Below are 115,343 nucleotides of genomic sequence, written 5' to 3'. Positions count from 1 at the left end.
GTCCGGCATGGTTCCACCACAGACTCTGACGACGCCGAGGCTGCGGCTGCGCGCACCCGCCGATCGTGACATCGAACCGATCTTCCGCGCCTGCCAGGACCCGGACATCCAGCGCTTCACACTGGTCCCGGTCCCGTATACGCGTGCGCACGCCGAACATTTCGTCCGCGACATCGCCCCGGCCGCCGGGTCGTCGGTGTGGACGATCGAGATCCCCGTCGGTGAACTCGTCGGCACCATCGGACTGCGAACCGTCGAGAAAGGCGTTGCGTCACTGGGCTATTGGTGCGCGCCGTCGCATCGGGGCCATCGCTACCTCACCGAGGCGCTCGCCGCGGTCCTCGACCACGCCTTCGCCGACCCCGCCGACGGCGGAGCCGGGTTCGATCGCGTGATCTGGCGGGCGCTGGTCGACAACGTGGCCTCGGCGCGGCTGGCGGCGTCGGCCGGCTTCCGCTACACCGGCCGACGCCCCGAGGACGAGATCGATCAGCTCCCGTCGGGTCGCCACGTCGGCGATGTGCACACCGCCGTGCTGCGGGTGGGCGAGGACCGCACCCCGCAGTCCTGGAACCTCGAGCAATCGGACTCAGTTCGACGCGGCGCGCAGTTTCTCCAGTAGCTCGGGAGCGGCGTCGCGCAGGAACGCATCCTGGGTGTCGCCCCCGATCTGCACCAGCGCGATGTCGGTGAACCCCGCCTCCCAGAAGGGTTTCACCGCCTCGACGATCTGGTCGAGGTCCGGGCCGCAGGGGATGTTGCCCGCGACGTCGTCCGGCGTGACGAACTGCGTCGCTGCGGCGAAGCCCGCGGTGGTGCGCAGGTCGGCGTTGACATCCCACCCGCCGGCGAACCACCGGAACTGATCGTGGGCGCGCTCGATCGCCTTGTCGCGGTCGGGATCCCAGCTGATGGGGATCTGCCCGATCGCGCGGGACCGCTGCCCGTCGACGGTCGGGGTCGACGAATGTTCGTTCCACGCCTTGATGAAGTCGGCGTCGGGTTCGACGGCGATCAGGTGGTCGGCCAGTGGCCCGAAGGTCTCGATACCCGCGTTGCCCGCCACTGCGACGCCGATCGGGACGGGCTGGTCGGGCAGATCCCAGATCCGGGCGGCGTCGACCTGGAAGAACTCGCCGCGGAAGTCGACGAGCTCACCGGTGTGCAGTGTGCGGATGATCTCGATCGCCTCGGCGAGCATGTCCTGGCGGTCGGCGACCGAGGGCCAGCCCTCTCCGACGACGTGCTCGTTGAGGTTCTCGCCCGAGCCGAGGCCGAGAGTGAAGCGACCGTCGGCGAGGATCTGCAGCGTCGCAGCCTTCTGCGCGATGATCGCCGGGTGGTAGCGGATCGTCGGGCACGTCACGTAGGTCATCAGGTCGACCCGCTCGGTCGCGTGGGCCACGGCTCCGAGGACCGTCCACGCGTACGGTGCGTGTCCCTGGGCCGAGAGCCACGGGAAGTAGTGGTCGCTCGACACCTCGAAGTCGAAGCCGGCGTCTTCGGCGCCGACGGCGTACCGCACCAGCTCTTTCGGGCCTGCCTGCTCGGTCATCAGGGTGTAGCCGAAACGTGTTGCCATGGAGGTCTCCTCTGCGAGATGGGTCGCTTCGGTGTAGCCGTGAGTCATGGGTCCGAAACCCGGGACGCTCGAGACAGTGGTGCCCGGACGACGGACGTTCGACGACGGGGCGCGGTTCTCGACCCCGGAAACGAGGCGCAGATGCCAGACCAGAACGCGGATGGGTCGATCGACACCGTGCTGCTCGATGTCGACGGTACGCTCGTCGACTCCACCTACCTCCACGCATTGGCGTGGATGCGGGCCTTCGCTGCTCACGACCTGATTTCGCAGTGGTGGCAGGTGCACCGGGCGATCGGCATGGGCGGCGACCGGCTCGTCGGCGAGCTGCTCGGCGACGACGTGGAGGAATCGCTCGGCGACACCTTGCGCGACGAGTGGGAGGAGGCCTATCGCGACCTGCTGCCCGACGTGCGGCCCCTGCCCGGCGCGGCCGATCTGGTGAAGGGACTGCTGGACGCCGGCTACCGGGTGGCGCTCGCGTCGTCGGGCAAGTCGGAGTTCACCGACGCCGCGCTCGAGTCGATGGGATTGTCGCGGAACGACTTCGCCGCCGTGACCACCTCGGACGACGCCGATTCGTCCAAACCGGCGCCCGACATCCTGTCGGTCGCCCTGGACGAGGCCGGCGGCGGTAAGGCCGTCGTCGTCGGCGACACCGTGTGGGATGTGGCCTCGGCGCATCGCCTGCCGGCGGAGTGCGTGGCGGTACGGTCCGGTGGATTCGCGGAGGGTGAGTTGCGCGACGCGGGCGCGGTGCTGGTCGTCGAGCACGTCGGTGAACTCGTCGACCGCGGCTGGCGCCCCTGATCGACGGCGGCTGGATCGCCGGACCGACCGCATCGGTGGGCGCGGGGCCGACGCCGGGGCGCTAGGCTGGATCATTGTGTCGCGAACGTCGCTGTCTGTGGTGTCGGACTCCGTCACCGCGCGGGCTCCGTCGAAAGTCAATCTGCACCTCGGGGTCGGTCCGCGCCGCGAGGACGGCTACCACGACCTCGTGACCGTCTTCCAGGCGCTGTCCCTGCACGACGACATCAGGGTCGCCCGGGCCAACGAGATGAGCATCACGGTTCGTGGCGAAGGCGCCGGGTCGGTCCCGACGGACGAGTCCAACCTGGCGGTCCGGGCGGCGCTGGCACTTGCCGAGTGGGCGGACCGTCCCGGCAAGGTCGCGATCGACATCGACAAGACGATCCCGGTGGCCGGGGGCATGGCCGGTGGCAGCGCGGATGCCGCCGGGGCGCTGGTCGCACTCGCCGCCCTGTGGAAGCTCGACATCGGCCGCGACGACCTCGCCGCGATCGCGGCGGACCTGGGCAGCGACGTCCCGTTCGCGTTGCACGGCAACACCGCCCTGGGTACCGGACGCGGCGAGCGGCTGATGCAGGTCCTCTCCCGCGGTGACTTCCACTGGGTGCTCGCGCTCGCACGCGACGGACTGTCCACGCCCGCGGTGTACCGCGAACTGGATCGGCTGCGCGACAGCCGTTCCGGAGAATGCGCCACCGACGACGAGCGGGACCTCCTCCGCCGCCCGGACGAACTCATGCAGGCTCTGGCGTCCGGCGACCCGCATGCGGTGGCGCCCCTGCTGCACAACGACCTACAACCGGCGGCGCTGTCGCTGCAACCCACCCTCCGCCGGACCCTGCGTGCCGGAATCGACGCCGGAGCACTGGGCGGCATCGTGTCCGGCTCCGGTCCGACATGCGCCTTCCTGTGCGCCGACGAGACCGGCGCGGTGAACGTCGCCGCCGAACTGTCCGGCGCCGGCGTCGCCCGGTCGGTCCGCACCGCCAGCGGTCCCGCCGCCGGTACGCGCGTCCTCGGAGCCGACGTCCGCCACTGATCGCCTACGGTTGCCTGATGTCCCGCAGACCCTCCGCAGTCGTCGCCCCACTGCTCGCGGTCAGCGCAGTCGTCGCTCTACTGCTCGCGCTCTGCATCGTCACGGCCGGCCCGTCGACGGCCGCCGCACCCGCCGACGGTTTCGTCTTCACCACCTCCGAGGTTCCCGACGACGAACTCCCGTCGGCGGCCGGCTCGGGCACCCGCCTGACCTATGCGACGCGCGATCAGAACGGCCGCCCGGCGATGTCGAGCGGCGTGTACTGGGTGCCGAAGGGTACGCCGCCCGCCGGTGGCTGGCCCGTGGTGTCCTGGGCACACGGGACGGTCGGCCTGGCCGACGAGTGCGCGCCGACCCTGCACCGGCTGGGCGACGGTGTCGAGGCCCCGGTGCGCGCGGCGCTCGACGCCGGGTTCGCGGTCACGGCAACCGATTACGCGGGGCTCGGGTCGGCGGGGGAGACCGAATACCTCGGCGGTCGCGCGGCGGCTCACTCGGTGATCGACATGATCCGCGCGGCGCGGTCGGTCGACGCCTCGCTCGGATCACGCTGGGTGTCGACCGGGCACTCCCAGGGCGGCCACGCTGCGCTGCACGCGGGCCGTCTCGCCGCGGAATTCGCACCGGAACTGCCGGTCGCCGGCATCATCGCGATCGCCCCGGTCTCGTCGCTCGAGAACCTGTTCGGTCTGTTCGGTCCCCGCGTGCCCGGCCTCGGCGCGCTCAATGTGCTGAGTGCGCCGTTCCTGTTCACCCTCGCCGGCCTCGACCACGCGAATCCAGAACTCCGCGTCGCCGATTCCCTGACGTCGGACGGCAAGCGCTTCCTCGACCGCGCGCGTGCCCGGTGCAACGGGGATGTCGTGGACGCGTTGCGGTCGGTGCCGCCGGGCTCACTCGTGGCGTCGTCGTTCACCGCGAAGCAGGACTTCCGGGACGCCCTGCGGGAGTACGCCGAGGTGCCCGTCTCCGGCTACCCGGTGAAAGTCACGCTCGCACATGGTCTTCTCGATCCCGTCCTGCCGTACCCGCTGAGTCGTTCACTGCGGTCCGCGATGCGCGACGCCGGCACGGATGTGGACCTCAAGACCTACGCGCGGGCCGATCACAGCGGCGTCGTCGACGAGTCGCTGCCGGACGTGCTGGCCGCGATCCGGGAGTCGTTCGGCCGTTGAGGTCGGGCCGACCGGTTCTCGCGGAGTCGATCACTCGACGCTCTCGCCGAGTTCCATCCAGCGTTCCTCGAGTTCCTCGAGTTCGGTTTCCATGCTGCGGATGCTCTCCGTCTCCGCGGCAAGGCCTTGGTAGTCGGACTGATCATGGTCGGCCAGCGCGGTCCGGGCAGCATCGATCTTGCTGTGCAGCTTGTCGATCCGACGCTCGAGCGAGGCGAGCTCCTTGTTGGCCGCGCGCAGCTCGGCGCCGCTGAGGGTCGAGCCCGACACGCCGCCGTTCCCCGAAGCTGTGGCGCTCGTACCGGATCCGCCCGATGTCGATCCGGAACCCGACGTCTTCGCCTGTGCCAAGCGGAGTCTCAAGAACTCGTCGACGCCGCCGGGGAGGTGGCGGAGCCCGCCGTCGAGGACGGCGAACTGCTGATCGGTGACCCGCTCCAGGAAGTACCGGTCGTGCGAGACGACGATCAGCGTGCCGGGCCACGAGTCCAGCAGGTCCTCGAGCGCGGCGAGCATGTCGGTGTCGAGGTCGTTGGTCGGCTCGTCGAGGATCAGCACGTTCGGCGCGTCGAGCAGGATGAGCAGCAACTGCAGCCGCCGCTTCTGCCCGCCCGAGAGGTCGCGGACCGGGGTCGAGAGCTGCGCGCCGTCGAAGCCGAGCCGCTCGAGCAACTGCGACGGCGACAGTTCCTGTGCCTTCGACCCGGAACCGAAGGTGTACGTGGTCTGCAACTGCGCGATGACCACCCGCACCGGGTCGTCGAGGTACCGGTCGAGGTCGTCGAGGCGTTGGGTCAGGGTGGCGACCTTGACCGTCTTGCCGCGTTTGACCCGGCCGCCGGTCGGTTCCACGGTTCCGGCGATGAGGCCGAGCAGCGTCGACTTGCCCGCGCCGTTGACCCCGAGTATGCCGGTGCGCTCACCGGGCGCCAGCCGCCACTCGACGCCGTCGAGGACGGTGCGGTCACCGTAGGAGACCGACACGTGGAGCAGGTCGACGACGTCCTTGCCCAGACGAGCGGTGGCCAGTGACTGCAGGGCGACCGTGTCGCGGACCGGTGGGACGTCGGCGATGAGGGCATTGGCCGCGTCGATGCGGAACTTCGGCTTCGACGTCCGGGCCGGCGCGCCGCGGCGGAGCCAGGCCAGTTCCTTGCGGGCGAGATTCTGTCGTCGTGCCTCGATCGCGGCGGCCTGCCGGTCCCGTTCCACCCGCTGCAGGATGTACGCCGCGTAGCCACCCTCGAAGGGTTCGACGATGCGGTCGTGGACCTCCCAGGTGACCGTGCACACCTCGTCGAGGAACCACCGGTCGTGGGTGACCACCAGCAGTCCGCCGGCGTTGGCCGGCCAGCGTCGCTTCAGGTGGTCGGCGAGCCAGGTGATGGCCTCGACGTCGAGGTGGTTGGTCGGCTCGTCGAGCGCGAGGACGTCATGCTCGCCCGCGAGGAGTCGTGCCAGCGACACGCGGCGGCGCTGACCACCCGACAACGAACTGGTGGGCGCTGTCCATTCGACGTCGCCGAGCAACCCGCCGATGACGTCGCGGACCTTCGCGTCGCCCGCCCATTCGTGTTCGGGACGGTCGCCGACGACGGCGTGCCCGACGGTCTCGTCGTCGTCGAAGACGTCGACCTGGTCCAGCACGCCGATGCGGACGCCGCCGCGGACGGTGACGCGACCGGAATCGGGTTGCATCCGTCCGGCGAGCATCGCCAGCAGGCTCGACTTACCGTCGCCGTTTCGGCCCACGATGCCGATCCGGTCGCCCTCGTTGACCCCGAGGGACACCGACTCGAAGACCTTGGTGGTCGGGTATTCGAGGCCTAGGGTTTCCGCGCCGAGTAGATGAGCCACCCGACAAACGCTAGTGGGTGACCGGTCTCGGCCTAACGGCGGATGGCCCCGTTGATCATGGCCGCGAACGCGACGGCGCCGGCCTGGTTGACGTGGAAGGGCAGCGCGATCCGATTCGACAGCGCGCTCTCGTACCAGGGGTTGATGAGGTTGCAGGCATCGTGTCCCGCCGATCCTCGGTTGGCGTCGATGAAGGTGCCGCCGACCTCGGTCGACGCCCGCCAGAGCGCGCCGTTGGCACGGTTGAAGACCTCGCGCATCCACCGGGCGTCGGGGTCACTCAGCGGGACCAGCGGCCAGCACCCGGTGAACCCGATGAAGCCGCCCAGACCGACGACGATGATCTGGGCGTGCGGCGCCTTGTTCCGGATCGCGCGCAGAGCGGGGGTGACGCGGTTCTCCATGAGTTCGATCCGCCACCGGACCTCGTTCTCGAGGGCACGGTTGTGGCGGCAGCGCCGGTCGGTGAACGCCGGGGTCCGGCACTGGCCGAAGATCGCGCCCCACCGCATGTCGTTGCCGCCGATGCTCACGGTGATCAGCTGAGCGTCGCGCGGAACCAGGTGCAGCTGAATGGGTTTCGTGCCACCGCTGGTGTGCTGCGGGGCCCGGTACAGATGTGCCGACTGCGCGCCCGCACACGAGGCGTCGATGAAGCGTCGCGGCAGGGTCGCGGCGGCGACGAGGGTGGGGTAGTTGAACGCCGACCGCTTGCATCCGCCGAAGTAGGCGGGCGTCGGGGTGTAGAAGCTGCCGGACGCACGCGAATCACCGAGAGCGACGTAGGTACCGCCGGTGTAGCGCGTCGGGGCCGCCTGCGCGGGCGCGGCCACCGCCGCCATCATCGACACCACGAACGCGGTGACCAGCACCGTCGCCAAGATCTGGACCCCGCCCCGAAACCTGCCTACCACCGAACACCGCTTCCACTGCCCACCGAGTTTGCTCAGGGAATCTTAAGGCACGACCTCGTGTCCGACGACAGAGTGCGGGATCCGTATTGGAAACCGGCACGAATCCCGCACTGTGCGGGAAGTGGAACCGGCGCGACGGGGGATGCGTCTACAACTGCATGGCCACTGCACCCGAATTGCGGACCTTTGTCCTCACGCGCGACGGCGTGATCACTGCGGCGTAGGCCCGCGAGCACGGTCTCAGTCGTGCCTCGGTGGCCCGGCGGGTGAAGTCCGGTGAGTGGGTTCGTGCGAGTTCCGGCGTCTATCGCCTGGCCGATCATCCGGTGACCGCCCGGACCCGGACCCGACTGGCGACCCTGCAGGTCTCCGCGGACGCCGTTCTCAGCGGACTCGCGGCCGCGTGGTGGCACGGCCTCGTGACCAAGCGGCCGACGACGATCACCGTCACCGCTCCCCGAAGCTGGCACGGTTCGCCGGAGAAGGGGACGGTGGTCATCCGGAGATCCCTCGACGCGGCCGACGTCGTGGTCGAGAAGGGACTCACGGTGACCGCGGTGCCGTTGTCCGTCCTCGAAGGCGCCGTTGAAGGAAAGATGGACGTACTCGACCGGGCACTTCAGAACAAGAAGGTCACGGTTGACGCTCTCCTCGAGACCTACCAGCGGCGACGCCGCTGCCGTGGTGCAACCGAGATGGCGAAGATGCTCGTGCTCGTCGGTTCTGGTGCCCGTTCGGCTGCCGAACGGCTGACCGTGAAACTGTTCGCCGAGCACGACATAGCGGGTTGGGTCGCCAACCACCCGGTGTCCGGTTACGAAATCGACTTCGCCTTCGTCGGGAGGAAGGTGGCGGTCGAGATCGACGGCATGGCTCATCACCGGGACGCCGAGGCGTTCCAGCACGACCGCACCCGCCGCAACACCCTCATCGCCCTGGGCTGGACGGTGTTGAACTTCACCTGGGCGGATCTCGTGGAACGCCCGGGATACGTCGCGTCGCAGGTGCGACGAGCGACCGTCTGATCGCCCTCCGCAGAGTGCGGGATTCGTACTGGAAACCGTTACGAATCGCGCACTTTGGAAGAGCTCTGGACCACCTACAGGCCGAGATCCTTGGCGATGATCGTCTTCATGACCTCGCTGGTACCGCCGTAGATCCGCGTGACGCGGGTGTCGGCGTAGAGCCGGGCGATGGGGTACTCCAGGACATAGCCGTACCCACCGTGCAACTGCAGGCACTTGTCGATGACCTTGCCCGCGGTCTCGGTGGCGAACAGCTTCGCACGGGCCGCATCCGGGACGGTGAGCTCACCCTCGTTGTGGAGTTCGAGTGCGCGGTCGACGAACTGCCGGATGGCCTCGACCTCGGCGGAGCACTCGGCGAGGACGAACTTGGTGTTCTGGAACGCCGCAACGGGTTTGCCGAAGACGTCGCGCTCCTTGGTGTAGGCGATCGCGTGCTGGACGGCCGCGGCGGCGGTGGCCGACGCCCCGATGGCGATGGTGAGTCGTTCCTGCGCGAGATTGTGCGCCAGGTACGAGAAGCCGGCACCCTCCTCGCCGAGCCGGTCCTCGACCGGCACCTTGACCGAGCTGAACGAGAGCTCGGCGGTGTCGGAGGCCTTGAGGCCGATCTTCTCGATCTTGCGTCCGACGGCGAAACCCTCCGACGAGGTGTCGACCACCAGGATCGACAGGCCCGCACGACGATTCGACTCGTCGAACGGTGCGGTCCGGGCGACGACCAGGATGCGGTCGGCCAGGGCGCCGCCGGTGATGAACGTCTTCGCGCCGTCGAGTACGTAGTGCGACCCGTCTTCGGACAGCTTGGCGGTGGTCGAGATGTTGGCGAGGTCCGACCCGGTGCCGGGTTCGGTCATGGCGATCGCGAACATGAGTTCGCCGGAACAGAATCCGGGCAACCACCGCTGCTTCTGTTCGTCGGTGGCGTACTCGACGAGGTAGGGGAGGATCAGGTTCGAGTGCACCGAGTAACTGCCGAAGGTGACACCGGCCGCCGATGTCTCCTCCGCGATCACCATCGAATAGGTGAAGTCCGAGACGCCACCGCCCCCGAACTCTTCGGGTGCCTCGATGCCCAGGACGCCGAGTTCGCCCAGCCTGTTGTAGAACTCGCGCGGCGGATGGCCCTGCTTCTCCCAATCGTGGTACACCGGCGCGACCTCTTTGGCGATGAAGTCACGGATGGTCTTGCGGAAGGACTCATGGTCCTCGGTGAAGATGCGACGCTGCATTGGTCCCTCGAAACTGTTGTGGGCGGACGGGTCTGACGACATTCACCTCAAGTGGTCATCGCTCCTGATATTCGCGTAGGAGCCCCTTGGAGATGATCTGTTTCTGGATCTCGCTGGTGCCCTCGCCGATCAGCAGGAAGGGCGCGTCGCGCATGAGGCGCTCGATCTCGAATTCCTTCGAGTAGCCGTAACCGCCGTGGATGCGGAAGCTGGCCTGGGTGACCTCGGCGCAGTACTCACTGCACAGGTATTTGGCCATCCCGGCGGCGACGTCGTTGCGCTCGCCGGAGTCTTTCAGTCGTGCCGCATTGACCATCATCAGGTGTGCCGCCTCGACCTTCGTCGCCATCTCGGCCAGCGAGAACGCAACGGCCTGGTGTTCGGCGATGGGTTTGCCGAAGGTGGACCGCTGCTGCGCGTACTTCACCGCGAGTTCGAAGGCGCGCTGGGCGATTCCGCAGGCGCGGGCCGACACGTTGACGCGCCCGACCTCGACGCCGTCCATCATGTGCGCGAAGCCGCGGCCGGGTTCGCCCCCGAGGATGTCGGTGGCGGGCGCGCGGTAACCGTCGAAGATCAGCTCGGTGGTGTCGATGCCCTTGTAGCCCATTTTGTCCAGCTTGCGCGGGATGGTCAGGCCTGGGAGTACCTCGCCGAAGCCGGCCGGCTTCTCCACCAGGAACGTCGTGAGGTTCTTGTGCGGCTTCTCGTTGCCCTCCTCGGTACGGACAAGAGCGGCAACGAGAGTCGACGACCCGCCGTTGGTCAGCCACATCTTCTGACCGTTGATGACGTATCCGTCGTCTCCGTCCCGCTTCGCGCTGGTCTTGATCGCCGCGACGTCGGACCCCAGTTCCGGTTCGGACATCGAGAACGCGCCGCGCACCTCGCCCGTCGCCATGCGGGGGAGGAAGCGCTGTTTCTGCTCGTCGGTCCCGTGCTGGCGGATCATGTACGCCACGATGAAATGGGTGTTGATCACGCCCGACACGCTCATCCATCCACGTGCCAGTTCTTCGACGCACAACGCGTAGGTCAGCAGGGACTCGCCGAGTCCGCCGTACTCCTCGGGGATCATCAGGCCGAACAGGCCCATCTCGGCCATGCCGTCGACGATGGCCTGCGGATACTCGTCGGCGTGCTCGAGTTCCTGTGCGGTGGGGATGATCTGCTTGTCGACGAACGAACGGACGTTGGCCAGGATCTCCGTCTGGATCTCGGTGAGGCCCAGGGTCTGCGCGAGGCGGGTCATGGTGGCTGGTCTCCGAAGTCGGTCGGGGTGCGCTCGCACCGTCGGGCGGACGTGGTGCGCGACCGGCACGCGTCCGTCTCACAGCATGCCCGGCGGCGGCCCGGCGAAGTAGTCGCGGTGAACTAAGGGAGCGATAGCGCGAGCCAATGGCTCTCGGCTGCGCCACCGGCGCCTATCGGTCCGATAGCCATCGCCGATGACCCCGCTCGCATCGCCGTGTCCTCGACACATAGGCAGCGACAGTCAGGTCGTTCGCCGAGCGAACGTTGTCACATGGGTTCGACCCTGGTTTGAATCGGAATGGATGTGAGCCATAACACTGACGGAGCGCATCGCAACCCAGATCACTCGGCTGGAAGAGGTAATGCCATGACGGTCTCCACCGCCTCCGGATCAGGAGCCGGCGACAAGCCCGGGTCAGCGGCGCGCACGGGACCCGATGGTCCCGCCCACATCGTCGACTTCGAAGCGGCCCAGACGCCGCGAGGTCTCGGCCCACGCGGCGAATCACGCGCCGGCGCCTGGGGTCTCACGGCTCTGCTGGTCAGCCTCTACGTCATCAACTACGCCGACAAGGCAGTGCTGGGCATCATCGCGCAACCGCTCCGCGAGGAGTTGGGCCTGAGCTCCTCGCAGATCGGTCTCGTCGGCAGCCTGTTCTTCCTGACGTTCACGATCGGCGGATTCTTCGCGGGACTGCTCAACCGCTGGATGACCCTGCGCTGGTCGCTGGTCCTGCTGGCCCTGTGCTGGGCCGCGGCCATGCTCCCCATGGTGGTGGTGGCGTCGTTCGCGGTCCTCGTCCTCAGCCGGCTGTTCCTCGGTCTCGCCGAAGGTCCGAGTTCGGCGCTCCTGCACACGGCGGCCTACTCCTGGCATCCGCCGGCCCGGCGCGCCTTGCCCGGTGCCCTCCTCGCCGGTGCCGCGTCGATCTCGAAGATCGCGATCGCTCCGCTGCTCGCCGTGATCACAGTGAGCTTCGGGTGGCGCTGGGCACTGATCTCCCTTGCCGCCGGTGGCCTCGTCTGGTGTGTCGTCTGGCTGTCGACCTGGCGCAACGGCCCGTACATCGCGAGTGGGAAGACGTCGAAGGACGCGCCGACCGCGAGTGCCGGCGCCGAACCCGCGACGCCGTGGATCTCGATCTTCCGCTCACGCACGTTCGTCACCGGCGCGCTCGTCGTGATGAGCGTTTATGCGCTGGTCAGTGTCGTGCTCACGTGGTTGCCGTCGTACTTCGAAGAGGGGCTGGGGTACAGCCGCCTGCAGTCCGGGTCGATGTTCGCGTTCCCCTCGATCGTCGGCCTTCTCCTGATGGTGCTGAGTTCGATCACGAGTGATCGGATGATCTCGAACGGGGCGACCTCGCGGATGCTGCGCATCGTCGTGCCGTCGGTCGGGGTTCTCGTCTCCGGCGTCCTGCTGTTCCTGCTTCCCTCGGTCGGCACGCCGATCGTCGCGGTCGCGATCCTGTCGATCGGTTATGGCTTCGCGGCCACGGTGTTCCCGCTGTTCAATGCGGCCGTCGCCGAGATCTGCCCGCCCCGGCAGACCGCCGGAACGCTGGGTGTCTTCCTGGCGATCATGGCGATCGGCGGTCTCGTCGCGCCGTACGCGACGGGTGTCATCGTCGACGCGGCCGCCACGCCGGCCGAGGGTTACGCCACCGCGTTCCAGGTGCTCGGAATCGTCGCCGCGGTGTGCGCGGTGCTCGCGCTGGTCTTCGCCGATCCCGAGCGCGATCGTGCTCGGTTGCGTCCGCACGCGCCGGCCGTCGAAGGCGCCGCCCCGTGACGCGCGCGTCCCATAGGTAGGGCCTCATCGACTGTGAGTGTGAATCGACTTGTCTGCCAAGCGCCCCGGTGGTCGGCTCGTCACAACGGGCGATCGGCGTCCGCCGGCGTGGTGCACGTCGGACACAACTTCATCCCTTGCCCTGACATCGAGGAGTCCCCATGCGTGATGCAGTGATCGTCGACGCGGTCCGCGCGCCCATCGGCCGCCGCCGCGGCGCCCTGTCCGGTATCCATCCCGCCGACCTGTCCGCCCACGTACTGGAGGCGCTCGTCGAGCGGACCGGCATCGATCCGGCCGTCGTCGACGACGTCGTCTGGGGATGTGTCAGCCAAGCCGCCGAGCAGGCGGGCAATGTCGCGCGGACGGCCGTGCTCGCCGCCGGCTGGCCCGAGAGCGTCCCCGGAACCACCGTGACGCGCGCCTGCGGGTCCAGCCAGCAGGCGGTCAGCATGGCGGCCGCGGCGGTGGTGTCCGGCCAGCAGGATGTCGTGATAGCCGGCGGGGTCGAGTCGATGAGTCGTGTCCCGATGGGCAGCGCCGCACCGAATGGCGAGCATCAGCCGCCCACGGTCCTCGACCGTTACGGCGTCGACAAGTTCAGCCAGGGGATCGGCGCCGAGATGGTCGCCGCGAAATGGGGATTGGACCGCACCCGCCTCGACGAGTACTCGCTGCGCTCGCACGAACTCGCTGCGCAGGCGGCCGACCGTGGTGCGTTCGACGCCCAGTTGGCGCCGATCCCGGGGGTGCTCGAGGGTGACGAGGGCATCCGCCGCGGTGGGACGCTCGAATCGCTCGCCAAGCTCAAGCCGGCCTTCAGCGAGGACGGCGTGATCCACGCCGGCAACTCCTCGCAGATCTCCGACGGGTCGGGTGCCCTGCTGATCATGTCCGGCGAGACCGCGAAGTCGCACGGTCTCACGCCGATCGCCCGCATCCACACCGCGGTCGTCGCAGCCGATGACCCGGTGATCATGCTGACCGGGCCGATCCCGGCCACGGCCAAGGCGCTCAAGCGATCCGGGCTGTCGATCGACGACATCGGGGCTTTCGAGATCAACGAGGCGTTCGCCCCGGTCCCGCTGGCCTGGCAGGCCGAGACCGGTGCCGACATCGAGCGTCTCAACCCGCTCGGCGGTGCGATCGCCGTCGGTCACCCGCTCGGCGGCTCGGGCGCCATCCTCATGACGCGGCTTGTCCATCACATGCGTGACAACGGAATCCGGTACGGACTGCAGTCGATGTGCGAAGCCGGTGGCATGGCCAACACCACCATCCTCGAACTGCTCTGACCGCGGGCTTCCGCTCCTCTGCTCCCTGAGGTGCGAGGAGCGCAAGCGACGAGCCACGAAGGGCCTGGTGAGGCAAGTTTCGAAGCCCTTCGTGGCTCGCTTCGCTCGCACCTCAGGGAGCAACGGGGGCTCGCTTCGCTCGCACCTCAGGGAGCCGGGCCGGGCTCGCGAGCTCGCTCATCTGGGAGCACGAAAATCTCATCGAAAGGTGCTGGATAACAATGAAACTCAATGGACTGTCGGTCGCGATCACTGGTGGCGCGTCCGGTCTCGGGCTCGCGACGGCCCGGCGCGTCATCGACGCCGGCGGCCTGGTCACCCTGATCGACCTGCCGACCTCGGACGGTCAGGCCGTGGCCGACGGACTCGGCGCCGCCGCGTCGTTCGCGGCCGCCGACATCACCGACCGCGAACAGTTCGCCGCCGCACTCGATGTCGCCGACGACCGAGGTGGCCTGCGCGGACTCGTGCACTGTGCCGGGGCGGGCCGGCGCATGCGCATCCTGGACAAGGAGGGCAGGGCGGGTTCGGTGGAGGACTTCGAGTTCGTCATCAAGCTCAACCTCGTGGGGTCGTTCCATGCGCTCTCGCTCGGCGCGGAACGTATTGCGCGACAGGAGCCCGTCGACGGGGAGCGGGGCGCCATCATCATGACCGCGTCGGTCGCGGCGTACGAGGGACAGATCGGCCAGATCAACTACTCGGCGTCGAAGGCGGGCATCGTCGGGATGACGCTGGTCGCCGCGCGGGACCTGGCCAGCAAGCTCATCCGCGTCAACACCATCGCGCCGGGCACGATGGACACGCCGTTGCTCGCCCGGTTGCGCGACGACGTGCGCGATGCGCTCGCCGCGAGCATTCCCAATCCGGCGCGGCTCGGTCGGCCGGAGGAGTTCGGTCAACTCGCCGCGTCGATCCTGGAGAACACCTATCTCAACGGCGAGACCATTCGACTCGACGGGGCGATCCGGATGGCACCGCGGTAACCCGAACCCCGGCACGTCCGTTCTGCGGCTTCCACAACGCCTTTCGAGAGGATTCATCGCGATGTCTGCCACGGCGCCCACCACTCTCAGCTATCCCGACGCCACGATGGCGGTGCTGCCCGCGAGTATGGCCGCCCTCTACGGCGAGCGCGCGGCCGTCGTCGACGGCGCGACGACGCTCACGTTCACCGAGCTCGACGTGCGCTCGGCCGCCGCGGCGTCGGCGTTGCGTGCGGCCGGAGTGAGCGATCGCGATGTGGTCCTGCTGTACCTGACCAACAGCGTCGAGTTCGTCGTCGCCTACTACGGATCACTGCGGGCCGGTGCGGCGGTGACCCTGGTCAATCCGTTGCAGCCCGTACCGGGTCTGCGACGTCAGATCGCGGAAACCGGTGCGGTCGTGGGTTTCACGCAGGTCGAGCAGTCCGCGCGTCTCCTGTCCGCCGCCGTCAGCACGGCGTTGACGACGGTGGTGACGGTGGACGGGACCGCGGATGCGCCGGAGAGCATCGACACCGTCCCCCTCGCGGAGTTCGTCGTCGGGCACGAGACGGCCCGGCCGGTCTCGACCACGAGCGACGATGTCGCGCACCTCGCCTTCACCGGCGGCACCACGGGTGTCTCGAAGGGCGTCCGGGTCCTGCACCGCAACGTGCTCGGCAACGTCACGCAGATGATCGCCTGGCGGGCAGGTCATTCCGTGGAGGTGGGAACCGACGGTCTTCTGACCCTCACTCCCCGGTCGTCGGAGAACCCGGGGGTGGTCCCCGGGCATGCGGCGACGGTCGTCGTGTCCCCGCTGTTCCACGCGCACGCCCTCATCAACATGTCGTTTCTCCTGCTGTGCGGTGCCACGCACGTCTTCGCCGGTCGTTTCGAGCCCGGGCGGATGCTGGCCCTCATCGAGGGGCATCGGGCGTCGTATGTGACCGGGAGTCCCGCGATGTGGCATGCGCTCGCCGTGCACCCCGACGTCTCCACACGGGACCTGACCTCGGTGCGGGTGGTCTCCTCCGGCGCGGCGCCGATCGATCACGTGACCCTGGAGCAGCTCGAGAAGGCGTTCCCGGCAGCGGCGATCGTGGAGGGATACGGCCTCACCGAGACGACGTGCCTGGTGTCCTCGGCGCCCCTGACGTCCGGGGGTCGATACCGGCTCGGGAGTGTGGGTCTGCCGACGTTCGACACCCAGATCGAGATCCGCGCCGTCGACGATCCGGCCGTCGTCCTCGCGCCGGGGGAGAAGGGACAGTTGTGGGTGCGCGGCCCGCAGGTCACCGACGGCTATCTCGATCACCCTGAGAAGACGGCCGAGCAGTTCGTCGACGGGTGGCTCGACACCGGTGACATCGCCTACCGCGACGCCGACGGGTACCTCTACATCTGCGACCGTGCGAAGGACATGCTGATCTACAAGGGCTACAACGTGTATCCGCGCGAGCTCGAGGAGATCCTGGTGACGCATCCGGACGTCGGTGCGGCAGCGGTCGTCGCCCGGGAGGCGGGTGCGGTGGGGCAGGAGCCGGTGGCCTTTCTCGTTGCCCGGGACGGTCACGTCATCGACGCCGATGCGGTGTCGGACTTCGTCGCCGCGCAGGTGTTGCCCTACAAGAAGATCCGGGACGTGTACGTGGTCGACGAGCTGCCCACCTCGGCGGCCGGCAAGGTCCAGAAGGTGGCGTTGCGGGAGCGCCTGGCGAACGCCTGACAGGGTCAGCGCCGGCGCCCGAGGCGCCGGCGCACGCGCGTGTGGTCAGCGCTGCGCGCGCTTGACCAGGTTGCGCCCGATGATGAGTCGCTGGATCTCGCTGGTGCCCTCGTACAGGCGCAGCAACCGCACCTCGCGGTAGATGCGTTCCACCGCGACATCGCGCATGTAACCGCTGCCGCCGTGGATCTGCACGGCGAGATCGGCGACCTTGCCGACCATCTCGGTGCAGAACAGCTTGGCAGCCGACGGGGCGATGCGGCGGTCGGTGTCGTCGACCCACGCCCGGGCGGCCTCGCGGACGAGCGCGCGTCCGGCCATCACCCCGGCCTGCTGGTCGGCGAGCATGGCCTGGACCAGTTGGAACTCGCCGATCGCGGTACCGCCCTGGGTGGCGGTCGCCGCCCAGGTGACCGACTCGTCGAGCGCACGCTGCGCGGTGCCCACCGAGAGAGCCGCGATGTGCACCCGGCCCCGGGCCAGGCTCATCATCGCGGCCTTGTAGCCCACGTCCTCGCTGCCGCCGACCAGTGCCGACGCCGGCACCCGCACGGCGTCGAAGTGCACGTCCGCGGTCCAGGCGCCCTCCTGGCCCATCTTGCGATCCTTGGCGCCGACGCTGAGGCCGGCGGCGTCGGCGGGGACGAGGAACACCGCGATGCCGGTGCCCGCCTCGTCGGCCGGGCGGGTACGTGCGAACACGACGAACAGATCGGCCAGCGGGGCGTTGGTGATGAACCGCTTCTCGCCCGTGATCACCCAGTCGTCACCGTCGCGGACGGCCTTCGTGCGCAGTCCGGCCGGATCGGACCCGGCCCCCGGTTCGGTCAGCGCGAACGAGGCGACCACCTCGCCGGACGCGATCTTCTCCAGCCACGCCGACTTCTGCTCATCGGTTCCGAAGTGGACGAGGACCTGGCCGGCGATGCCGTTGTTGGTGCCGAACATCGAGCGCAGCGCCAGGGAGGTGTACCCGAGCTCCATCGCGAGTTCGACGTCCTGGGTCAGATCGAGGCCGAGACCGCCCCACTCCTGCGGGATGGCGTAGCCGAAAAGGCCCATGCTCTTCGCCGTCTGGCGGATGTCGTCGGGGATGGCGTCGGTGTCGAGGATCTCCTGCTCCCGCGGGACCACCACCTCGCGGACGAACTCGCGCGTCGCGGCGAGGATGTCGGCGAAGTCCTCGTCGCCCACCTCGGAGGAGGTCGTCCGCGCTGAATGCATCACTCCGGTCATGCTGTCACTCTCGCGGCCGGCGGGCGAGGGGTCCAATACGAAACCGGGATCGCTGCGATAGCCGTTGCGTATGAGCGCGGAGGGGTCGATCGGGGCGGAACCTCGATAGATTTGTCCCCGCGGCACTCACCGCGGGCCCGGCGCTTCGCGACCGGTTGCCCGACGACCGTCACCCCGCCGCCCTCGAAAGGACTCCGATACATGTCATCGCACCCGCCCGCCGCCGCGTTGCTGGAGGGTCGTACCGCCGTCGTGACCGGCGGAGCCCAGGGCATCGGTTTCGAGATCGCCCGCTCGTTCGTCGACGCCGGCGCGCGAGTCGTGCTCGGTGACCTCAGCCTCGACGCCGCGCAGGCGGCCGCGGACGAACTCGGCGGCCGCGACGTGGCCCGCGCGGTGAGGTGCGACGTCGTCGACGCGGGCGAGGTCGACGCGCTGCTGGCGGCCGCGGTCGACGGGTTCGGGTCACTCGATGTGCTGGTGAACAACGCCGGGATCACCCGGGACGCGACGATGCGCACCATGACCGAAGACGATTTCGATCAGGTGATCTCGGTGCATCTCAAAGGCACCTGGAACGGCACACGCAAGGCGGCGGCGATCATGCGCGAGGCCAAGCGTGGTGCGATCGTGAACATCTCGTCGCTGTCGGGCAAGGTCGGCATGGTCGGGCAGACCAACTACTCGGCCGCCAAGGCGGGCATCGTCGGCCTCACCAAGGCCGCGGCCAAGGAGATGGCCCATCACGGCGTGCGGGTCAACGCGATCCAGCCCGGCCTCATCCGGTCGGCGATGACCGAGGCGATGCCGCAGAAGGCGTGGGACCAGAAGATGGCGGAGATCCCGATGCGGCGCGCCGGCGAGGTCGGTGAGGTCGCGAGCGTCGCGCTGTTCCTGGCGTGTGACATGTCGTCGTACATGACGGGCACCGTCCTCGAGGTGACCGGCGGCCGTTTCATGTGACCGCGCCGGTCCGCTTCACGCTTCCTCTGACACCGAAAGGTCACCTATGCGCGACGTCGTCATCTGCGAACCGGTCCGTACCCCGATCGGCCGTTACGGCGGAATGTTCAAGAATCTCACCGCCGTTGATCTCGGGGTCGCCGCGCTGACGGGGATGCTCGACCGGACCGGACTCGACCCGGAGAAGGTTGAGGACGTCATCCTCGGTCACTGCAACGGCAACAGCGAGGCGCCCGCCCTGGGACGAGTCATCGGACTCGATGCCGGGTTGCCGATCACAGTGGGCGGCATGCACATCGATCGTCGGTGCGGGTCGGGACTACAGGCCGTCATCCAGGCCGCCTACCAGGTGTCCTCGGGGGACAACGACGTCGTGGTCGCCGGCGGTGCCGAGTCGATGAGCAACGCGTCGTTCTACTCGGTGGACATGCGGTGGGGCGGGGCCCGCACCGGAATTGCCATGCACGACAGCCTCGTCCGGGCGCGCTCGACCGCCGGCGGCAAGAACTATCCGGTGCCCGGCGGCATGATCGAGACGGCCGAGAACCTGCGCAAGGAATACGAGATCTCCCGGGAGGAGCAGGACGCGCTGGCTGTGGCATCGCACGAACGAGCGGTCCGCGCCCAGAAGGATGGCGTACTGGCCGAGGAGATCATCCCGGTCACCGTGGCTTCGCGATCTGGTGATCAGGTCATCGACACCGACGAGCATCCACGCCCGGATGTCTCGGTCGAGTCGCTGTCGAAGTTGAAGCCGATCATGGGCAAGACGGATCCGGACGCGACGGTGACGGCGGGCAACGCCAGCGGTCAGAACGACGCCGCGTCGATGGCGCTCGTGACCACCCCCGAGGTCGCAGAGAAGCTGGGTCTACGCCCGCTGGTGAAGCTGGTGTCGTGGGGTCTGGCCGGTGTGCCGCCGCGCACCATGGGGATCGGGCCGGTCCCCGCGACCGAGAAGGCGCTTGCCAAGGCCGGTCTGACGCTCGCCGACATCGACGTGATCGAGCTCAACGAGGCGTTCGCCGCGCAGGCACTCGCCGTCACCCGCGAGTGGGGTTTCGGCCGGTTCGGTGCCGGCGGCGATTTCGACCGCACCAACGTCAACGGCTCGGGCATCTCGCTGGGCCACCCGGTCGGCGCCACCGGCGGACGCATGCTGGCCTCCCTGGCGCGTGAACTGCACCGGCGCGAGGCCCGCTACGGGCTGGAGACCATGTGCATCGGCGGTGGCCAGGGCCTCGCCGCGGTCTTCGAACGCGTCAGCTGACCCGAGACTCACCGGGCCCCACCTGATCCGCACCGGTGGGGCCCGGTGTTCCACCCGTCATCCCGCAGTTTCGCGCACGAGGTCGACGAAGGCCTGACCGACGGCCGACAGCGACGGCGGGTGGAATGCGATGGCAAAGGGTCGCACCACATTCGGTTCGATCTCACGGATCACGACCGGCTCGTCGGCCGACTCCGCCACCGATCGTTCGAGTAGAGTGCCGCCGATTCCGGACTCCACCATCGGGAGCCGTTCCTCGCGGATCTCCGACAGCACAGCCAGCGGCGGACGGACGCCCCCGACGCGGATCGCCTCCTCGAACTCGTCGGCCACCGAGTAGCCGCGTGGCACGAACACCATCGGGATCGCCGGCAGATTGTTCAGCGGGATCGGGCCCTCGGGTACGTCGGTGCCCGGCGGGTAGACGAGCACGTGTTCGTGTTCGCCTATCACGATCACCTCGAGGTCGTCGCCGGCGATGGGTAGGTGGGCGACGGCGAACTCGCAATGACCGTCCTCGATGGCCGACGCGGCCCTGGTCTCATCGCGTAACTCGCCGAGTCGCACCGAAACCCGCGGATAGGCGGCCCGGAACCGGGCGACCAGATCGACGACGGGCCCGACCGCGGTCGCGGCGAAGGCCAGGATCTCGAGGTGGCCGGTGAGTTCGTCCGCCGAGGCGGAGAGCAGATCGTCGACGGCGTCCATGTCGCGCACGATCTGTCGCGCGGGACCGACCATCGTGCGCCCGGCCGCCGACAGGACCATCCCGCGACCGATGCGGTGGAACAGCTGGACTCCGAGTTCGCGTTCGAGCGCCCGGAGTGCTTGGGACACTGTGGGTTGCGCGACACCGAGAGCCGACGCGGCCCCGCCGATGCCCTTGTTCTCGACCACCGCCAGGAAGTACTCGACCTGTCGCAATTCCATGGTGTGTCACCAATCCCGTGGTTCGGCGTGGTCCGGCGCGATCCCGCAGTGGACCTTCGCCGCGGAGATGAAGGCGAGGGCGGCCGGTGAGGGGAGCCCGGATCGCAGCACGAGACCCCACGGTCGGGTGAGTGGTGGGTCGAGCGCGAGTCGACGGAGTCCCGCAAGCTGCCGGTCGGCCACGGTGCGTGGGAGAATCGTTGCGCCCGTGCCTTTCTTGACCAGACTCCACACCGCGGACGGTAATTGGCAGTCGACCACCACGTTCTTGGCGTCGTCGTCGAGGAGTCCGCCGAGGAGTTCCGCGGTGATCGGGTCGCTGTGATCGACGACGAGTGGCAGCGAGCGCACCGCCGACTGCGGTATCGGTTCGGGCAGACCGTCGGCGAGCGTCGTCGGCGCCGCGACGATGAGTTCCTGCTCGGCCATCGGGATGGCGGTGAAGATCGCGTGCTCGGCGGCCGAGTCCATGATCCCGATCTCGGCGTCCCCGGATCGCAACGCCGACAACACCCCGGTGGGGCTGTCGGCGGAGACGACTCGAACCGACAAGCGCGGAAACCGTTCCCGGAACAAGCGGACGATGTTGACCACCGGGTCCACACTGAACGCCGCGTACGTCACGATGTCGACGCGACCGGCGCGCAACTCCCGAACCGCGTCGACCTTGGCCTTGGCGCGGTCGACGTCGGCCAGGATGCGCCGGGCGGCGACGTCGAGTTTGCGTCCGGCCTCGGTGAGTTCGAGGCGTCGACCGGTGCGGTCGAACAGGGTGACGCCGAGACGTCTCTCGAGCGTGCGGATCGCCTGGGACAGCGATGGCTGTGAGATGTAGAGCGACTGGGCGGCCTTCGTGATGCCGCCGTGGTCGACCACGGCGACGAAGTAGGTCACGAGGTGCAGGTCCACCCCGGTCACTCTAGTGACCCGAGTGTCAGGTCACTTGCCGGTCCAGCGCGGCGCGCGTTTCTCGGCGAAGGCGACCGCGCCTTCCTTGGCGTCGTCGGAGACGAACACCGGACCGAGGAAGTCCCACTGCTTCTTGATCAGTTCGGGATCGGTGTAGCGGATCGCCATGGAGGTGACCTGTTTGGTGGCGCGGACGGCAAGGGGGCCGTTGGCGGCGATGACGGCGGCCAGTTCGCGGGCCCCGGCGAGTGCCTCGCCGGGTTCGGTGATCCGGTTGACCAGGCCGAACTGGTGGGCGCGTGCCGCGGTGAGCGGGTCGCCGGTGAGCGCGAGTTCCATGGCGAGCTGGTAGGGGAGGATCTTCGGGAGGCGTAGGAGGCCACCGGCGGCGGCGGCGAGTCCGCGCTTGACCTCGGGGATGCCGAACTTGGAGTCGTTTGCTGCGACGACGAGGTCCGCCGACAACGCGAGTTCGCATCCGCCGGCCAGCGCCCAGCCCTCGACGGCGGCGATGAGGGGCTTGGTCGGTGGGGCCTCGGTGAGGCCCCCGAACCCGCGTCCGTCCAGCGCGACCTTCTCGCCGCGGGCGAAGGCCTTGAGGTCCATCCCGGCGCAGAACGTGCCACCGGCACCGGTGATGATGCCGATGGTGAGGTCGTCGCGCGACTCGAGCTCGTCGATCGCGGCGGCGATACCCTCCGACACCTCGAGATTCACGGCGTTCTTCGCCTCGGGGCGGTTGATCGTGATGACGGCGACGCCGTCGGCGAACTCGGTGAGCACGGCACTCATGGGGACTCCTGGAGTTGGTGGACGGGACGGGCGGTCAGGTGTTCTCGGATGTGGAGATCTGTTGCGGCTCAGCCGGTGTGGGCTCGCCGGCGGCAAACCAGCGGATCGGATCCGGGGTCGTCGGATCGGTCGCCGTCTCATCGGGAACGTGGGCGTCGAGGACGCCGCGCTCCTGCAGGACGACGAGATGAGCGTGGGTCTCCCGCAACGCGAGTCGGCTGAGGGTGAGGGACAGCTCCTCGAACGGACGCGACCACGTCACCGACCGAGTGATCTCCCAGGCCGTGCTCTCCGGATACCGGGTCACGGTCGAGGCGATCTCGTCGAGCCGCTCCTCGTGATGCGTGAGGAGACCGGTGACGCGGTCGCCGAGGCCTCGGAACCGGTACTCGTGGGACGGCAGCGCCTCGTGGTCGCGCATCTTCTCGGTATTGGCCAGCGAGATCAGGTAGTCGGCGAGAGGACTGTCGGTCTGCATGGGATTGGTCGAGATGTTCGGACTGATCCGCGGCAGCAGGTGGTCGCCGGTGAAGACGATGCCGGCGGTGTCGTCGGCGAAGCAGAGGTGCCCCGCGGTGTGGCCCGGGGTCCAGACGGCGCGGAGATCCCAGCCGGGGATGTCGAGCGGGGCGTCCCCGGTCAGCTCGCGGTCGACGGTCCGCCCGTCGGGCAGGCGGATGAAACCGACCAGCCCCTCGTCGGCGACCTCGGTCGGTGCGCCGAGAGCGCGGAGTTCGGATCGCGCCTGGCCGAGTTGGTTCTCCACCTCGGCATCGGAGTAGTGGCGCAGGTACCGGGAATCGTTGCGATGCATCCACAGCTCGGCGTCCACGTGCTCGAGTAGACGCGGCACGAGCCCGAAATGGTCGGGGTGCAGATGGGTCACGCCGACAGACCTGATGTCGGCGAGGTCGTGGCCGGTGGAGCGGATGCCTGCGACGAGGATGTCCCACGACTCGTCGGACGGCCAGCCGGCGTCGATCAGTGCGAGACCGCCGTCGGGCAATCCGAGGGCGTAGACCAGGACGTATCGCAACGGATTGGATCCCATGGGGACCGGGATCGACCACAGCTGCGGCCGGACCTCCTCGACCGGGGGCAACACCTTGTCGGCCCAGGCCTGCTTCTGCAGCGTGCCGGTGACCTCGATCGTGCCCATCCAGCCTCCCGCCGGGTCCGTCGCGTGGTGACACCGCTGATGATCGTTGCAGTGATCAACAGTCATCCGATCACGAGAGGCGATCGCGCTCAAGCTGTGGGCGGCTCAGACATCCTGAGGTAGGACCTATGGATCCAGGTCGGCGAGTCCGGCCGCGGCCCCGTCGCAGCTCGCCGCGACGTCGAGCACCAGTCGCCCGGCGAGTTCCGGCTGGATGAGCGGGAACAGATGGCTTGCCCCGGGGACGACGGTCAGCGACGCGTGCTGTGCTGCCTCGACGAAACGTTGTTCGTGGACCCGGAACTGGTCTTGGCTACCGTTGACGAACATCGTTCGGCCGGGGTAGCGCCGGACCTCGCCGAGCGCGTCGAACCGCTTGATCTCGGCGACGACGTCGGCGATCGACCCCAGTGCCAGTCCGCCGATCTCCATGTCGGCGGACACCCGACGTCCCACGGCGAGGCGGGTGGCCACCTGACTGATGATCGCCGCCTGACGCGGCAGGAACGCGGTGACCGCACCGAACGTCTCGAACGGCGCGGCCAGCAGCGGACTGGGCTGCGCGGTCGCGCACATCGGGACCAGGGCCGCGACGGCTTCCGGATGGCGTCCGGCGACCGCCATCGCCACATAACCGCCCATCGACATCCCGGCCACGACCGCCGGCCGGCCGAACCTGCTGATCTCGGCGAGCACGGCGTCCACCGCGCCGGACATCGTGAACGTCTCGTCGCGGCGCTGCCCGTGGCCAGGGAGGTCGGGGGTGGCGACCGCGCGCCTCGAGTCGGGACCGGCCACAGCCGCCGCGACCCGGTGCAGGGTCGCGCCGCTCACGCGCAAACCGTGGACGAGGACGACGGGCGTGGGTTCGACCACCGCCGCGTCGACGGGAACGGGTACGGGCTCGGCCATCGCACGCAGTATGCCGCCGAACGGTTCTCGACGCCGCCGGCGTCACCGACTGTTCGTCAGCGATCTGCTTCGACGTCGGTTTGTTCGGCACCGATCTGCCCCGGCGTTCCCGACGGTTCGCCCGGTGGGGGCACCGGTGACACGCGCCGACCGATGCCGATGCGGTCGAGGAACCCGGCGTCGTGGGAGACGACCAGCAGCGCACCGGTCCAGGCCTCGAGTGCGTCCACGAGTTGCGTGACGGTGTCGAGATCCAGGTTGTTCGTCGGCTCGTCGAGGATCAGCAGCTTCGGTGTCGGGTCACCGAGCAGTGCATCGGCCAGTGCGACGCGCAGCCGTTCGCCGCCAGACAGTTCGACGAGTGCGCGATCGGCGCGCGCACCCCGGAACAGGAACCGCGCGAGATGCGCCCGCACCTCCTGCGTCGAGATGTCCGGGTGGGTCCGCGCGAGGTGCTCCGCGATCGAGACGGTCGGGTCGGGGAAGGTGATCTGCTGAGGTACGAAGGCGAACGGTACGACGACGGATTCGGAGGCGATCAACTCCGCGATCAGCGTCGATTTCCCGGAACCGTTGGGCCCCACCAGAGCCACCCGCTCGGGTCCGTCCATGCGCAGGCGGTCATCGACGACGATCTGGGCGCGCTGGGCCACTTCCGGCGTCGGCACGACGATCCGTGCGGTGCGGTCGGTGCGGATGTCCTCGCGGGCCTCGTCGAGACGCGTTGCCGCAGAGGCTACGTCGTCACGATGGGCGTTACGCAGTTTGCCCGCCGACACCTGCGCCTCGCTCCGGCGGTTGTGTGCCACGATCTTCGGCACCCGCTTCTCCCGCTCGGCTGTCGCGCCCGTCCGGGCCCGCCGATCGAGTTTGATCAGCGCCTCGGTCATCTCGCGGCGCTGTTTGCGCAGATCGCCGGCGGCGGTGGCCACCGCTGCCTCGGCGGCGTCTTGTTCGGCGTCGATGATCTCGCGGTACCGGGAGTAGGGCCCGCCGAACAGCCGCACTCGACCTCGGTACAGCTCGACCGTCGTATCGACACGTTCGAGGAGCTCGAGGTCGTGACTGACCACGACCACCGTGCCCGGAAACGACTCGATGGCGTCGAAGAGCCGGGCGCGGGAGTCGGTGTCCAGGTTGTTGGTCGGTTCGTCGAGGAGCAGGATCGCCGGGTCAGCGATGAGTGCGGCGACGATCGCCAGCAGGGTCGCCTCCCCGCCGGACATGGCGCCGACCGTGCGGTCGAGGTCGGGCGGCAGTCCCATCTGCTCGAGGAGTCCGATGGCGCGCTCCTCGACGCCCCAGTCGTCCCCGACTGCGTCGAAGTCCTGCGGATCTACCGAACCGCTCTCGATTCGTCTTATCGCACAACGAATCTCGTCGATGCCGAGGGCGTGCGCCACGGTCGACGACGGATCGGACTGCGGGTCCTGCACGACCACAGCGACATCGGTCGTCGACGAATCACCTGCGATCGTGATGCTGCCCGACGCCGGGCGTGATCGACCGGCGATCAGGCCGAGGAGGGTGGACTTGCCCGCACCGTTCGCGCCGATGAGGGAGTAGGTCTCGGCGCCCAGGGCGAGGTCCAGGTGATCGAAGACGACTGTCCCGTCGGGCCAGGCGAACGAGACATCGGACAGCACGATGGAAGATGGCATGAGCGCTCCTGAAGTGGGTCGGGTACACCGACAGGGCGTCGGTGGGGTCCGTCGGCGGTGCCGACGGCCGGGGCCACTTCAGTTCTTCATCGCGTGGATCACTCCTGGAGGGTCTGGGGGCAAGTGGTGACCACCGTAGCGGACGCGCTCGGAGTTGCAAACGGATTATCCGCCGACGAGTCGGATCCGGGCTCACCGCTACGGTTGGGGTATGTCATTTCTCCGCACCTCGGTGTCCAACGGCGTCGGCGAGATCGTCCTGGACCGGCCCAAGGCTCTCAATGCGTTGGACCAGAGCATGATCGACGACATGTACGTCACGCTCGGCGAATGGGGTGACGACGACGCGATCGACACCGTCCTGGTCACCTCGGCGAGCGACCGGGCGTTCTGCGCCGGAGGCGACATCCGTGCGATCCGCGAGCACGCCATCGACGGCGACCACGCCTCGATCAGCCGCTACTTCGCCGGCGAGTACCGGCTCGATCAGCTCGTCGCCGACTACCCGAAGCCCTACATCAGCCTGATCGACGGGGCGGCCATGGGCGGGGGTCTCGGGATCAGCGTGCACGGCGAGATCAGGGTCGTCACCGAGAAGGCGATGATCGCCATGCCCGAGACCGCGATCGGGTTCTTCCCCGACATCGGTTCGACCTACTTCCTGCCGCGGCTCCCGGAGGGCGTGGGCATGTGGCTCGGACTCACCGGCGCCCGGATCCGCGGTGTGGACGCGGTCGCCGTCGGACTGGCAACGCATTTCGTGTCCTCCGCCGACCTGCCGGCGGTCGCCGACAGCATCCGTTCCGGTGCCCCGCTGGCCGACGCGCTGGCCACGTCGGGGACCGAGGACACCAGCGACGTGCCGTTGCGCAAGATCGGCGAGTACTTCGCCGACGACAACGTCAACGCCATCCTCGGCGGCCTGCGCGGCGCGGTCGGCGACGACTGGGCCCAGGAGATGGTCGGTCTGCTCGAGGGTGCCTCACCCACCAGTCTGTGGGTCACCGCGGCGATGATCAGCGCCGGGGCGAGGTCGGGGATAGACGAGTGCTTCGACCGGGAACTGCATGCCGCAGAGGAGATCACGAAGACCCACGACTTCCGCGAGGGGGTGCGGGCCGTGCTCGTCGACAAGGATCGCAATCCCGAATTCGATCCGGCGCGCATCGACGACGTCGATCCCGCCGTCGTGGCCCGGATCGTCGGTGCCACCGCTGGTTGAGGTGCCGCCCCGCTGGTTGAGTCGCCTCCCCGCTGGTTGAGCCGCCTCCCCGCTGGTTGAGCTTGTCGAAGCCACTGGTCGGGTTTGCGAGGTCGGTTGCCGAGGTGGCCTCGACGGACGCGGCGTCCTCGCTACGCTCGGTCGACGCTGCTCGACCAGCGGGGGGTGGCGTCCTTACCACGCTCGGTCGACGCTGCTCGACCGGCAGATCTCAGGGCGTGAGCTGAAACCACCCCGACAACGACACGCTGGCGGTCGAGTTGCCCTCGGACTCCGGCTGTTTCGTCGCCGACGACTCGTCGAGGTCGTAGCGGACGTCGTCGTCGGGCGCGAGCGGGTTGGCCTCGACCCGTGTCGCCGTCGGGCAGGTGAACGAGCCGGCCGCGAGTGAGCTCGACATGCCGCTCACGCTGAGCTGGCACGCGGACGAGTGGTGGTAGTCGCCGTTGATCGAGACCCCGATCTGGGCGTTGATCGGTCGTGTCAACGGCCCGACGGTCGGACGCGTCGCGCCCACCGGTGGCAACAGGCCGCCGGTCAGTTCGCTGATCAGGAACTCGATCTGCGCGCCGCCGGTGCCGGCGTCCTTGAACACGAAGAGCAGCGAGTCCGGCGGCACGTCGGGCCGCGCCGGGCCCCACCGGTCGAACTCATAGCAGTTGGGCTCGTCGGCGGGGGTGGCGCCCACCGCGGGTCCGCGCCGGGAGTCCGCCGGCGTGTCCGCGACCGCGATTCTGATGTTGCCGTGACGGAACTCGAAGTTCTGGCCACTGCGGTCGACGTTGCCCTGCGGTGGTTTCTCGGTGCAGAGCGTCGAGTCGACCGGGCGTGCGGTCGGCACCGGCGTCGAGGTGGTGGGCGTGGACTGGTGCGGGGCGTCGGAGCCACAGGCGGTGACGAGCGACGCCACCGCCGCGCACATCAGCACGGCGGCGCGCACCGGCCGGCGCCGTGTGCTCGTCGACCGGTCAGTCCGCTGCCGCGACAAGGGGTTCGAGAGTGAGGTCGGGGTGTTCCTTCTCGATGTACTGCAGGCGCCACTTGTCGCTGAAGAGCGCGAGAACGGCGCCGTCGGTGCGGGTGAAGACCTCGACGCCGCGTTGCCGATTCAGTTCGGGCGCGCTGTCGGCATCCGTGCGACGGGCGAGGGTGTAACCGAGCGGCTCGATGATGGTGTCGACGTTGTACTCGGCCTTCATCCGCGCGGTCACGACCTCGAACTGCATCGGGCCGACGGCGGCGAGCACCGGCGACGCATCACCGCGGGTGTCGTTGCGCAGGACCTGGACCACGCCTTCGCTCTCGAGCTGGTCCATGCCCTTGCGGAACTGCTTGTACTTGTCTGCGGTGGTGGCACGCAGGGTCGAGAAGTGTTCGGGCGCAAAGGACGGGATCGGCGGGAACTGCACCTTGGGGCCGTCGTAGAGAGTGTCGCCGGGAGCGAGCGCGGTCGCGTTCACCAGCCCGACCACGTCACCGGGGTAGGCGGTGTCGACCGTCGAGCGGTCGCGGCCGAAGACGGCCTGGGCATACTTGGTGGCGAACGGCTTTCCGGTCTGCGCATGGGTCACGACCATGCCGCGTTCGAACTCGCCGGACACGATCCGCATGTACGCCAGGCGATCCCGGTGGCTGGAGTCCATCCCGGCCTGCACCTTGAAGACCACCGCGCTGAACGGGTCGGTCACCGGCCGTGGATTGCCCTCGACGTCGGCCCGCGGCCCGGGCGGGGGAGCGAGCTCCACGAGGACCTCGAGGAGTTGCCGCACACCGAAGTTCAGCATCGCGGACGCGAAGATCATCGGCGAGGTCTGCCCGGCGAGGAACAATTCCTGATCGTGGTCCTGGCCCATCTCGGTGAGCAGTTCGCTCTCCTCGAGTGCCGAGGTCCACTCGTCGCCCTCGCGAGCCAGCGCGTCGTCGGCGGACATGATCTCCTCGGGCGCGATCTTCGCGCCGCCCGCGGTACGGGTGAAGTGCACGTACTCGCCGGTGCGCCGGTCGAGGAGACCACGGAAGTCGCCGGCGATGCCGACCGGGAAGAACAGCGGGGTCGGGGTGAGGCCGATGCGCTCGGTGATCTCGTCGATCAGTTCGAGGGGGCTCTGACCCGGCCGGTCCCACTTGTTGATCACCGTGATGACCGGGATGCCCCGGTGGCGGCACACCTGAAAGAGTTTGAGGGTCTGCGGCTCGAGTCCCTTGGCGGCGTCGATGAGCATCACCGCGGCGTCGACCGCGGTCAGCACGCGGTAGGTGTCCTCGGAGAAGTCGGCGTGACCCGGGGTGTCGACGAGGTTGATGACGCTCGGGATCTCGGGGTCGGCCTGGGCTGCGGCCGAGTAGTTGAACTGCAGCGCCGTCGAACTGACGGAGATGCCGCGCGCCTTCTCCATCTCCATCCAGTCGGAGACGGTCGACTTACGTCCGGCCTTGCCGTGGACGGCGCCGGCCTCGCTGATCATCCGCGCGTGCAGCGCCAACGCCTCGGTCATCGTCGACTTGCCGGCATCGGGGTGGGAGATGATGGCGAAGGTACGACGACGCGTCACTTCGCGACTGATCACCTCGGAACTCACGAGGTTCCAGGCTACCGGGCGTGCAGGGGGCGGCCAAACTCGCTCGCGGCGGAGTGCCGGGGCAGGTTGTGCCGGTATGCGGCACCTTGTGCCCCCCGCCCAAAAACTGGGAACCCGTCACCGTTGCTGTGCGTCTGATGGTCGTGCAGCTTCCACCGGGCCTTCGGCGCCGCGTTCTCGCCCGTGACGGGGTACTGACCATGGCGGATGCGCTCGAATTCGGCCTCACGCGGTCCGCGGTCCGGCGTCGAGTCGATTGCGGAGACTGGATGCCGCACACGCGCGGGGTGTATTCGCTCGCCGATCATCCGACGACGCCGGCCACCCGTGCGCGACTGGCAGTCGCGAGCGTGGGCCGAGGTGCGGCGCTGTCCGGATCGGGAGCGGCGTGGTGGCACGGGCTCCTCGACGAGCCGCCGAAGAAGTTCACGGTCACCGCACCGCGATCGCGGCATGGCACTCCGGTCGAGGGCGTTCGGGTCCGGCGCCGCTGCCTCGCGGACGCGGAGGTGGTGACCCGCAAGGACTTGCTCGTGACAGCCTTGCCGCTGTCCGTGCTGGAAGCCGCACTCGAGCGCGACAGTGGAGTCCTCGACAACGCGCTGCTCGTTCGCAAGGTCTCGCTGCGCCAGCTGCGCGTCGCCGCTGATCGTCGACGTGGCAAGGAGGATGGACCCGCGATCGCGGCCCTCGTCGACGGCGTCGAATCCGGCGCGCGCTCGGTGGCGGAGCGGCTGGCTGTCGACGTGTTGAGCGCCGGAGGTGTGAGCGGTTGGTCGTGCGGTCACCCGGCCGGCGGGTACTTCATCGACCTCGCGTTCCCGGATCGGCTGTTGGCGGTGGAGATCGACGGGATGGCGTTCCACCGCGACGCGGAGACGTTCCAGCGAGACCGCCGACGCCGAAACGACCTCATCGCTTTGGGTTGGACCGTCCTCAACTTCACGTGGAGTGATCTGCGGGAGCGGCCCGACGACGTCGTGGCACGTGTCCGCCAGGCGCTCGGCTTGCAGCACGACCGGCCGGCATGACAAATCCGGGGGCATCATGAGCCGCTGAGCGGATCAGATTGCCCCCGGACTCGATACGGCGCCCTACTCGAACGGAACCGGCGGCATGGTGACGACCTGCGCGGCGTAGGAGAGTCCGGCGCCGAAGCCGAGGAGTAGTGCGGTCTGGCCAGGCTGTGCCTTGCCGGTGGACAGCAGGTCTTCCATGGCGAGCGGGATCGAGGCGGCGCTGGTGTTGCCGGTGTACTCGATGTCCTTGGCGACGACCGCGTCGTCGCGGAGTTTGAGGTTTTTGGCGAGGAGTTCGTTGATACGGGCGTTCGCCTGGTGCGGCACGAAGACGTCGAGGTCCTCGGAACCGAGCTTCGCGGCCTCGAGGGCGCGGTGGGCGACCTTGCCCATCTCGAAGGCGGCCCAGCGGAACACCGCGGTGCCCTCCATGCGCAGGTAGGGGCGCTGGGTGCGGTCGCTGTCGAGGAAGGTGACCCAGTCGAAGTCCTGGCGGATCGCGTTGAACTGGGAGCCGTCCGAGCCCCAGATCACCGGGCCGAGCTGTTGCTGTTCGGTGGGTCCGACGACGACTGCGCCGGCCCCGTCGCCGAAGATGAAACAGTTGGTGCGGTCGGTCATGTCCATGGTCACCGAGAGCTGCTCGGCGCCGATGACCAGCACGTGGGTGGCGCTGCCGCCGCGGATCATGTCGGACGCGAGTGCCATGCCGTAGCCGAAGCCGGCGCAGCCGACGGTGACGTCGAAGGCGGGCACGCCGTTGCAGCCGAGTTCGGTCGCGACCTTGGTGGCGCCGGCCGGGGTCAGCAGCAGGTGGGTGTTGGTGGCGAGGATGACGGCGTCGATGTCCGAGCCCTGGAGCAGCGCATTGGCGATCGCCTTGCGGCCGGCGTTGACCGACATCTCCATGACGCTCTCGTCGCGACGCGCGAACCGGCGCGTCTTGATTCCCGTACGGGTGTAGATCCACTCGTCGGAGGAGTCGATGTGCTGGCAGATCTCCTCGTTGGTGACGACGCGTTCGGGGCGGTACGCGCCGATGCCGAGCATGCCGATGTTGTTGATGCCAGTGGTGTCTGCGATGACCGCCATGGTGAACCCTTCCCAAAACGTGCCCGGCGAATATGTGACCCGACATACGACGGTACTCACACCGCCTCTTACTGGGAAGTAGCGGGACCCCGCCCGCAATCGTTACGGAGTCGCGGAACGCGGACCGAAGTCGTCCTCGATGAGGGGAATGCTGGTCCGCAGGTCGATCGAACACCGCCGGGGCGTCGGAAAGCGGCCCGCGGTCACGACGATCAGCACACGATGACGTGCGCGCAGCGCCGAACGCACGAGTCAGTACACCATTCGACGACATCGAGAAGGGGAGTCCGCATGATCCACGCACGCGGGTTGGTCCAGGTGTTCAGCACCGGGAAGGGAAAGAAGAAGCGCGAGGTGAGGGCCGTCGACGGCGTCGACCTCGACATCGCCGAGGGGGAGGTGGTCGGGTTCCTCGGGCCCAACGGCGCGGGCAAGACCACCACGCTGCGCATGCTGACGACCCTCCTGCGGCCGACGGCGGGAACCGCGACCGTCAACGGTTACGACGTCGTGGCCGACCCGGTCTCGGTCCGCCGCAGCATCGGTTACGTCTCGCAGGCCGGCGGCACCTTCAGCCAGGCGCAGGCGGGCGACGAGATCGTCGATCACGGCATGCTCTACGGGCTGTCCCGGGCCGAGGCGACCCGCCGCGGCCACGCCCTGTTCTCCCAGCTCCAACTCGACGGCCTGTGGGAACGCCAGCCCAAGAACATGTCCGGCGGGCAGAAACGCCGACTCGACATCGTGATGGGATTGGTCCACGAACCGTCCCTGGTCTTTCTCGACGAGCCGACCACCGGCCTCGACCCGCAGGCGAGGGCCAATCTCTGGGACCACATCCGGCGGTTGCGCACCGAACGCGGCGCGACGGTCTTCTTGACGACGCACTACCTCGACGAGGCCGACGAACTGTCCGATCGGATCATCATCATCGACAACGGCCGGATCGTCGCCGCGGACACCGCCGACAACCTCAAGGCGCAGGTGTCCGGCGACCTGGTGGCACTCGAGGTCGCCGACTCCGCGGCCGTGTCCACCGCCGCGGAGAAACTGGCCTCGGTCACCGGTGGCCGCGCGGACGGCCGGATCGAGATCGACGGCCGGCACGTCCGGAGCCGGGTGCCGCGGGCGGGCCGGGCCGTCCCCGGACTGCTGCGTGACCTCGACGCCGCGGGCATCACCCTCGACTCCATCGAGGTCATCCGCCCGACCCTCGACGACGTCTTCCTCACCCTCACCGGTCGGTCGCTGCGTGACGCCGAGACCGAGCGGGGCAACGAGATCCATTCGGAAACAACCGATTCGACGAACGCCGACGCCCAGTCGGCCGAACTCCGTCAGCAGGGAGCCAACCGATGACCACGTTCCTCCGCGAGAGCACCATCGTGTTCCGCCGACAGATCCGCATGAACCTGCGCAACCCGGCCTGGGTCCTCATCGGGGTGATGCAACCGGTCCTCTACCTCGTCCTCTTCGGGCCGCTGCTGAAGCCCCTCGTCGCGCAGTTCCCGGGCGGCGCCGACAATCCGTACACGTTCCTGGTCCCCGGTCTGCTCGTGCAGCTCGGTCTGTTCGGCGCGTTGTTCGCCGGATTCAGCCTGATCGGGGAATGGCGCGAGGGTGTGATCGAGGCCGAACGGGTGACCCCGGCCAGCCGCACCGCCCTGCTCACCGGTCGACTCATGCGCGACATGCTGCAACTTCTCGTGCAGGCGCTGATCCTGGTGGTGCTGGGCTATCTGATGGGCATGCGGGGTTCGGTGATCGGCGTGATCCTCGGCATCATCATCACGATGCTGATCGGTGGCGCGTGCGCCGCGGCGTCGAACGCCCTGGCGCTGACCACGAAGAGTGAAGATGTGATGGCGCCGCTCATCAACATGGTCATGATGCCGGTCCTGTTGCTGTCGGGCATCCTGCTCCCGATGACCCTCGGGCCGTCGTGGCTGCAGAGTCTCAGCGACTTCATGCCGTTCCGGTGGATCGTCGACGCGGTGCGCGACACCTTCTCCGGCGACCTCGCCAGTGCTCAGGTCCTCTGGGGCGTCCTCGCGTCGCTCATCCTGGCCGGACTCGGAACCCTGTGGGGCACTTCGGTGTTCCGCAAGGAGAATGCCTGAGGCGTGAGCCGCGAGCTCGCTCCTCAGTATCTGCGCCCGTGTTCTGCGCGAGCCCAATGACTGCTCCCTGAGGAGGCCGGAGCTTGCGAGCCCGACCCCTGCTCCCTGAGGAGCGAGCTTGCGAGCGTCACGAAGGGTCCTGGCGAGATGCGTCGCCAGACCCTTCGTGACGCGCCCTCCGCAAGCTCCGGGCGCTCCTCAGGGAGCGGGGGTTGGCCGCGGCCTCCGCAAGCTCCGGGCGCTCCTCAGGGATCGGGGGTCGCAGCTCGCTTCTCAGGGAGCGGGGGTCAGTCGAAACTGGTGATCGCGGGGCCGGGGGAAGGGTGACGACCGCACCCGCGTAGCTCAGGCCGGCGCCGAAGCCGAGGAGCAGCGCGGTCTGTCCGCCCCTCGCCTTGCCGGTGGCGAGCATCTCCTCCATGGCGAGCGGGATGGAGGCCGCCGAGGTGTTCCCGGTGTTCTCGATGTCGTTCGCCATCGGCAGGTCGTCGGGGAAGCCGAGGTTCTTCTTCATCAGGTCGTTGATGCGGGCGTTGGCCTGGTGGGGCACGAAGACTTCGATGTCCTCCACGCCGACGCCCGAGGTCTCCAGCACGGTGGCGAGGGCCCGGGGCAGGGTGACGGCCGCCCAGCGAAACACCTTGGGTCCCGCCATCGTCACCACCATGCGACCGACCGGGTCGGTCTCGGGGTCTTTGTCCTGGTAGGCCTGCGCGCGGTCCATGTACTCGGGGATGTCCCAGTTCTGGCCGATCGCCTCGGCGTTCTCGCCGTCGCTGCCCCAGACGGTCGGGGAGATGCCGTTCTCCTCGCTCGGACCGACGACGACCGCACCGGCGCCGTCGCCGAAGATGAATGCGGTGTTGCGGTCGGTGGGGTCCATGACCACCGACATGGTCTCGACACCGACGAGCAGGACATACTCAGCGCTGCCGGCACGGACGGTGTCGGCAGCGACCCCGAGGCCGTACCCGAAGCCGCCGCACCCCGCAGCGACGTCGTAGGCGGGGATGCCGTTCAGCCCGATGTCGGAGGCGACGATCGGCCCGCCGTGGGGGATCTTGGTCTTCCAGCTGTTGGTGGCGAGGATCAGCGCACCGATCTTCTCCTTCGCCACCCCGGAGTTCGCGATCGCCCGCTCGGCGGCTGCGGCGGCCATCGATCGGGCCGACTCGTCGCCGCTGATCCAGCGGCGGTTGCGGATGCCGCTCCGCTCGAAGATCCACTCGTCGGAGGAATCGAGGACCTGGCAGACCTCGTCGTTGCTGACCAGGCGTCGCGGACGGTAGGCGCCGATGCCGAGCATCGAGACGTTCTGGTGTCCGGTCTTCACCGAGAGGTTGACCACTGTTGCCGATCCCTTCATTGCCCGCCGCAGCGATTCTACGGCCGCGCGGCCGCCGAATTCGGTGTCCTCACCAGGCGTGCACGGTGTTCTGCGCGGACTCCAGATCCTGTCCGAGCAATAGTTCGACGGCGTCGCAACCGTTGGCGATGAGGAGTTCGACCTCGCTGCGAGCGGAGGACGGAAACGGTTTCAACACGAAATCGGCTGGGTCCTGCCGGCCGGGTGGCCGGCCGATGCCGATGCGCACGCGCAAATAGTCGCGCGTACCGAGTGCCTGACTGAGCGACCGCAGCCCGTTGTGGCCGCCCTCGCCGCCGCCCCGTTTGAGACGGACGGCGCCGAAGTCGATGTCGAGTTCGTCGTGGACGACGATCAGGTCGTCAGTCGTGACCGAGTAGAACTTGGCGAGCGGGCCGATCTGACGGCCGGACTCGTTCATGTAGGTGCGGGGTTTGGCCACGAGTACCGACTGGCCGCCGAGGCGTACCTCGGCGACCTCGGCACCGGACTTCTTGTGCACCTTCCAGCGCTCGCCGGCCGAGGCGACGAGGCCGTCGGCGACCATCGCGCCGACGTTGTGCCTCGTCTTCTCGTACTTGGACCCGGGGTTGCCGAGTCCGACAATGAGTTTCACCACTTACGCAGTTTCACCACCCGAACCGGGCAGTCGGTGGTCGGATTACTCCGACTCCGCAGCGGCTTCCTCGGTCGCCTCGCCCTCGGCGTCGCCCTCGGCTGCGGCGTCTGCCGAGCCGTCGGCGTCGGACTCGGTGGCGGCGAGCTGCGCCTCGGTGACCGACACGATGAGGGTCTCGGGATCGGCGGTGAGGGTCACACCCTCGGGCAGGTCCAGATCAGAGGCGTGCACGGACAGGCCGATCTCGGCGCCCTCCACGCTGACGACGATCTGCTCGGGGATCGACAGGGCGTCGGCCTCGACCTCGACGACGCTGGCGTCCTGGACGACGAGGGTGCCCGGGGCGGCGTCGCCCTCGACGATGATCGCGATCTCGACGGTGACCTTCTCGCCACGACGGACGATCAGCAGATCGGCGTGCTCGATGTAGTTGCGGATCGGGTGGACGTCGACCTGCTTGGTGAGCGCGAGCTGGCTGGAGCCCTCGATGTCGAGGTCGATGACGGCGTTGAGGCCGCTGTTACGCAGGATGGCGGCGAACTCGCGGGCCGGGAGGTGCAGGTGCTGGGGGTCGGCGCCGTGGCCGTACAGCACGGCGGGGACCTTGCCCTCGCGACGCGCGCGGCGGGCTGCGCCCTTGCCCTTCTCGGTACGGGTGCTGACGGACAGCTTGCTGGTCTGGGTGGCCATGACGGTCTCCTCGCGATCGGTGGGTACGTTCTGTCGGCGTCGCGACGAGCAACACCGGGCACGAGTTCCGACCGCGGGCGTTCCATTCGCCCGGAGGGCGTGAGGAAGACCTGCGATGGCCGCGCCGATCACGGTGACTGGGTCACCCTCGCCGAGACAACGGCGATCAGAGTAGTCGATGACCTGCCGGGATGTCACATCGCCCGCTCGGTTCGCCGCGCTGGGGGATACTGGTCTGCCATGACCTCACAGACGCCGATCGAGATCGTGACGACCCTGCTGGACGAGTTCGCGCGGGGCGACGTGCCCGCCGCGCTGGAGACAATCGACGACGACATCGCCTACACGAACGTCTCGCTGCCGACGATCCGCGGCAAGCGGAAGGTGGCCGGTGTCCTGGGCGGGGTCACGCGCAAGGAGTCGGTGGGCTTCAACTACCAGATGATCAACGTGTCCGCCGACGACACCGGCGTGGTGCTGACCGAGCGCGTCGACGAACTCCGGTTCGGGCGGCTGCATCTCCAGTTCTGGGTCTGCGGCCGGTTCGAGGTACGGGAGGGTCGGATCACGGTGTGGCGCGACTACTTCGACTACTTCGACATGACCAAGGCGCTCGCGCGGGGCGTCGTGGCACTGGCCGTGCCGTCGGTGCAGCGGCCGCTGCCCGCGCCGGCCGTGCCGGCCTGACCTGAGCGCTGCCGCGCCCCTGAGTCAGAGGATCTCGTCGAGTTTCTCGATCGGCCGGGGGATGCGAGTGCCCTTGTCGGTCACCACGATCGGACGTTCGACGAGGATCGGGTGCTCGACCATGGCATCGAGGATCTGCTCGTCGGTGGCCGATGCGAGATCGAGCTCCTTGTAGAGGGCCTCGCGTTTGCGGACCGCCTGTGTGGGTGTGATCCCGGCGTCGGCGAACAGCTCGACGAGGTGTTCGCGGCTGTACGGCTCGTCGAGATACTTCACGACTGCCGGCTCGATCCCGGCGTCGCGCAGGGCCTGCAACGCCTTCCGCGAGGTCGAGCACTTCGGGTTGTGATAGATCGTCGCGTCCACGGGTGACACGGTACTCGGTGGGGCGCAATCTGCTCCCTGAGGAGGGCGAATCCCTGTGTTCCTTTGAGGAGCGTCAATCCCTCTGCTCCCTGAGGTGCGAGGAGCGCAAGCGACGAGCCTCGAAGGGCTGGCAACATCATCTCGCCAGGACCCTTCGTGACGGCCTCCGCAAGCTCCGGCCTCCTCAGGGAGCAGTGGTTGGGCTCGCACCTCAGGGAGCGGGGGGTCAGGCGATGCCGTCGAAAAGACTTGTGACAGAACCGTTCTCGAAGACCTCGCGGATCGTCTGGGCGAGCAGCGGTGCGATGGAGAGGACGGTGAGGTTCTCGAAGCGCTTCTCGGCCGGGATCGGCAGGGTGTCGGTGGCGATGACCTCCTTGGCGCCGCAGGACGCGAGACGCTCGGCCGCGGGGTCGGAGAACACGCCGTGGGTGGTGGCGATGATGACGTCACCCGCGCCGGCGTCCTTGAGGACCCGCACGGCGCCGGCGATGGTGCCGCCGGTGTCGATCATGTCGTCGATGAGGATGCAGGTGCGTCCCTCGACCTCGCCCACCACGCGATTGGACTTGACCTGGTTGGGCACGAGCGGGTCACGCGTCTTGTGGATGAACGCCAGCGGCGCGCCACCGAGGGTGTCGGCCCACTTCTCGGCTACACGTACGCGACCGGAGTCGGGGGAGACCACGGCGATGTTGTCGGTGCCGTACTTGCCCCGGATGTACTCGGCGAGCTGTCCCTGAGCGTGCATGTGATCGACAGGGCCGTCGAAGAAGCCCTGGATCTGGTCGGTGTGCAGGTCGACGGTGATGATCCGGTCGGCGCCCGCGGTCTTGAGCAGATCGGCGATGAGGCGGGCCGAGATCGGCTCACGTCCGCGGTGCTTCTTGTCCTGGCGGGCGTAGGGGTAGAACGGCAGGATCACGCTGATGCGCTTCGCCGAGCCGCGCTTGAGGGCGTCGATCATGATGAGCGCCTCCATGACCCACTGGTTCAGCGGGTACGGGCAGCTCTGCAGGACGAAGGCGTCCGATCCGCGGACCGAGTCCTCGAAACGAACGAACAGTTCGCCGTTGGCGAAGTCGCGGGCGGTCTGCGGGGTGACCTTGATGCCCAGTTCATCGGCGACTGCTTCGGCGAGTTCGGGATGGGCACGACCAGAGAACAGCATCAGGTTCTTCTGGTTGTCAGTGGTCCAGGTCATGAAAACTCTTCTGTTCGTGTAGTTTCGGATCTGCAGGGTCGAGCGCGGGTCGGGGTGTCAAGCCGTCCCGGGGTTCTTGTCGCGTGCCTCGAGGGCCGCGCGCGCCGCCGCGGTGTCGGGCCGCTTGCGCACGACCCAGTCCTCGATGACGCGTTGTTCGCCCGCCGAGACCGCGAGGGCTCCCGGCGGTACATCTTGCCGCACCACGGTTCCGGCGCCGGTGTATGCCCCGTCGCCGACGCTGACCGGCGCGACGAACATGTTGTCCGAGCCGGTGCGGCAGTGGTCGCCGATCACGGTGCGGTGCTTGGCAACCCCGTCGTAGTTGACGAAGACGCTCGACGCGCCGATGTTGGAGTGCTCGCCGATGGTGGCGTCGCCGACGTAGGTGAGGTGCGGGATCTTGGACCCGGCACCGATGGTCGCGTTCTTGGTCTCGACGAAGGTGCCGATCTTGCCCGCGTCCCCGAGGGCCGTGCCCGGTCGCAGGTAGGCGAAGGGCCCGACGGTGGCCTCGGCGCCGATGACCGCGTCACTGCCGTGCGTGCGGATCACCTGCGCGCCGCGTCCGACGGTGACGTCGGTGAGAGTGGTGTCGGGTCCGATCACGGCGTCGGCGGCGATGTGCGTGCGCCCGTGCAGCTGTGTGCCGGGCGCGATGTGCGCGTCGGGCTCGATGGTGACGTCGGTGTCGATCCAGGTGGTGGCGGGGTCGACGACGGTCACCCCGTCGAGCTGATGACGACGGATGATGCGGCGGTTCAGTTCGGCGCCCAGGGCGGCGAGCTGGGCACGGTCGTTGCAGCCGGCCACGAGCACCGGATCGGCGACGGTGTGTCCGCGGACGGCCCGCCCCTCGCCGCGGGCGATCTCGACGATGTCGGTGAGGTAGTACTCGCCCTGCACGTTGTCCGTCGACAGCTTCGACAACCCGTCGCGCAGCGCAGCGGCGTCGAAGGCGTACACGCCCGCGTTGACCTCGGTGATCGCGCGCTGCTCCGGGGAGGCGTCCTTGTGTTCGACGATCGCGGTGACGGCGTCCCCGTCGCGGATGATGCGTCCGTATCCGGTCGGGTCGTCGGCGACGAAGCTCGTCAGCGTGACCGCGGCCCCGCCGTCGGCGAGATGGGTGTCGATGAGCGCGCGCAGGGTGTCGGCGTCGAGGAGGGGGACGTCGGCAGCGGTGACGACGACGGTGCCGTCGAAGTCGTCGGGGAGCCCGCCGAGGCCCACCCGGGCGGCATCACCGGTCCCGCGGGGCGCGTCTTGTTCGGCGATCCCGATCTCGACGCCGAGGCCTGCCCCGATCTCGCCGATGGCAGCCGAGACCCGTTCGCGTTCGTGGCTGACGACGGCGATGAGATGCTCGGGGTCGATGCCCGCGGTCCCGTGGAGCGCGTGGCCGACGAGCGAGCGGCCGCCGATGGTGTGCAGGATCTTCGGGGTCTTGGACTTCATGCGGGTACCGGCACCCGCGGCCAGGACGATCACGGCCACGGACGGCGACGTTCCCGTCATCGAATGCCCACCCTCTTCCTGATCGGTGACTGCCACGATCATGTCTGTCCGACGGCGCCGGCGGGGGTCGCTGACCGGGTTCGCGGTCGCACGTCGGGTGCGATCCTACGCATCGGTACCCGATGGCAGAAATGCAGCGCGCTGTTTGTGGCGAAACCTCGCGACCGGGCCTGATAGAACACATAGGGACCGCAACGCCGAGCGATCAATCGGTAGATCATTGCCGTTGTCGCTGACGGAACAGGGTGGGTGCGGGGGAACCAACCATGCGCGCCGGAGTTGTCCGGCTCGCGAAACGACCACACGGAGGTAGTGAATGAGCACGCAGAAGACGGCGATCGTCACCGGGGCCGCACGGGGGATCGGTGCGGCGGTGGCCAAGCGCCTGGCCGACGACGGGCTCGCGGTGGCCGTCCTGGACCTCGACGCCGACGCCTGCGCCGACACCGTCAAGGCCCTCACCGACGCCGGTGGCAAGGCGATCGCGGTGGGTGCCGACGTCGCCGACGAGGCCTCGGTGAACGCGGCGGTGGACAAGGTCGTCGCCGAACTCGGAAAGCCGACGGTCGTCGTGAACAACGCCGGCATCACCCGCGACAACCTGCTGTTCAAGATGACCGTTGATGACTGGGATGCCGTCATGGCCGTGCACCTGCGGGGCGCGTTCAACGTCACCAAGGCCGCCCAGAAGTACATGGTCGAGGCGGAGTGGGGACGCATCGTCAACCTGTCGAGCACCTCGGCACTCGGCAACCGGGGACAGGTCAACTACTCGGCGGCCAAGGCCGGCATGCAGGGCTTCACCAAGACCCTCGCCATCGAACTGGGCCGGTTCGGCGTGACCGCCAACGCCATCGCGCCCGGATTCATCGAGACCGAGATGACCGCCGCCACCGCCGAGCGCATCGGCGTGCCCTTCGAGGACTTCAAGCGCGCCGCCGCCGGCCAGATCCCGGTCAACCGCGTCGGCGTGCCCGAGGACATCGCCCACACCGCGTCGTTCTTCATCAGCGAAGGTGCCGGCTTCGTGTCGGGGCAGGTCGTCTACGTGGCCGGCGGCCCCAAGGACTGATCACTCCCAGACGTCGACTCGACTCCCAGACCTCGATCGAAGTCTGTGAGTCGAGTTGACGTCGAGTGGTCACCTGGCGTGAGTGCCCGCGGGCTGTGGCACAATCGTCAGCGCAGTGATCCGCCATGGTGTAATCGGCAACACTCCTGATTTTGGTTCAGGCATTCTAGGTTCGAGTCCTGGTGGCGGAGCTCATGAGTCGCGGCGCAGCCGCGGCCTCCGGAGAGGCTCACGACGAGCAGCGGGTCCCCGGCGAGGCTCAACCCCCCGGGCGCGCCAGTCCCAGATTGTTCCGCAGCGTCGATCCCTCGTAGTCGGTGCGATACACGCCCAGCTCCTGCAGCACCGGCACCACCTCGTCGACGAACCGGTCGAGCCCGCCGGGCACGATGTGGGGCACCAGGATGAAACCGTCGGCGACGTCGGCCTGCACGAAATCGTTGATCGTGTGCGCGATCGTCTGCGGCGAGCCGACGAACGACTGGCGGCCGGTGACCTCGATGATGAGTTCACGCGTCGTCAGGTTCTTCGCCTCGGCCAGGTCGCGCCATTCGCGTGCCACGGCGACCGGGTCACGGTGCATGCGCACGCTCGCGCGTCCCTTCGCGACCGTGTTCTCGCCCGGGATCGGATCCACCTGCGGCAGCGGGCCGTCGGGGTCGTGATCGGACAGATCCCGATTCCACAGCTGTTCCAAGAACTTGATCGCCGTCTGCCCGCTGACCTGTTGCAGGCGCACCTCGTGGGCGAGTTCGGCTGCCTGCGCGTCGGTGTCGCCGACGACGAAGGTGGCAGCGGGCAGCACGAGGAGTTGGTCGGGGCGTCGGCCGTACGTGGCGAGTCGTCGTTTGACGTCGGTGTAGAACGCCCGGCCGGCGTCGTAAGTGGCGTGCCGGGAGAAGATGGCGTCGGCGGTCGCGGCCGCGAACTCCCGACCCTCGTCGGAGTCCCCGGCCTGGAAGATGACCGGCCGCCCCTGTGGCGGACGAGGGGTCGGGAAGTGCCCGCGGATGTCGAACTGTGAACTGGTGAACTCGAATTCACCCGCCTCGAGGCGTGCCAGGAACCGGCCGCTCTCGGCATCGGCGACGACGTCATCGTCGCGCCACGAGTCCCAGAGAGTCGCGGCGGCGGTGAGGAATTCCTTGGCGCGCGCGTACCGTTGGTCCTCGGGCAGGTAGCCGCCACGGCGGAAGTTCTCGCCGGTGAACTCGTCCCACGAGGTCACCACATTCCAGGCCGCGCGTCCGGCGGACAGATGATCGAGGGTGGCGAATTGCCGTGCGACGTCGACGGGTTCGTTGAAGGTCGAGTTGATGGTGCCGGTCAGGCCGAGGTGGGTGGTGACCGCGGCCAACGCCGACAGCACGGTGAAGGTGTCCGGTCGACCGACCACGTCGAGGTCGTAGATCAGCCCGTTCTGCTCGCGGAGCCGCAGTCCCTCGGCGAGGAAGAAGAAGTCGAACTTCCCGCGCTCGGCGGTCTGTGCGAGGTGGACGAACGAGTCGAACTCGATCTGGCTGCCCGACGCCGGGTCGCTCCACACCGTGGTGTTGTTGACCCCGGGGAAGTGGGCGGCGAGATGGACCTGTTTGGTCATACGACACCGGCCTTTCCAGTGGCGAAACGATTGGACGGGCGCGCCAGGCCGAGGTGCCCGCGCAGCGTCGAATGGCTGTACTCATCGCGGAACAGGTTGCGGCGCCGGAGTTCCGGTACGAGCTCTCGGGTGATTGCGCGCAGGTCCTCGGGCAAGGCGGCCGGGTGCAGTCGTATTCCGCTGATCCTTGCCACCGCGGCCCAGCGCTCGATCTCGTCCGCGAGCCCGACCGGTGTGCCGGTGAAGACCGCGCTGTCGGGCGTGAACGGTCCATCGGCTAAGTCGTCGAACCGCGCCCGACGGTCGTCGGCCTCCGCCTCCGATGCGGCGAGCACGACGAACAGGTCGACGAACAGGAGTGCTGGATCGGTGATCTCGCGACCGGCGTCGGAGTGTGCGGTGCCCACGGCGTCCGCCGCGCGTACGGCGTCGTCGACGTCGCGCGGGCTGATGAACCCGAGGTCGGCGCCCCGACCGATCAGCCGCAGATCGGTGGGGTGGGCGCCGGTCGCGGCGATGACCGGCCGGCCCTGCGGCGGGCGCGGCGTGATGGCGGGGCCGCGCACCGAGAAATGATCCCCGGCGAAGTCGATGTAGTGCAGCTTGTCCCGGTCGACGAAGCGACCGGTTGCGACGTCGCGGATCTCGGCGTCGTCCTCCCACGAATCCCAGAGCAGACCGAGCACGGTCGCGAAGTCGAGGGCCTCGGACGCGAGATCGGCGAGCACCGCCGGATCGTCGGGAAATCGTCGTCGGCCGAACAGCGCGGCCTCGTCCGGGTCCGCGGTCGTACGCAGCAGGACCCCGGCGCGACCCTGACTCACATAGTCGAGGGTCGCGATCGCCTTGGAGACGTGGAACGGCTCGGTGTGGGTGGCGGTCGCCGTCGGGATCAGCCCGATCGAACGGGTCGTGGGAGCGAGACGGGAGGCGAGTAGTACCGAGTCGAGTCCTCCCGTCGCCCGGTCGGTGCGGGGATGCCCGCGATGCAGGGCGAAGGTATCCGCGAGGGTGACGAAGTCCAGGACCCCGGCTTCGGCCTCGCCGACCAGTTGCTGCCAGTGCGCCGCTGTCGTGAGCGCGTTTGCCCGGGCCCCGGGCGCACGCCACGCACCCGGATGCGACCCGCAACCGTCCAGCGCCACGGCGACGCGTACGTGTTCGGTCATCGAGTCTCCCCTCGAGTCGTGTCGTCGATGTGTGTCTCCGTCTCGAACAGTGGCGGCATGACACGGGATTCCAGGGCCCGGTCATCGGATCGGCGTGGGCCTAACCCTTCCGATGTCCCGCCGATGCCGCTTCGGTGATCAGGATGAGGTGTGTTCGGCACAGGACTCGAGACGGTCGGGGAGCGGTATGACGGGACATGAACCCATACCGCTGTCGGTGCTCGACCTCGCGCCGGTCACCGAGGGAAGTGACGCGGCGACGGCGGTGCGTCGCAGCGTTGCCTTGGCCCGGCACGCCGAACGTCTGGGATATCACCGCTTCTGGCTCGCCGAGCATCACTTCGTGGCAGTGGCCAGCTCGTCGACGACCACGCTCATCGGACTCATCGCCGGCGCGACCGAGTCCATCCGCGTGGGATCTGCGGCGGTCCAGAGCGGCCTGCACACCCCGGTGTCGATCGTGGAGGCCTTCGGGACCATCGACGCGCTCCACCCTGGCCGACTGGACCTGGGTCTCGGTCGTTCCGCGCAGCGTCGCACCGAGTTGGCGACCGCCGACCGGAAATCCGCACCCCGCGAGCCCGCACCCCGACAGCCCGACGAGGTCGTCGACGGCCTGCTCATACCGTCGCCGTTCCCCGTCGAGTCGATCCTCAACGCACCGCGGGTCGTCGCCGCGTTCGAGGCCTCGCAGTTCGACGGTGGGTCGCCGCCGGACTTCGACGACGCCGTCGGTGATGTCCTGGCGCTCCTGACGGGCGGGTTCAGTCACCGCGACGTCGAACTGACCGCGGTGCCGGGGCAGGGCGCCGACGTGGCGGTCTGGATCTTCGGGAGCAGCAAGGGGCAGAGCGCCCAGACCGCAGGTGCGCGCGGGTTGCCGTTCGTCGCCAATTATCACGTCAGCCCGAGCACGGTCCTGGAGGCCGTCGAGGCATACCGAAGTGCGTTCCGGCCGTCGCCGGTCCTGGCCGAGCCGTATGTGGTCGTCTCCGCGGATGTCGTTGTCGCCGCTGATGAATCGACCGCACGGCACCGTGCATCCACCTACGGACACTGGGTGTACGGCATCCGCAGCGGAGCCGGCGCGCAACCTTACCCGGACCCTGACACGGCACGGCCGCTCGACGATGACGCGCTCCCGCTGGTCGACGATCGCGTGCGCACCCAGTTCGTCGGCGACCCCGACACCGTCGTGGACGGGCTACGCACACTCGTGCGGGTGACCGGCGCCGACGAACTGCTCGTCACCAGCGTCACCCACGACTTCGACCATCGGCTGGCGTCGCATGAATTGCTGGCGGCCGCATGGGGATTGCGACGGAAGTGAGATGACCGGCTATGCGGCAGAGGGTTTCGGACGACGCGCCGGTGGGCGGTCGTCGTTGAGGGCGCTGCTCACCGGCATCCGGCGTCGTGTCGACGTGGACCTTCTCGCCGTGTGTGCGGCGCTGCATCCGGAGGCACCGCCCCTGGGTCTCCCGTTGGAGTCAGCAAGAACGGTCGGCCGCGGAAAGGTCTCATAACCGGGTCCCGGTGGCACCATGAGGTTCTCCGGTGACGACGGTCGTCGCCGACGAGCAGCCACGAGGACGCCCACCATGTACGAGACCCCGGATGAACTACACGAACTGCAGACCCTTCTCGACGCGTCCCTGTCCCGATCGACTGATCATCTGCGGTCCATCATCAGCAGCGAGAACACGGTCGGCGCACCGCAATTGGTCGACATCCTGACGGGCATGCGTGTTCTCGCGCTCTCGACCGTGACCGCGGCGGGCGAGCCGAGGATCAGCGCCGTCGACGGGCATTTCCTCCACGGGAAGTGGATCTTCGGCACGGCGCGCACAGCTGCGAAGGCTCGGCACCTCGCCGCCCGTCCGGCCGCCAGCGCGGCTCACATCCAGGGCGAGGAGCTCGGGGTGTTCACGCACGGGACGGTCGAGATCCTCAATCCGCTCGACGGCGACCGCGCCGATGACTGGCCCGAGTTGGTGGCCCACTTCAAGACGATCTACGGCGACGATGCGTTCGACTGGGACGTCGAGGTCATCTACTTTCGCCTGCACCCGCATTGGATGACGGTCTACGCACCGAACCAGTCTCATTGACTGTGAGTCGACGGTCAGTCGACCGGGACGATGAAGCCTTCTTTCACGAGCCAGTCGTAGGCGACGTCGGAGGGGTCGGCGCCGTCGATGTCGATGAGTCCGTTGAGTTCCTGCATGAGCTCGTCGGTGAGTTTCGCCGACACGGGAGCCATGAGTTCGGCGATTTCCGGGTTCGCGTCGTTGACGCCGGTGCTCACCACGAGGCAGCCGCTGTAGGGCAGGAAGAACTTCTTGTCGTCTTCCAGGACGACGAGGTCGAGGTTCTTGATCCTGCCGTCGGTGGAGTAGACCATGCCGAAGTTGCAGGGTTCGCTCCGTGCGGTCGAGGTGTAGACGACGCCGGAGTCCATGGTCGTCACGTTGCTCTTGGGCACGCCGCCGGGGGCGTCGAGCGGGATGTCGTATGCCTCCAGCATGGGGATGAAACCGTCCGCGCGCGAGAGGAACTCATCGTTGATGCAGAACGTCCGCTCGGATTCTGGCAGCTTCGCGATGTCGGACATCTTGGTGACGTTCAACCGCTCGGCCGTCGGCGCCGAGGCGGCGAATGCGTAGGTGTTGTTGAACGACGAAGGCGGGAGCCACTCGACACCGTTGGCGCGTTCGGCGTCACGGACGCGCTCGTACAGCTGCTGCGGATCCGCGATGGTCTCCGTCTCACCGAGATAGGTCTGCCAGGCGGTGCCTGTGTACTCCCACACGATGTCGGCGTCACCGTTGAGAACCGCTTGCCGCGAGGACATCGAACCCGGCGCGTTGGTGAGGTCGTCGACGTCGGCCCCGGCCGCCGCCAGATACGTCGCGGTGATCTTGCCGAGCAGGACCTGTTCGGTGAAGTTCTTCGACGTCACGGCGACCGACGTACCCTCCAGCGGGCGTTCACCGCCGGGAAGGGAAGCGGGACGGAAGGTTCCGGACGAACTCACCAGACCACACGCCGACAGCGTCATCACGAGGGCCGCCGACGCGGCCAGGATTGCGAGTGCCCGGGAGCGCAGCGTGCGGGCCGAATGTGACCGGCGCCGGGAGCGCAGCGAGCGGGCCGAATGTGACCGGCGCCGGGAGCGCAGCGAGCGGGCCGACTGCGACCGTGTCATCATGCGATCCCCCGTGGTGTCGCGACGAGTTCGACGAGGCGCCCGAGCCAGTCGATCGTCATGGCGAGCAGGGCGACCAGGATCGCGCCCGAGACCAGCAGCTTGGGCAGGAACAGCGTGATGCCGGTGGTGATGAGTGTGCCTAGGCTGTTCGCGCCGATGAACGTGCTGAGGGTGGCGGTGCCGACCAGGATCACCAGTGCGGTCCGCACCCCGTTGAGGATGACGGGTACGGCGAGCGGGAGTTCGACCTGGACGAGGGTGCGGACGGCGGACAGGCCGATGCCCCGGGATGCCTCGACGGTCCGTTGATCGACCTGACGTAATCCGACGATGGTGTTCTGCAGGATCGGGAGCACGGCGTAGACGACCAGGCCGACGACGGCGGTGTTGAACCCGGTCCCGAGCCAGAAGGTGAACAGCACCAGCAGACCGATCGCCGGCGCCGCCTGCCCGATGTTGGCGATGTTCACCGCGATCGGGTTCAGCCACCGGAGCGACGGTCGGGTGAGCGCGATACCCAGTGGGATCGCGATCACGACGACGATGACGGTGGCGACGAGAGTCAGTTGGATGTGATCGAGGATGGTGGCGCGCAGCGCGGCCCACGACATCGACGCGCTCTCGGTGGTGGTGAACGTGGTGTTCGCGTACCAGATGGCGAAACCCACGCCGACGACCACGATCACGAGCGGTTCGAACCACACGTCGATGGGGATACGGGAGAGCCGTCGTCGAAAGCCGCTCGGGACCGTCTCCGGGGCAGGCGGTTTCGCGGTCTCGGTGATCCTCGCCTCTTCGGCGATGAAACCCGTCACCGCTCGGCGCTCGTCTCGGGTGTGCCCACCGGCGCTGTCGCGGAACCGGCGCCTGCGGCCGGTTCCGGGCCGGGCTCGTCGTCGGCCGCGACGACCGGGGTCTCGACGGGAGCCGAACCCTCGGCGTGGTCGAGATAGCCGCCGTGGTCGTCGTCCTCCCGCACCGTCGCGAGTTGGCCGCGGATCGCTTCCATCACCGAGGCGATGTTCAGCGCACCGACGACCGCGCCGCGTCCGTCGGTGACGAGCACGCCGCCCTGGCTCGTCGCGAGCATCGAGTCGAGGGCGTCGTTCAGCGTCGAGGACTTGGCGACGACCGGGAGGCGATGGTCGAGGTAGTCGGAGACCTCCGGCTTGGCGCGGATCTCCTCGACCGACGGCCATGCGCGTGGGCGGCCGTGTTGGTCGACGACGGCGACCCAGTCCTCGCCGGCCGCCTTCGCGCGGGTCACCACGGCACCGGACGGTTCTCCGACCCGGGCGGTGATCACCTCTTTGAAGTCGACATCGCGGACGCGGGTGAGGGTCAGGTGGGCGAGAGTCGCGCCCGATCCCACGAACTCCTCGACGAACGGGCTCGCCGGATTGGCCAGGATCTCCTCCGGCGGCGCGAACTGTTCGATCTGCCCGCCCTCGGAGAGGATCAACACCTTGTCGCCGAGTTTGGTCGCCTCCTCGAAGTCGTGGGTGACGATGACGATGGTCTTGGCCAGCTCGTGCTGGATCGCGATCAGCTTGTCCTGCAGGCGTGCTCGGGTGATCGGATCGACGGCGCCGAACGGCTCGTCCATCAGCAGCACCGGGGGATCGGCGGCGAGGGCGCGTGCGACGCCGACCCGCTGCTGCTGGCCGCCGGACATGTCCTTGGGGAGCCGGTCGGCGAAGGTCGCGGCGTCGAGTCCGACGAGGTCGAGCAGGTACTCGGTGCGCTCGGCGATACGTTTCTTGTCCCAGTTCAGGATTCGCGGGATGGCGCCGATGTTCTTGCTCACCGACCAGTGCGGGAAGAGGCCGCCGGACTGGATGACGTAACCGATGGACTGCCTCAGCTTGTCCGGGTTCTCGGCGGTGACATCGCGTCCGCCGATGTAGATGCGACCCTCGGTGGGTTCGATGAGGCGGTTGATCATCTTCAGCGTCGTCGTCTTGCCACATCCGGACGGGCCGACGAAGGCGACGATGTCGCCGGCGTCGATCTCCAGGTCGAGACGGGCGACGGCCGGCGTGGTGGCTCCTCGGTAACGTTTGGCCACGCCGTCGAGCCGGATGGACTCGCCGGTGACGTTGCGGTTGTTGCCGTTCGGCGCGGACGAGGTGGCGGAGTCGGTCATGAGAGTCCCTTGGAGATGGTGAGTCGGCCGAGCAGAACCAGGAGAGCGTCGAAGACGAGGGCGATGATGACGATCAGGATCGTTCCGGCGAGCGCCATTTCGAGTGCATTGGCACCACCGAGGCGGGAAAGCCCGTTGAAGATCAGCGATCCCAGGCCGGGGCCGAGGACGTAGGCGACGATCGCGGCGACACCGACGATCATCTGGGTCGACACGCGGATGCCGGTCAGGATCACCGGCCAGGCGATCGGCAACTCGACGGTGAGCAGGATGCGCCATCTCGAAAGCCCGATGCCGCGGGCGGATTCGACCACGGCCGGCGGCACGGACCGTAGACCGACGACCGCGTTGCCGATCACCGGCAGCGTGGCGAAGAAGGCCAGCATCAGAAACGACGGCGTCACACCGAGTCCGAACGGCACGATCAACAGGGCCAGGAGGGCAAGCGACGGAATGGTCAGCGCCACACGGCTCGACGTCAGCGTCAGCGCGCTGGCGAGCGGGAGGCGATAGACCACGGCGGCGATGAGGATCGCCACGGCCGTACCCACGAGCACTGTCTGAAATGACAGAGACGCGTGTTGATAGGTCAGAAAAGTGAGTGATCGGGCGTTCTCGCTGAGGTAATCCCACAATTGCACTGTCGGTGTCCCATCCCCGGTGTCCCATCCCCGATGTCCCACCCCCGGTGTCTGCGTCGACATTACGCAGAGTTGAACGAGACTGCCGACATTTGGACCGATCCAGTGTGACTTTCACGCGGCGTGGGTCGATCTCCGCTCGACTCGGTGCCATCCTGGATGGGTGAGTGAGACTGCGCTGACCAGCTCGGAGGTCGGACCCGACGACGATCGGGCCCACCTGGCCGAGGCCGTGCGTTCCTGGACGCGCATCGTCGCCTGGGTGCTGAGTGTCGGCGGGGCCATCGGCTTCGTCGCGGCGTTCGTGCTGACCGTGGAACGATTCGAACTAGCGGCCGACCCCGACTACGTGCCGTCCTGCAACTTCAATCCGGTGCTGAGCTGTGGTTCGGTGATGGCGCAGCCGCAGGCGGCGCTCTTCGGGTTCCCCAATCCGCTGCTCGGGATCGCCGGTTTCGCGGTCGCGATCACCACCGGGATGGCCTTGCTGGCCGGGGCGCGCCTCGCCGGCTGGTACTGGGCGGGGCTACAGGTCGGGGTCACCGCGGCGATGGTCTTCATCGGGTGGCTGATCTATTCGAGCCTCTACTCGATCGGGGCGCTGTGTCCCTACTGCATGGTCGTCTGGGCGGTCACACTGCCGATCTTCGTCCTGGTCAGCGTGCGCAACGCGCACGCGAGCGGTCTCACCTCGCGGTCCCGTGTCGCGCTCGCCCTGGCCCGCAATCACGCCCCCATCCTCGTCGCGGCGGTCGGCCTCGTGATCGTGCTGATCGCGGTGCGATTCTGGTCGTACTGGTCCAGCCTGTACTGAACCCGACCTCGCGCGACCGCTCGGAATCTCCCGAGATGCACCACTACGCTGGGCCCATGGCTATCGGGCGTCCATCGGAGGGTTCGGCGGAGGTGCAGCGCGCGCCGCGGGCGCGGATGACCGGCGCGCAACGGCGATTGCAGCTCATCGAGGTGGCGCGCGGACTGTTCGCCGAACGGGGTTTCGAGGGCACGTCGATCGAAGAGATCGCGCAGCGCGCCGGAGTCTCGAAACCTATCGTCTACGAGCACTTCGGCGGCAAAGAAGGTCTGTACGCGGTGGTCGTCGACCGTGAGATGGAAACCCTGCTGGAGATGGTGACCTCGTCGCTGTCGAAGAACCGCTCGCTCTATCGCATCCAGCAGGTCGCACTCGCGCTGCTGACGTACATGGAGGAGCGAACCGACGGCTTCCGCATCCTGGTCCGCGGCGACAGCACCGCGAGCACGGACGAGACGGCGACCTACTCGAGTCTCCTGAACGACGCGATCAGTCAGGTCGAGCACATCCTGGCCGGGGACTTCGAACGACGCGGCTTCGATCCCGCCCTCGCACCGCTCTACGCCCAGGCGCTCGTCGGGATGGTGTCGGTGACGGCGCAGTGGTGGCTCGACGTCCGCGAACCGTCGAAGGAGGTCGTGGCGGCACACCTGGTCAACCTGTGCTGGAACGGGCTCACCCGACTCGAACCCGATCCCGAACTCGTCGGGCCCGACTACGTCGAATCGCGCAAGCGGACCACCGTCGACGACGCCTGACCGGGGGCCGCTCGCGTCCCGGCCCAAACCCGACCCGAGGTGCACGGCGGTGTGCCCCAACCGCGTCTATTGTTGATTCACTCTGCGTCCCCCGGCCGGAAGGATCAACCGATGTCGACCCCGCACGGCGCCGGCCGGCCGGCCATCGCATCCCGCTGAGGCGCCGCGCGTGGAGACCGTCGGCATCTACCTGGTCGTCATCTTCGCGTGCGGGTTCCTCGCACGTGTGGCCCGCCTGCCGACCCTCGTCGGCTACCTCGCCGCCGGGTTCATCCTGCACGCACCGGGAATCGACGAACTGCCGATCATCGACACGATGGCCGAACTGGGCGTCACGATCCTGCTGTTCACGATCGGGCTCAAGCTCGACGTGCGGATGCTGCTCCGGCGCGAGGTCGTCATCACCACGGCGGCGAACCTGCTCGTCATCCTCGGTCTCACAATGGGTTTCCTCGGCGTCCTGGGTGCCATCGGGGTGCGGCTGCTCGCCGGCGAGGGCTGGGAGACCGTGGCGCTGTTGGGATTTGCGCTGTCCTTCTCGAGCACGGTGTTCGTCGTCCAGGTACTCGACGAGCGGTCGGAGTCGCATTCCCTCTACGGCCGGATCGCCATCGGCGTCCTCGTGCTGCAGGACATCGTCGCCGTCGTCTATCTGACCGCCATGCAGGGCGAGCCGCCGAGCCCCTGGGCGCTGGCCCTGGTGTTGCTGATCCCCGGCGCGTGGATCGTCCGGCGGTTGTGGAACACCCTCGGCCACGGCGAGTTGCAGACGTTGTTCGGGATCGTCATGGCGCTCGTGCCCGGCTATTGGTTCTTCGAATCCGTGGGTGTCAAGGGCGACTTCGGCGCGATGATCATCGGCGTCCTCCTCGCTTCGCACCCGCGTGCGGGGGAGTTGTCGCGGACGTTGTTCGGTTTGCGTGAGCTGCTGTTGGTCGGTTTCTTCGTGTCGATCGGCCTGCACGTCACACCGACGACCGAGACCGTGCTGCTCGGCCTGCTCCTGCTCATCCTGCTGCCGCTCGAGGGAGCGGTGTACACGCTGGTCCTGTCGCTGTTCGGCCTGCGTCGCCGGACGTCGATCCTCACCGGACTCGCCTTGGCCAACTTCTCGGAATTCGGGCTCATCGTGATCGCGACCGGTGTGGGGGCAGGCATCATCGGCGAGGACTGGCTGGTGGTGACGTCGGTCGCGGTGGCGGGGAGCTTCGTGTTCTCCACCCTCGTCAATCGACGCGGCACGGGCCTGGTGACCCGGCTGTCGGCGTTCGTCCCGACCACGGCCGCCGCCCGTGCGCACCCCGACGACGCGCCGATCGTGCTGGCGCCGGCGCGCGTACTCGTCCTCGGGATGGGTCGCGTCGGCCACTCGGTCTACGACCGGCTGGTCGACGAATACGGCCTGCCCGTGATCGGCGTGGAGAACGACCCGCTCAAGGCGAGCGAACTGGCCCAGCAGGGTGTCCGGGTACTCGACGCCGACGCCACCGAGACCGACTTCTGGGACCGGGCCGTCGGCGTCGGCGAGCTCGAACTGCTCGTCCTGGCCATGCCCTTCCACGGCTCGAATCTCGTGGCTCTCGAACGCATCGAGGAGCTCGGCGTCACCGGGACCATCGCCGTCGTCGCGCAGTACGACGACGAACGCGACGAGTTACTCCAGCGAGGGGCCGACGTGGCTTTCCACATCTACGAGGGCACCGGCGTCGGACTGGCCGACGCGGCCGCCGAGGCCGCAGGTCTGGAACGCTGAGCGACGGTTCACCCCGACCTGGTGGCCAGGCCGGTCAGCTGCCCGCGCCGGAAGCGTCGTCGCCGCTCCAGAGGTCCTTCTGCATGTAGACGCAGTCGATCCACTGCTCGGCCTTGTGACCGATGGCGCGCAGGCGACCCACCTCGTCGAATCCGAACCGCCGGTGCAGTGCGATCGAGCCCTCACCCCCGGTCGCGGCGATGACCGCGACGATCTGGCGGACGTTGTCCGGGTCGGCGCGGGCGAGCAGCGCGGACATCAACGCGGTGCCGATCCCGCGCCCCCCGTGACCGGGCCGCACGTAGATCGAGTCCTCGGTCGACAGGTCGTACGCGGGCATCGTCCGGAACGTCCCCAGGTAGGCGTATCCGACGACGCGCTCGACCCCGTCGTCGACCGCGCGGGCCACCACGAACGGCCGTCCCGCAGCGGTGATCGCGGCGTGCTTGGCATGCCACTGCGAGACCGACGGAACCAGGTAGTCGAAGGTCGCGACGGTGTGCTGCACGTAGTGCGCGTAGATGTCCGCGACGGCCTCGCAATCGTCGATCGTCGCGTCGGACACGCGGATCAGGGGCGAGGTCGCGCCGGAGGTGCGGTCGCTCATGCCGATGAGAGTAGGGCAGGGGCGCCGACGGCGAGAACTTCGTCGGGACGAGTCCGCCGACCGGGCAGGGCGGGCGGATCGGCGACCCATACAATCGACGGAGTGTCGACGCTGTCTGCCCTGTCCGGTCTGGCCACACTCGCGTGTGCGGACAAGTCCTTCCGCGAGGTGCACAAGCACCGCGACGAGCGCCGACTGGACATCACCGCGCCGGATGCCGCGCGCCCCTTCCTCGTCTCGTGCCTGGTCACCGATGCGCAGGCGCCGCTGTTGGTCGTGTCGGCCAACGGCCGCGAGGCCGACGATCTGACGGCCGAGCTGGGCGAACTCCTCGACGACGCCGGGGCCGTCGCACAGTTCCCGTCCTGGGAGACGCTGCCGCACGAGCGGCTCTCCCCGAGTGCGGACACCGTCGGACAGCGACTGGCCGTGCTGCACCGCCTGGCGAACCCCGGCGACACCCCGCTGCGGGTCGTCGTGACCACTGTTCGCTCGCTCGTCCAGCCGATGGCACCGGGTCTCGCCGACGTCGCCACGGTGACCCTGCGTGAGGGCATCGAGGTCGACTTCGACGCACTGCTGTCCCAGTTGGTCGAGATGGCCTATGAGCGCGTCGACATGGTCGGCCGACGCGGCGAGTTCGCGGTACGCGGCGGCATCCTCGACGTCTTTCCGACGACCGCCGATCATCCGGTGCGCGTGGAGTTCTGGGGCGACGAGATCACCGAGATGCGTGCATTCTCGGTGGCCGACCAGCGCAGCCAGCCCGAGGTCGAGACCAGCGAGGTGCGGATTCACCCGTGCCGTGAACTGCTCCTGACCGAGAAGGTCCGTGCGCGGGCCGCCGATCTCGCGGCCGCCGATCCGGGCGACACGACCATGACCGAGATGTTGGGAAAACTCGCCGAGGGCATGCCGGTGGAGGGGATGGAGGCGCTGATCCCCGCGCTCGTCGACGGCGACATGCAGTTGCTGACCGAGGTGATCCCGGACGGCACACGGGTCCTCATCCTCGACCCCGAGAAGGTGCGGACCCGGGCCTCGGATCTGTCGAAGACGGGTGCGGAGTTCCTCGAGGCGTCGTGGACGGCGGCGGCCATGGGCGCCTCGGCGCCGATCGACGGCCGGTCGTCGGAGAGCCTCGGCATCGATCTGCAGGCCAGCGCGTACCGGTCTCTCGACGAGGTGCGGAAGGCGACGCTCGCCGCGGGCCGGCCCTGGTGGACCCTGAGTCCGCTCGCGACCGGTAGCGGTGACGAACTCGAACTGGACCTGGCTCCCGGCCCGGCGCCGCGGGGCGACGACCGCGAGATCGCGGCGACGTTCGCGCAGTTGCGCGCCCACGTCTCCGACGGCAAGACGGCGGCGATCGTGGTGGCGGGCAAGGGCACCGCGCAGCGTGTCGGCGAACGACTGTCCGACGCCGAGGTGCCCTACGTGCTCGCCGAACCCGGGCATCGGCCGCAGCCCGGCGAGGTGACCGTCTTCTGCGCGCCGCTGCGTGCCGGGATCGTCTGTCCCGACGCGGGTCTCGTGGTGGTCGCCGAGGCCGACCTCACCGGTACACGGGTCGCGAACGTCCGGGACGGCCGCCGGCTGCCGGCGAAGCGGCGCAACCAGGTCGACCCGCTCGCCCTGGCCGCCGGCGACCTGGTGGTGCACGACCAGCACGGCATCGGCCGGTTCGTCGAGATGATCGAGCGGACCGTCTCGGGTGCCCGGCGCGAGTACCTCGTCCTGGAGTACGCCTCGAGCAAACGCGGCCAGCCGGCCGATCGGTTGTATGTCCCGATGGACGCACTCGACCAGCTCTCGCGGTACGTCGGCGGCGAACAACCGTCGCTGTCGAAACTCGGCGGGTCGGACTGGCAGAACACGAAACGCAAGGCGCGCAAGGCTGTTCGCGAGATCGCCGGCGAGCTCGTACAACTCTATGCCGCCCGCCACGCAGCGCCCGGACATGCGTTCGGTCCCGACACCCCGTGGCAGCAGGAGATGGAAGACGCCTTCGACTTCACCGAGACCGTGGATCAGCTCACGGTCATCGCCGAGGTCAAGGCCGACATGGAACGTGCGGTGCCGATGGACCGCGTCGTCGTCGGCGACGTCGGTTACGGCAAGACCGAGATCGCCGTCCGTGCCGCCTTCAAGGCCGTCCAGGACGGCAAGCAGGTCGCGGTCCTGGTCCCGACGACGATTCTCGCGCAACAACATCTGCAGACCTTCACCGAACGGATGAGCGGCTTCCCGGTGCGCGTGCGCGGCCTGTCGCGTTTCACCGATGCCAAGGAGTCACGCGAGATCGCCGAGGCGATGTCGAAGGGCGAGGTCGACGTCGTCATCGGTACCCACCGACTGTTGCAGACCGGGATCGTATGGAAAGACCTCGGACTCGTGATCGTCGACGAGGAGCAGCGGTTCGGTGTGGAACACAAGGAACACATCAAGTCGCTGCGCACCCATGTCGACGTGCTGACGATGTCGGCCACCCCGATCCCGCGCACGCTGGAGATGTCGATGGCCGGGATCCGCGAGATGTCGACGATCCTGACCCCGCCCGAGGAACGGCACCCGGTGCTCACCTACGTCGGTGCCTACGCGCCCAAGCAGGTCGCCGCCGCCATCCGCCGCGAGCTGTTGCGTGACGGCCAGGTCTTCTACGTGCACAACCGGGTGTCGACCATCGACAAGATGGCCAAGGACATCGCGGCGATGGTCCCGGAGGCGAGAGTTGTTGTCGCACATGGGCAGATGGGCGAGGATCAGCTCGAGCGCACAGTGTCGGGATTCTGGAATCGTGAGTACGACGTGCTGGTCTGTACGACGATCATCGAGACCGGTCTGGACATCTCGAACGCCAACACCCTGATCGTCGACCGCGCCGAGAACCTCGGCCTCTCGCAGCTACATCAGCTGCGCGGTCGCGTCGGTCGCAGCCGCGAGCGTGGATACGCCTACCTGCTCTACAGTCCCGACCGGCCGCTGACCGAGACCGCCTACGACCGGCTGGCGACGATCGCGCAGAACAACGAGCTCGGCGCGGGAATGGCGGTGGCGCTGAAGGATCTCGAGTTGCGCGGCGCCGGAAACGTGTTGGGCGCCGAGCAGTCCGGGCACGTCGCGGGCGTCGGCTTCGATCTCTATGTCCGGCTGGTCGGCGAGGCGGTGGAGGCCTACCGCGCGGCCGCGGACGGTAAGCCCGTCGAATCCCGGGAGACGGGCGAGGTGCGCATCGACCTTCCCGTCGATGCGCACATCCCGGTCGAGTACGTCGATTCCGACCGCCTGCGTCTCGAGGCGTACCGCAAGCTCGCGTCGGCGACCGACGACGCCGCGGTCGACTCGGTCCTCGTCGAACTCAACGACCGCTACGGCCCACCACCGGTGGAGACCACGCGGCTGGCGTCCATCGCCCGGCTGCGCCTGCGATGCCGGGAGCGGGGGATCACCGAGATCGGTCTCGCCGGACAGGGAATGAAGATCTCGCCGCTGTCGCTGCTCGACAGCGAGCAGGTGCGTCTTCGTCGCCTGTACTCGTCGGCCACCTACCGGGCGACGACGTCGGTGGTCACGCTGCCCATCCCGCGCACCGGAGGCGTGGGGTCGGCGCGCCTGCGCGACGACGAGCTGATCGAGTATCTGACGACCTTCCTCACCCAACTCCGGCCGGACCCTTCGTGACGCGCCCTCCGCAGGCTCCGGGCGCTCCTCAGGGAGCGGGGGTAGCGCGCCCTCCGCAGGCTACGGGCGCTCCTCAGGGAGCGGGGGTAGCGCGCCCTCCGCAGGCTCCGGGCGCTCCTCAGGGAAGGGCGTACGACGAATGACGGTGGTGCTGCTGGACCCGGCGCGGCCGGATCTGATCCCCATTCGCGCACGCTCATGTCTCGCCGGGCCGGTGCAGGTCACCGAGGACGTGCCCGCGGCGATGCTGTGGGAGTTCGACCACGTCGAACCCGTCTTCGACGACGCACCCGTTGATCCGGCATCGGTGCTCGTCAGTACCGATCCCGAACATCCGCTGGTGCAGGCGCGAATTGCGCGCGGGGACGAGGTCATCGCGGCCCAGACGGTCTCCGGCATGGCGCTTCTCGAGTCCGTGGCGTTGATGGACACATTGCGTCGGAACGGTCCGTGGGAGAGCACGCAGACGCACCACTCGTTGCGGCGTTACCTGCTCGAAGAGGTCTATGAGTTGCTCGACGCCATCGAGGCCGGTGACCCCGTGGAGCTCCGTGAAGAACTCGGCGACCTCCTGCTGCAAGTGCTGTTCCACGCGCGCATCGCCGCCGACGACCCGGAGTCGCCGTTCGACATCGACGACGTCGCACGGAGTTTCACGTCGAAGGTGACCGGCCGGACCCCGGGCGTGCTGTCCGGCGCCCACTCGGATCTGGAGACCCAGATCCGGGAATGGGAGGAACGCAAGGCGGCCGAGAAGCGCCGCGGCTCGGTGTTCGATGGCGTCGCCACGACCCAGCCCGCTCTCGCCCTGTTGCAGAAGGTCCTCGAACGGCTCACCGCGGCCGGTTACCCCGTCGACACCATCCCCGCGGAGACCCTGACCGTGACGGTCGTCGCCGGCGGCGACAGCGTCGAGGCGCAGGCCCGGGACCGAGCGCTCGCGTTGATGGCCGACGTGCGCGCGGCAGAAGCGCGTGCGGCCGAGCGAGGCGTCACCCTCGACTCGCCCGAGGCCTGGTCGGCCGTACTGGGGGAGAACCCGGCCTGATCCGATCATCACGCGACGACTGTCGCGGGGTTTGGGGAGATGAACCGGATCGAGGCTCAGACGGACAGTGCGGTCAGCTGTTTCGTGAACTCCGCCTCGTCGATTCGCGTGTGGCGTCCGTCCTCGACGACGATCTCGCCGCCGACCATCACCGTGTCGACGATGGACCGTGATCCGGTGGTGAGCAGCGACGCGCCGGGATCCCGGACGGGGAGGGTGGCGTAGTCGCGGTCGAACCGCACCAGGGTGAGGTCCGCGGGCGACCCGACCGTCACGCCGCCGGTCACCGGCGACAGACCGAGCGCGGAGTTGGCGCCGCCGCAGGCGATGTCGAGCATCTGGGGGAACCCGAGCAGGTCCGCACGCCGGTGGACGGCACGTTGCAGGTAAGCGGCGATGCGCAGCGTCGCCAGCATGTCCTGGGTGTCGTTGCTGGCGGCGCCGTCCACGCCCAGCCCGACCGCCAGGCCGCGCTCCAGCATCGCCGGGATCGGGGCCACCCCGCTGCCGAGACGCATGTTCGACAATGGATTGTGCGACACCGCCACCTTCCGGGCGGCGAGGGTGCGCTGGCCGGCGTCGTCGAGCTCGACGCAGTGGACGGCGAGCACGCGGTCCCACAGGAAGCCGTTGCGGTCGAGGTGGTCGACGGCCCCGAAGCCGGTGTGCTGCCGACACATCTGCTCGTCGGTGCCGGTCTCGAGCAGGTGGATGGAGACCGGCAGTCCACGTTCCTGCGCGAAGTCGCGGATCTTTCGCATCCCGGCGTCGGTGACCGAGCGCGGATTGGGTACCGCCAGGGCCATCGAGATCGCTGACCCGGCAACCTCGTTGCGGAGATGGTCGACGTGGTCGAGGACCTCGCCGAGGGGTTGCATCAGCCGCGGTTCGAACCCCCACTTGCGACTCGGGTCGGCCCGGTCGGCGACCCCGCGGCCGAGGATCGCCCGGATTCCGGTGTCGCGCAGTGCCCGCACGACGGCGTCATGGATCTCGTGCGACGGGTGCGGCCACATGTGTTCGACCACGGTCGTCGTGCCCGATCGCAACAGTTCGAGGCAGGCCGAGACAGCGGCGAGGTAGGCCCGCTCGGGTGTGATCGCCACCGATTCCTCGCCCACGGCCAGCAACCATTCGAGCAACGGTGTGCATTCGGCGATTCCCCGCATGAGCGACTGCTGGAGGTGCGTGTGGGTGTTGACGAACCCGGGGATGACGTAACCGTTACCGGTTCCACCGCCCGGACGGGCGGTGGGCGCGATCGCGGTGACGATCCCGTCGACGACATGGACGTCGTGATGGGCTTTCCACTGCCCGGCCGTGTAGACGGTGACGTCGCGAAAGGCCGGGGCCGCCGCGGTGACGGCGGCCCCGGGCGATGATGTGTCGGTCACTTCGCGAAGTTCGCGGCGATGCGCTGGGCGAGGTAGTCGGCGGCGGTGATCGACGGGTAGGTGCCGCCCGCGCTCTCGATCAGCACGTCGGAGTTCGCCTGGGCGAAAAACGCGAGCGTGTAGCGCGGACCGGTGTACTCGCCCCGTCGGGGAGCCCGGACCCGATGGAAGTTCGACGGCAGTCGGTCGTCGGACCAGCGCATCAGCATGTCGCCGATGTTGCAGGTGATGGCGTCGTCGGACGGCTCGACCGACGTCCAGGCCTCGCCGTCGGCCTCGGCTCCCGGTAGCACCTGCAGGCCTCCCTGACCGGACCGCTGGAACAGCAGGGTCAGTGCGTCGAAGTCGGTGTGTGCGCCGGCGCGCCAACTGTTCTCGGAGTCGATCAGTTCGTCGGGGAACGCGTAGTAGTGCAGCAGCCGCAGGGTGCTCTGGTAGGTGTCCGCCGTCGGGTCGTGCGCCCGGGTGAAGAAGTCGCGGTCGAGACCCAGACGCTCGGCGAAACAGCTGAGCAGGGTCATGGCCACCGACCAGCACCGGTGCTCGAAATCCTCGATGGTGGAGCGGAATCCGGCGAGCTCGGGCTCACTCGGCCACAGTCCGTCCATGCGGGGCCGGGTGAACTGGTAGGACTCCTTCTGGTCCGGTGTGCCGATCGACGGGCGTACCTGGGTGCGGTACTCCCAGCCCGCGTTCTGGCCCTTCTTGAGCGGATACTGCTCCTTGATCGAACGGGGGAGCGCGAAGAACCGGGCGGACATCTCGAACGCGTGGTCCACCGCGGCCAGGTCGATGCCGTGGTCGATCACCTGGAAGAAGCCGATGTCGGTTGCGGCCGACCAGAGTTGGTCGGCGATCTCGTCGCGGCGGTTGTCCAGATCGGCCAGACTGATCCGGCGGATCTCGCGGTCGGTGGTCTCGGTCCCCAGCCCGCCCATCCGGCGTTCCCGGTCGAGCTCGGTCAGGCCGGCCGAGGCGGCCGGCGACGGGGGTGTGGTGGTCTCTGTCATCGTGTGTCTCTCTGTGGTCGGGGAAGACGTGGGCGTCGGGTCAGCGGATCTGCTCATCGATGAACTGGGTCGTGAACAGCTGGTCGGCGGGCAATGCGGCCGGCAGGTCGGCGCCTCCGCCGTTCAGGATCGGCACGAGGTCGTTGATCACGTTCTGCGCCTTCACCATGTCGTAGCTGCCGTAGACACCGTCCGCGCCCGGGGCGATGACCGCGCGATCCTTCAGCAAGCCCGCCGAGTACGCCGCCTCGCCGGCTGAATACGGGGTGAAGGAGACGTCCTGGGACACCCAGTCGACGATGGTGGCGTTGACCGCGTCGGGCGAGGCCACGTAGTCCTTACCGGTCTGCTGGATCATCGGGACCAGCTTCTCCAGACACGGCGACATCTCATCGACGTCACCGGCGCGGACCGAGACGTTCGACGCGTAGACGTCGTACCCGGCGTCCTTGACCATCGCGTAGGCGACCGGCTTGTTCCACGACGGGGTCTCGTTCTCGTAGGTGTAGGGCTCGGAGTTGGCGAACCCCTGCTGGGTGATCGACGGGTCGCCGACGAAACGTGCCGGGGCGCCGTCGTAACTGGTGTCGAGCTGATCCTGCTGCAGCAGCCCCTTCGCGACCAGCCACTGCGGGAAGATCTGATCCTTCGACACCACCACGCTGGCGTCGGATCGGCCGATGTCGGCGATCGTCTTCACGTCCGGGTGGGTTGCGGGGTCCCACATGATGATCGAGGGGTTGTACTGCAGCAGGGGCGTCACACCGACCACGCGTTGGTCCTTGGCGGCGGAGATCATCTGGTCGCCGTGGACGAGACCGAGGTGGATGGAGTCGTCGGAGTACATGGCCGAGGGCACCGACTGGAATCCGATGGCCGGGCCGCCGGCGCGCAGCGTGATGTCGACGCCGGTGTCCATGCCGTCGAAGACGAGCGGCCCGGAGACCGACTTGTTGTCGGTGTCGACGGTGTACCCGGGTCCGAGAAGTCCGATGACCCCGGCCATGTCCGACTGCGGTTGCCACTGCAGTTGAACCACCACGTTGTCGGGGCAGGTTCCGGCGAGGGTGGATTCGGCCGGCGCCGAGGGGAGGCTCGACGACGCGGTGTCGTCGGACCCGGAACTCGAGCAGCCGGCGAGAACCGCTGCGCAGATCGTCGCCGCCGTGGCGGCCACGGCCAGACGCGACGTGCGGAGGCGGGACGGTGGGTGAGGGGTCATGGGATCTCCTGGACTGATGCCGTTCATTCGCGACACATTCGCGATCTACATGTGAAAGCTAGGTGGACGTTCAGGATTGCGCCAGCCGAGAACGGTGGTGTCTCGAACGTGTCGAATTCGGCCGTAGATGTGCATTGAACTGGACTTACGGGTCGAAATGCGCGATGTGAGGGGCCCGGTCCGCCGCGGCTGGTGACGCAGTGTTTACACGCGGTCATCAACCTGAAATACATGTAACCAATCATCTAGTTGCAGTAAGAGTGCAACAGTTACATGTAGACAGCACAGGGGAAGGCCGGATGGAACTCTACGACACGGTGAGGGATGTGGATGCGCGTCATCTCACCAAAGATGTGGTCGCGTCCGTCTCCGGGGTGACGAAGCGATTCGAGTCCGGGACCCAGGCGCTGGACCGGGTGGACCTCGACGTGCGCGCCGGCGACTTCATGGCCGTCGTCGGACCGTCGGGTTGTGGTAAGTCGACCCTGCTCCGGATGGCCGCCGGTCTCGAGAAGCCCACGGAGGGAAGCGTGGCACTGTCCACGGAGTCGGTCGGGTTCATCTTCCAGGAACCGACCCTCCTCGCCTGGCGCAGTGTGCGGGGCAATGTCGAACTCTGCGCCGAGATCGCCCGGCTGCCGCGGGGTGAACGACGACGCCGGGCGCAGGCCGCCATCGACGCGGTCGGTCTCACCGGGTTCGAGTCGCAATTGCCGCGCATGCTGTCCGGTGGCATGAAGATGCGTGCCTCGCTGGCCCGCGCGTTGACCTCCGAGCCCGAATTGTTGCTCCTCGACGAGCCTTTCGGCGCTCTCGACGAGATGACCCGGCTCGACATGCAATCCGAGCTGCAACGGCTCTACGCCGAACGCCGGTTCACCGCGATGTTCATCACGCATTCGGTGTCCGAAGCGGTCTTCCTCGCCAACCGGGTGATCGTGATGTCCGCACGCCCCGGGCGGATCGTCGCCGACATCGGCATCGACTTCGCTCACCCACGCCACCCGGATCTGCGCTACGACAGCCGTTTCACCGACCACGTCGCCGAGATCTCCGAGACCCTCCGAGGTGCACGATGACCACCGCCGCCCGATCTCGTCCCGCCGCCGGCGAGCACCACGGACCGGTCTCCGCGCCGCAGCCCGAACCCTCACGCGGCGAACGGTCGTCGCGGAAGAGTGGCGCCCGCCGTGTCACGGCAGCCGTGCTGAGGTACGGAGCACCCCCGGTCCTCTCCCTCGCCGTGGGAATCGCCGCCTGGTACGCGGTCAGCTATCTCATCCTCACTCCGGAACGGCGTTTCCTGCTCCCGCCGCCACACAGCGTGCTGACCGAGTCGCTGCTGGACCCGGACAGCGTCGGCCCCATGCTCGACGCCCTGTGGGTCACCGCGAAGGTCTGTCTCGTGGGTTTCGCCTTCGCCGCGCTGATCGGGGTCGCCATCGGCGTCCTGATGAGCCGGGGGTCCTTCCTCGAACGTGCGATCTACCCCTGGGCCGTTGTGCTGCAGGTGATCCCGGTGCTCGCGATCGTTCCGCTGATCGGACTCTGGTTCGGCTACGGGATGGTCGCCCGCACGATCGTGTGCGTGATCATCGCGATCTTCCCCATCATCGCCAACACGCATTTCGGGCTCGTCTCGGTCGACAAGTCCTCACAGGAGCTGTTCACCCTGTCGAAGGCCTCACCGGTGCAACGCCTGCTGATGCTCGAGTTCCCGTCGGCGCTCCCGTCGATGATGACCGGCTTCCGGACGGCCTCGGGGCTGGTCGTGGTGGGCGCCATCATCGGTGACATGTTCTTCGCCAAGGGCGAACCCGGTATCGGGACCCTGCTCGACATCTACCGGGCTCGCCTGCAGTCCGACGACCTCATCGCGGCGATCGTCCTGGCCTCGGTGTTCGGCATCCTCGTCTTCGGCGCCTTCAGCATTCTCAACGCAGCCGTGAACCGTCGTCGCTGAGGCCATCTCCGCGCTCGCAACCACCTCGACCCGAACCCATCCGGAGGATTCATGTTCACCGTTCCCACCATCGACATCTCGCCCTACCTCGACCCGGAGAGCTCGGCCGCGGCCCGCGACGGCGTGGCGCGCGCCCTCGACGACGCCTGCAGCGCAGTCGGTTTCGTCCAGATCGTCGGTCACGGCATCGCACCGGCCGTCATCGATGCCCTGACCGCGGCGCTCGACGAGTTCTACGCGCTGCCCCTCGAGGTGAAGAAGCAATACGCCCGCCCGGGGCAGAATCGTGGCTACAGCCCGCCGAAAAGTGAGTCGCTGAGCATGAGTCTGGGTGTGGCCGCGGCGAATCAGATGAACGACTTCTACGAGGCGTTCACCGTCGGCTCGGAGGGTTCCTGGTTCCCGGGCCTCGACCTGCCGGCGTCCAGCTACCCGACGAACACGTGGCCGGACGCGGCGCCGGGATTCCGCCCGGCCGTCGAATCCTGGTTCGACGCGGCGCGGGGCCTCTCACGAGTTCTGCTCACCGCCTTCACCGATGCGCTCGGTCTGCCGCCCGGGTACTTCGACGGGATGACCGATCACTCCATCGACGCGCTGAAGCTCAACAACTACACCCTCCCCGAAGGCGAGATCGAACTCGCCGGGGAGCTGACCGGGATGGGTGCGCACACCGACTTCGGCATCCTCACCGTGCTCTGGGCCGACCAGGTGCCCGGGCTCCAGGTGCTCGATCACGAGGGGCGGTGGCACGACGTGGCACCCGCCGACGGCGCGCTGCTGGTCAACCTCGGCGACGCCATGGCGCGGTGGACGAACGACCGGTGGCGATCGACTGTCCACCGCGTCGACCCGCCCGTCGTCGACGGCCGGATCCTGCGTCGTCGATCGGCAGCGTTCTTCTTCGACGGCAACGCCGATGCCGTCATCGAGACGCTGCCCGGGTGCGCGCGTACCGACCACCCGGGATATCCGCCGATCACCGTCGCCGAGAACATCGATGCGAAGCTCGCCGGGATGAAGAGCGGAATCGCACCCGTCGGCGCCGAGCGCGAGGCGCAGCGCGTGATGGCCGCGGGATGAGGTCGGGGCATCGGCCTTCTACGCTGGGACGATCATGACGGGAAACGGAGACGACGGCGCGCTGCTCATGCAGTCGGTCCTGCGCCGGATACGCGACGAGATCTTCGACGGCACGCTCGAACCCGGTGCGTCGCTCTCGGTTCCCGGTCTGGCCGCCCGACTGGACGTGTCCCGCAGCCCGGTGCGCGAGGCGGTCCAACAACTCGTCATGGACGGGCTGGCGGTCTACACGCCTCGTGTCGGTGCGAAGGTGGCTGTCCTCGACGACGAGATGCTGCGGCACGTCTTCGAGGTCCGCGAGGTCCTCGACGGACTCGCCGCGCGCCAGGCCACCATCCGGGTGACCCGTGCCGAGCTGACCGGGCTCTGGGATCGGGTTCGTGAGCAGGAACGTCTGCTGGAGACCGAGCCCGATCACCGACGCGACGCCGAACTCGATCTCGACTTCCACACCGCGGTCCGGTCGCTGTCGGGAAACGCCCCGCTGTGCGACGCACTGCTGAAGCTCGACACCCAGTCACATCTCTACCGATCCGACATGTGGTCGCACGAGGACAACCGTCGGCACGCCGTGACCGAGCACCGCCGGATAGTCGCGGCACTGGAGGTCGGTGACGCCGACGAAGCGGACCGGGCCGCGCGCGCCCACGCCGCCGGCGTGCTCGTCCGGCTGCTCCGTACCTGATCCGGTGCGCGATCGCCGTGACCCCGGCCACCGGACTTTCGCTCACGCTGATTTGATCTGGTCAGGCGGTGCGGCGGCGGGAGAGAGCGCATCCGCCGCCCCGGGTGGGCCCCGGCAGGGGAATCGTCTGCGCCATCATGGGTGAATGGTCTCTTCACCCGATGCCGCGCGCCGCGACAACGTGATCCTGGTGCACTGGCACGATCTCGGTCGCCATCTGCGGTGTTACGGCGCCGACGGCGTCGAGAGTCCCGTGCTCGACGACCTCGCCGCGTCCGGTATCCGGTTCGCCGACGCGCACGCGACGGCGCCCCTCTGCTCGCCCGCCCGCGGTTCCCTGTTCACCGGGCGCTATCCGCACGGCAACGGTCTCGTCGGCCTCGCACACCACGGCTTCGAGTACTTCCCGGACGTGCAGACCCTCCCGGCGCTCCTCGGCGGCGCCGGGTATCGATCGGCGCTCTTCGGGATGCAGCACGAGAGCGCCGACCCGGGCCGGCTCGGCTTCGACTCGGTGGACGTGTCGGATTCGCGATGCGACTACGTGGTCGACCGCTCCCAGGACTGGTTGCGGCGTCATGCCCACGACGATCGGCCGTTCTTCCTGACCGCGGGCTTCTTCGAGACGCATCGGCCCTACCCGGTCGACGAGTACAAGCCGGCGGACACCAGCACGATCGCGGTGCCCGGATTCCTGCCGGACACCGACGACGTGCGCGACGATCTGGCGGGTCTGCACGGCTCGATCACGAAGGCCGACTCGGCCGTGGGCCGGCTCCTCGACACCGTCGCCGAACTCGGTCTCGACGACTCCACCTGGATCGTGTTCGTCACCGATCACGGTCTGGCGTTCCCACGGGCGAAATCGACGCTGTACGCAGAGGGCACCGGGATCGCATTGATCATGCGCCCGCCGTCGCGGCTGGGGATCACGCCGACGGTCTACGACGATCTGTTCTCGGGGGTCGATCTCACGCCGACGCTGCTCGACCTGGTGGGCGTCGACATCCCGGACACGGTCGACGGTGACTCGCACGCCCCCGCGCTGGTGGGAACCGAATCCACGGCCGTTCGCACCGAGGTGTTCACCGAGAAGACCTACCATGATGCCTTCGACCCGATCCGGGCCGTGCGCACCAAGGACTTCAGCTACATCGAGAACTACGCGGCGCGGCCGGCGTTGTTGCTCCCGCTCGACATCGCCGACAGTTTGTCGGCGCGGTCGCTGGATCGGCAAGAGGTGCAACAGGATCGGTCGCGGGTCGAGCTCTACGACCTGCGTTCCGATCCGCATGAGCGCAACAACCTCGCCGACGACCCGTCGTATGCGCATGTCCGGGACGAGCTCGCGCGGGCGTTGGCCGATTGGCGCGAGCGCACCCATGACGACTTGCCCGATGAAGCGGCCGGCACGGCGACGGCGGAGGCCTTCATGGACGCATTCCACGCCAAGGCGGCGCAGGTCGAGGCCGAGGAGGAGGCATTGCCGTCCCGGCGTCCGCTGGGTGCCCGTCGCGAGTTGGCGGGGGACATCACATCGGGCGAGCGCTGAGGGGCGTCGGCACGAAAGCGTCATCTCGGACACGCGATCTCACGACACCCACAGCGCGGTCTCGGTGTCAATGGTTTCGACCCGGCTGCGCGTAAAAGGCCAGCTTGCGGTGCTTTTCCCGCTCGCTAGACTCGTCTTTCATGTCAGCGAAGTCCTCGTCGGGACCGGCAAATTATCTGGTGTGTGCCAGCCAGCGCAGCGGCAGCACGCTGCTGGTGGAGTCGCTCGCCGCGACCGGCGTCGCGGGTCGTCCGGAGGAGTTCTTCCAGTACTTCTCGGATTCCTCGGCGGCTCCGCAGCCGCGTGAATGGTTCGCCGGTGTCAGCGATCCCACCATCCTCGAGCTCCTGGAGCCACTCGATCCCGGGGTGGTGGACACCCGCGATTCGGCCACCTGGCGCTCGGACGTGCGGGCGGCGGGTCGCACGCCGAACGGGGTGTGGGGCGGCAAGCTCATGTGGAACCAGACTCCGCTGCTGATCTCGCGCAGCCGGGTCGCGTCGGGTTCGTTGCGCGGCGCCGTCCGCTGGCTGTTCGACGGAGCCGATCCGCTCTACGTGCACGTCCATCGAGAAGATGTTGTGCCGCAAGCGGTGTCGATGTGGCGCGCGGTGCAGACCCGCGTGTGGCGGCACGACGGCTCGGACACCGACGAGCACGACGAGGCGGTGTATCACGCCGGCGGTATCGCCCATCTCGCCGGCATCTTGAGCGACCAGGAACGACAGTGGCGCAACTGGTTCGCCGCCGAGGGGATCGAACCGCTCGAGATCGGGTTCCGGGACCTGGTCACCGATCCCACGAAGGCGACCGCACTGGTGCTGGAGAAGATCGGGCAGGACCCGGAGCTGGCGCCGCCGCCACCGCTGAAGCCACAGTCCAATTCGCGGTCCAAGGAGTGGGCCCGACGCTATCGAGAAGACGCCGAACGAAACGGATACCCACTGTGACCGCTGTAGACGAGACCTCGCTCGACCGGGCGACCGGCGACCGGGCCCGGCCCGGGGACGCCGACGACTTCGACCATGTGACCGCCATCCGGGTGTTGGAGGCCGAGGCGGTGCACATCATCCGCGAGGTGGTGGCGGAACTGGAGCGGCCGGTGCTGCTGTTCTCCGGCGGCAAGGACTCCATCGTCCTGCTCCGGTTGGCCGAGAAGGCATTTCGGCCCGCGCCCCTGCCCTTCCCGATCATGCACGTCGACACCGGCCACAATTTCGACGAGGTGATCGAATTCCGTGACCGACGGGTCGCGCCGACCGCCGAGAATCCCGAGGGCATCGAACTCATCGTGGCCTCGGTCCAGGAGTCCATCGACTCCGGACGAGTCGCCGAGTCCACCGACCCGTCGGGTTCGCGGAACCGCCTGCAGACCCGCACCCTGCTCGATGCGCTGGAGGAGGGCGGATTCGACGCCGCGTTCGGCGGCGCCCGCCGCGACGAGGAGCGTGCCCGCGCCAAGGAGCGCATCTTCAGCTTCCGCGACGAGTTCGGGCAATGGGATCCCCGCGCCCAACGACCCGAACCGTGGTCGCTGTACAACGGGCGGATCCGTCGTGGGGAGTCGGTGCGTGTGTTCCCGCTCTCGAACTGGACCGAGACCGACATCTGGCGCTACATCGAGCTCGAGGGCCTCGAGCTGCCCTCCATCTATTTCGCCGCCGAGCGGGAGGTCTTCGACCGGGACGGCATCCTGCTCTCGGTCTCGGAGTACTCACGGCCCCGCGACGGTGAAGAGGTACGGACCGAGTGGGTGCGCTACCGCACCGTCGGTGACCTGACCATCACCGGGGCGGTGCGCTCGCGGGCCACCACGATCGCCGAGATCATCGCCGAGATCAGCGAATCCACCGTCTCCGAACGCGGGGAGACCCGCGCCGACGACCGCACGTCCAGCGCCGCCATGGAAGACCGCAAGCGCGAAGGATACTTCTGATGACTCTCACCTCGCCACAGCCGGTCGTCCCCGCCGGTGACGAAACAAGCACGTCCGCAAGGCAATTCCTCCGGATCGCGACCGCGGGCAGTGTCGACGACGGCAAGTCCACGCTCATCGGCCGGATTCTGCACGACACCGGCAGTCTGCCGACCGATCATCTCGCCGCGGTCACCGACGGCGACGGTGATGTCGACCTGGCCGCCCTCTCCGACGGCTTGCGCGCCGAACGCGAACAGGGCATCACGATCGATGTCGCCTATCGCTTCTTCTCCACGCCCACACGGAGTTACGTCCTCGCCGACACCCCCGGACACGAGCGGTACACCCGCAACATGTTCACCGGGGCGTCGAACGCGCACGTGGCGATCCTGCTCGTCGACGCCCGGCACGGCCTGCTGCGGCAGACCCGACGCCACGCCCGGATCGCAACTCTCGTGGGCGTGCCGCACGTGATCGCGGCGGTCAACAAGATCGACCTCGTCGATTACTCCGAGCACCGTTTCGACGAGATCCGGGCCGACCTCGCCGAACTCGCGGTGCAACTCGGGATCGGGGAGATCTCGGCGATCCCGGTGGCCGCCAAGCACGGGGACAACGTCGTGCACCGCTCGTCGAACACCCCGTGGTACTCCGGGACAACGCTGTTGGAGTACCTCGAGGACGTCGAGCTCCACGCGCCCGCGCCGGTGACCGAGGAACTGCGCCTTCCGATCCAGTGGGTGTCGCGTCCCAGCGAGTCGAACCGGCGTACCTACACCGGCCGGCTCGCCTCCGGAACACTGCGCGTCGGTGACGAGATCGTCGTGCTGCCGTCGGGAAGCCGGTCGACCGTCACGGCGCTCGATACCCTCGATCCCACGAGAGACGTTGCGGTGGCGCCTCTCTCGGTGGGAATCCAGGTCGCCGACGACATCGACATCGGTCGCGGCGACGTCATCGTGAGCGGTGCGGACGGAGCGCATGTACCGGTCCTGGCCCGCGAGATCGATGCGCACGTGTGCTGGTTGTCGAACTCGCCGCTGCGGGCCGGTGACCGCGTCGCCCTCAAGCACGGCCCGTCGACGGTCCGCGCCACCGTCCAGTCCCTCGAGCGGCGCCTCGACCCGGACACCCTCATCGAGCACGTCGCCCCCGGTGAGCTCGTGCTCAACGACATCGGCACCGTCACGCTGCGGACGTCGTCGGTGGTGCCGGCCGACCCCTATGCGAGCAACCGCGACACCGGCGCGTTCATCCTCATCGACGAGGCCTCGAACGACACGGTCGGCGCGGGGACGATCCTCGAGCCGCGCGAGGTCATCCCGGGTAAGGCGACGCGCAACGACATCAAATGGCATCCGAGTTCGCTGGCGCGTGCGGAACGATGGGCGCACACCCAGCAGCGCGGAGCGACGGTGTGGCTCACCGGTCTACCGGCGTCGGGCAAGTCCACCGTCGCCGTCGCGCTCGAGCGGGCCGTCGTCAGCCGCGGGCGCGTCGCCTACCTCCTCGACGGCGACAACATCCGGCACGGGATCTCCGACGACCTCGGCTTCTCCGCCGGTGACCGCGCGGAGAACATCCGCCGTGTCGGCCACGTGGCCCGACTCTTCGCCGACGCCGGGGTCATCGCGATCGCGTCGATGGTCTCGCCGCTGCGTTCCGACCGGGAGATCGCGCGTGAACTGCACCGCGCCGCCGACCTCGACTTCATCGAGGTCCACGTCTCCACGCCGGTCACCGAATGCGAACGCCGTGACCCCAAGGGCCTCTACGAACGCGCGCGTCGCGGCGAACTCCGCGGGCTGACCGGCATCGATGCGCCCTACGAGAGTCCGGAGAGCCCCGATCTGCGATTCGACACCACCGGCGCGGACATCGACCGGCTGGCGTCGCTCATCCTCGGTGCGCTGATGGATCGCGGCATCATGGCGGGGTGAGTTGCTGTCATCCCCCGGGACCCGCGCACGGCGGCCCGGGTGCGCCGTTCCCGCCGGCCGAGCACGCCGGTGGCGGTCCCGGAGTGCACCCGATCGAGACGGTGGACATCCCGGCCGGGGGCTTCGCCATGGGCGACGCCTTCGACGAGGGGTACCGCACCGACGGTGAGCGACCGGTGCACGACGTCGAGCTCGGTGCGTACTCGATCGACGCGACGACGGTGACCAACGCCGCGTTCGCCACGTTCGTCGCGGCGACCGGACACCAGACCGATGCCGAGCGCTTCGGTGGTTCCGCGGTGTTCTACACCTACGCCACCGCGCCGGGCGAACCCGTGCCGGGAACGCCGTGGTGGCTCGCCGTCGAAGGTGCGTCGTGGCGCCACCCGGCGGGTCCCGGCAGCCGGGTCGACGATCTGGCCGACCACCCCGTCGTCCACGTCAGCCACCGCGACGCGCAGGCCTATTGCGTTTGGGCCGGACGTGTCCTGCCCACCGAAGCGCAGTGGGAGAACGCGGCGCGGGGTGGGTTGCGCGGGGCCCGATACCCCTGGGGGAATGAACCACCCACCGCAGAAGCGCCCCGCTGCAACATCTTTCGCGGCGAGTTCCCGGATGCGCCGACCGCCCGGGTCGGTACCGTGCCCGTGCGGGACTTCGAGCCCAACGGCTTCGGCCTGTACCAGTGCGCCGGCAACGTCTGGGAGTGGTGCGCCGACATCTTCGGCGCGCGGTACTACCGCGTCTCCGAACGCATCGATCCGGGCGGGCCGGGGCGGGGCCGCGCTCGCGTCCTGAGGGGCGGCAGCCATCTCTGCCACGACTCGTACTGTCATCGCTACCGGGTCGCCGCGCGATCTCACAACACGCCGGAGTCGACGGCGAGCAACATCGGGTTCCGGACCGTCGGTCCCGCGGCCGGCTGACATCCATCCGGCCGACAACCCGTCCACACGTCGCTGGGAACCGAACTCCGCCGTGGTCAGTTGGATCAGCAGACTGTGTGTCGATTTCCGGGAGACCCGATCGGCTGTGCGATCGTGGTTCCCCTCGGGCGGTGTCCGCCCGAAAGTCGTCGGACCGGAGAGGGGAGTAGGGCAGGAATGCGTGTGGAGGGCCGGGATGCGGCGCGTCGGGAGTCGAGGCGGCCGAACCCGTGGAGGAACGGCCTCATGGCCTCGGCCGTGGCGGTCGCGTCGTCGGTGCTGCTGGCCGGCTGCATCGACCTGCCGTCGCTGACCAGGCCGGACATCCCGGAGGGCATCCCGCCGGGGGCGGGCGTGCCCCAGCCCTACATCGACATCAACGCACCCGGGCGTACCGCGGACAGGATGCACGACTGGGCCGTGCCCATCGCGGAGTCCACCGGTATCCCGGTCGTCTCGCTCCAGGCCTACGGCAACGCCGCCGAGATCCAGCGCCAGCAACACCCCGAGTGCGGACTGAACTGGACCACGCTGGCGGGGATCGCCGGCGTCGAGAGCAAACACGGCCACTACCGCGGCTCCGACGTGGCCGACAACGGCGACGTCAACCCGCCCATCCGGGGCGTCAAACTCGACGGCACCCGCGGCAACATGGAGATCCTCGACACCGACGGCGGCGCACTCGACGGCGACGCCACCCACGATCGAGCGATGGGGCCGTTCCAGTTCATCCCGGAGACGTGGAAGCGCTACGGCGTCGACGCCAACGGTGACGGCGTCCCCGACCCCGACAACATCGACGACGCCGCCCTCTCGGCGGCCCGCTATCTGTGTGTCTCCGCCGGCAACGACATGACGACGCCGGAAGGGTGGGAGAAGGCCGTCCGGACCTACAACAACTCGATGGCCTACGTCCTCGACGTGCGCGATCACGCCAACGCCTACTCGATCAACGTCCGCTTCTGAACCCTGCCGGGAAGGCCTTCTGCGCTTGCGTCGACCTTGTCACGTGCGGCTTCGGCGCAGCCACTAGGCTCTTGCCTATCGGCCGGCACCAGACCCGGCCGTCGTCGGCGTAGGCGGCCCCGTCGGAGGACACATCTCCTGGGATCACGCCGACGAACTCGTCCACCGAGATTGGGGTGCAACCGTGGCAATCATCGAGCAGGTAGGTGCGCGTGAGATTCTCGATTCGCGGGGCAACCCGACGGTCGAGGTCGAGGTCGTCCTGGATGACGGCACCTTCACCCGGGCCGCCGTGCCGTCCGGGGCGTCGACCGGCGAACACGAGGCCGTCGAACTGCGCGACGGTGGCGACCGGTACCTGGGCAAGGGCGTCACCAAGGCCGTCGAGGGTGTCCTCGGGGAACTGGCCCCGGCCGTGATCGGGATCGAGGCCGAGGAACAGCGCCTCGTCGACCAGGCACTGCTCGACTGCGACGGCACCCCCGACAAGAGCCGTATCGGCGCCAACGCGCTGCTCGGTGTCTCGCTCGCGGTCGCCAAGGGCGCGGCCGAATCGGCCGGGCTGCCGCTGTTCCGTTACATCGGCGGACCCAACGCCCACATCCTGCCGGTGCCGATGATGAACATCATCAACGGTGGCGAGCACGCCGACAACGGCATCGACTTCCAGGAATTCATGATCGCCCCGGTCGGCGCGCCGACCTTCAAGGAGGCGCTGCGGTGCGGTGCCGAGGTCTACCACGCCCTCAAGGGCGTCCTGAGCAAGCAGGGCATGAGCACCGCACTCGGCGACGAGGGTGGCTTCGCCCCCGACCTGCCCAACACCGAGGCGGCCATCGCGGTCATCGGTGAGGCGGTCGGCAAGGCCGGCTACAACTTCGGCCGCGACGTCGTCATCGCGCTCGACGCCGCAGCGACCGAGTTCTTCTCGAACGGTGCCTACAAGCTCGAGGGCAAGGAACTCGGCGCCGACGAGATGGTGTCGTTCTACGAGAAGCTCATCAGCGACTTCCCGATCGTCTCGATCGAGGACGGTCTGTCCGAGGACGACTGGGACGGCTGGGCCAAGCTGACCGAGTCGATCGGCGACCGGGTGCAGCTCGTCGGTGACGACCTGTTCGTCACCAACCCCGAGCGTCTCGAGGAGGGGATCTCCAAGGGCATCGCCAACGCGCTGCTCGTGAAGGTGAACCAGATCGGCACCCTGACCGAGACCCTCGACGCCGTCGCACTCGCGCACAACAACGGCTACAAGACGATGATGAGTCATCGGTCCGGTGAGACCGAGGACACCACCATCGCCGACCTCGCCGTCGCCTGCAGCTGTGGACAGATCAAGACCGGCGCTCCGGCCCGCTCCGAGCGCGTCGCCAAGTACAACCAGCTGCTGCGGATCGAGGAAGGACTCGGCGACGCGGCACGGTACGCGGGCGACCTCGCCTTCCCGCGTTTCTCGTTTGGTTCGTGATTAGCTGTCTGCATGGCTTCGCAGCGACGTCACCGCGGTGACGGGCGTCAGCGTGGGCGCGATCGTCGGGTAGACGCGCGCTCACGCGAACGCGCCCGTCGCACGCGGCGGCACGCTCGTCCTGCGTCGTCGGCGGCGCCCGAGGAAGCGGTCGAGGCGGCCGGGCACGAGGTTCCCGCCGATCTCGACGCACCGGTCGCCGACGACACCTCGGATTCCGGGGTCCGTCGGGTGGCGCCGGAGCGCGTGCCTCGAACCCGCCGACGTCCGGCCCGCGCCGGCATCGGCGCCCGCCTGCGTGGTGTCGAGATGACCCCGGCCGGCCTTGCGACGCTCGTCATCACCGTCGTGGTGGTGTGCGTGGTGGCACTGACGCTCGCGATGCCGCTGCGGACGTACTTCAGTCAGCGTTCGGAATTCCGTCAGCTGACCGCGTCGAACGAGCAGCTGCAACGCGAGGTCGCGGACTATCAGCAGAAGGTCAACGAGCAGAACGATCCCGCCTACATCGAGGCCCAGGCGCGGACGCGCCTGCAGTTCGTCAAACCAGGAGAGATCCCGCTCGTGATGTTGTTCCCCGCCGACGAGGCACGGCGCGAGGCCGCCGAACGTGCCGAAGAGCGCGCCCGCGCACCGTGGTACGGAAATCTCTGGGACACGCTGTCGACCCCTCCCGGCGTGCAGTGAGCTCCTCCTCCGGCCACGGTGTCTCCGCGGAGGATCTCGCCACGGTGGCCGCCCAGCTCGGACGCGAACCGCGCGGGGTCCTCGAGATCAGCTACCGCACACCTGACGGGAAGCCCGCGGTCGTCAAGACCGCGCCCCGGCTGCCCGACGGCACACCGTTCCCGACGTTGTACTACCTGACCGATCCGCGTCTGACCGCCGAGGCGAGCCGCCAGGAGTCGGCCGGTGTCATGAAGGGCATGACCGCGCGCCTGCACGACGACGCCGAACTCGCCGCGGCGTACCGCCGTGCGCACGAGGACTATCTCGCCGAACGCGACGCGATCGAACCCCTCGGCACCGATTTCACCGGTGGCGGTATGCCGGACCGGGTGAAGTGCCTGCACGTCCTGATCGCGCACTCCCTGGCCAAGGGCCCCGGGCTCAATCCTCTCGGTGACGAGGCGGTGGCGCTCGCGGCCGCGAACGGGTTGCGCGGCAGCGCGATTCCGGAGGACTGGCCCGAGCCGTCGGATACGGGGACCGACGAGTGACCGTCGTCGGAGCCGTGGACTGCGGCACCAACTCGATCCGCCTGCTCGTGGCGAAGCCGGGCCCGGACGGGCGACTCGTCGATCTCCATCGTGAGATGCGTGTGGTCCGACTGGGTTACGGCGTCGACGCGACCGGGATGTTCGCCGCGGAATCGATCGAGCGGACGCGGGTCGCCCTCAGCGACTATGTCGACACGATGGAAGCGCTCGGCGTCGAGAGAGTGCGGATGGTCGCCACCTCCGCGACCCGCGACGCGTCGAATCGCGACGAGTTCTTCGCCATGACCGCCGATCTGCTCGGGTGCGTGTCCGCAGGCGCGATCGCCGAGGTCATCACCGGCGACGAGGAGGCGCGGCTGTCGTTCCGCGGGGCAGTCGGCGAATTGGATGCGGCGGATGGGCCTTTCGTGGTCACCGACCTCGGCGGCGGTTCGACAGAAGTCGTCCTGGGCGATGCGGACGGTGTGACCGCGGCGTACTCGGCCGACATCGGGTGTGTTCGGCTGACCGAGCGTGCTCTGCCGTCCGACCCGCCCACGCCGGCGGAGCTGGCCGCGGCGACCGAATTCGCACGCGCACGTCTCGCCGAGGCGTTCGCCGCGGTGCCGGTTCAGTCCGCTCGCACCTGGGTGGGCGTCGCCGGCACGATGACGACGCTCGCCGCGCTCGGTGCCGGCCTCCCCGAGTACGACTCGGACGCGATCCATCTGTCGACGATCTCGCTGCCCGAACTCGACCGGGTCTGCCGGAACCTGATCGGTATGACACGCGCCGACCGCGCGGCGCTCGGACCGATGCACCCCGGGCGCGTCGACGTCATCGGCGGCGGATCACTGATCACCCTCGAGCTCGCGAGAGTGCTGTCGGAAAGTGCCGGTATCGACGAACTAGTCGTGAGCGAACACGACATCCTCGACGGGATCGCGTTGGGAATACTCGACTGAGCAATGCTCGATCCAGTTACCATGCGTCGCATGGCATACAACCTGCGTTGCCCCTGCGGTGAGTCCATCACGGCCCTCGAAGCCGACTTCGTGCCGTCGGTCCAGGCCCACCTCGCCGCCGAACATCCCGGCCGCGACTACAGCGAGACCGAGATCATGATGATGGCCATGACCGTTCCCGACCGTTCGGTGAAGTCCGACGGCTGAGCGGCGTCGGATCAGACGGCAGCCGGATCGCGCAGCGAGATGTTGTTGCACGCCTCGCAGACCGACTCGGGGATGACACCGCGGCGCTGCAGGAATCCGAAGATCGTGCAGCCCAGGCAGAAGCCGAAGACGGCCTCGAGCGTAGCGGCGGCGATCAGCACGCCCGTGGCGATTTGGGCGGCGAGCCCGTAGCCGAGCAGGCTGAGCACGAAGGCGGTCCCGCTGACGACGAGGCCGATGGTCTGGGCGAACCGCTTGGGCGGCCCAGGGACCAGCTTCTCCTTGCGGATGATCTTCGGCACGAGGAAGCGCACCGAGAGTTGCCCGAAAGGCGACAGGGTCGGTCCCGATGCCACACGCAGCGCGAACCCCAGGGCGAGGATGCCATAGAGCACGGGCGTGTTCACCGACACCGCGATGATCGCGAGGACGACGACCAACCCGGCGGTACTGCGCGCGGCGTAGTCGTTGACCGGGTTCGGGAACGTGAGGACAGAGCGCACCGACATCGGGCAACAACCTCCGGAGAGCGGGGACAATCGCCGACCAAGGTACGTGCGACGGCCCCATCGGGCAACGATTGCGCCCAGGGTGAATCGATCGGTGCCGGTCAGGACCCTGCGGTCGGGTCCATTCGCGGCTCGGACGCGGCGATGTCCCGCGGGTCGTCGACGTCCGGTTCGTCCTTGTCGGTCTCGCCGCCGTCGGAGGCGAGTTCCGCCTCGCGGGAGACCTCGCCCTCTTGGTCGATACCGGTCTGCTCACCGACGTCGATGCGGTCTGGCAGTTCGTCCATGTCCACTCCGGTCACCTCTCTGGCCTGTTCGGATTCGGCGTACGGGGCCGAGGTGTCCACCTCGGACGATGCGTCCGCGAACTCGGCGTCGATGATGCCGCTCGCGTCGTATCGCGGGTGGGCGTCGGCTTTGGCCTTGCGGGCCGCCTCGCGCATCTCGAACCCGTCGGTCACGATCTCACCGATCTCGCGGGTCACGCCCGCGACGGCTCCGGTGATGATGGTCGCTATCCGGCCGACGTGGGTGGCCGTGGACTCGATCAATTCCTGGAACAGATCCTTGTTGCGTTCGATGCTGTCGACCATCGCTTCGGGAATCCCCCTGCAGTTGATTGCGGCTGGAGCCTGATCGGTGTGCCCAGAGCCTACCCCCGAGGCACACCGATCAAACCGGCGTCAGGCGACCGAGGCGGGCTTCTCGCGCTCGACGATGACGGTCAGATCGTTGTCGTCGCGCGTCATCCAGTTGGGCAACGACAGCTTCGCGATCTTCTTCCAGGTCGACGCGAGCTGGTGGCTCAGCGAGCCGGTGTTGTACGGCAGTCCGTAGCGTTCGCAGATCTCCCGGACCTCCGCGGACATCTCGGGGTAGCGACTGGCCGGGATGTCGGGGAAGAGGTGGTGCTCGATCTGGTGCGAGAGGTTGCCGCTCATCACATGGAACAACGGGCTGCCGGTGATGTTGGCCGAACCCAGCATCTGCCGCAGGTACCACTGGCCCCGCGTCTCGTTCTGGCATTCCTCGGACGTGAATGTCTGTGCACCGCTGGGGAAGTGGCCGCAGAAGATGATCGAGTAGGTCCACACGTTGCGCACCAGGTTGGCGGTCGCGTTACCGATGAGGGTCGGGACGAAGAGCGGGCCCGTGAGCGCGGGGAAGACGACGTAGTCCTTGAGGACCTGACGACCGGCCTTGCGCCACATGCCTTTCACCAGGCCCTTGATGTCACTCCACTTGCGCTTGCCGGCGATGACGTTCTCGGCTTCGAGGTCGTGCAGCATGACGCCCCACTCGAAGAGCAGCATGAGTGCGGTCGCGTAGCCGAGGTTGCCCAGGTAGTAGGGGTTCCACTTCTGATCGCGGTCCATTCGCAGGATGCCGTAACCGATGTCGCGGTCCTCACCCAGTATGTTGGTGAAGGTGTGGTGCAGGTAGTTGTGGCTGTGCTTCCACTGATCGGCCGGACAGACGGTGTCCCACTCGAACTCGCGGGAGTTGTAGGTGTCCTCGCGCATCCAGTCGTACTGACCGTGCATGACGTTGTGGCCGATCTCCATGTTGTCGAGGATCTTCGACACCGAGAGGGCGCCTACCGCGGCGATCCACGCGGGCGGGAAGAACCCGAGGTACATGAGTGCGCGTCCGCCGATCTCGAAACCGCGCTGGGCGCGGATCACCGAGTAGAGGTAGTCGCGGTCCTTCTGGCCCAGGTCGGCGACGATCCGGGCCCGCAGGGCGTCGAGGTCTTGCCCGAGCGCCTCGACCTGCTCGTAGGACATGACGACGGTGTTGGGATCGTCCGCGACCTTCTGGTCGGCGCCGACGCGATGCATCGCGGGCAGGTTGTCGTCGATGGTGGTCTCGACGTCACGGCTGATGTCGATGGTCATGGCATTGCCTCCTTCTCGGAGAGGAGATGTGGCTGGGAAGGGTGGATCTGGGGCGGTCAGTTCGCGGGCATCAGATGTCGATGTCGACCGAGCCGACCGGCGCGCTGATGCACAGCTGGATCTGGGTGTCGGACTCGTCGTCGATCTCGCCGGTCAGGACGTTGCGGGTGCACCCCGACTTCTTCGTCGCGACGCAGGAGAAGCAGATCCCCATCCGGCACCCGGATTCGGGCGTGAGCCCGGCCGTTTCGGCCTGGTCCAGGATCGGACGGCCGTCGTTGGTCGCCGACGTCCCCGACGAGGAGAACGTGACCTCGCCCTCGACGGAGTCGGGGTCGACGGCGGGGATGACCGGCGCGAAGGCCTCGCTGTGCAACGGCTGGCTGATGGCGAGTTCGGCATGGACCAGTGCGACCTCGTCCATGAGGGCGGCGGGGCCGCAGACGAACACGTCGGCGTCGGACAATCCCGGGATTCCCTCGAGGTGGTCGGCGCTGAAGTGTCCGTCGTCGCGCGTGTGGTACACGCGCAGGTCGAACCGGGGATGGCGGTCCGCGAGTTCACGCAGCTCGTCGCGGTAGGCGACGTCGGCCGGGGTGCGCGCATAGTGCACGAACGTGATCGGTCCCGCGTACTGTCGGGCGACGAGTGTTCGCGCCATTGAGAGTACAGGTGTAATCCCGCTGCCGCCGCTGACGAAGACCGCCGACGTCGGGTCGGTGTCGGGAAGCACGAACTCGCCGTCGGCGGCGGACAGCCCGACGACGTCCCCGGCCCGGGCGTGCTCACGAAGGTGGGTGGACACGAAGCCGTCGTCGTGTGCGGTGATGGTCAGCTCGATCTCGCCGTGCGGGCCCGCGGCGGCGTTGGCCGGCGAGAAGCAGCGGGTGTGCCGAACGCCGTCGATGACGACCTTGAGCTGCACGAACTGGCCGGCCTCGTGGCCTCGCCACTGACGGGTCGGACGAATGGTGAGGCGGACGGTGCGCGCCGTGGGACGCTCGACACGGGTGATCTCGCCGCGCAGATCGCGCCAGGTGATCATCGGATCGAGCAACTCGAGGTAGCGGTCGACCGGATGCGGCGACAGCGCTGCCTCCACGATCGAACCGACCAGACGGCTCCACCGGCCGGGCTCGGCGCCGGTGTCGGCGCGGGTCTGGTCCTGGGGTGTGCGGATGCTCATGGGCTGGGCTCCGTTCGGTCTGTTTCGGTGTACATGTGTACACCGGCAAGTGTGACACAGCGCGATGGTCGATCGTCAAGTGTTCGCTGATGTGACTGCCGTCACGACACCGCCTGTGCCTCTCCGCCGCGTCGGCTGACCCGACGCATAGACTCGGATGCGTGACACGCACGCGAGAGCCGAGCCGGCGCGATGCGCAGACCCGTGCGGACCGCAAGAACCAGACGCGACAGGCGTTGCTGGACACCACGCGGTCACTGGTCGGCGAGCGCAGTTTCGGCAGCATCAGCCTCCGTGAGGTCGCCCGTGGCGCCGGGATCGTGCCGACCGCCTTCTATCGCCACTTCGCATCGATGGAGGATCTCGGGGTCACCGTCGTCGAGGACTCGATGCGCGTCCTGCGACGGGCGCTGCGTGAGGGACGACGCGACCTGGCGGCGCGTGACGCCCTGCCCACCGCACAGAACTCGCTGGCCATCCTGCTGCGGCACGTCCGCGAGAACGAGTCGCAATTCCGGTTCCTGGTGCGCGAGCAGCGGGGCGGCATCGCCGAGATCCGTCGTGCGATCGACACCGAACTCCGGTTGTTCTCCAAGGAACTCGCGATCGATCTCGCCCGGATGCCGGATCTGGCACGCTGGCAATCCGACGACCTCGAACTGGCAGCGGAGCTGATCGTCATCATCATGCTCACCGCGGTGGCCGATCTGCTCGACGGTGAGTATCGCGGACGTTCCGCCGAGCAGGAGATCGTCGAGCGCACCGAGCGACAACTCGTGATGGTCTTCCTCGGTATGGGTCAGTGGCGCCCGTCGACCGACTGAGCTGCGGGGATCGGACGCCCTGGTAGTTGCCGACCTACACCTTGTCGGCGCTCTCGGTGAGTCCCGACCCGCCGGGCGGGAGTAGCGGGCGAGGTGGCAGCGGGGAGGAATAGACCACATTGGTGGTGACGCTGCCGAGGGTTCCGACCATGCCGCTGACCCGTTCCAGGTGCTTCATGTCGGTGGCGACGACCTTCATGATGAAACAGTCGTCGCCGGTGACGTGATGCGCCTCGATGACTTCGGGTAGCTCCGCGAGCAGGGTGTGCAACGGCTCGTACCTGCTGCTGGGATACCGCAGCCGTAGGAAGGCCAGGATCGCGAACCCGAGCCGCTCGGGGTCGACGCTGGCGCTGTAGCCGCTGAATCACCCCGAATTCTTCGAGGCGGGCTTCGAGACCGATGCGTCCGACGTGCACGCCGATCAGGAACGCGGTGTGAACTTCGTCTTGATCGACTCACGAGGTGAGGCGGCGTGGGCGCAGGGGCGCATCGTCGGAGCCGTGCACATGCCGACGTCACAGATCGCCGCGCGCGCCGTCGACGAGATAGCAACGAGCACACCGGTTGTGACGTACTGCTGGGGGCCCGGATGCAATGGTTCGACGCGGGCCGCGCTGGAGTTCGCCAAGCTGGGTTACCGGGTCAAGGAGATGATTGGCGGTTACGAATACTGGGCGCGCGAGGGCTACCCCGTCGAGAATGATCACAGCCGGATCATCCGGTCCAAAGACCCGCTCACCGTGCCACTGGACTCGGTGGTCTGCGACTGCTGAAACAGTCGTACCCGCCGACGCCTAGCGGCCGGGCCCCGCGGTTGTCGATTTGCCCTCAGGGCGATTTCAACTGTGGTCCGCCGACGCGATGGTGCCGGACACTGGGCCGAGGCACCGCGCCGGCCCACTCGCCCCGAGGCGGGAGTCGAGGCGGTGTCGTGCTCGTCACGTGCCGACCCGACCGAAAGGTGCCCTCGCGGTGTCTCTGCATTTCCACTGGTTCCTGCCCACCTACGGCGACTCGCGCAATCTGATCGCGGGCGGCCACGGCAGCCAGATGACAGGGGACCGGCCGGCCGATCTGCGGTACCTCAAACAGCTCGCCGGCGCCGCCGAGGCCAACGGCTTCGAAGCCGTCCTGACCCCGGCAGGTCTCTGGTGCGAGGACGCCTGGCTGACCACCGCCGCTCTGATCGACGCCACCGAGAGCCTCAAATTCCTGGTGGCGTTCCGCCCCGGGCTCATCTCGCCGACGCTGGCCGCCCAGATGGCCGCCACGTTCCAGTGGCATTCGCAGGGCCGCCTTCTGGTCAACGTCGTCACCGGCGGCGAGTCGAGTGAACAGCGCGCCTTCGGCGACTTCCTGGCGAAGAACGCGCGGTACGAGCGTTGCGACGAGTACCTGGAGATCATCCGGCGGCTCTGGACCGAGGAAGAACCCGTCGACGTGGTGGGGAAGTACCTGCGCGTCGAGGGTGCGCAGCTCGGACGCCGCCCCGATCCGACGCCGGAGATCTTCTTCGGCGGATCGTCGCCGGCCGCCGGTGACGTCGCCGCCAAGCACGCCGACACCTACCTCACCTGGGGCGAACGTCCGGACGCGGTGGCCGAGAAGATCGCGTGGGTCAACGGCCTCGCGGCCGCGCAGGGCCGGGAACTCTCGCACGGCATCCGTTTTCACGTGATCGCCCGCGAGACGTCGGAGCAGGCCTGGGCCGAGGCGGCCCGTCTGCTCGGTGCGCTCGATCCGGCGCAGGTCGCGACCGCCCAGCAGAATCTGGCGCGCTCGGAGTCCGAGGGTCAGCGACGTATGTCCGAACTCCACGGTCGTGGAGCCGGTTTCGCCGACCACAACGATCCGCACTCGCTGGAGATCCACCCCGGCGTGTGGGCCGGGGTCGGACTCGTCCGTGGTGGTGCGGGTACGGCGCTGGTCGGCTCCTACGACGAAGTGGCCGCACTCATCGCCGAGTACGCCGCGCTCGGACTCGACCACTTCATCCTGTCGGGCTATCCGCATCTCGAAGAGGCGTACCACTTCGGCGACGGGGTCCGGCCCGCTCTCGCCCGGCTCGGACTGCTCGACCCGGCGTCGGCCGGCCCGTCCGTGGCCGTGCGCACCGCGTTCCTGCCGCGTCTGCAGGCCGCATCATCCTGATCGACAACACTTTTCACCTTCACCACGTCCCTTCTCGCCATGTAACCGACACCTCGCGGAGGTAGCCATGTCCACCGAGTCCATCGCGGACCAGATCAAGTTCGCCTACTGGGTGCCCAACGTCAGCGGTGGCCTGGTCACCAGCACCATCGAGCAACGCACCGGCTGGGACTACGACTACAACGTCAAACTCGCGCAGACCGCCGAGAACAACGGTTTCGAGTACGCGCTGTCGCAGGTGCGGTACGAGGCGAGCTACGGAGCCGAATACCAGCACGAATCCACCAGTTTCAGCCTCGCACTCCTGCTCGCCACGCAGCGGCTGAAGGTGATCGCGGCGGTGCACCCGGGGCTCTGGCATCCGGCCGTCCTGGCCAAGCTCGGCGCCACCGCCGACCATCTGTCCAAGGGTCGCTTCGCGATCAACGTCGTCAGCGGCTGGTTCAAGGACGAGTTCACCCACCTCGGCGAGCCGTGGCTCGAGCACGACGAGCGGTACCGGCGCAGCGGAGAGTTCCTCGAGGTGATCCGCAAGATCTGGACCGAGGACGAGGTCGATTACCGCGGCGACTTCTACCGCATCCACGACTTCACGCTGAAGCCCAAGCCGCTCAACACCGTCGAGCGTCCGAACCCCGAGCTGTTCCAGGGCGGGAACTCCTCGGCCGCCCGCAACAACGGCGGACGCTACGCGGACTGGTACTTCTCCAACGGCAAGGACTTCGACGGCGTGACCGAGCAGCTCGACGACCTCCGCGCCGTCGCACGTGCCCACGAGCGCGAGGTGAAATTCGGGCTCAACGGCTTCATCATCGCGCGGGACACCGAGAAAGAGGCCCGCGACACTCTGCGCGAGATCGTCGAGAAGGCGAATCGCCCTGCGGTGGAGGGCTTCCGGGACGCCGTCCAGCAGGCCGGGAACTCGACAGGCGACAAGAAGGGCATGTGGGCCGACTCGTCGTTCGAGGACCTCGTCCAGTACAACGACGGCTTCCGGACCCAGCTGATCGGCACCCCGGAGCAGGTGGCCGAACGCATCGTCGCCTACAAGCGTCTGGGCGTCGACCTGATCCTCGGCGGCTTCCTGCACTTCCAGGAGGAGATCGAGTACTTCGGTGAGAAGGTGCTGCCTCTGGTGCGCGAGATCGAGGGCGCCCAGAGCGACACCGCCCCGACGCCTGCGGGAGTGGCGTGACCGCAGTGAGCCAGGCGCGGGTTCGGTCCGCCGTGCGGATCGGGTCCGAGGCCGAGGCGCTGTCGATCGCGCGCGAATTGGCCGCCGAATTCGCGGTCGGGGCGGCCGAGCGCGACCGCGAACGTCGGTTGCCCCATGCCGAGATCGACCGTCTGTCGCAGTCGGGGCTGCTGGCACTCACCGTCCCGGCTCGGTTCGGCGGTCTCGACCTGCGTCCCAGTGCGCTCGCCGAGGTGGTGTCCATCCTGGCCGCCGCGGACGCGAGCATCGCGCAGATCCCGCACAGCCACTTCGTCTACCTCAATCTCGTCCGCCTGTCCGCGGGAGAAGTGTTGCAGGAGCGAATCTTCGCCGACGTCCTCGCGGGTGGACGGGTGGCCAACGCGCAGTCCGAGCGGGGCGGCAAGACCATCGCCGACATCTCGACACGGTTGAGTCCGGTGGCCGATCGAGCATCGACGCGTTTCGTCCTCGACGGTGAGAAGTTCTATTGCACCGGTTCGTTGTTCGCGGACACCCTCGCCGTCCTCGCGCGGCTGGACGTCGCCGTCGGCGACCTCGCACCCGGGGAGTACGTGGCTTTCGTCCCGGCCGATGCCGACGGCGTGGAGATCGTCGACGACTGGGATGCGGTGGGACAGCGCACGACCGGCTCGGGGACCGTCCGGTTCAGCGGGGTCGGCCTGGGTCTCGCGGATCTGGTGGCGCGCGCACCGGCAACATCTGCGCCCACCGGTTACGGCGCCTTCGCCCAGCTGCTCCATGCGGCGATCGACGTCGGTATCGCCCGCGGTGCGCTGCGCGCGGCGTCGGAGTTCGTGCGTACGAAGTCACGACCGTGGTTCGAGGCGAATGTCGAACGAGCAGTGGATGATCCGCTGTTGGTGCAGCGCTTCGGCGAGTTGGAGGTCGAGGTCGCGACCGCCGAGGCGACCCTCGCCGAGGCCGGTCGAAGAGTCGACGGGGCAGTGGGAGGTACCCCGGAATCGTCCTCGCGCGAGTTGGTCGCGGAGGCCTCGATCGCAGTCGCGACGGCGAAGGTGGTGGCCGACCGGGTGGCCCCCTCGGTGGCGTCGGCTCTGTTCGAGGTGAGCGGGACCCGCAGTGCCGCCGGTGGTGGGGGGCTGGATCGCTTCTGGCGCGACGCCCGGACGCACACGCTGCACGACCCCGTGCGATGGAAGTACCAGCACATCGGGCGCTGGGTTCTGCGCGGCGAGGAGCCGCCCCTGCACGGCGTGATCTGACCGCGGGGGCGTCCGGCGTCGGCGTCAGAGGTAGCGGCCGACGAGCGGCACGGCCTTCTTCGGGGTCTTCGCGTTGAAACCGTCGCCGATCGCACGCAGTTTCCACTCGCCGCCGTCGCGGGAGATGACCGCCATCGCGACCGCGGTGAACGGCATCCCGCCCTTGAGGGTGTAACGGGCCAGCTCGGCGGAGGTCGTCTCGTCGACGAGCCGGCAGTAGGCGTTCTCGATCTTCTCGAACGTGTGGCCCCGGTACGACGTGACGATGAACATCAACGCGTCGATCTGGGGTGGGACCGACTGCAGCGCAACGCGGATGACCTCGTCGTCGCCCTCGCCTTCACCGGTGAGGTTGTCGCCGGAGTGCAGGATCGAACGGTTCTTGCTGTTGAGGTGACCGTAGTAGACGGTCTCGACGCACTTCCCGCCCGAGAACATGAGCACCGAGGCGTCGAGGTCGATCGAGCCCCCGCGCCCGAATCCGCCGCGCACCGGATCCCACCCGAGTCCCATCTGGATGTCGGTGAGTGCCACGCCACCCTCCTTGCGGAGGGTGACCTTCTGGCCTTTCGCCAAGCTCACCGGGGCGCCCTTGCGCAGACTGACTTCCGCGGGCTGCGCGGGTGCCGGGGGCGCGGAGGTGGGCGGCGCCGCCGGGGGCGCGGGTGACGGGGGAGTGGGCGCCGACGGCCGCGAGTAGCTGATCGGCGCGGGCGGGGCGGGCGTCGGTTGCGGCTCGTCGTCGACGCTCACCCCGTGGTCGCGGACCAGATCGGCGAACCCGCCCGCGTATCCCTGACCGACGGCACGTACCTTCCACTCGCTGTTGCGTCGGTACACCTCGAGAGCGATGACCACCGACTCGCTGGTGAGGCCGGTGACGGTGAAGTCGTACAGCGGCCGGCCCGCTTCGTCGGTGACGTGAGCGACCGGCGGCGCGAAACGGCCGAAGGTCGACGACGCGTCGTCGAGCGTGATGACCGCGCGCACCGCGTCGATGTCGGCAGGTACTCGAGCGGTCGAGATGTGCAGTCGCGCAGAACCTCCGGCGGCCTGTTCCAGCCGGACGCCGGGCCCGGTCGGCTGGTTGTAGAAGACGAAGTCGTCGTCGGTACGCACCACCCCCCGGTCGGTGACCAGCAGGGCCGACAGGTCGGCGGCGGTCGCGAGGTCCACCGAGACGATGACATCGGGGGTCGGCAACGGGCCGTTCTGGCCTTTGGTCAGGGCAGACATCTCCGGGCGTTCCTCATTTCAGTCGGGCCGAATCCGTATCGGCGCCGGGAGCGAAGCGAGCGGGCCGAGTCCGTGCCGTCCGGGTGGACGGCGTCACCAGGCACAGCGTAGTCACGCAACGGCGCGGGCTCGGGGCCCGACGCGACACCCGTACTCCGAAGGTGCAATCGAGTGGTCGACAGACGATGTCCGATTGCCGACATATGCTCCTGCGTATGGCTGGGAGTCGGGTCAACACACAGTTCGGGCCGTACCGCCTCGACGAACTACTGGGCCGCGGTGGGATGGGCGAGGTCTACCGCGCATACGACACGACCAAGGACCGGGTCGTCGCGCTGAAGCTGCTCAACCTCGGGCTGGCACACGATCCGATGTACCAGGAGCGGTTTCGCCGGGAATCGCACGCCGCGGCCCGCCTCGGCGAACCGCACGTCATCCCGATCCACGACTGGGGCGAGATCGACGGCGTGCTGTTCATCGACATGCGCCTGGTCGTCGGAGAAGATCTACGCGCGCTCCTGACGCAGGAGATGCGGCTCCCGCCCGAACGCGCGGTGTCGATCATCGAACAGGTGGCCGCGGCGCTCGACGCCGCACACGCCGAGGGACTCGTGCACCGCGACATCAAACCGGAGAACATTCTCGTCGGGGCGAACGACTTCGCATATCTCGTCGACTTCGGCATCGCGCATGCCGCCGAGGACACCCACCTCACCCAGACCGGGACGGCCGTGGGATCGATCGCCTACATGGCCCCGGAGTTGTTCGACGCCGCCCAGGTCAGCGCGGCCAGCGACATCTACGCCCTGGCCTGTGTGCTTTTCGAGTGCCTGACCGGGCGGGTGCCGCATCCGGCGAAGACGGTGAGTGCGGCGATCAAGGCGGCCGTACTGTCACCGGCCCCGTCGCCGAGTGCGGTCAACGCAGACGTACCGCCGGCGATGGACGAGGTGATCCGCACAGCCCTCGCCGCCGATCCCGCGGCCCGCCATGACTCCGCGGTCGCGCTCGCACGCGCGGCTCGAAGCGCGCTCGCCGGGGGAGTGGAGGGGGTCCGGCCGGGGCCGGATCTCGTCAAGGCGTCGCCACCGCCTCCGGAAGCACCCACCGGTGTCGTCCGCGCTCCGGACACGGTCATCGCGCCCACCGACCCCGGGTACGAACCGACCCTGGTGCGGCACACGACGGGCCCCGAGGGCGGAGCCGGGACCACGCAGTTCTCGGGGCCGCAGCAGTTCTCGGGACCGCAGCAGTTCTCGGGGGCCCAGCACTTCTCGGGGGCGCACAACTACGCAGGACCGCAACCCGGTCCGATGTACGGGCCGCCGGGGTATCCGCCCGCCTATCCGCCGCCGCAGCGGCGCTCGGTCGCGATACCGGTGCTGATCGGGTTGATCGCAGTGGCACTCGTCGGGCTCGCCGTCCTCGGCGGCATCCTGATCGCCGGCTCGGGTGACGACGCCGAGACCCGGGCCGACGAGGAGCCGACGACGCCGACCGTGACCGAGACGGTGGCGCCCCCGCCGACCGTCCAGAACGTTCCGCCGGCCCCGGCTGCGCCGCCGCCCGGTTCGAGTCCGTGCGATGCGACGGTCGGGATCGGTACATCGGTGACCAGCTGCCCGTTCGCGTTCGCGGTGCGCGATGCGTATGTGGGAGCGGGTGCGGCACGGTCGCCGCGTGTCGTGGTCGCGGTCAGCCCGGTCACCGGGCAGGCCTATGCGATGAACTGCGTTCCCGAAGGCGGGATCGTCGCGTGCCGGGGAGGCAATGACGCCGTGGTGCACATCTACTGATGGACACCACCCGACGGCCGTTGTGGCTTAAGCGGACTCGGCGGAACCGCTGCATCGTCGTGCTCGGCGCGCTCGCGCTCCTCGCCGGTTGCTCGACCGAATCCGACCCGAAACCCGTTGTGCCGGTCACCGTCACCGTGACCGCCGACCCATCGGCGTCAACACCCGCCGCACGCGCTACAGACATCCCGACGTCGTCGGCGGCCGTCCCCTCCGCATCGTATGGAGGCCTCGCGGCGAGTTTCCGCAGGGTTGCCGCGTCGACCGGACTGACGGTCGGCATCGCGATCGCACCGGTCGGTGGGTCGGCCGTCCCCGGGCTCACCCTCGGCGATGCCACACCCCGGGTGGCGTGGTCGACGATCAAGGTCCCGCTCGCCGTCGCCGCAGAACGGGCGAACGGCCCGGGCCCGGCGGCGCGGGCCGCGATCGTCGACTCCGACAACGCCGCCGCGGAGAGCCTCTGGTCCTCGCTGGGCGGCGGACAGGCGGCAGCCAACGCCGTCACCGCGGTGCTGCGGGACGGCGGTGACACCACGACGGTGGTCCCGGCGACGCAGCGTCGTGCCGGTTTCACCGTGTTCGGGCAGACGGTGTGGTCGCTGCCGGGGGCCGCGACGTTCACCGCCGGCTTGCCCTGCATCTCGGGTTCGCGACAGGTCGTCGCCCTCATGGGTCAGGTGGGCGGCAATCAGCAGTGGGGAATCGAGATCATGCCGGCGCCCCGCGCAACCGCGGTGAAGGGTGGTTGGGGTCCAGGAGTGTCCGAGGGATACCTCGTCCGTCAGATCGGAATCCTCACCTTCCGCGACGGCCAACGTGCGGCGGTGGCGATGAGCGCGGTCGGGGGCTCGATGTCGGGGGGTATCGCCGCGCTGAATTCGGTGGCGAACTGGCTCGACACCAACCTCGCCCGTCTTCCGCGCGGACGCTGTTCCGCCTGACCGGTCCTCGAAGCGGTGTGACCCCGGTCCCAGCAAGGTTCCGATTGGGTATACAGCCTGGTCCCTGGTGCGTAACCGTCCTAGTCTCATGTGTCTGAAGTGACTCAGGAGACAGATGTGAAAGTTGTGACCAGGATCGGCGTGGTGTTCTGCGCGGTGGCGATGTCGATGGTGATCGGCACGGGCTCGGCGACGGCGATACCGCTCCCCGTGCTGCCGCCGCTGCCGGAGCCCTTCGCCACGTGGTTCAAGCCACCGGAACCACTCGACAAGAAGCTCACGAAGAGCTATGCCGCACTGACGAAGTCGATGCGCAAGTCCTTGCCCGGCCAACTCGGGATCGCGATCGTGCCCGTCGGCGGGGACGAGGTCATCTCCCTCGGGTCGCTCAAATCGGGACGTGCATGGTCGACGATGAAGGTTCCGGTGTCGCTCGCCGCGCAGCGCGAGCGCGGTCCGGCGGTCGCCGCGATGGAGGACAAGGCGATCACGTTCTCCGACAACGATGCAGCCGGCGAATTGTGGGGGGTGCTCGGCGGCGGACATGCGTCCGTCGACGCTGTCAGTGCGGTTCTCCGTGAGGGCCACGACGTCCGGACGCACGTGTCCTCCGAGGTCGACAACCCCCCGTCGTACCCCGGTCACACCGCCTGGGCGCTGCGCGACCAGGCGATCTTCGGCGCCCACCTGCCGTGTCTGCCCGACAGCGAACACCTCATCCGGCTGATGAGCGCCGTCGCCCCGAATCAGCAGTGGGGTATCGCGAAGGTGGGGCGCAGTCAGGGAGCGGTGACCGCGGTCAAGGGTGGCTGGGGTCCGGCGACGTCGAAGTCGTCGGCGCACCTGGTGCGGCAACTGGGCATCATCACCACGACCAGCGGCCAGGTCGCGGTGTCGATGGCGGCGATCCCGCGGAGTGGATCGTTCACCGACGGGACCAAGATGCTGACCCGGCTCGGCAATTGGCTCGGAAAGAACCTGGCCGACCTCCCCAAAGGTCGATGCTGATCGCGGGCCGTGACCTCAGGCCGCGGCGTGCGCGGCCGGTGTACGTCCCGCGCCCGCCGGGGTCGTGAGCGCGGCGGCGATCGCCGTCGTGAGCGGAACCGACAGCGCGATCGCGATACCGCCGACGAACGAGCGGGCCAACTCCACCGCGACGACGTCGGTGGTGAGCAGTCCGCCCAACGGCTGCTGGGCCACGGAGAACAACAGCATCAGCGGCAGCGCACTGCCCGCGTAGGCGAAGACGAGGGTGTACACCGTGCTCGCGATGTGGTCGCGGCCCACGCGCATCGCGGCGCGGAAGGTCGCGAGCCGTGACGGTTCGCCGGCCGCGGCCAGCTCGAAGGCCGCCGAGGCCTGGGTGATCGTGACATCGTTCAGAACACCGAGGGTGCCGATGATGAACCCGGCGAGCAGGAGACCGCTGACCGAGATGTTGCCCTGATACACCTGCAGATTGGTGGTCTGATCCCCCGAGAGCCCCGTGAGATTCATGGTCCGGATGGCGAGCCAGCTCAGGAATCCCGCGAGCAGGAGGGAGGTCAGCGTCCCGAGCAGAGCCGAACTGGTCCGGAGACTGACACCGTGCGCGAGGTAGAGGACCACGAACAGGATCACCGCCGACGACACGACCGCCACCGCAACAGGGGACGACCCGTCGAGGATGGCCGGCAGCGTGAACACGGTGAGTATCCCGAAGGCGATCGCCAGCCCGATGATCGAGCGGAACCCGCGCCACGCCGCCACCAGCACGATCGCGGCGATGAACAGCACGGCCCAGAAGATGATCGCCGGTCCGCGCTGGAAGTCGAAGAAGCTGTACCGGTTGCTGCCGTCGGGGCCGGGAACGGTCGCGAGCCGGATGCCGTCCCCGACGTTCAACGTCGGCTGGCCGGCCTGGGGGTCGTCGAGCGTGCCGGCGGCGGGGGCCACGGTGTCGGGCCCGGATCCGGCCTGTGCCCGGTTGGTCGGGATCTCCAGGACGGTGTACTGGCCGGCCACGTCGCCGGAGGTGAACCGGCCCGCGTTGAGGATGCACGGCCCACCCGGCACCGGATTCACCGGTATGTCGGCGGTCTCGAGCACTGATCCCGCCACCGAGTTGAGGCAATTCGCATGGAACTGGTCCACGATCTCGCCGTCGACCGTGGTGATCGGCCCGCCGTCGGCGGACCGGAACTGGGTGGGGATCGGGTGTTCGGACTCCGACGGCCACAGGACGACCATGCCGACCGCGACCGCGACCGCGGTCACTGCGAGCGTGCCGATGACGAACCACCGGGCGATCGGCGACAGCGTGTGGCTGATGTCGGACAGCGAGTGCGCATGACCGTGCCCGTGATGTGTGCGGCTCACGCGGTGAGCCTATGCGCACCGCACCCGGGTCGCGATGGGCGACCCGGGTGCGGTGCTGGGGTGTGCAGCAGTGCCGACGCTGGTCACAGGGGCAGCAGGATGCCCTTGACCCGCGGATCGGTCCGCAGGAATTCCTGCACGGCAGGGTCTTTGAACGCGGCGACCAGGTTCTTGATGTTCTCGGTGTCCTTCCACTGCGTCCCGATGGTCAGCTGCCCGGCGAACTCGTCGGGAGCGGGCGGAGCGTAGATCTGCTTGGCGATGTCGATGTTCGCGGCGAGGTAGTACTCGGTGTAGCCCACGGTGGCGTCGAGGTCGGCGAGCGAGCGCGACTGGGCGGCGAAGTCGAGCAGGACGAACTGCAGGTTCCGCGGATTCGTGGCGATGTCCTTCTGGGTCGCCTTCCACTTGTCCACGCCTGGTTTCAGCGTGATGAGTCCGGCGCGTTCGAGCAGCCAGAGTCCCTGGGCTTCATTCGCGGGATCGGAGTAGAGGGAGACGCGGGCGTTCTGCGGCAGGTCGGCGACGTCGCGGTACTTGTCCGACCAGATGCCGAATCCCCAGCGGAACACCGGCGTCGCGGCTTCCTCCTGGAAGTCCGGGTTCGCCTCGAGGACCTGCGACAGCCACAGCTTGTGCTGATAGACGGTGCCCGCGACCTCCCCGTCGCTGACCGCACGGTTCAGCGTCGTGGAGTCGGACAGGCCCTTGAATGCGACCTTGATGTCGTACCGGGGTGCGACCTCGTCGGCGATGAACTCGACCAGTGCCTGCTCGGAGGCGTTGCCCTCGGCGGTGACGACGGTCAGTGTCGCACCGGCGGTCTCGTTGGGCGACGTCGAGTCGGACCCGAGGAAGCGCCAGCCGACGACGGCGGCGATCACGGCGACCACGACCAGCGCGCCGACGATCAGCGGCCAGCGGCGACGTGTCGAGATCTCGATTCCGGAACTGCCGGGCGGAGAGGGAGTCTCGCCGGATTTCGATGAGGTGCCGGTGGTGGAACCGGTGTCCTGTGTCATGGGGTGCCTTTCGGGTGTGGCTGGGTGATGCGGTGACGGGCGCTCCGCCGCTCAGGGAGCAGAGCCGGCCGGCGGTGTTGTGGTTCTTCAGTGGTTGACCCGGCGGGACGTGACCGGGTTGAGGCTACGGGCGAGGGCGTCGCCGGCGACCTGGATCACGGCCACCGTCACGATGAGCACGATGATGGTGGCGACCATGACTCCCTGATCGAATCGCTGGTAGCCGTAGGTCACGGCCACGTATCCGAGTCCGCCGGCGCCGATGGTGCCGGCGATCGTGGAGTACTCGATCATCGCGATGGTGTTGATCGTCAGTCCGCCGATTATGCTCGGCAGCGCCTCGGGAACTTGTGCCTTCCAGATGATCTGGGCGTTCGATCCGCCGGACGCACGTGCCACGTCGATCGTCGAGGCCGGGACCGACCGCAGCGAGTTCTCGACGATGCGTGTGAAGAAGGCGATGCCGGCGATCGACATCGGTACCACCGCCGCGGCGATGCCGATGTTCGTGCCCGTGACCAGGCGGGTGAACGGGATGATCGCCGTCATCAGCACCAGGAAGGGCAACGACCGACCGATGCTGATCACCCACGACAGGGGGGTGTGCAACGAGCGTCGTGCGAAAAGCCCGCCGGGAGCGAGGTTGTGGATGAGTGCGCCCAGCGGGACTCCCACCACCAGGACGACGACCATCACGATGCTCACCATCAGGACCGTGTCGATGGCCGCCGGGATGAGCAGGTCGGGGATCTCGTCGAGCGGCACCGTGATGTTCGCCGAATACGTGGTGCTCACGCGGCCACCTCGGAGCCGGTGACGGTCTCGACGGCGGTACCGCCCGCGGTCGCGGTGGCGTCGAGAAGGCGCGCGGCCAGGCCTAGTTCACCCGCGGCGCCGATGAATGCCGACGCGTGTCCGATCGGCACCGACACGGTGAGATCGCCGAAGACGGTGCCGTCGATGGTCTGCACGTTGGCGCCCAGCACCGAGATCGAGATGTCGAGTCGCCTGCCCAGCTGGGTCAACCAGTCCGCGGGGACCGTCGCGGAGTGGTAGACCACCGAGATCGGGGTTTCGGCCGAGGCCGGTTGCGCACTTGGCCCGCGCGGCCGGAGTGCCCGTCCCAGAACCGAATCCGGTTCCAGGACCACCTGTTCCAGTCTTCCGTACTCGACGATGCGGCCGCGTTCGAGACGGCCGACGGTGTCGGCGACCCGCACGACCGTGTCCATCTCGTGGGTGATGAACACCACCGCGAGATCCAGTTCGTCCCGAACGTCGGTGAGGAGCCGTAAGAAGGTGTCCGTGGCCGCGGGATCCAGACCCGAGGTGGCTTCGTCGGACAGCAGGACGGAAGGCTTGAGTGCGAGGGCCCGAGCGATGCCGACGCGCTGCCGCTGACCGCCGGACAGCTGATGCGGATACAGGTCCGCTTTGTCGGCGAGGCCGACCAGATCGAGAAGTTCGCCGACGCGAGCCGTGGTCGATCGCTTTGTCGCACCCAGATATTCGAGAGGCAAAGCGACATTCTGCGCCGCGGTTCGCCGGGACAGCAGACTCGCCGACTGGAACACGGTGCCGATCCGGCGCCGGGCGTCGCGAAGGCCCGACGTGCCCAGTGCGGTGAGATCCTCCCCGTTGACCACGACCTTGCCCGACGTCGGACGTTCCAGCAGATTCAGACACCGGGCCAGCGTGCTCTTGCCGGCGCCGGACGGGCCGACGACGGCGAAGATCTCACCGGCGTCGACAGTGAAGTCGACCTCGTCGAGCACCGTCGTCGGGTCGGGCGAACCCACACCGAACACCTTCGTCAGCCCCACCACCTCGATCACCGGAGGTCCCCGTTCGCGCCGGTGGCTGCCAATTGCGGCCCGCTCGCTTCGCTCCCGGCGCCGGTGGTCGATCGCGGCCCGCTCGCTTCGCTCCCGGCGCCGGTGGTCGATCGCGGCCCGCTCGCTTCGCTCCCGGCGCCGGTGAGCTGAGCGGCTTGCCTGATCGAATCGTCGATGGTCGAGTTGCTCCCGCCGACCCGGTACGTGGACCCGCGATGGTTCTCCGGCAGTTGATCGCCACGCCCGAAGAGCTTGTGGCGCAGGGTTCCCGGGACGTAATCCCGATCGTAGAGTCCGCGCTTCTCGAGGGCGGGCACCACGTGGGTGATGATGTCCTCGAACGATCCGGGGGTGACCGCGTAGGCGACATTGAAGCCATCGACGTCGGTCTCGGTCACCCAGTCCTGCAAGGCTTCTGCCACCTCATCACCGGAGCCGATCAGGACCGGACCCATTCCGCCGATGCCGCCCCACGCCGCGATGTCCCGCACGCGCCTTTCCTCCCCGGTGTCGCTCGCCTGCTGGAAAGCGGCCACCGCGGACTGGATCGCGTTGCTGTGCACGTTGCCGATCGGTTCGTCGATCTCGTAACTCGCGAGGTCGATGCCCATCCAGCCCGACATGAAGACCAGCGCACCCTCGGTGCTGGCGTAGGACTGGTACTCCGCGGCTTTCGCGCGGGCGGCCTCCGGAGTCGAGTCGGTGATGATCGTCAGCAGCGTGTAGATCTTCGCGTCGTACGGGTCGCGTCCGGCCAGGATCAGCTCGTCGCGCACCTTGCTCACCACATCACGCAGGATGGCCTTGGTCGGCGCGGCGACGAAGATGGCCTCCGCGTTCTCCGCGGCGAAACGCCGGCCGCGAGGCGAGGCCCCGGCCTGGTAGATGACCGGTGAACCCTGCGGCGACGGCTCGGCGAGGTGAATGCCGGGCACGGTGAAGTGGGTGCCGCGGTGCCCGATGTGATGGACCCGGGCCGGGTCGGCGAAGATGCCCGCCTCGCGATCGCGGAGGACCGCGTCGCGTTCCCACGAACCCTCCCAGAGCTTGTACAGCACGGTGAGGTACTCATCGGCCTGGTTGTAGCGTTCGTCGTGCTCGAGTTGATCGTCGGCGCCCATGTTGCGGGCTGCCGCAGGCAGGTATCCCGTCACCACGTTCCAGCCGATCCGGCCACGGGTGAGGTGGTCCAGCGTCGACAGACGCCGTGCGAAGGGGTAGGGATGCTCGAAACCCGTACCGGTGGTGACCCCGAAGCCGAGGTGTTCGGTGGCGTGCGCCATCGCCGAGACGAGCAACAGCGGGTCGTTCACGGGGATCTGCGCACCCTGGCGGATGGCGGCTTCGTCGTTGCCGGCGTACACGTCGTAGGTGCCCAGGACGTCGGCGATGAACAGACCGTCGAATCCGCCGGTCTCCAGCAAGCGGGCGAGGTCGACCCAGTAGTCGATGGTGTTGTAGTCCCACGACCGGTCGTCGGGGTGGCGCCATAGACCCGGTGACTGGTGCGCAACGCAATTCATGTCGAAGGCGTTGAATCGGATCTTACGTGGGGCATTCGGTTCTGACACCGGAGGAATGATGCTGACGGATCGTCGGAGTGGCCATCGTTGTGCCCACCGCGAACCTAAACTTGTGCCATGCGATCTACAGATGTGTTGCTCGACGGTCTCGGTCGAGTCGTTGAGAACGTTCACGCCGTCCTGGACGACATCTCCACCGAGGAATTGAACCGGGCTCCCGCGCCCGGTGCCAACACGATCGCCTGGCTCGTGTGGCATCTGACGCGCGTGCAGGACTCGCACGTCGCCGACGTCGCCGGAACCGACGAGGTGTGGGTGACCGGGGGATGGGTCGAACGGTTCGGTCTGCCGTTCGACCCCGGGGAGAGCGGGTACGGGCAGTCTGCCGACGAGGCGGCGCGGGTCGTCGTCGACGACCCGGACCTGTTGCGTGGCTACTACGACGCCACGCACGCGGTCAGCGTCGACTACATTGGCGCGCTGTCGGATTCAGATCTCGACCGCGTCGTCGACGAGAACTGGGACCCGCCGGTCACGTTGGGCGTACGACTGCTCAGCGTGATCGACGACGACACCCAGCACATCGGTCAGGCGGCATACGTCCGGGGCCTGTTGTCCTGATCCCGTCGCTGTCGCTCCGCGTTCTGAGTAATTGCGGCCTGGCGGCCGTCGTGGACCACGACAGAACCGTTGTGCGCGGTGCGAGCCCATTCACTGCTCCCTGAGGAGGCCGGAGCTTGCGGAGGCCGTCACGAAGGGTCCTGGTGAGTCGGGTTGCGAAGACCCTTCGTGACGCGCCCTCCGCAAGCTCCGGGCGCTCCTCAGGGAGCAGGGGGTTGGTCGCTATCCACGTCGCACCTCAGGCGCCGGTGCGGGACGGTCAGGACAGGCAGCCCTTGAAGGTCTGGAAGTCGCCCGCGAACGCCGGCCCCTTGCAGGTCGGGCCGTTCTTGCCGTCGACGACGACCTCGCCGCCGGGTCCGGCGATACCGATGGCCAGGCCGGGACGGATGCCGTCCATGGTGACCGTCGCTCCGGGACCGAGGGCGATGGCCGCGGGTCCGGCGAAGTTGTCGGCGGTGACGTTGGCTTCGCCGCCGTTGTCGGTGATGGCGAGCGAGAGTCCGGTCGGGCCGGAGTCGGCGCTACACGAGGCCGCAGAGGCGGACTGGCCGGGAAGTGCCGGACATACGGTGGGCGCGGCGCCGGCGGACGGCGCGGCGGCGAGCGATACTGCGGTCGCACCTGCGGCGGCGACGACGAAACCCAGAGCTGTGCGCGTGACTGTCTTCATGTTGGACTCCTTTGTCGAGGAACGGTGTCGTGCGTGGAGCGATTCGGAATGGCCGCCGGGCCGGATGGGGTCCGCTTCGCACGCCGCCTCGCCACCGGTCGTGTGCCCAGCGCGCGTAGGTTGAAAACGTGCAACTGCGAATCTTCACCGAGCCCCAGCAGGGTGCGACCTACGACGATCTGCTCACCGTCGCCAAGGCGACCGAGGACCTGGGCTTCGATGCCTTCTTCCGTTCCGACCATTTCGCCGGAATGGGCGGCGACGGCCTCCCCGGGCCGACCGACGCGTGGATCACGTTGGCGGGCTTGGCGCGCGAGACCTCGCGAATCCGGCTGGGGACGCTCGTCTCGTCGGCCACTTTCCGGCTACCCGGGCCGTTCTCGATCGCAGTCGCCCAGGTCGATCAGATGAGCGGTGGCCGTGTCGAATTGGGAATCGGAACGGGCTGGCACGAGGGTGAGCACGAGGCGTACGGAATCCCGTTCCCGCCGTTGAAGGAGCGGTTCGACCGCCTAGAGGAGAACCTCGAGATCATCACCGGGTTGTGGCAGACCCCGCTGGGCGAGGAGTTCGACTACGAGGGCACGCACTTTCGCCTCTCGAAGTCGCCGGCCCTGCCCAAACCCGTGCAGCATCCGCGCCCGCCGATCATCATCGGAGGCAGTGGCAAGAAGCGGACGCCTGCGCTGGCGGCGCGTTTCGCCGACGAGTTCAATGTCGTGTTCCAACCACTCGACGTCGCCGGGGATCTCATCGGGCGCGTCCGGACGGCGTGCGTCGACGCCGGCCGCGACCCGGAGTCGCTCACCTACTCCGCCGCACTCGTATTGTGTTGCGGCCGAGACGAAGCCGAGTTCCGGCGCCGGGCCGAGGCAATCGGCCGGGAACCGGACGAGCTGCGCGAGAACGGGGCTGCCGGAACCCCGGACGAGGTCGCCGCGAAGATCGCGAGCTACGGCGAGCTGGGCGTCACGCGCATGTATCTGCAGACCCTTGATCTGTCGGATCTCGATCACCTCGAGCTCGTCGCGTCGAAAGTCGCCCCGCAATTGGCGTGACCGCCCCACGACACCCCCGTCCCCTGGGGTGCGGCGAGAGCGGAGTGTCCACGAAGGGTTCACCCGACCCGACACCCGGGCGGACCCCGATGGGCCATAATCCACCTCATGGCCGACAGGGGCGAGCACACATCATCGAGACCGCCGGAACGTCAACGGATCAAGAAGCTGGCGCAGGCCGCGCTCAACGCCGACGTGACCGTCGAGCAACTCGAGGGCATCATCGCCGACATGGGGGAGACCCTCGACGGACTCGGCCCCACCCTGGACGGGCTGAACTCGACGATCGCGAAACTCGACGTGACGCTGGTGCGACTCTCCGGAACCCTCGACCAGGTCGACGCCACCGTCGACCGCATGTCCGACATCGTCGGGCGGCTCGAACGGGTGGTCGGGCGGGTCGAGGCACTCGTCGGTATCGGCGAGGCCGCCTTCCGTCCGCTCGGCGCCCTCGAGTCGGCAGGCAAGTCGGTCGCTGCCCGACTCGGCTGGCACTGAACACCGAAACGAGATCAGGGAATGACACCGGAAGAACACAGTTTTCGCGGCCGGCACGGGCACACCATCGTCTACGACGTCCACCGGCCCGCGGACAGCCCGCGCGGCGTGGTCGTCGTGGTGCACGGACTCGCCGAACACGGACGACGGTATCTGCATGTGGCCCGTCGGCTCGTCGACGACGGTTACCTCGTCGCGATACCGGACCACGTCGGTCACGGCCGCTCGGGTGGCAAGCGACTCCGGTTGCGCCGGTTCGGTGACTTCACCGACGACCTCGACACCGTGCTCGCCCATGTCGCCGACGGCAGCGTCCCGACGTTCCTGATCGGGCACAGCATGGGCGGGTGCATCGCTCTCGACTATGCGCTCGACCACCAGGACAAGCTCGACGGACTGATCCTGTCGGGAGCGGCCGTGCTGCCCGGTGACGACCTGCCCGATCTGGCCGTCCGATTCGCGCCGCTGATCGGCCGGATCGCACCGGGATTGCCCACCACCGAGTTGAGTTCGTCGAGCATCTCCCGGGATCCGGACGTCGTGGCCGCCTACGACGCCGACCCGCTGGTGACGCGCGGCAAGATCCCGGCCGGGCTGGGCGGGGCGATGATCGGCACCATGCGGTCGTTTCCTGAGCGCCTGCCGTCACTGCAACTACCCATCCTGGTGATGCACGGCAGCGAGGACGCGCTCACCGACCCGCGCGGCAGCGAACTCGTCGAGCGGCTCGCCGGGTCGGCGGACAAAACGCTCGTGATCTACGACGACCTGTTCCACGAAATCTTCAACGAACCCGAGCAGGCGGTGGTGCTCGACGCGGTGATCACCTGGCTGCGCGGTCACACCGCGCGCCCGTGACCATCGCGCGACCACTCACGTCAGTCGCACCACTACCCCGGCCAGCAGGACCAGCACGCCGCCGATCTCGCCCACGATGAGCGCGAGCATGAACAGGTAGGTGCCGGGAGTCGGGTCGACGAACTGATTCGTGGTGTCCCGCAGGGCGCCGTGGATGCAATACGCGGCGATCGCCGCGACGAAGAAGACGATCGGGACCGCCGCGGCGATCGCGTTGACGGTCGTCGGGAAGGCGCTGAGCTCGACCAGCGCGGCGAGCACCAGGGTGGCGAACGAGTACATCAGCGCGGCCCGGTGCGCGATGTCGACATACACATGGGCCGTCCGGTCCGGTGAGGTGCGGATGCCGTGGTACTTCCACACGCCCAAGGCGAGTGCCCAGATGAGGATCACACCGGACGCCACGACCACGACGATGGTGTCGACGCCGACGAGGTCGGCGAGATCGGGGTCGGCGGTCATGGCTGAACGCTAGCAGCAGGTGAGTCGACGGGATCGGTCCCTCACACGGTCCGTTCCCGCTCACACCTCTTCCGGTGAGCGGGAACGGAAACCGTGAGCGGGAGAGCCGGTCAGCGGGACGGGACCGGGGTGCTGCTCGAGTTACCGGGTGTGACGGGCCCCGTCGGGGCGAGCTGGGGCACGGTCGGCGTGCTCGTCTCGGAACTGGTGGCCGATTCCGGGACGGAAGCGTCCACCGACTCCGAGCCCGACACCGCGGACGGTGCGAGGTCGGCCGAGGACGACCCGGAGGCCGACGACTCCGCTGCGGACGACTCGGCGGACGAGGAGGCCGACTGAGAGGCGGACTCGGTCTCATCCGAACCACGGGCCGACAGACCCGACAGGTCGAGCGCCGGCGATTCCTCGGCCGCCTTCTTCGCCGCCAGGGTCACCTTCGCGGGGCCGTCGGGATCGGGGCTGCCCGAGGCGGAGACGACGGTCGTCTTCGTGGTCACCGGCGGGTTGTTGCGCAGTGTGGTCAGCACGTGCTCCTTGCCGTCACCGAGCGCACGTCCCCAGTTCTCCCACGTGTGGCCGCCGTAGTTCGGCAACGAGATCACCGATACGCCGGCCTGCTTGGCCTGCAACTGCATGAGCACGGTCGACACCGCGGACAGGATCTCCAGAGCCATCGCACTGAGCTGGTCCTGCGGCGACAGCTTGGCCATCTCCGACGGCGTCAGGAAACCGTTGCCCGAGGAGATGATGAGAACCTGGCCGTTGTCGGCCAGCTGCGTCAGGTTCTTGGACGGGTCGTTGTCGGTCCAGCGGGTGCCGCCCGGCGCGCCCCACATGTTGACGACGCCGTTGACGTAGTTGGACACCATGGTCTGCGTGGCGAACACGCCGAGAGCGCCGATCGGGTTGTCGGTCTGGTAGTAGCCCGACATCGCCTGCACGACCTTGAACTGCTCGGGGTGGCGCTCGGCGAGGGTCACCGCGGGCCCGCCGGACATCGACAGTCCGATGATCGCGTTGTTGTTGCGGGCCACGCCGAACTCACGCTCGAGGTAACCGGGCAGCTCCGAGGTCAGGAAGGTCTCCTGCTTGATGACCGTGTTCTTGTCACCGGCGCCGCCGTCCCAGTCGGTGTAGAACGACGATGCGCCGCCCACCGGCATGACCAGGGTGGTGTCGGCCTTGGCGTCGTAGACCTTGGCGGCCTGCACGTCGGTGGTCCATGCCGAGCGGGTTTCGCTGGCACGCATGCCGTCGAGCAGGTAGACGCCGCTGTCGCTGCCGCTCGAGGCGCGGATCTGCACGATCACGTGCCGTTTCTGCGACTCCGACCAGACCTTGCAGTTCTGGACGTAGTTCCCGGAGGAGTCCCACGTGCAGCCCGGCCGCAGCACTTCGGGATGCCCACGCAGAGCGCTGGCGGTGTTCGACGAGTTGATCAGCGTGCTCGCGCCGAACAGGCCGAGCGTGAGGATCGCGACCACCGAGATGCCGGTGAGGAGTCGGCGACGAGGTGAGGGTCGGCGTGGCGACTCGGGCGTCTGGCCCGCGGGGGTGGAGGGGACGGGCGGTTCGCTGTGCGAGTGCGACATGGAGCTCCTGACATACGCGGCCACCCGACTACACGGTGCCGATGTCAGGGATGTCGTTCGGAGAGTGGACCCGCGTTACCGGGTGAGCGCATTTTTCCGAATGATCTCGGCGGTCTCGTCCGGACGTTCCCACCAGAACATGTGTCCGACGTCGGACCATCGCGCCAGGGTGGCCTGCGGGATGAGGTCGGCGAGCCGCTCGCCCTCGGCGACCGCGATCATCTCGTCGACGTCGCCGTGGATGACCGCCGTCGGCATGTCGAGTGAGCCGATCCGGTCGCGGGTGTCGTGTGCCGCGCAGGCGCCCGCCTGCCACGCGACGACTGCCGACGGAACGCGGCGCTGCCTCGACAGCGAGACGAAATGGTCGAAGGCGCCGGCGCGGGCGATGAACTCGGGAGACAGATTGACCTCGAACGCGATGCGGGCGACGCGGTCGGCGTCGCGCGACGAGATCGCCTCGACGAGGCGGGCGGCGCCAGACGAGCCGGGTGCGCCGATGGCCCCGGGGCCGCCCGCGGTGGTGCAGCCGAGGACGAGACTGCGCACCCGGTCCGGCGAGTTCAGGGCGAGTTCCTGCGCGATCATGCCGCCCATCGACGTGCCCAGCACGTGGGCGGAGTCCCAGCCGAGGCCGTCGAGGATTCCGCGGGCGTCGGCGGCGAGGTCGGCGATGGTGAACGGTCCCTCGGCCCGACTGCTCGTGCCGATGCCGCGATGGTCGTAGGCGGCCACCGAGAAGTGCGGGGTGAGGGCGTCGAGGAGCTCATCGGTCCACATCCCGCGGTGTGCGGACATGCCGCCGATGAGCAGCAGCGGTTCGCCGTCGCCGAACACCTCGGTGTCGAGGACGGGACCGGTATCGGACGCGACGGGGATCTGCATGCGGAGATGGTAGCCACGCGGCTGACCGGATTCCGTGATTCGCCTCAGAGTGCCGGCGAGATCGCCGCCCACATGTTGGGGAGTTCCTTCTCCCAGTAGTACCAATGGTGGGTTCCGACCTCCTGCAACGCGTCGGTGAACGGCAGACCCGCACCGCGCAACAACCCGGCGAACCGGCGCGAACAGTCGCTGGTCGCGATCTCGAACGCCGACGATGCGGCGAGTACCACCTGGTAGAGGCCTTCCTCGGGCGTCACGTTCCGCTTGAGGTCGGCGGGACCGAGCCGGCCCGCACCGGAGTACAGGTACAGGGCCTTGCCGCGGAGACGGTCCAGATGCCGCGCCGGGTCGTGGTCCCGCCATCCGGCCGAACCGACCGGCCCCCAGAGGTTGTCGGCGTTCGCCCCACCCCGGGCGAGGGTGGCCCGCACATACGACTCTCCCTGCGGGGAGGACACCGGAGGACATCCGCTGATCGAGGCCACCGCGCGGTACAGCGCCGGGGCCCGTGACGCGAGCGTGAACGCCGCCTGCCCGCCCATCGAGACGCCCGCGATCCCGCGCGAACCGTTCGACTCGAAGCGGGCGTCGATGAGGGGCGGGAGTTCCCTGGTCAGGAACGTCTCCCACATCGGTTGTCCGACGCGCGGATCGCGACGCTGCCAGTCGGCGTACTGGCTGCCGTACGCACCCGTCGGGAGTACGACGTTCACGTCCTTGTCGGCGAAGAACTCGTCGGCATTGCCGGCTCCGCGCCACCCACTGTCGTTGCCGCGCGAACCCGCCCCGTCCAGGAGGTAGAGCGTCGGCCGGGGTCCGGTCTTCGTTCGTGGCGTGAGGACGAAGAGCTTGATGTTCTTGGCCATCGCCGCCGAGTAGACCCAGACCGCGGCGCGGGTCGGGGACTCCTGCACGATCGAGACCACTCGCGACGCAGCGGGTGCCGCCATTGCGGGCGCGGCGGCCAGACACAGCATCACCAGACATGCGGCACAGACCGCACGAAGAATCACTCGAAGCACCGTTCCCCCATGTGCGCCGCGCGGACGCTCTTCCCCCGAAGAATGTGGATTCGATCGGTAGGCGCCGGGCCGCCGGATCGAAGTCGTTCGGCAAGCGTAGGACGTTCGCGCAGTCCTGTCCGGGCCTTGCGAAATCCTGGGGTACCGCAGTGGGCGCGACTCCGCGGCTCTCGACGAACGACGCCGCCGGGCACATCCGTTGAGGATGCGCCCGGCGTCGACGGGAAAGGGAACGGGCTGTTGTCAGGCCCCGAAACCGAGCAGCGACTTCACTTCGAGGAACTCGTCGAAGGCGTAGTCACTCCACTCGCGGCCGTTGCCGCTCTTCTTGTATCCGCCGAACGGTGCGCTCGGGTCGAGCTGGGCGCCGTTGAGCGAGATCGAACCCGCACGGATCTGCGATCCGATGCGGCGGACCTCGTCGACGTCCTTGCCGGAGACGTAGCCGGCGAGGCCGTACTCGGTGTCGTTGGCGACCTTGATCGCTTCGTCGATCGAGTCGTAACCGATGACGACGAGGACCGGGCCGAACACCTCGGTGCGGGCGATCTCCATGTCGTTGGTGACGTTGGTGAACACGGTCGGTTTCACGTAGTAGCCGGTCTCGAGACCCTCGGGGCGCCCGGGACCTCCCACGACCGCGGTCGCGCCGTCGGCGACGGCACGCTCGATGAGACCCTGGATCTTGTCGAACTGCGCCTCGGACACGACCGGGCCGAGCTTCACGTCGGTGGTGGGATCGCCGACGGTGAGCTCGGCGGCGACCCCCTTGGCGATCTCGGCGACCTCGTCGACGCGGCCGGCGGGGACCAGCATGCGGCTCGGGGCGTTGCAGGACTGGCCCGAGTTCATCATCATCGTCGCGATGCCGCCGGCGACGTTCTTCGCGAAGTCGTCGTCGTCGAGGATGATGTTCGGGCTCTTGCCGCCGAGTTCCTGGGCGACGCGCTTGACGGTCGGCGCGGCACTCTTGGCGACCTCGATGCCGGCGCGGGTGGACCCGGTGAACGAGATCATGTCGATGCCCTCGTGGCTCGACAGCGCGGCGCCGACGCCGGGGCCGTCACCGTTGACGAGGTTGAACACGCCTGCGGATACGCCGGCGGCGTCGAAGATCTCGGCGACGATCGCCGCGCTGAACGGCGCGACCTCGGAGGGCTTGAGGACCATGGTGCAACCGGTGGCGAGTGCCGGGGCGACCTTGCACATGACCTGGTTGAGCGGCCAGTTCCACGGAGTGATGAAGCCGCACACGCCGATCGGCTCCTTGGCGATGCGCGAGCTGCCGCGGTCCTCGACGAACTTGAAGTCGGGGAGTTGCGCGGCGGCGGTCATCAGGTGGCCGAGACCGATCGGCACCTGGGCGGCGTTCGTGAGGCCGACCGGCGAACCCATCTCCTCGGTGACCGCGGCGGCGAGGTCGCCCATGCGGTTCTGGTACTCGGCGATGATCCGGTTGAGGACTTCGAGACGTTCCTCGACGGTCGTCTGTCCCCAGGTGACGAATGCGCGACGGGCGGCGTCGACCGCTGCGTCGACGTCGGCCGCGCTGCCGATGGCGACCTGTCCGGCCGACTTCTCGGTGGCCGGGTTGATGACGTCGATGAGGTTGAGCTCGGCGGGCTCGACCCACTGACCGTCGATGTAGAACTTGGTGATGTCCGGCATGGTGCCTCCGTTGCAGCCTGAAGTGAGGACAATTGTTGTCTGTTTCACACTGTAGGCGCTGCCGCGACCGGGGTCTCGCGAATCCCGGCGTTCCGGGGGCGACACTTTGTGACCGGTTCTGGAACAGCCGTCCCAGTCGCATTCTGCGACGCTCGGCCCGGCCGCGAACGACTAGGGTTGAATCATGATCCTCATCGTCGTGAAGTTCCCCATCAAGCCCGAATTCGCCGACGAGTGGCCCGAGTTGTCGCGCGAGTTCACGGAGGCGACCCGCGCCGAACCGGGTAACAAGTGGTTCGACTGGTCGCGATCGCTCGAGGACCCCAACACCTACGTCCTGGTCGAGGCGTTCGACGACGATGCCGCGGAGGCACATGTCACCGCCCCGCACTTCAAGCAGGCCCAGCAGGAACTCCCCAAGTACCTCCAGCGCACACCCGACGTCATCAACACGACGATCGAGGGCGACACCTGGTCCGAACTCGGGGAGTTCCGGGTCGACTGAGCTCTCTCAGCGGCCGGCGCGGACCTCGGAGTCCGTGTCGGCCCCCGCCGGGTCCGCCGGTCGCGCCGCGTCGTCGCCGATGCCGAGCTTCTCGCCCTCGATGTCCACGTCGGGCAGGATGCGGTCGAGCCAGCGCGGGATCCACCACGCCTTGTCGCCGAGGACGGTGAGCACCGCCGGCATCAGGGTCATCCGGACGACGAAGGCGTCCAGGAACACCGCGGCGGCCAGGGCGAAGCCCATCACCATGATGAAGGCCATGTCCTGCAGCATGAATGCGGCGAAGACCGAGATCATGATGGCCGCGGCCGCCGCCACGACGCGGGCGCTGTGGCGATATCCCTCCACCACCGCGGTCTTCGCGTCGGCGCCGTGCACGTACGCTTCCCGCATCCGGGTCACCAGGAACACCTGATAGTCCATGGCGAGTCCGAACACGATGCCCACCAACATGATCGGCAGGAACGACACCAGCGGTTGCGGGTTGTCGACGATCCCCAGGGCGCCGTCGGTGAAGAGGGCGACGGTCACACCGAAGGTCGCGGCGACGCTGAGCAGGAAGCCGAGCGCGGCGGTCAGCGGCACGAGGATCGAGCGGAACACGATGATCAGCAGGATGAAGGCGAGACCCACCACGACCAGGAGGTAGGGGATCAGCGAACTGGACAGGCGGTCGGAGATGTCGAGTTCGATCGCGGTCTGTCCGGTCACCCCGTAGGAGATGCCCGTCGTGCCCTGCACCCGGGACTCCATCTCGCGGAGCGATTCCACGAGTGCGGGCGTCGCCTCGTCGGCCGGCGCGGTCGACGGGATGATGGTGATCTTCGCGGTGTCCTGGGCCTCGTTGAGCCCGCCGGCACCGATCTGCGCCACCTCGACGTTGTCGACGCGACCCAGGTCGTCGACGAGTGAGTCGAAGGCGCGCAGGCGCTCCCCGGTGTCCTGGATCTCGCGACCGTCCGCGACGACGACCAGCGGTCCGTTCACGCCGGGGCCGTAACCCTCGGCGACCATGTCGTAGGCCCGGCGCTGCGTCTCCGACGGCTCGGCGGTCCCGTCGTTGGGTAGCGCGAGCTTGAGCCCGGCCATCGGGATCGCGAGGACGACGAGGATGCCGACGATCGCGACCGTCACGGTGCGCGGCCGGGCCACGATGCGCTGGACCCAGCGCTGGCCGTTGTGCAACCGCTCCGCATCGTGCGGTCCGACATCGGGAGCGTTGAGGCGCGGCACGCGTCCGGCGAACGCCTTGCCGCCGAACAGGCCGAGGATGGCCGGCAGGAGGGTGAGCGCGACCAGCACGGCAGCCACCACGGTGCCCGCGGCGGCGATACCCATCGCGGTGAGGAACGGGATGTTCACGATGGCCAGTGCGGCCAGAGCGATGACGACGGTGCTGCCGGCGAAGACGACCGCCGAACCCGCGGTGCCGACCGCCCGGCCCGCCGCGTCGGCGCGGTTCGCCGACCGATGGATCTCGTGGCGGTAGCGGGACACGATGAACAGCGCGTAGTCGATGCCGACCGCGAGGCCGATCATCGTCGCGAGAATCGGTGTCTCGTTGCTGAGGTCGAAGAAGTGGGTGCCCATCTGCACGCCGAGCATGCCGATCGCGACGCCGACGATCGCGGTGATGATCGGCATGCCCCACGCGACCAGGGAGGCGAAGGTCAGGATGAGGATCAGCGCACCGACCCCGATGCCGATCAGCTCAGAGGTGATCCCGAGCTCGAATTGCTGTGTGGCCGAACCCTTCATCTCGACGGTGAGGCCGGCAGCCCGGGCGTCGTCGGCGATGGCGTCCATCTGTTCGCGCATGGTCTCGGTGACGTCCGAGGATGCCTCGACGTCGAAGGAGGCGCCGAGTTGCGCAACGGTGCCCGTCGCGTTGATCGGCGAAGTGGCCTGCGCGTCGGCGGCGGCCTCGTCCGCACTCTTGCCGAAGGTCTCCCGCTGGAAGGTCGCCGAGAGCTCACGAAGCTGACCGGGGGATTGCTCGGTGCCGTACGAGACGAACGGGTTGGCGATCGAATCGGGGCTTTTCACGTTCTCGACGGTCTTGAGGCCGGCCACCATCGAGTCGATGGCGCTCTGGAACCGGGGCTCGGTCAGCGTCGAACCCTCCGGTGCGCGGACGACATACGTGACACCGATGTCGGAACCGAACGTCGCTTCCCCGGGGAAGCGTTCGATCATCAGGTCCTGGGCGCGCTCCGACGGGATGCCCGGGACCGAGAACGACTCCGAGGTCGGTTTGGCCAGCAGGCTCGCGCCGATGCCCAGCCCGATCAGGACCAGAACCCAGATCGCGATGGTCTTGAGGCGGTTCTCGTACGCCCATCGCCCTAGTCGGTACAGGTGTGTTGCCACGTCAGTGCTCCTCGGGGGATGGTTCGGCGAGACCGTTCTCGGGTCCGTCGGCGTTCAGGGGTCGGATGGGATGTGCCAGTCCGGAGGCCAGCTGGTCGAAGGCGGACTCCAGCACGGTGGCCAGGTCGGCAGCGGTGCCCGGGGTGTCGTCGTGATGGGTCACCCAGAATTCGAGGGCGACGCGGATGGTGGTGATCGCGTTGTGCAGGACGAGGCGCGGATACAGGGTGTGTGCCGGCTGTCCGCGCTGCGCGCACAGTTCGGCGAGACGCGTTTCGACGGTGTCGCCCAGCTCCATGTCGCGGGACCTGGCCGTCAGCCCCGGATCCGTGTCGAGAAGGCGAAGGAGCGCGACGATCTCCGCGGGTTCACCGACGTTGGGCGAGGTGGCGGCCTCGATGAGAGCGGTCCGGACCGAGCAGAAGAAGCTCTCGTCCGTCGGCCGGGCCTCGATCCGTTCCACGATCGTGTCGAACAGCGACGACACGAAGTGCAGCAGCGCATCCTCTTTGCCGCTGAAGTAGTTGTGGAACGTGCGGACCGAGACGTTCGCCTCGGCCGCGACGGCGTCGATCGTCACGTGATCGATGCCGTCGCGGGTGGACAACCGCAGCACGGCGCGGGCGAGCGCCGAGCGGGTCGCTGCCTTCTTCGCCTCGCGGAGTCTGGGGGAGTTCACTTCACCCACGGTACGGAACTTGCAGAAGCCTGCAAACTTGCAGGACTACACAAGATTTAGGAGAGTCCTCACACCGTCTACCCGTCGATGGCGTGCGTCACACCATCAGCCCAGTGTCGACGCGCGGGCGACCAGCTCGGGCTGGAACACCAGGTTCGACGGGACGTGGCGTTCGGCGGGATCGTCGGCCGCGCTCATCAGCAGGTCGACGGCGGTGACTCCGATGCGGGAGGTCGGCTGACGGATCGACGACAACGGGACGACGGCCGAGCGGGCGAAATCGATGTCGTCGTAACCGATGAGCGCGATGTCGTCGGGAACGCGGACGTCGCCGCCGAGCATCGTCAACGCCTGCAGGACCCCGATCGCGAGGAGATCGTTGGCGCAGAACACCGCATCCGGTCGGTCGCGGGGGGCCCTGGTCAGCAGGGCCTTTCCCGCCTCACGTCCGGCGAGCACACTCAGGTTCGCCGTCTGCACGACGTCGAGCGTGGCGCCGTCGACGGCGTCGACCGCCTCCTGCGCGCCCCGCCGGCGGTCCGCGACCTGCCGCAGGCCGGGCGGTCCGCCCACGAAGACGATCCGGCGACGACCGGTCTCGCACAGATGCGACACCGCCAGCCGCCCGCCCGCGATGTCGTCGACCGCGACGGAATCGAAGGGCGAGCCGCCGGCGTCCCGGTCGACGAGGATCACCGGGGTGCCGCGACGGCGCAGCGAGTCGAACCGCCGCAGATCGTCGCCGATCGGCGAGACGAGCAGACCGAACACCCGCTGCTCGTCGAAGGTGTCGAGATAGGCCTGTTCGCGCGATTCGTCGTCGTCGGAGGTCCCGAGCAGCACCGTGAGGTCGTGGTCGCCTGCCCGTTGTTCGGCGGCGCGGGCGATGTCGGTGAAGAAGGGGTTGCCCACGTCGAGCACCACCATGCCGACGCAACGCGATCGGCCCGCACGGAGTTGGCGCGCGGCGTCGTTGCGCACGAAACCCAGCTGGTCGATCGCCGCCTGGACCCGCGCGACGGTCGCGGGCGAGACCTTTCCGGGCGAGTTGAGCACGTTCGAGACCGTGCCCACCGACACCGAGGCCGCCGCCGCGACGTCCCGCATGCTCACACCCATGTGTCCATCTCACCAGATGCGATGCCGGTACCCGCGTTTCGCGGACTCGGGAGGGTCGCCCATCTCGCGAGCTGATTGACTACGAACACCCGCGGTACCCCCTGTAGGAAAGGCGCTTCATGTCGACTCCGGCCAGCCCGTTCTCCGCGGACTACGAACCCGATCCGCGACGCTGGAAGGCGCTCGCGGTGTGCCTGGTGGTCGGTTTCATGACCCTTCTCGACGTCTCGATCGTCAACGTCGCGCTCCCGTCCATCGAATCCGGACTCGGCGCGGACTCGGCCGACCTGTCGTGGGTCGTGTCCGGCTACGCCCTCGCCTTCGGACTCGTCCTGGTCCCGGCCGGCCGGGTCGGGGACGCACGCGGCCGCAAGGTGACCTTCCTCATCGGGCTGTCCCTGTTCGTGCTGGCGTCGGCGGCATGTGGGTTCGCCCAGGGTCCGACGCAACTCGTCGTCTTCCGCCTGATCCAGGGCGTCGCGGGCGGCATTCTCGCGCCGCAGGTCTCCGGGCTCATCCAGCTGCTGTTCCGCGGGGCCGAGCGTGGCCGGGCCTTCGGCATGTTCGCCGCGACCATCGGTATCTCGACCGCGGTCGGGCCGCTGCTCGGTGGGGTCCTCATCCAGCTGGGCGGGTCCGCCGACGGGTGGCGCTGGATCTTTTTCGTGAACGTGCCGATCGGCATCGCGGCCTTCGTCGCCGCGATCCGGTTGATCCCGGCTCGGCCCGAGGAACTCAAACAACCGCTGCGGGGGAGCTTCGATCCCGTCGGCGTCGTGCTGCTGGGTACCGGGGTGTTCGCGCTGATGCTGCCGATGGTCCAGGAACAGGAATGGCCCGGGGGGCGGAAATGGCTGCTGCTCGTCGTCGCGGCCGTGCTGATCGGCGCGTTCGTGCTGTGGGAACGCCGGCAGGGCCGCATCGGCCGCCAGCAACTCGTCGACCTGTCGTTGTTCTCCATGCGGTCGTACACGCTCGGATGCATCATCGCGATGGTGTACTTCGCCGGGTTCACCACGGTGTTCTTCATCTACACGCTGTTCGTCCAGCAGGGCCTGGGCTATTCGGCACTGCAGGCCGGTCTGGCGGTGACCCCGTTCGCGCTCGGCTCGGCGGTGTCGGCCAGTGTCGGCGGCAACATCGTCAATCGGGTCGGGCGCTCGCTGGTGTTGCTGGGTCTGGGCCTGGCGGTCGTGGGGATGATCGCGACGATCGTCGCCGTCGCGTTCGTGTCCGGTCCCGGAGTCGGGTACGCCGCCGCGCTGCCGCTGCTGGTGGCGGGTATCGGTTCCGGTCTCGTGATCTCGCCCAACCTCACGCTCAGCCTCGACCAGGTCCCGGTCACCAAGGCGGGCATCGCCGGCGGCGTCCTGCAGACCGGTCAGCGCATCGGGGCCGCCGCGGGGATCGCGCTCGTCGGTGCGGTGTTCTTCGCCCAGGTCGCGAACACCGGAGGGGACTGGGCGCGGGCGTTCCAGATCGGACTGGCGACCGCCGCGGTCCTGGTGCTGATCGCGCTGGTGGTGGGCCTCGTCGATCACTTCGCCCACCGTCGCGAGGACGCGGAGGTCGCGTAGGCGGCCGGCCGGATGCCCACGCGACCTCGGCAGCCAAGCCTCAGGAACGCGCCCGAGGCACCAGCCGCTCGAGCTGGGTCACGTGCGCGGGTGTCAGCTCGTCCAGCGAGGCGACGCCGAGCAGGCGCATCGTGCGGGCGATCTGCTCGCCGAGGATCTCGATCATCCGGTCCACGCCGGCCTCCCCGCCCGCCATCAGGCCGTACAGGTAGGCCCGGACGACGAGCGTGAACCGCGCGCCGAGGGCGACCGACGCCACGATGTCGGCGCCGCTCATGATGCCGGTGTCGATCATGACATCGGTGTCCGCGCCGACCTCGCGGGCCACCTCGGGCAGGAGGTGGAACGGGATCGGTGCGCGGTCGAGTTGGCGCCCACCGTGATTCGACAACACGATGCCGTCGGCGCCGAGCGCAGTGACGGCCTTGGCATCGTCGACGGTCTGAATGCCCTTGACCACCAGCTTGCCCGGCCACTGCGATTTGATCCACGCCAGATCGTCGAAGGTGACGGTGGGGTCGAACATCGTGTCCAGCAGTTCGGCCACCGTTCCGGACCACCGATCGAGCGAGGCGAACGCCAGGGGCTCGGTGGTGAGGAAGTCGATCCACCACTGCGGGCGGGGGATGGCGTTGAGCACGGTCTTGGCGGTCAGCGCCGGCGGGATCGACATGCCGTTGCGCTTGTCGCGCAGACGAGCCCCGGCGACCGGCACGTCGACGGTCACCAGCAGGGTGTCGTACCCGGCCTTCGCCGCGCGGTCGACCAGGGCCATCGAGCGCTCCCGGTCCTTCCACATGTACAGCTGGAACCAGTTGCGGCCATGCGGATTCGCATCCCGGACGTCCTCGATCGACGCGGTGCCCATCGTCGACAGTGAGAAGGGGATGCCGGCCCGGCCGGCGGCGCGTGCACCAGCGTATTCGCCCTCGGTCTGCATCATCCGGGTGAACCCGGTGGGCGCGATGCCGAACGGCAGTTCCGAACGCCCGCCGAGGATCGTGCACGAGGTGTCGACCTTGGACACGTCACGCAGGATGGCCGGGTGGAACTCGATGTCGGCGAACGCCTGTCGGGCCCGTTCGATCGACAGCTCGGCCTCGGCCGAACCGTCGGTGTAGTCGAAGGCCGCCTTCGGGGTGCGGCGCTTGGCGATCGCCCGCAGGTCCTCGATGGTCAGTGCGGCGTCGAGACGGCGCTTCTTCGCGTCGAACTGGGGCTTCTTGAACTGCATCAGCGGCGCGAGGTCGCGCGGCTTGGGAACTCGACGCTTCATGGGAGAACTGCCTTGCATGGTCATGCCTTTCCTGTCCCCACCGCGGTGCGGGAGCGCGTGCCGCGGGAGTGTCGGGGTGCGTAGTGTTGCGGCGGGAACCTGTCGGCGACGATAGACCTCATCGCCTCGAGGTCGCCATCGATCAGACCGTGGGCGCGGGCGGTGATCAGCACGTTGCCCAGCGCGGTCGCCTCCACCGGACCGGCCTGCACCGGCAGACCCAGCCGGTCGGCGGTGAGTTGGCACAGCAGCCGGTTCTGCGAGCCGCCGCCGACGAGATGGACGGTCTCCACCGTCGTGCCGGACAGGTCAGCCGCTCGCGCCACCCCGTCGGCGAAGGCCGCCGCGAGGCTCTCGACGATCGCGCGCACCATCTCGGCGCGCGTCATCGGCGGACGCATGCCGCGCTCGTCGTACCAGTCGCGAATGCGTCCGGGCATGTCTCCCGGTGGGAGGAACCGGGCGTCGTCGGTGTCGAAGATCTCGACCGTCGCCGGCGCCTCGGCGGCCTGCGCGAGCAGTTCACCGAGTTCGGCGCGATACCCTTCGCGCTGGTACTGGCGGACCGTCTCGCTGAGCAGCCACAGGCCCATCACGTTGTGTAGGCAGCGGATACGGCCGTCGGCCCCGACCTCGTTGGTGAAGTTGGCCTTCCACCCGTCGCGGGAGACGACCGGCTGCTCGAGTTCGACGCCGACCAGACCCCATGTCCCGCACGAGATGTACGCCGACCGCGACGGGTCCATCGGGATGGCGGCGACCGCCG

General features: G+C 68.3%; 106 protein-coding genes, 1 tRNA gene and 1 pseudogene (1 of these 108 only partly in view). 55 read left to right on the top strand and 53 right to left on the bottom strand.

The window, feature by feature from the left end; all coding sequences use genetic code 11:
• Positions 1–7: 7 nt before the first annotated feature.
• The gene (locus B1818_RS05920; protein WP_078112152.1) at positions 8–622 is read left to right on the top strand and encodes a GNAT family N-acetyltransferase; all 615 of its coding nucleotides are present in this window, start codon (positions 8–10) and stop codon (positions 620–622) included.
• Here B1818_RS05920 and B1818_RS05915 read toward each other — a convergent pair.
• A complete protein-coding gene (locus B1818_RS05915) occupies positions 590–1,582 on the bottom strand; it encodes an LLM class F420-dependent oxidoreductase (protein ID WP_078112216.1) in 993 nt (330 codons plus the stop codon). The genes B1818_RS05920 and B1818_RS05915 overlap by 33 nt on opposite strands.
• Before the next feature lie 141 nt (positions 1,583–1,723).
• Between B1818_RS05915 and B1818_RS05910 the strand changes: the two genes are divergently transcribed.
• From B1818_RS05910 to B1818_RS05900, 3 genes are all read left to right on the top strand, one after another.
• Positions 1,724–2,392, top strand: a complete 669-nt coding sequence (locus tag B1818_RS05910) for an HAD family hydrolase (protein WP_078112151.1) — start codon at positions 1,724–1,726, stop codon at positions 2,390–2,392.
• Positions 2,393–2,468: 76 nt separating this feature from the next.
• Complete coding sequence (locus tag B1818_RS05905; protein WP_058251444.1) at positions 2,469–3,434, top strand: 4-(cytidine 5'-diphospho)-2-C-methyl-D-erythritol kinase; 966 nt, start codon at positions 2,469–2,471, stop codon at positions 3,432–3,434.
• Between the two features lie 17 nt (positions 3,435–3,451).
• On the top strand, positions 3,452–4,609 hold the full coding sequence (locus B1818_RS05900) for a lipase family protein (protein ID WP_078112150.1): 1,158 nt from the start codon (positions 3,452–3,454) through the stop codon (positions 4,607–4,609).
• A gap of 30 nt (positions 4,610–4,639) precedes the next feature.
• Here B1818_RS05900 and B1818_RS05895 read toward each other — a convergent pair whose 3' ends face one another.
• Entirely contained in the window at positions 4,640–6,466 is a 1,827-nt protein-coding gene (locus tag B1818_RS05895) for an ABC-F family ATP-binding cassette domain-containing protein (protein ID WP_078112149.1), read from the bottom strand.
• A gap of 32 nt (positions 6,467–6,498) precedes the next feature.
• Positions 6,499–7,380 (bottom strand): SGNH/GDSL hydrolase family protein, encoded by an 882-nt coding sequence (locus B1818_RS05890; RefSeq protein WP_065630932.1) that lies wholly within the window; start codon positions 7,378–7,380, stop codon positions 6,499–6,501.
• A gap of 239 nt (positions 7,381–7,619) precedes the next feature.
• Here B1818_RS05890 and B1818_RS24730 point away from each other — a divergent pair.
• Positions 7,620–7,685 (top strand): annotated as a pseudogene (locus tag B1818_RS24730) (hypothetical protein); the annotation flags it as partial.
• A gap of 291 nt (positions 7,686–7,976) precedes the next feature.
• Positions 7,977–8,405 (top strand): endonuclease domain-containing protein, encoded by a 429-nt coding sequence (locus B1818_RS24725; protein WP_368275403.1) that lies wholly within the window; start codon positions 7,977–7,979, stop codon positions 8,403–8,405.
• Between the two features lie 74 nt (positions 8,406–8,479).
• On the opposite strand, the gene B1818_RS05880 is transcribed toward B1818_RS24725, so the two are convergent.
• A complete protein-coding gene (locus B1818_RS05880; RefSeq protein ID WP_065630893.1) occupies positions 8,480–9,637 on the bottom strand; it encodes an acyl-CoA dehydrogenase family protein in 1,158 nt (385 codons plus the stop codon).
• A 55-nt stretch (positions 9,638–9,692) separates the two neighbouring features.
• Entirely contained in the window at positions 9,693–10,889 is a 1,197-nt protein-coding gene (locus B1818_RS05875; RefSeq protein ID WP_068972399.1) for an acyl-CoA dehydrogenase family protein, read from the bottom strand.
• Between the two features lie 369 nt (positions 10,890–11,258).
• Between B1818_RS05875 and B1818_RS05870 the strand changes: the two genes are divergently transcribed.
• From B1818_RS05870 to B1818_RS05855, 4 genes are all read left to right on the top strand, one after another.
• Complete coding sequence (locus tag B1818_RS05870; protein ID WP_078112148.1) at positions 11,259–12,683, top strand: MFS transporter; 1,425 nt, start codon at positions 11,259–11,261, stop codon at positions 12,681–12,683.
• Between the two features lie 161 nt (positions 12,684–12,844).
• A complete protein-coding gene (locus B1818_RS05865; RefSeq protein ID WP_058251438.1) occupies positions 12,845–13,978 on the top strand; it encodes a thiolase family protein in 1,134 nt (377 codons plus the stop codon).
• Positions 13,979–14,199: 221 nt separating this feature from the next.
• The gene (locus tag B1818_RS05860; RefSeq protein WP_065630897.1) at positions 14,200–14,964 is read left to right on the top strand and encodes an SDR family NAD(P)-dependent oxidoreductase; all 765 of its coding nucleotides are present in this window, start codon (positions 14,200–14,202) and stop codon (positions 14,962–14,964) included.
• Positions 14,965–15,025: 61 nt separating this feature from the next.
• Positions 15,026–16,672 (top strand): class I adenylate-forming enzyme family protein, encoded by a 1,647-nt coding sequence (locus B1818_RS05855; RefSeq protein ID WP_078112147.1) that lies wholly within the window; start codon positions 15,026–15,028, stop codon positions 16,670–16,672.
• A 45-nt stretch (positions 16,673–16,717) separates the two neighbouring features.
• Here the strand turns inward: B1818_RS05855 and B1818_RS05850 are convergent, their stop codons facing one another.
• On the bottom strand, positions 16,718–17,908 hold the full coding sequence (locus B1818_RS05850) for an acyl-CoA dehydrogenase family protein (RefSeq protein WP_065630933.1): 1,191 nt from the start codon (positions 17,906–17,908) through the stop codon (positions 16,718–16,720).
• A gap of 201 nt (positions 17,909–18,109) precedes the next feature.
• Here B1818_RS05850 and fabG (B1818_RS05845) point away from each other — a divergent pair, with 201 nt between their 5' ends.
• Together fabG (B1818_RS05845) and B1818_RS05840 are read left to right on the top strand one after the other, a co-directional pair.
• Entirely contained in the window at positions 18,110–18,871 is a 762-nt protein-coding gene (fabG, locus tag B1818_RS05845; protein WP_078112146.1) for a 3-oxoacyl-ACP reductase FabG, read from the top strand.
• Between the two features lie 46 nt (positions 18,872–18,917).
• The gene (locus B1818_RS05840; RefSeq protein WP_078112145.1) at positions 18,918–20,141 is read left to right on the top strand and encodes an acetyl-CoA C-acetyltransferase; all 1,224 of its coding nucleotides are present in this window, start codon (positions 18,918–18,920) and stop codon (positions 20,139–20,141) included.
• A 57-nt stretch (positions 20,142–20,198) separates the two neighbouring features.
• Here B1818_RS05840 and B1818_RS05835 read toward each other — a convergent pair whose 3' ends face one another.
• The 6 genes from B1818_RS05835 to B1818_RS05810 all read right to left on the bottom strand — a co-directional run bounded on the left by B1818_RS05835 (position 20,199) and on the right by B1818_RS05810 (position 26,504).
• Positions 20,199–21,071 carry a LysR family transcriptional regulator gene (locus B1818_RS05835; RefSeq protein ID WP_058250859.1) on the bottom strand — a complete coding sequence of 291 codons (873 nt, stop codon included), beginning with the start codon at positions 21,069–21,071 and terminating at the stop codon, positions 20,199–20,201.
• Positions 21,072–21,077: 6 nt separating this feature from the next.
• Positions 21,078–21,980, bottom strand: coding sequence for a LysR family transcriptional regulator (locus B1818_RS05830; protein ID WP_078112215.1), 903 nt, complete (start codon positions 21,978–21,980; stop codon positions 21,078–21,080).
• Between the two features lie 30 nt (positions 21,981–22,010).
• On the bottom strand, positions 22,011–22,772 hold the full coding sequence (locus tag B1818_RS05825; protein WP_065630901.1) for a crotonase/enoyl-CoA hydratase family protein: 762 nt from the start codon (positions 22,770–22,772) through the stop codon (positions 22,011–22,013).
• A gap of 34 nt (positions 22,773–22,806) precedes the next feature.
• Positions 22,807–23,931, bottom strand: coding sequence for an MBL fold metallo-hydrolase (locus B1818_RS05820; protein ID WP_078112144.1), 1,125 nt, complete (start codon positions 23,929–23,931; stop codon positions 22,807–22,809).
• A gap of 126 nt (positions 23,932–24,057) precedes the next feature.
• On the bottom strand, positions 24,058–24,843 hold the full coding sequence (locus tag B1818_RS05815) for an alpha/beta fold hydrolase (protein WP_078112143.1): 786 nt from the start codon (positions 24,841–24,843) through the stop codon (positions 24,058–24,060).
• Positions 24,844–24,899: 56 nt separating this feature from the next.
• Positions 24,900–26,504, bottom strand: coding sequence for an ABC-F family ATP-binding cassette domain-containing protein (locus B1818_RS05810; RefSeq protein WP_254859579.1), 1,605 nt, complete (start codon positions 26,502–26,504; stop codon positions 24,900–24,902).
• A gap of 211 nt (positions 26,505–26,715) precedes the next feature.
• Here B1818_RS05810 and B1818_RS05805 point away from each other — a divergent pair, with 211 nt between their 5' ends.
• Positions 26,716–27,726 (top strand): enoyl-CoA hydratase/isomerase family protein, encoded by a 1,011-nt coding sequence (locus tag B1818_RS05805; protein WP_078112142.1) that lies wholly within the window; start codon positions 26,716–26,718, stop codon positions 27,724–27,726.
• A gap of 211 nt (positions 27,727–27,937) precedes the next feature.
• Here B1818_RS05805 and B1818_RS05800 read toward each other — a convergent pair whose 3' ends face one another.
• Together B1818_RS05800 and B1818_RS05795 are read right to left on the bottom strand one after the other, a co-directional pair.
• Positions 27,938–28,666, bottom strand: a complete 729-nt coding sequence (locus B1818_RS05800) for a hypothetical protein (protein ID WP_254859577.1) — start codon at positions 28,664–28,666, stop codon at positions 27,938–27,940.
• Positions 28,667–28,694: 28 nt separating this feature from the next.
• Positions 28,695–30,305: a peptide chain release factor 3 gene (locus B1818_RS05795; protein ID WP_058250853.1), complete on the bottom strand. Its 1,611-nt coding sequence runs from the start codon at positions 30,303–30,305 to the stop codon at positions 28,695–28,697.
• 143 nt (positions 30,306–30,448) lie between these two features.
• On the opposite strand from B1818_RS05795, the gene B1818_RS05790 reads away from it, so the two are divergent.
• Complete coding sequence (locus B1818_RS05790) at positions 30,449–31,336, top strand: DUF559 domain-containing protein (RefSeq protein ID WP_058250904.1); 888 nt, start codon at positions 30,449–30,451, stop codon at positions 31,334–31,336.
• A gap of 63 nt (positions 31,337–31,399) precedes the next feature.
• On the opposite strand, the gene B1818_RS05785 is transcribed toward B1818_RS05790, so the two are convergent.
• Positions 31,400–32,416 (bottom strand): beta-ketoacyl-ACP synthase III, encoded by a 1,017-nt coding sequence (locus tag B1818_RS05785; RefSeq protein ID WP_004022635.1) that lies wholly within the window; start codon positions 32,414–32,416, stop codon positions 31,400–31,402.
• Between the two features lie 291 nt (positions 32,417–32,707).
• Between B1818_RS05785 and B1818_RS05780 the strand changes: the two genes are divergently transcribed.
• Positions 32,708–33,775 carry an ATP-binding cassette domain-containing protein gene (locus B1818_RS05780; RefSeq protein WP_058250852.1) on the top strand — a complete coding sequence of 356 codons (1,068 nt, stop codon included), beginning with the start codon at positions 32,708–32,710 and terminating at the stop codon, positions 33,773–33,775.
• Complete coding sequence (locus B1818_RS05775; RefSeq protein ID WP_058250851.1) at positions 33,772–34,536, top strand: ABC transporter permease; 765 nt, start codon at positions 33,772–33,774, stop codon at positions 34,534–34,536. The genes B1818_RS05780 and B1818_RS05775 overlap by 4 nt, the downstream gene beginning before the upstream one ends.
• 127 nt (positions 34,537–34,663) lie before the next feature.
• On the opposite strand, the gene B1818_RS05770 is transcribed toward B1818_RS05775, so the two are convergent.
• Genes B1818_RS05770 through B1818_RS05760 form a run of 3 tightly spaced genes read right to left on the bottom strand, consistent with a single transcriptional unit; the run spans position 34,664 to position 37,211 of the window.
• Positions 34,664–35,902 (bottom strand): beta-ketoacyl-ACP synthase 3, encoded by a 1,239-nt coding sequence (locus B1818_RS05770; protein ID WP_254859575.1) that lies wholly within the window; start codon positions 35,900–35,902, stop codon positions 34,664–34,666.
• 49 nt (positions 35,903–35,951) lie between these two features.
• Complete coding sequence (pth, locus tag B1818_RS05765) at positions 35,952–36,518, bottom strand: aminoacyl-tRNA hydrolase (RefSeq protein ID WP_058250849.1); 567 nt, start codon at positions 36,516–36,518, stop codon at positions 35,952–35,954.
• Between the two features lie 45 nt (positions 36,519–36,563).
• Positions 36,564–37,211, bottom strand: a complete 648-nt coding sequence (locus B1818_RS05760; protein ID WP_078112141.1) for a 50S ribosomal protein L25/general stress protein Ctc — start codon at positions 37,209–37,211, stop codon at positions 36,564–36,566.
• A gap of 240 nt (positions 37,212–37,451) precedes the next feature.
• On the opposite strand from B1818_RS05760, the gene B1818_RS05755 reads away from it, so the two are divergent.
• Complete coding sequence (locus tag B1818_RS05755) at positions 37,452–37,898, top strand: limonene-1,2-epoxide hydrolase family protein (RefSeq protein ID WP_058250847.1); 447 nt, start codon at positions 37,452–37,454, stop codon at positions 37,896–37,898.
• 24 nt (positions 37,899–37,922) lie between these two features.
• Here the strand turns inward: B1818_RS05755 and arsC are convergent, their stop codons facing one another.
• The 3 genes from arsC to glmU form a co-directional block, all read right to left on the bottom strand.
• A complete protein-coding gene (gene arsC / locus B1818_RS05750; RefSeq protein WP_078112140.1) occupies positions 37,923–38,264 on the bottom strand; it encodes an arsenate reductase (glutaredoxin) in 342 nt (113 codons plus the stop codon).
• Between the two features lie 226 nt (positions 38,265–38,490).
• Entirely contained in the window at positions 38,491–39,468 is a 978-nt protein-coding gene (locus B1818_RS05745; RefSeq protein ID WP_004022643.1) for a ribose-phosphate diphosphokinase, read from the bottom strand.
• Positions 39,469–39,525: 57 nt separating this feature from the next.
• Positions 39,526–40,986: a bifunctional UDP-N-acetylglucosamine diphosphorylase/glucosamine-1-phosphate N-acetyltransferase GlmU gene (glmU, locus tag B1818_RS05740; RefSeq protein ID WP_078112213.1), complete on the bottom strand. Its 1,461-nt coding sequence runs from the start codon at positions 40,984–40,986 to the stop codon at positions 39,526–39,528.
• Between the two features lie 316 nt (positions 40,987–41,302).
• Here glmU and fabG (B1818_RS05735) point away from each other — a divergent pair, with 316 nt between their 5' ends.
• Positions 41,303–42,058, top strand: a complete 756-nt coding sequence (fabG, locus tag B1818_RS05735; protein WP_078112139.1) for a 3-oxoacyl-ACP reductase FabG — start codon at positions 41,303–41,305, stop codon at positions 42,056–42,058.
• Between the two features lie 119 nt (positions 42,059–42,177).
• A tRNA-Gln gene (locus B1818_RS05730) sits at positions 42,178–42,249 on the top strand.
• Between the two features lie 68 nt (positions 42,250–42,317).
• Here B1818_RS05730 and B1818_RS05725 read toward each other — a convergent pair.
• Positions 42,318–43,658 carry an NtaA/DmoA family FMN-dependent monooxygenase gene (locus B1818_RS05725; protein WP_078112138.1) on the bottom strand — a complete coding sequence of 447 codons (1,341 nt, stop codon included), beginning with the start codon at positions 43,656–43,658 and terminating at the stop codon, positions 42,318–42,320.
• Entirely contained in the window at positions 43,655–44,827 is a 1,173-nt protein-coding gene (locus tag B1818_RS05720) for an LLM class flavin-dependent oxidoreductase (RefSeq protein WP_078112137.1), read from the bottom strand. Before B1818_RS05720 ends, B1818_RS05725 begins: the two co-directional genes overlap by 4 nt.
• A 187-nt stretch (positions 44,828–45,014) precedes the next feature.
• Here B1818_RS05720 and B1818_RS05715 point away from each other — a divergent pair, with 187 nt between their 5' ends.
• Both B1818_RS05715 and B1818_RS05710 read left to right on the top strand, forming a co-directional pair.
• The gene (locus tag B1818_RS05715; RefSeq protein ID WP_078112136.1) at positions 45,015–46,157 is read left to right on the top strand and encodes an LLM class flavin-dependent oxidoreductase; all 1,143 of its coding nucleotides are present in this window, start codon (positions 45,015–45,017) and stop codon (positions 46,155–46,157) included.
• A gap of 271 nt (positions 46,158–46,428) precedes the next feature.
• Positions 46,429–46,938, top strand: a complete 510-nt coding sequence (locus B1818_RS05710; RefSeq protein WP_078112135.1) for a pyridoxamine 5'-phosphate oxidase family protein — start codon at positions 46,429–46,431, stop codon at positions 46,936–46,938.
• Positions 46,939–46,952: 14 nt separating this feature from the next.
• On the opposite strand, the gene B1818_RS05705 is transcribed toward B1818_RS05710, so the two are convergent.
• From B1818_RS05705 to B1818_RS05690, 4 genes are all read right to left on the bottom strand, one after another.
• Positions 46,953–47,888: a glycine betaine ABC transporter substrate-binding protein gene (locus tag B1818_RS05705; protein WP_078112134.1), complete on the bottom strand. Its 936-nt coding sequence runs from the start codon at positions 47,886–47,888 to the stop codon at positions 46,953–46,955.
• Between the two features lie 146 nt (positions 47,889–48,034).
• Positions 48,035–48,853 (bottom strand): ABC transporter permease, encoded by an 819-nt coding sequence (locus B1818_RS05700; protein ID WP_078112133.1) that lies wholly within the window; start codon positions 48,851–48,853, stop codon positions 48,035–48,037.
• Complete coding sequence (locus tag B1818_RS05695; RefSeq protein WP_078112132.1) at positions 48,850–50,184, bottom strand: ATP-binding cassette domain-containing protein; 1,335 nt, start codon at positions 50,182–50,184, stop codon at positions 48,850–48,852. The genes B1818_RS05700 and B1818_RS05695 overlap by 4 nt, the downstream gene beginning before the upstream one ends.
• Entirely contained in the window at positions 50,181–50,825 is a 645-nt protein-coding gene (locus B1818_RS05690; RefSeq protein WP_058250824.1) for an ABC transporter permease, read from the bottom strand. Before B1818_RS05690 ends, B1818_RS05695 begins: the two co-directional genes overlap by 4 nt.
• Before the next feature lie 163 nt (positions 50,826–50,988).
• Here B1818_RS05690 and B1818_RS05685 point away from each other — a divergent pair, with 163 nt between their 5' ends.
• The 3 genes from B1818_RS05685 to B1818_RS05675 all read left to right on the top strand — a co-directional run bounded on the left by B1818_RS05685 (position 50,989) and on the right by B1818_RS05675 (position 54,150).
• Complete coding sequence (locus B1818_RS05685) at positions 50,989–51,639, top strand: vitamin K epoxide reductase family protein (protein ID WP_078112131.1); 651 nt, start codon at positions 50,989–50,991, stop codon at positions 51,637–51,639.
• 56 nt (positions 51,640–51,695) lie between these two features.
• Positions 51,696–52,397 (top strand): TetR/AcrR family transcriptional regulator, encoded by a 702-nt coding sequence (locus B1818_RS05680; RefSeq protein WP_068971913.1) that lies wholly within the window; start codon positions 51,696–51,698, stop codon positions 52,395–52,397.
• Positions 52,398–52,566: 169 nt separating this feature from the next.
• Complete coding sequence (locus B1818_RS05675; RefSeq protein ID WP_078112130.1) at positions 52,567–54,150, top strand: cation:proton antiporter family protein; 1,584 nt, start codon at positions 52,567–52,569, stop codon at positions 54,148–54,150.
• 34 nt (positions 54,151–54,184) lie between these two features.
• On the opposite strand, the gene B1818_RS05670 is transcribed toward B1818_RS05675, so the two are convergent.
• The gene (locus tag B1818_RS05670) at positions 54,185–54,757 is read right to left on the bottom strand and encodes a GNAT family N-acetyltransferase (protein ID WP_065630919.1); all 573 of its coding nucleotides are present in this window, start codon (positions 54,755–54,757) and stop codon (positions 54,185–54,187) included.
• A gap of 102 nt (positions 54,758–54,859) precedes the next feature.
• Here B1818_RS05670 and mfd point away from each other — a divergent pair, with 102 nt between their 5' ends.
• Positions 54,860–58,438, top strand: a complete 3,579-nt coding sequence (mfd, locus tag B1818_RS05665; RefSeq protein WP_078112129.1) for a transcription-repair coupling factor — start codon at positions 54,860–54,862, stop codon at positions 58,436–58,438.
• A gap of 139 nt (positions 58,439–58,577) precedes the next feature.
• Positions 58,578–59,486, top strand: a complete 909-nt coding sequence (locus B1818_RS05660) for a MazG family protein (RefSeq protein ID WP_078112128.1) — start codon at positions 58,578–58,580, stop codon at positions 59,484–59,486.
• Between the two features lie 56 nt (positions 59,487–59,542).
• On the opposite strand, the gene B1818_RS05655 is transcribed toward B1818_RS05660, so the two are convergent.
• From B1818_RS05655 to B1818_RS05645, 3 genes are read right to left on the bottom strand one after another with little or no spacing between them, the layout of a single operon-like run.
• Positions 59,543–60,880, bottom strand: a complete 1,338-nt coding sequence (locus tag B1818_RS05655) for an amidohydrolase family protein (RefSeq protein WP_078112127.1) — start codon at positions 60,878–60,880, stop codon at positions 59,543–59,545.
• On the bottom strand, positions 60,877–61,890 hold the full coding sequence (locus B1818_RS05650; protein WP_078112126.1) for an isopenicillin N synthase family oxygenase: 1,014 nt from the start codon (positions 61,888–61,890) through the stop codon (positions 60,877–60,879). Before B1818_RS05650 ends, B1818_RS05655 begins: the two co-directional genes overlap by 4 nt.
• Positions 61,891–61,930: 40 nt before the next feature.
• Positions 61,931–63,112, bottom strand: a complete 1,182-nt coding sequence (locus tag B1818_RS05645; RefSeq protein WP_058250815.1) for a hypothetical protein — start codon at positions 63,110–63,112, stop codon at positions 61,931–61,933.
• 299 nt (positions 63,113–63,411) lie between these two features.
• Between B1818_RS05645 and B1818_RS05640 the strand changes: the two genes are divergently transcribed.
• The 15 genes from B1818_RS05640 to B1818_RS24150 all read left to right on the top strand — a co-directional run bounded on the left by B1818_RS05640 (position 63,412) and on the right by B1818_RS24150 (position 77,984).
• A complete protein-coding gene (locus tag B1818_RS05640) occupies positions 63,412–64,191 on the top strand; it encodes an ABC transporter ATP-binding protein (RefSeq protein WP_058250814.1) in 780 nt (259 codons plus the stop codon).
• The gene (locus B1818_RS05635) at positions 64,188–65,075 is read left to right on the top strand and encodes an ABC transporter permease (protein WP_078112125.1); all 888 of its coding nucleotides are present in this window, start codon (positions 64,188–64,190) and stop codon (positions 65,073–65,075) included. Before B1818_RS05640 ends, B1818_RS05635 begins: the two co-directional genes overlap by 4 nt.
• 51 nt (positions 65,076–65,126) lie before the next feature.
• Complete coding sequence (locus tag B1818_RS05630) at positions 65,127–66,158, top strand: isopenicillin N synthase family oxygenase (RefSeq protein WP_058250813.1); 1,032 nt, start codon at positions 65,127–65,129, stop codon at positions 66,156–66,158.
• 34 nt (positions 66,159–66,192) lie between these two features.
• Positions 66,193–66,843 (top strand): GntR family transcriptional regulator, encoded by a 651-nt coding sequence (locus B1818_RS05625; RefSeq protein WP_058250812.1) that lies wholly within the window; start codon positions 66,193–66,195, stop codon positions 66,841–66,843.
• Positions 66,844–66,988: 145 nt separating this feature from the next.
• Complete coding sequence (locus tag B1818_RS05620; RefSeq protein WP_078112124.1) at positions 66,989–68,395, top strand: sulfatase; 1,407 nt, start codon at positions 66,989–66,991, stop codon at positions 68,393–68,395.
• Positions 68,396–68,535: 140 nt separating this feature from the next.
• Positions 68,536–69,345 (top strand): Stf0 family sulfotransferase, encoded by an 810-nt coding sequence (locus B1818_RS05615; protein ID WP_058250810.1) that lies wholly within the window; start codon positions 68,536–68,538, stop codon positions 69,343–69,345.
• Entirely contained in the window at positions 69,342–70,331 is a 990-nt protein-coding gene (gene cysD / locus B1818_RS05610) for a sulfate adenylyltransferase subunit CysD (RefSeq protein ID WP_264186743.1), read from the top strand. The genes B1818_RS05615 and cysD overlap by 4 nt, the downstream gene beginning before the upstream one ends.
• The gene (cysC, locus tag B1818_RS05605) at positions 70,331–72,253 is read left to right on the top strand and encodes an adenylyl-sulfate kinase (RefSeq protein WP_078112123.1); all 1,923 of its coding nucleotides are present in this window, start codon (positions 70,331–70,333) and stop codon (positions 72,251–72,253) included. The genes cysD and cysC overlap by 1 nt, the downstream gene beginning before the upstream one ends.
• Positions 72,254–72,354: 101 nt before the next feature.
• Positions 72,355–73,179: a formylglycine-generating enzyme family protein gene (locus tag B1818_RS05600; RefSeq protein ID WP_078112212.1), complete on the top strand. Its 825-nt coding sequence runs from the start codon at positions 72,355–72,357 to the stop codon at positions 73,177–73,179.
• Between the two features lie 246 nt (positions 73,180–73,425).
• Positions 73,426–74,145, top strand: a complete 720-nt coding sequence (locus B1818_RS05595) for a lytic transglycosylase domain-containing protein (RefSeq protein ID WP_171011689.1) — start codon at positions 73,426–73,428, stop codon at positions 74,143–74,145.
• Positions 74,146–74,329: 184 nt separating this feature from the next.
• Positions 74,330–75,613 (top strand): phosphopyruvate hydratase, encoded by a 1,284-nt coding sequence (gene eno, locus B1818_RS05590; protein ID WP_058250807.1) that lies wholly within the window; start codon positions 74,330–74,332, stop codon positions 75,611–75,613.
• Between the two features lie 12 nt (positions 75,614–75,625).
• A complete protein-coding gene (locus B1818_RS05585; protein WP_058250806.1) occupies positions 75,626–76,300 on the top strand; it encodes a septum formation initiator family protein in 675 nt (224 codons plus the stop codon).
• On the top strand, positions 76,297–76,833 hold the full coding sequence (locus B1818_RS05580) for a DUF501 domain-containing protein (protein ID WP_058250805.1): 537 nt from the start codon (positions 76,297–76,299) through the stop codon (positions 76,831–76,833). The genes B1818_RS05585 and B1818_RS05580 overlap by 4 nt, the downstream gene beginning before the upstream one ends.
• The gene (locus B1818_RS05575; protein ID WP_078112122.1) at positions 76,830–77,777 is read left to right on the top strand and encodes a Ppx/GppA phosphatase family protein; all 948 of its coding nucleotides are present in this window, start codon (positions 76,830–76,832) and stop codon (positions 77,775–77,777) included. Before B1818_RS05580 ends, B1818_RS05575 begins: the two co-directional genes overlap by 4 nt.
• Before the next feature lie 30 nt (positions 77,778–77,807).
• On the top strand, positions 77,808–77,984 hold the full coding sequence (locus tag B1818_RS24150; RefSeq protein WP_171011688.1) for a hypothetical protein: 177 nt from the start codon (positions 77,808–77,810) through the stop codon (positions 77,982–77,984).
• Between the two features lie 11 nt (positions 77,985–77,995).
• Here B1818_RS24150 and B1818_RS05570 read toward each other — a convergent pair whose 3' ends face one another.
• The 4 genes from B1818_RS05570 to B1818_RS05555 all read right to left on the bottom strand — a co-directional run bounded on the left by B1818_RS05570 (position 77,996) and on the right by B1818_RS05555 (position 81,577).
• Positions 77,996–78,493, bottom strand: coding sequence for a DUF4395 domain-containing protein (locus B1818_RS05570; protein WP_078112121.1), 498 nt, complete (start codon positions 78,491–78,493; stop codon positions 77,996–77,998).
• A gap of 101 nt (positions 78,494–78,594) precedes the next feature.
• On the bottom strand, positions 78,595–79,086 hold the full coding sequence (locus tag B1818_RS05565; RefSeq protein WP_065631996.1) for a hypothetical protein: 492 nt from the start codon (positions 79,084–79,086) through the stop codon (positions 78,595–78,597).
• A gap of 90 nt (positions 79,087–79,176) precedes the next feature.
• Entirely contained in the window at positions 79,177–80,391 is a 1,215-nt protein-coding gene (locus tag B1818_RS05560; protein WP_078112120.1) for an acyl-CoA desaturase, read from the bottom strand.
• A gap of 70 nt (positions 80,392–80,461) precedes the next feature.
• A complete protein-coding gene (locus tag B1818_RS05555) occupies positions 80,462–81,577 on the bottom strand; it encodes a ferredoxin reductase (RefSeq protein WP_078112119.1) in 1,116 nt (371 codons plus the stop codon).
• A 161-nt stretch (positions 81,578–81,738) separates the two neighbouring features.
• Here B1818_RS05555 and B1818_RS05550 point away from each other — a divergent pair, with 161 nt between their 5' ends.
• Positions 81,739–82,401 (top strand): TetR family transcriptional regulator, encoded by a 663-nt coding sequence (locus B1818_RS05550; RefSeq protein WP_065631999.1) that lies wholly within the window; start codon positions 81,739–81,741, stop codon positions 82,399–82,401.
• Between the two features lie 34 nt (positions 82,402–82,435).
• On the opposite strand, the gene B1818_RS05545 is transcribed toward B1818_RS05550, so the two are convergent.
• The gene (locus tag B1818_RS05545; protein ID WP_303048500.1) at positions 82,436–82,702 is read right to left on the bottom strand and encodes an Lrp/AsnC ligand binding domain-containing protein; all 267 of its coding nucleotides are present in this window, start codon (positions 82,700–82,702) and stop codon (positions 82,436–82,438) included.
• 112 nt (positions 82,703–82,814) lie between these two features.
• On the opposite strand from B1818_RS05545, the gene B1818_RS05540 reads away from it, so the two are divergent.
• The 4 genes from B1818_RS05540 to B1818_RS05525 all read left to right on the top strand — a co-directional run bounded on the left by B1818_RS05540 (position 82,815) and on the right by B1818_RS05525 (position 86,997).
• Positions 82,815–83,177 (top strand): rhodanese-like domain-containing protein, encoded by a 363-nt coding sequence (locus B1818_RS05540; protein ID WP_211538196.1) that lies wholly within the window; start codon positions 82,815–82,817, stop codon positions 83,175–83,177.
• 199 nt (positions 83,178–83,376) lie between these two features.
• A complete protein-coding gene (locus B1818_RS05535; RefSeq protein WP_078112211.1) occupies positions 83,377–84,555 on the top strand; it encodes an LLM class flavin-dependent oxidoreductase in 1,179 nt (392 codons plus the stop codon).
• A gap of 67 nt (positions 84,556–84,622) precedes the next feature.
• Complete coding sequence (sfnG, locus tag B1818_RS05530) at positions 84,623–85,750, top strand: dimethylsulfone monooxygenase SfnG (protein ID WP_058250796.1); 1,128 nt, start codon at positions 84,623–84,625, stop codon at positions 85,748–85,750.
• Positions 85,747–86,997 (top strand): SfnB family sulfur acquisition oxidoreductase, encoded by a 1,251-nt coding sequence (locus B1818_RS05525; RefSeq protein WP_078112117.1) that lies wholly within the window; start codon positions 85,747–85,749, stop codon positions 86,995–86,997. Before sfnG ends, B1818_RS05525 begins: the two co-directional genes overlap by 4 nt.
• A 24-nt stretch (positions 86,998–87,021) precedes the next feature.
• On the opposite strand, the gene B1818_RS05520 is transcribed toward B1818_RS05525, so the two are convergent.
• Positions 87,022–88,233 (bottom strand): TerD family protein, encoded by a 1,212-nt coding sequence (locus B1818_RS05520; RefSeq protein ID WP_078112116.1) that lies wholly within the window; start codon positions 88,231–88,233, stop codon positions 87,022–87,024.
• Positions 88,234–88,448: 215 nt separating this feature from the next.
• Between B1818_RS05520 and B1818_RS05515 the strand changes: the two genes are divergently transcribed.
• The 3 genes from B1818_RS05515 (at position 88,449) to B1818_RS05505 (ending at position 91,981) form a co-directional block, all read left to right on the top strand.
• Positions 88,449–90,029 (top strand): serine/threonine-protein kinase, encoded by a 1,581-nt coding sequence (locus B1818_RS05515; RefSeq protein ID WP_078112210.1) that lies wholly within the window; start codon positions 88,449–88,451, stop codon positions 90,027–90,029.
• Positions 90,029–90,973, top strand: a complete 945-nt coding sequence (locus B1818_RS05510) for a hypothetical protein (protein ID WP_078112115.1) — start codon at positions 90,029–90,031, stop codon at positions 90,971–90,973. The genes B1818_RS05515 and B1818_RS05510 overlap by 1 nt, the downstream gene beginning before the upstream one ends.
• 162 nt (positions 90,974–91,135) lie before the next feature.
• The gene (locus B1818_RS05505) at positions 91,136–91,981 is read left to right on the top strand and encodes a hypothetical protein (protein ID WP_176455889.1); all 846 of its coding nucleotides are present in this window, start codon (positions 91,136–91,138) and stop codon (positions 91,979–91,981) included.
• Positions 91,982–91,996: 15 nt separating this feature from the next.
• Here the strand turns inward: B1818_RS05505 and B1818_RS05500 are convergent, their stop codons facing one another.
• From B1818_RS05500 to B1818_RS05480, 5 genes are all read right to left on the bottom strand, one after another.
• Complete coding sequence (locus B1818_RS05500) at positions 91,997–93,334, bottom strand: YibE/F family protein (protein WP_078112113.1); 1,338 nt, start codon at positions 93,332–93,334, stop codon at positions 91,997–91,999.
• 83 nt (positions 93,335–93,417) lie between these two features.
• Positions 93,418–94,356, bottom strand: coding sequence for a MetQ/NlpA family ABC transporter substrate-binding protein (locus B1818_RS05495; RefSeq protein ID WP_058250790.1), 939 nt, complete (start codon positions 94,354–94,356; stop codon positions 93,418–93,420).
• 87 nt (positions 94,357–94,443) lie between these two features.
• Positions 94,444–95,151, bottom strand: a complete 708-nt coding sequence (locus B1818_RS05490) for a methionine ABC transporter permease (protein ID WP_078112112.1) — start codon at positions 95,149–95,151, stop codon at positions 94,444–94,446.
• Complete coding sequence (locus B1818_RS05485) at positions 95,148–96,191, bottom strand: methionine ABC transporter ATP-binding protein (protein ID WP_078112111.1); 1,044 nt, start codon at positions 96,189–96,191, stop codon at positions 95,148–95,150. Before B1818_RS05485 ends, B1818_RS05490 begins: the two co-directional genes overlap by 4 nt.
• Positions 96,188–97,762 carry an LLM class flavin-dependent oxidoreductase gene (locus B1818_RS05480; protein ID WP_217700279.1) on the bottom strand — a complete coding sequence of 525 codons (1,575 nt, stop codon included), beginning with the start codon at positions 97,760–97,762 and terminating at the stop codon, positions 96,188–96,190. The genes B1818_RS05485 and B1818_RS05480 overlap by 4 nt, the downstream gene beginning before the upstream one ends.
• A gap of 69 nt (positions 97,763–97,831) precedes the next feature.
• Here B1818_RS05480 and B1818_RS05475 point away from each other — a divergent pair, with 69 nt between their 5' ends.
• Entirely contained in the window at positions 97,832–98,335 is a 504-nt protein-coding gene (locus B1818_RS05475) for a DinB family protein (protein ID WP_078112110.1), read from the top strand.
• A 259-nt stretch (positions 98,336–98,594) separates the two neighbouring features.
• Here B1818_RS05475 and B1818_RS05470 read toward each other — a convergent pair whose 3' ends face one another.
• Entirely contained in the window at positions 98,595–99,008 is a 414-nt protein-coding gene (locus tag B1818_RS05470; RefSeq protein WP_065631983.1) for a hypothetical protein, read from the bottom strand.
• A 128-nt stretch (positions 99,009–99,136) separates the two neighbouring features.
• On the opposite strand from B1818_RS05470, the gene B1818_RS05465 reads away from it, so the two are divergent.
• From B1818_RS05465 to B1818_RS05455, 3 genes are all read left to right on the top strand, one after another.
• Complete coding sequence (locus B1818_RS05465; protein ID WP_078112109.1) at positions 99,137–100,066, top strand: LLM class F420-dependent oxidoreductase; 930 nt, start codon at positions 99,137–99,139, stop codon at positions 100,064–100,066.
• Between the two features lie 108 nt (positions 100,067–100,174).
• Positions 100,175–100,564, top strand: coding sequence for a hypothetical protein (locus tag B1818_RS05460; protein ID WP_078112108.1), 390 nt, complete (start codon positions 100,175–100,177; stop codon positions 100,562–100,564).
• A 21-nt stretch (positions 100,565–100,585) separates the two neighbouring features.
• Entirely contained in the window at positions 100,586–101,422 is an 837-nt protein-coding gene (locus tag B1818_RS05455) for an alpha/beta hydrolase (RefSeq protein WP_078112107.1), read from the top strand.
• 15 nt (positions 101,423–101,437) lie between these two features.
• On the opposite strand, the gene B1818_RS05450 is transcribed toward B1818_RS05455, so the two are convergent.
• From B1818_RS05450 to B1818_RS05430, 5 genes are all read right to left on the bottom strand, one after another.
• The gene (locus tag B1818_RS05450) at positions 101,438–101,884 is read right to left on the bottom strand and encodes a hypothetical protein (RefSeq protein WP_078112106.1); all 447 of its coding nucleotides are present in this window, start codon (positions 101,882–101,884) and stop codon (positions 101,438–101,440) included.
• Positions 101,885–101,994: 110 nt separating this feature from the next.
• On the bottom strand, positions 101,995–103,476 hold the full coding sequence (locus B1818_RS05445; RefSeq protein ID WP_078112208.1) for an alpha/beta hydrolase family protein: 1,482 nt from the start codon (positions 103,474–103,476) through the stop codon (positions 101,995–101,997).
• 75 nt (positions 103,477–103,551) lie between these two features.
• Positions 103,552–104,361, bottom strand: a complete 810-nt coding sequence (locus tag B1818_RS05440; RefSeq protein ID WP_078112207.1) for an alpha/beta fold hydrolase — start codon at positions 104,359–104,361, stop codon at positions 103,552–103,554.
• A gap of 44 nt (positions 104,362–104,405) precedes the next feature.
• The gene (locus B1818_RS05435; RefSeq protein WP_254859571.1) at positions 104,406–105,374 is read right to left on the bottom strand and encodes an alpha/beta hydrolase family protein; all 969 of its coding nucleotides are present in this window, start codon (positions 105,372–105,374) and stop codon (positions 104,406–104,408) included.
• A gap of 252 nt (positions 105,375–105,626) precedes the next feature.
• Positions 105,627–107,051: an aldehyde dehydrogenase family protein gene (locus tag B1818_RS05430; protein WP_078112105.1), complete on the bottom strand. Its 1,425-nt coding sequence runs from the start codon at positions 107,049–107,051 to the stop codon at positions 105,627–105,629.
• Positions 107,052–107,235: 184 nt separating this feature from the next.
• On the opposite strand from B1818_RS05430, the gene B1818_RS05425 reads away from it, so the two are divergent.
• Entirely contained in the window at positions 107,236–107,556 is a 321-nt protein-coding gene (locus B1818_RS05425) for a putative quinol monooxygenase (RefSeq protein ID WP_068971038.1), read from the top strand.
• Positions 107,557–107,562: 6 nt separating this feature from the next.
• Here B1818_RS05425 and B1818_RS05420 read toward each other — a convergent pair whose 3' ends face one another.
• The 3 genes from B1818_RS05420 to B1818_RS05410 form a co-directional block, all read right to left on the bottom strand.
• On the bottom strand, positions 107,563–109,926 hold the full coding sequence (locus B1818_RS05420) for an MMPL family transporter (protein WP_078112104.1): 2,364 nt from the start codon (positions 109,924–109,926) through the stop codon (positions 107,563–107,565).
• A 1-nt stretch (position 109,927) separates the two neighbouring features.
• Positions 109,928–110,605, bottom strand: coding sequence for a TetR/AcrR family transcriptional regulator (locus tag B1818_RS05415; protein WP_078112103.1), 678 nt, complete (start codon positions 110,603–110,605; stop codon positions 109,928–109,930).
• A gap of 105 nt (positions 110,606–110,710) precedes the next feature.
• Complete coding sequence (locus B1818_RS05410) at positions 110,711–111,724, bottom strand: LacI family DNA-binding transcriptional regulator (protein ID WP_078112102.1); 1,014 nt, start codon at positions 111,722–111,724, stop codon at positions 110,711–110,713.
• 119 nt (positions 111,725–111,843) lie between these two features.
• On the opposite strand from B1818_RS05410, the gene B1818_RS05405 reads away from it, so the two are divergent.
• Positions 111,844–113,301 carry an MFS transporter gene (locus tag B1818_RS05405; RefSeq protein ID WP_078112101.1) on the top strand — a complete coding sequence of 486 codons (1,458 nt, stop codon included), beginning with the start codon at positions 111,844–111,846 and terminating at the stop codon, positions 113,299–113,301.
• A gap of 40 nt (positions 113,302–113,341) precedes the next feature.
• On the opposite strand, the gene B1818_RS05400 is transcribed toward B1818_RS05405, so the two are convergent.
• The gene (locus tag B1818_RS05400; protein WP_078112100.1) at positions 113,342–114,577 is read right to left on the bottom strand and encodes an alpha-hydroxy acid oxidase; all 1,236 of its coding nucleotides are present in this window, start codon (positions 114,575–114,577) and stop codon (positions 113,342–113,344) included.
• Positions 114,578–114,597: 20 nt separating this feature from the next.
• On the bottom strand, positions 114,598–115,343 hold the 3' portion of the coding sequence (locus tag B1818_RS05395; protein ID WP_078112099.1) for a rhamnulokinase family protein. Its footprint extends 742 nt past the window's final position; the window shows 746 of its 1,488 coding nt (coding positions 743–1,488); its start codon lies off the right edge, out of view; it ends in the stop codon at positions 114,598–114,600.

It is taken from the genome of Gordonia sp. IITR100 (assembly GCF_002009645.1).
In the GTDB taxonomy this organism is placed as follows: domain Bacteria; phylum Actinomycetota; class Actinomycetes; order Mycobacteriales; family Mycobacteriaceae; genus Gordonia; species Gordonia hongkongensis.
This window is presented reverse-complemented; position numbering and strand designations above follow the sequence as displayed.

Bases quoted from the DNA above. Each gene is read 5' to 3' on its own strand.
- B1818_RS05920 (WP_078112152.1), top strand. From the start codon at position 8: ATGGTTCCACCACAGACTCTGACGACGCCGAGGCTGCGGCTGCGCGCA.
- B1818_RS05915 (WP_078112216.1), bottom strand. From the start codon at position 1,582: ATGGCAACACGTTTCGGCTACACCCTGATGACCGAGCAGGCAGGCCCG.
- B1818_RS05910 (WP_078112151.1), top strand. From the start codon at position 1,724: ATGCCAGACCAGAACGCGGATGGGTCGATCGACACCGTGCTGCTCGAT.
- B1818_RS05900 (WP_078112150.1), top strand. From the start codon at position 3,452: ATGTCCCGCAGACCCTCCGCAGTCGTCGCCCCACTGCTCGCGGTCAGC.
- B1818_RS24725 (WP_368275403.1), top strand. From the start codon at position 7,977: ATGGACGTACTCGACCGGGCACTTCAGAACAAGAAGGTCACGGTTGAC.
- B1818_RS05880 (WP_065630893.1), bottom strand. From the start codon at position 9,637: ATGCAGCGTCGCATCTTCACCGAGGACCATGAGTCCTTCCGCAAGACC.
- B1818_RS05875 (WP_068972399.1), bottom strand. From the start codon at position 10,889: ATGACCCGCCTCGCGCAGACCCTGGGCCTCACCGAGATCCAGACGGAG.
- B1818_RS05870 (WP_078112148.1), top strand. From the start codon at position 11,259: ATGACGGTCTCCACCGCCTCCGGATCAGGAGCCGGCGACAAGCCCGGG.
- B1818_RS05865 (WP_058251438.1), top strand. From the start codon at position 12,845: ATGCGTGATGCAGTGATCGTCGACGCGGTCCGCGCGCCCATCGGCCGC.
- B1818_RS05860 (WP_065630897.1), top strand. From the start codon at position 14,200: ATGAAACTCAATGGACTGTCGGTCGCGATCACTGGTGGCGCGTCCGGT.
- B1818_RS05855 (WP_078112147.1), top strand. From the start codon at position 15,026: ATGTCTGCCACGGCGCCCACCACTCTCAGCTATCCCGACGCCACGATG.
- B1818_RS05850 (WP_065630933.1), bottom strand. From the start codon at position 17,908: ATGACCGGAGTGATGCATTCAGCGCGGACGACCTCCTCCGAGGTGGGC.
- fabG (WP_078112146.1), top strand. From the start codon at position 18,110: ATGTCATCGCACCCGCCCGCCGCCGCGTTGCTGGAGGGTCGTACCGCC.
- B1818_RS05840 (WP_078112145.1), top strand. From the start codon at position 18,918: ATGCGCGACGTCGTCATCTGCGAACCGGTCCGTACCCCGATCGGCCGT.
- B1818_RS05835 (WP_058250859.1), bottom strand. From the start codon at position 21,071: ATGGAATTGCGACAGGTCGAGTACTTCCTGGCGGTGGTCGAGAACAAG.
- B1818_RS05825 (WP_065630901.1), bottom strand. From the start codon at position 22,772: ATGAGTGCCGTGCTCACCGAGTTCGCCGACGGCGTCGCCGTCATCACG.
- B1818_RS05820 (WP_078112144.1), bottom strand. From the start codon at position 23,931: ATGGGCACGATCGAGGTCACCGGCACGCTGCAGAAGCAGGCCTGGGCC.
- B1818_RS05815 (WP_078112143.1), bottom strand. From the start codon at position 24,843: ATGGCCGAGCCCGTACCCGTTCCCGTCGACGCGGCGGTGGTCGAACCC.
- B1818_RS05810 (WP_254859579.1), bottom strand. From the start codon at position 26,504: ATGCCATCTTCCATCGTGCTGTCCGATGTCTCGTTCGCCTGGCCCGAC.
- B1818_RS05805 (WP_078112142.1), top strand. From the start codon at position 26,716: ATGTCATTTCTCCGCACCTCGGTGTCCAACGGCGTCGGCGAGATCGTC.
- B1818_RS05785 (WP_004022635.1), bottom strand. From the start codon at position 32,416: ATGGCGGTCATCGCAGACACCACTGGCATCAACAACATCGGCATGCTC.
- B1818_RS05780 (WP_058250852.1), top strand. From the start codon at position 32,708: ATGATCCACGCACGCGGGTTGGTCCAGGTGTTCAGCACCGGGAAGGGA.
- B1818_RS05775 (WP_058250851.1), top strand. From the start codon at position 33,772: ATGACCACGTTCCTCCGCGAGAGCACCATCGTGTTCCGCCGACAGATC.
- B1818_RS05770 (WP_254859575.1), bottom strand. From the start codon at position 35,902: ATGAAGGGATCGGCAACAGTGGTCAACCTCTCGGTGAAGACCGGACAC.
- B1818_RS05760 (WP_078112141.1), bottom strand. From the start codon at position 37,211: ATGGCCACCCAGACCAGCAAGCTGTCCGTCAGCACCCGTACCGAGAAG.
- B1818_RS05755 (WP_058250847.1), top strand. From the start codon at position 37,452: ATGACCTCACAGACGCCGATCGAGATCGTGACGACCCTGCTGGACGAG.
- B1818_RS05745 (WP_004022643.1), bottom strand. From the start codon at position 39,468: ATGACCTGGACCACTGACAACCAGAAGAACCTGATGCTGTTCTCTGGT.
- glmU (WP_078112213.1), bottom strand. From the start codon at position 40,986: ATGACGGGAACGTCGCCGTCCGTGGCCGTGATCGTCCTGGCCGCGGGT.
- fabG (WP_078112139.1), top strand. From the start codon at position 41,303: ATGAGCACGCAGAAGACGGCGATCGTCACCGGGGCCGCACGGGGGATC.
- B1818_RS05725 (WP_078112138.1), bottom strand. From the start codon at position 43,658: ATGACCAAACAGGTCCATCTCGCCGCCCACTTCCCCGGGGTCAACAAC.
- B1818_RS05720 (WP_078112137.1), bottom strand. From the start codon at position 44,827: ATGACCGAACACGTACGCGTCGCCGTGGCGCTGGACGGTTGCGGGTCG.
- B1818_RS05715 (WP_078112136.1), top strand. From the start codon at position 45,015: ATGACGGGACATGAACCCATACCGCTGTCGGTGCTCGACCTCGCGCCG.
- B1818_RS05710 (WP_078112135.1), top strand. From the start codon at position 46,429: ATGTACGAGACCCCGGATGAACTACACGAACTGCAGACCCTTCTCGAC.
- B1818_RS05705 (WP_078112134.1), bottom strand. From the start codon at position 47,888: ATGACGCTGTCGGCGTGTGGTCTGGTGAGTTCGTCCGGAACCTTCCGT.
- B1818_RS05695 (WP_078112132.1), bottom strand. From the start codon at position 50,184: ATGACCGACTCCGCCACCTCGTCCGCGCCGAACGGCAACAACCGCAAC.
- B1818_RS05680 (WP_068971913.1), top strand. From the start codon at position 51,696: ATGGCTATCGGGCGTCCATCGGAGGGTTCGGCGGAGGTGCAGCGCGCG.
- B1818_RS05670 (WP_065630919.1), bottom strand. From the start codon at position 54,757: ATGAGCGACCGCACCTCCGGCGCGACCTCGCCCCTGATCCGCGTGTCC.
- B1818_RS05660 (WP_078112128.1), top strand. From the start codon at position 58,578: ATGACGGTGGTGCTGCTGGACCCGGCGCGGCCGGATCTGATCCCCATT.
- B1818_RS05650 (WP_078112126.1), bottom strand. From the start codon at position 61,890: ATGACAGAGACCACCACACCCCCGTCGCCGGCCGCCTCGGCCGGCCTG.
- B1818_RS05645 (WP_058250815.1), bottom strand. From the start codon at position 63,112: ATGACCCCTCACCCACCGTCCCGCCTCCGCACGTCGCGTCTGGCCGTG.
- B1818_RS05640 (WP_058250814.1), top strand. From the start codon at position 63,412: ATGGAACTCTACGACACGGTGAGGGATGTGGATGCGCGTCATCTCACC.
- B1818_RS05635 (WP_078112125.1), top strand. From the start codon at position 64,188: ATGACCACCGCCGCCCGATCTCGTCCCGCCGCCGGCGAGCACCACGGA.
- B1818_RS05630 (WP_058250813.1), top strand. From the start codon at position 65,127: ATGTTCACCGTTCCCACCATCGACATCTCGCCCTACCTCGACCCGGAG.
- B1818_RS05625 (WP_058250812.1), top strand. From the start codon at position 66,193: ATGACGGGAAACGGAGACGACGGCGCGCTGCTCATGCAGTCGGTCCTG.
- B1818_RS05620 (WP_078112124.1), top strand. From the start codon at position 66,989: ATGGTCTCTTCACCCGATGCCGCGCGCCGCGACAACGTGATCCTGGTG.
- B1818_RS05615 (WP_058250810.1), top strand. From the start codon at position 68,536: ATGTCAGCGAAGTCCTCGTCGGGACCGGCAAATTATCTGGTGTGTGCC.
- cysC (WP_078112123.1), top strand. From the start codon at position 70,331: ATGACTCTCACCTCGCCACAGCCGGTCGTCCCCGCCGGTGACGAAACA.
- B1818_RS05595 (WP_171011689.1), top strand. From the start codon at position 73,426: ATGGCCTCGGCCGTGGCGGTCGCGTCGTCGGTGCTGCTGGCCGGCTGC.
- B1818_RS05585 (WP_058250806.1), top strand. From the start codon at position 75,626: ATGGCTTCGCAGCGACGTCACCGCGGTGACGGGCGTCAGCGTGGGCGC.
- B1818_RS24150 (WP_171011688.1), top strand. From the start codon at position 77,808: ATGGCATACAACCTGCGTTGCCCCTGCGGTGAGTCCATCACGGCCCTC.
- B1818_RS05570 (WP_078112121.1), bottom strand. From the start codon at position 78,493: ATGTCGGTGCGCTCTGTCCTCACGTTCCCGAACCCGGTCAACGACTAC.
- B1818_RS05565 (WP_065631996.1), bottom strand. From the start codon at position 79,086: ATGGTCGACAGCATCGAACGCAACAAGGATCTGTTCCAGGAATTGATC.
- B1818_RS05560 (WP_078112120.1), bottom strand. From the start codon at position 80,391: ATGACCATCGACATCAGCCGTGACGTCGAGACCACCATCGACGACAAC.
- B1818_RS05555 (WP_078112119.1), bottom strand. From the start codon at position 81,577: ATGAGCATCCGCACACCCCAGGACCAGACCCGCGCCGACACCGGCGCC.
- sfnG (WP_058250796.1), top strand. From the start codon at position 84,623: ATGTCCACCGAGTCCATCGCGGACCAGATCAAGTTCGCCTACTGGGTG.
- B1818_RS05520 (WP_078112116.1), bottom strand. From the start codon at position 88,233: ATGTCTGCCCTGACCAAAGGCCAGAACGGCCCGTTGCCGACCCCCGAT.
- B1818_RS05515 (WP_078112210.1), top strand. From the start codon at position 88,449: ATGGCTGGGAGTCGGGTCAACACACAGTTCGGGCCGTACCGCCTCGAC.
- B1818_RS05510 (WP_078112115.1), top strand. From the start codon at position 90,029: ATGGACACCACCCGACGGCCGTTGTGGCTTAAGCGGACTCGGCGGAAC.
- B1818_RS05505 (WP_176455889.1), top strand. From the start codon at position 91,136: ATGTCGATGGTGATCGGCACGGGCTCGGCGACGGCGATACCGCTCCCC.
- B1818_RS05495 (WP_058250790.1), bottom strand. From the start codon at position 94,356: ATGACACAGGACACCGGTTCCACCACCGGCACCTCATCGAAATCCGGC.
- B1818_RS05475 (WP_078112110.1), top strand. From the start codon at position 97,832: ATGCGATCTACAGATGTGTTGCTCGACGGTCTCGGTCGAGTCGTTGAG.
- B1818_RS05470 (WP_065631983.1), bottom strand. From the start codon at position 99,008: ATGAAGACAGTCACGCGCACAGCTCTGGGTTTCGTCGTCGCCGCCGCA.
- B1818_RS05460 (WP_078112108.1), top strand. From the start codon at position 100,175: ATGGCCGACAGGGGCGAGCACACATCATCGAGACCGCCGGAACGTCAA.
- B1818_RS05455 (WP_078112107.1), top strand. From the start codon at position 100,586: ATGACACCGGAAGAACACAGTTTTCGCGGCCGGCACGGGCACACCATC.
- B1818_RS05450 (WP_078112106.1), bottom strand. From the start codon at position 101,884: ATGACCGCCGACCCCGATCTCGCCGACCTCGTCGGCGTCGACACCATC.
- B1818_RS05445 (WP_078112208.1), bottom strand. From the start codon at position 103,476: ATGTCGCACTCGCACAGCGAACCGCCCGTCCCCTCCACCCCCGCGGGC.
- B1818_RS05440 (WP_078112207.1), bottom strand. From the start codon at position 104,361: ATGCAGATCCCCGTCGCGTCCGATACCGGTCCCGTCCTCGACACCGAG.
- B1818_RS05430 (WP_078112105.1), bottom strand. From the start codon at position 107,051: ATGCCGGACATCACCAAGTTCTACATCGACGGTCAGTGGGTCGAGCCC.
- B1818_RS05425 (WP_068971038.1), top strand. From the start codon at position 107,236: ATGATCCTCATCGTCGTGAAGTTCCCCATCAAGCCCGAATTCGCCGAC.
- B1818_RS05410 (WP_078112102.1), bottom strand. From the start codon at position 111,724: ATGGGTGTGAGCATGCGGGACGTCGCGGCGGCGGCCTCGGTGTCGGTG.
- B1818_RS05405 (WP_078112101.1), top strand. From the start codon at position 111,844: ATGTCGACTCCGGCCAGCCCGTTCTCCGCGGACTACGAACCCGATCCG.
- B1818_RS05400 (WP_078112100.1), bottom strand. From the start codon at position 114,577: ATGAAGCGTCGAGTTCCCAAGCCGCGCGACCTCGCGCCGCTGATGCAG.